This is a genomic window from Pseudoalteromonas sp. S3431, assembly GCF_000690035.1.
Classification (GTDB): Bacteria; Pseudomonadota; Gammaproteobacteria; order Enterobacterales; family Alteromonadaceae; genus Pseudoalteromonas; species Pseudoalteromonas fuliginea.
In genome coordinates this window covers 1-96520 of the sequence record NZ_JJNY01000017.1, presented here as the reverse complement: position 1 = coordinate 96520, position 96520 = coordinate 1, and the positions used below count along the sequence as shown (strand labels likewise).

The window sequence follows — 96520 nt, the reverse complement described above, 5'->3', positions numbered from 1 at the left end:
TTTAGAACAACTAGATAAAAATTTTTTGCCTAGTTCTAGCGTAATTTTCTTAACGTTAAATAGATCTCATATATAAGCAGGTTGGTATTACTTATTTTTTATAAAAATAATTCATTTAATTTATAACAATATGATTTTTAATAATAATTAAAGTACAAAAAAGGAAGTCTTTGTATGTTTTTTAAAAAAAGTCAGTTAGCTATTTCATTAGCGTTTACGCTAGGCCTTGTTGGATGTGGCGGCGATGATAAAGCGAGCGTTGCAGAGCCCGTTGCAGAGTCTGTAGTAGTCAATGCAGACCCAGTGAAGGTAGACCCAGTAGAAGTTAACACCATCTCTCTTACTGGAAAGGTTATTGATGGCTATGTATCTGGTGCAATAGTATGGCTAGATATTGATGGCAATGGTATTTTTGACGAGCAAACAGAACCTTCTGTAGTCTCTGAAGAATCGGGTAATTATAGTTTTAATTTTACAGAAGAGCAGGCGCTGTGTGTGCCGTATTCAACTATGTATGTTGATGTACCTGTTGGCGCAATTGACGAGGATTTAGGAGAGGTAACACAAGCGTATCAAATGTCATTTCCGCCCTCAATTGAGGCTTTGACTGATGAAGATATTCGAAATATATCACCTTTAACAACCGTTATTTGGGAGCAGTTGAGCCTTCAATTACAAAAAAGTGGTAACAATAATTTAAGTTGTGATGCACTTAAGGAAAATATTGAGCTACTTGCAAACCTTCAAAGCGAAATAACAAATGTAATGCAAAACTTGGTTGCGCATTATAATTTGTCGACGGAACAAATTTACTCAGATTTTATCGCTACTAACGACAGCGACGCTTACGACAGAGCACAAGCAATTGTTAAGGGGTTAAAAGCGGCCTATAAATTCAAGCAAGAGCTAGATGCTCAGTTTCCTGATGCAGAAGAAGTAAGAGCAGTGATTTACCAAGACACAGCAAAAGATGCAGAGTATGGGTTTGAAAATGCATGGTACCGCGACAAAGTTATTTTTGCGGGCACTGAGTTTTTTCATGAGCAAGTAAAGCTTAAAAATACAGACGAACTCGATAAAATTGATTTTATTTTAACTCAACTTCAATCAATAGATACGCCTTGGGGCGAAGAGTCGTTAAATGGAAAATTAAGAGTTAGAGATGATGTATACATTAACGTCGATCGTACTTACCGATGCTCTAGTATTGAGAACGTTAGTTTTGAGAAAAGTAATGTGCGTTACAGCGTTGATAATACAAGCCCGTCGGTTAACTTCCCAACAGCGGATGAATGCGTTAGTTCTAATTTAGATACACCGTTCGAGCGAGGTTTTAGCATTAGCTATACTGAGTCAGAATCGTTTTACCAAACTGACTTTGCCTTTAGAGAGGAAAATGCCGACTTTCAAACATTATCTGATTGGGTAAATGTTAAAGACAAAGCTGCTGATTTAGACACTCAAGATTTAGTTACTGTACTCGCTGCTATGCCCTATAAGTTTGATGACGAAACATCTATTGATGCTAGCTTTTGGCGTAAATACAAAACCACAGACAACGTACGTATTATTAAAACAATTGAAGGGCAATGGTTTAGAGAGACTCGCCGAGAAGATGGAACAACGCTGTATGAATGCGGTGAAAACGGTGTTGATTGGGGGCCATGCGAATAGTTTCTCCTTAAAGTATGAATGTTAATTATTTATGCTAATTAACCTGAACTCTGGATAATAAATCTATCTCAAGCGGCTATTTTCAGCGCTTTGGATAAAACGACAAAATGTTCAACATTAAAAACCACGTTAGGTTAATACCTACCGTGGTTTTTTGCTTTTAACTAAATGTCCTTATAAATCATTTGGTTATGTGGTTTTAATCTCAGCTGTAACGCATGTAATATTGGTGTAATAGTAAGATGTTATCCCGTACGCTAAAGTATTTTAGAAGGAACATATTTAAAAATACTTAAATGATCCGTGTTTAAGTTTTTAAGGTGTTCGGGGTATTAATATCTAGGAGAAAACTACAATGCAGCAAGAAGCAATAACTAAACTTAAAAACCGTAACATTAGTCACCTCAAAGCCGATTTAGCGTGCGTAAAAGCAATAGCTCAAGCTGCTATAAATGTTGAGCTTTTCACTATTCCGATTTATATGGTATCGCTTTATTCTATAAAGGGAATGCATCAAATTAACAGTGCCGGAAGTAAACTTTACGCTGGGCGCTGGTGGCCAGGCTCTGGTGCAACGGCCGCAACTAAGGAAAAACCACTAACAACCAATGAAAATGTGTTTAATAAGGTATACAGCGTTTTTATTGAAGAGATGTTGCATCTACAGTTAGCTTCTAATATGGCTAGCACGATAGGTGTCACGCCTATTTTTACAAGTAAAGCATTACAAAGCGACGATTATGGTTGGCATTGTTATAAAGCAAATTCAACATTAATACCGCATATCTTAGATTTTACAGACTGGAAGGGCAAAGATCCTGATTTAAGTAAGTTAACAGTAGAGCTGAGGGCAATGAATGAGGCGCAGGTCGATCTTTTTTTAGCGATTGAAGAAAAAGCTGAGCGTGGACATGAGATGTTATTTAACCCTCCAGTAAAGCGGCAAAACGGCGATGTGGGAACGAAGTATTTTGAATCAGCGCCATTTAATTGGTTTACACCGAGTATGGGAGAAACTGATTTACCATTATTTGGCTCTATTGGTCATATGTACTTGTGTTATTGGGATTACTTAGAGATTACTTATTCCGATGGTAGTCATTTACTATGGCACTTAATTTCACCTGCAAAAGACAATGGCTTACAGCGAGATCAATTTAATAATACCCCACCGAGAGAAGCTAAGCAGTATCCAGGTATTAAAACTGAAATAGAATGTACAACTCAAGATTTGAATAACGTAAAACTACAGCTCATCAATAATATTAATGCTATTACTGACCAAGGTGAAGGTGATGATGTGGTTAAAACGATTATAGAGCGTTGGGTAACTGAGTCTTGGGCGGTTTCGTTTGAGAAAGCTCAAACAAAAAAAGCGGGTATGCTCAGTAGCGTGCAATCTAAGTTTCAGCCGAGTAAAGAGGGCTTAATTAAAGATTACCCAGGGTATGATGATCAAGGAAATCCTACAGCGGCTGCATCAGGCTCTGCTCAAGCACGCTTTGATAATGGGGGGAAAGATCATTTTGAACTATTCGATGAAGTTAAAAGCTTAATAGCTAAAGATGATTATATTACCTGGGATGTATGGCATGAAAATAACCCAGATAAACCTTGGAATGATGCAATGCTAGGTATTGATGGTGCACCTCACCTACCTAAAACATCCGATATTGCAGCGGCTTTAAATCGATTAGGTTCACCAGCAGAAATAGATAATACGTTTACTATTTTTAGCTCTTCTGCTGTTGGTACCATTAAAGGAATTACAACATCACTGAACAAATATTGGGCTGATCCTAAGTCACAATTTCCTTCGCCTGCGATGGGTGGCTCTGGAGATCGTGTTTCTATTTGTTGGGCTGTTACGGGCCGTTGTCCTGATCTAGTTACAGGTATTGAAAATCAAACAAAACAACAGTTGTATCATGCGTGTCAAGGTATGGCGATAGATGAAAGTAGTGGTGATGATAAGAATGTGTGTGCTGATAAATTGGCGTATCACAGCTGTAAAGGGTCGAACGAGTGTAAGACACAAGGTGGTTGTGGCTTTGTGCAAAGCGCAACGGGTGGCGGTAATTGCGGTAGTTCTGCGGCAGCAGGATTAAAAAGCGCGCCAGCAGATAATTTATGTGGCAGTTTGGGAGGTTGCGCTGTGCCTATTTCAGCATCACAACTTTACCCTGCACAAAGTGATGCTAACTATGAAATGCAGTTATATAAATTTGGCGAAGCCCCACACTTTCATGGACAAGAAATACAATGGCCAGAATTAGTTGCAAGAGATATGTTACCTCCTACTGTTGTTGAAAAAAACTCTATGCCTTATCACCAAGGTGAAGCTGTTTACGATGTTGCATGGCGCAGCTACTGTGCTGCAAAAGGTTTGGTGAAAGTGCAAGGTAGTGGCCATAATAAATCCATTCATATTCCTTCATCGCCGGCACCATCTGATATTCGCTTGGTATTACCGCCTTCAACTTAAGCGATTTTTTCAATAGCAAAATTAGTGTAATCAATTCAGTGCACCATTACACAGCTATAAACCGTAAGGCTCCTTTATGGGGGCTTTACTCATTTATAAGGACCAACATTTTGACGAAAAATATGCTTAATTTAGAGCCATTGGGATTTGGGGTTGGATTAAGAACACAGCATTTCCCTTATCTCATGAATGAAAAAGACTGGGGGATTGATTGGTTTGAAATAATTAGTGAAAATTTTATTGATAATTATGGCTATGCTCGTCACGTATTAGAAGAAGTCCGTGCAAAAAAACCGATTGTAATGCATGGTGTGTCAATGAACATTGGCAGTACAGATCCCTTAAATCAGGTATACCTTGAAAAGCTAAAAAAACTTGCTCATGAAATCGAACCTGAATGGATTTCAGATCACCTTTGTTGGACAGGTACAATGGGTGTTAATAGTCACGATCTTTTACCTATGCCACTAACTAAGGAAAGTTTTCAGCATGTGGTTTCAAGAATTCATTATGTGCAAGATTTTTTACAACGCCCATTAATACTTGAAAACCCTTCTAGTTATTTAGAATTTCAACAAAATACTTTTACTGAATGGGACTTTTTATCAGAACTAGTTAATCAAACTGGCTGCGGACTGTTGCTAGATGTAAATAATGTTTATGTGTCATCTTATAATCATGGTTATGACCCTGAAACATTTATTAAAAATCTCCCTCATGATCACATTGTGCAGATACACCTAGCAGGACCTACATTAATGGGAGACTGCCTTATTGATACGCATGACAGACCCGTGCCTGAAAAAGTGTGGTATTTATATCGACTGGCTCAGTCACTTGCTGGCGGTAATATTGCTACTTTACTAGAATGGGATGCCAATATACCTGACTTTCCTACGTTAGTGACTGAATTGAATAAAGCGCGTTCAGTTCTTAGAGGTGCCATGCCAAGCACAGATAATATTTTTAGTACAATGAATGACACAATAGCACTCTCTACTCCAATAGTCCGTTAAATAACATATGGTTAGATCAAAGTATGAATGAAGTAACGCTGAAGAAAACACAAGAATGGATGATGACGATGTTAGTTGTACGTGGCGATCTTAGAGAAAAAGTGATGCAAGCTTCTGCACATACTGATTTATCTTGGGAGTTATTAACCGAAGGTAAAGAAAGGTCAACATTTTTTCGCCGCTTAAACATATATGCTGCAGGGTATGTTATGCGCTTAGTTGAATGCTTAAAATCTGAATATCCAACTCTTGAGAGCTTTATGGGGGAAATAGTTTTTGCAGATTTTGCAAAAGCATACATTGTTACTCTTCCCTCGGAAAAGCCAAGCTTGTATGACTTAGGTGTTGGATTTTCACTGTTTCTTCAAAGTACTCGCCCAGAAGGTAATTATAGCTCTGAGGAGGAAGCCTTTTTTTCTTTGCCGGCTGAAATTTCTCGTGTTGAGCGAGCGCAGGCGGAGGTATCATTAGCTAAAGGATTTGAAGGAGAGCAAGATGAACTCGCTGTATTAGATTTTTTTTCGATACTACAACAAAAGCTTACTGTAAAAACACCTCCTTGTTTACGTTTAGTTGAATTAGCTTACCCAATTATACCATTGATGGAAAAGCTCCAATTACATGATGGATATGATATGCCTGTAGCAAAATTAAATTTTGTCGCTTTGTCTCGTATTAATTATAAATTAAGTACATTAGCGCTTGAATCTTGGCAGTTTGAATTTTTAAAAGTGTGTGAGCAAGAGCCTCTTTTATCAAATTGTATTGAAATTACGTCAAAAATCACTGGTTTAGATAAAGGTGATTTATTAGCGCGTTTATTGTTCTGGCTGCCCAACGCTACTGTGCATGGATTACTTAAAGTAACTTATTAATATAATCAAAAATATCACTTTATTCCGGCTTTTAAATTACAGCTTAAACTCTATTTTATTTATTAAACACTTTTTAATCTGTTTTTTACCTAGCATTACTGTAAAATTATCGGCTTAACATTTGTATAGCAATATTTACAATTGTTATTGCTCGTTAAGTATTTAAACTAATTTAAGTAGAGCTTATGATTTTTTATATTATAGGGTTAAGTTTACTTGTTATTATTTTATGCGTTGCGCTTTATGTAATTTACAGCAATATAAATAAAAGTCGGGTAAGAAAATCCAAGGAATACAACGTACTGTTTGATAAAGATACGATAGTGGATGAACTAATCACTCAACTAACAGAAAAAAATCAAACACAAGAAAACCAACATAAAACAGCTAAAGGTAAAGAAGAAATCCTCGCAACATTTGTTGACTTACATCGCTCTGGTAGCTTTTGCGCACATTTGAGTGAACAGGAAATTATTTACTTTGTGAAAAAGAAATTAAACATGGAGAGTAATAAAAATGGATAGCGAAAAAGCAGTCCCAGCAGTAAAAAGTGACTCATTTATGAGTCGATTTGGTCGTCGTAATGTAATTATAGTGTCATCAATTGTTGTTGTATTGGTAGTGATAGCAACCCTTACATCGCAAGTTGTTTCGTGGAATGAAGCAGATGAGCGTTTAGTACATCAATCGGCTTTTACAGGTAACTTAACCGTAATAAATCAAGCCGGCCCTTATTTAAAAGCGTTTGGTAGTACATCTGCTTATAAAAAAGTAATTTCGATTAATTTTACGGGCGATGCCGGTGCAACAGCAAGCGCAATTGTGCCGTTAATACCAATTCGATTTTTAGATACCACAACGGGCGGCGCACGAGGTGTTTCTCGTTTTAGGTTACCAGGCAATGTACCAGCAGCTGAGTCGGGTGCTCTACGTGGTTTACTTAAAATACACGAAGAGTTTGGTTCACAAGAAACATTAATATCTAATTTATTAATGCGTGCAACCACTGAAAATGTAAAAGCGTCGGCGCGTATGATGTCGGTAGAGCAACACTACTCTGGTGGTAATGGTCAATTAAGCCAAGATTTTGCTGATCAATTAACCAACGGTATTTTTGTTACTGAACAAATTATTAGTACAGGTGAGCGCGATAAATCTGACGATTTAGGTAATTTAAGTAAACAGCAACGTGTCACTATTAATATTAAAGTGGACGATGAAGGTAATACATTGCGTAACGCACCTATTTTAGGCGCTTACGGTATTACAGTAGTTGATGCCAGCATTATTGATATTGACTACGAAAGCAAAGTAAATGCTCGCCTTGAAGCCCAAAAGCAAGCAGCTGCTGATGAAGCACTAGCGCGTCAAAATCTTAAAAAAGCTGAGCAACAAGCACGTACTGAAGTGGCTTTAGGTGAACAAGCAATTGCTAAGCAACGTGCTGAATCTGAAAAGCTAAAAATCAAAGAGCAAATTGATGCTGAACGAATTAAGGCAAATGCTATTATTTCTGCGCAGCAACGAGTGGCTGTAAAAGCGGAGCTTGCAAAAGAGCAAGAAGAGATTTTAAAGCAACAACGTTTAGAAGCATTAGGTATGGACGTTTTAGCTGAGGCTCGTTTAAGAGCTAAATCTGCGGCACTTGATCCAAAGTATGTATTTGATGAAACGCTAAAAGCAGAAGTTAAAATTCAAACCGCCTTATTTACAAGCTTAGGTAATAGCCGTTTAGTGCCTGAAATTGTAATAGGCGCAGGCCAAGGCGAGCAAAGTAATGGCTCTGAATTTATGCGTTTATTAGCCGCCGATGCTGCATTAAGCCTTAAAAAGCGTTTAGAAAAAGAGAAAAAATAAACGATTAGTTAAGTATTGAACAAACAAAAAAACGTTGGCTGATTCGCATTGGCCAGCGTTTTTTATTGCGTAAATTTTGTTATTGTATGGTGCAGCTTAGCTTGTGAAAACAAGCTTTTTAAATTATGAAATAAAAGAGTGAGCAGTACTTATGGATTCCAGTAATCAATTTATTTTAGATTTAGGGCAAGAGCATATTACCATTCAGCGACGATATGAAGCGCTGGGAGCGTTTAACGATTTTTTGATTGCTGTATGGTTTTTAATTGGCAGTTTTTTCTTTTTAAATGACTCACTAATAGAAAGTGGCACATGGTTGTTTATAGCGGGCAGTGCCCAATTGCTTATAAAACCTGTTTTGAAGTTGATCAGCTTAGTACATGTTAGTCGGGTATTTCATTCAAATAAAACAGCATAAACACGACTCATGATGAGTTCAGTTATTATGGCTAATAATTTACCAATATAAGTTATTTAAATATCAAGGATAGAGCATTGAAAGTACTTAAGTGGATTGCAATTGGCATTGCTACTGTATTGATTATAGGCTTACTAATTCCCGAAAAAATAATGATTCCGGTACAAGGTGCCACAAGTAAAGATTGGAACCATAACACGTTTTGGTACGAGCCTTGGGGTAGGTCGGGCGTGCACAAAGGAATTGATATTTTTGGCATAAAGAACACTCCTGTAGTTGCCTCAACAAATGGTGTTGTTATATTTGCAGGTGAGTTAAGCCGAGGTGGTAAAGCGGTTGCTGTACTTGGGCCAAAATGGCGCGTGCATTATTTTGCACATTTAAATGAGTACAGTGTAAGTGCTGGCGATACAGTGAGCATAAACAGTCAAATTGGTTTACTGGGCGATACTGGAAATGCTGCAGGAAAACAGCCTCATGTGCATTATTCTATTTTATCATTAGTGCCCATGCCGTGGCTTTTTACAACGCAAAATCAAGGGTGGAAAAAGATGTTTTTTTTGAGCCCACATAAAAAATTAACGATTAAGTGACCATTGTATTTACTATAAAATGACCTTTTTAATTTAGCTGTTAATCCCGTATAAAATGGGCTTAACAGCTTCAAAGTAATAAATTTTAATTGTTAATACTGATTTTTCGTTTACTGCATTGCTACTGCGAGCTGGTGGTATAAACCAATACCAACAATCACATTAAACGGGAAAGTTACACCGAGTGAACTCAGCATAGCAAGACCAATATCGGCTTTAGGGATTGCCGCCTTTATTGCAGCGGGTGCGGCTATGTATGAGGCGCTGGCTACTAAGCTGCCTAAAATAACTACCGAGCCTAATTCTAAATTTAAAAGTGTGCCTACTGCTGTGCCAATCGTGCCTAAAAATAGCGGGGTGACGATAGCAAATACCGCTAGTTTCCAATGCTTCCAAGGGATAGGGCGTAGAGTTTGCGCGGCGACTAAACCCATTTCTAGTAAAAATAATGCAAGTACAACTTTAAAGCTACTGGTTAAAAGACTAGTTACCTGGCTGCCTTGCACCGTGCCGTACATCATACCTATTACTACACCGCCAACGAGTAAAATCACACTTTTGTTCGTGAGAGTTTCGTGCCAAAGGGCTTTTAACGACAGCTCATTATTTTGGCCGTTTTCTTTATCAAGCTTCCGGTAAAGCAATAAACCAACAATGATTGCTGGGAGTTCTAGCATCACTAAATAAAGGGTTACTTCTGCGCCTACAACTAACTTAGCTGACTCGGCATAGGCCAGCGCAACAGCAAATGTACCTGCACTCACTGAGCCGTAATGTGCAGCAATGCTGGCGCTATTAGCAACAGAGAGTTTAATAACGTATTTTAAAATAGGGTAAAGCGTAAGGGGTATAAGTGCACCAAGGAGCATAACCGATCCCATTTCGGGAAGTAGTTGCCAGCTTAAGTTACCGTGCAGCACCATACCGCCTTTTAAGCCGATAGTTAACATGAGCAATAAGCTTAGTGTGTCGTAGGTGGCTTTTGGAATGGCCAAATCAGAGCGTAAAATACCCGCTACTAATCCTAAAATAAAAAACATAACAACGATATCTGGCACTGGCTTTCCTTACTAGGTGGTAAATTAAGTAGCGCTATTGTAGATAAAACTTTGTATAGTAAATAATAAAATAAATACGAGTTAGTTATAGGTTTTTATCTATGAGTTGCTTATTAGGTAACTATTATTAGGTACATTATGAGGTAGGTATGGATTTACGGCATATATCGTTTAGGTTGCTTGAAGTATTTATGAGCGTGGTTAAAACGGGTTCAATAAGCGAAACCGCAAGGCGCTTACACTTAACACAGCCTACGGTATCGCTACAAATAAAGCGATTACAAGAAGCGGTAGGCGAGCCACTACTTCTTATACAACAGCAAAAGCTACACGTGACCGATGCAGGGCTTGAGCTATTTAAAACATGCCAACAGGTATTTGGACATTTTGAAGACTACCAAGATTTTTTAACCGAGCTTAATGGTGGATCGCGCGGCCGTTGTAAAATTGCAATGGTTAATACGGCGCAATATATTTTACCAAAACTACTTGGACCTTATAGTAATTTACATCCCCATGTTGAGCTCCCGCTTGAAATAGGTAACAGGGCTGAGGTGCTTGATAGGTTTGAGCGAGGGGAAGACGATATTTATGTATTTAGCCACCCGCCGTCGCTTGAACACGCACAAGCTGCGCGTTTTTTGCATAATCCACTGGAATTTATAGTGCCGCTAAACCATCCGTTAGCTCATGTAAAAGCCGTTAAATTAACTGATTTAATGCAGTATCGTTTTTTACTACGAGAAAATGGCTCAGCAACACGTATGTTATTTGAAAGCGAGTTACAAAGCCGAGGGTTAGTGCTGAGCGATAGCGTGCAAATGGCGAGTAATGAAGCAATACGCGTCGCGGTTGCATCGGGTATGGGTATTGCGGTTTTATCACGCCATGTTCTTGCAACAGACGATACTAGTTTTAAAGTGTTAAACGTAACCGATACCCATTTAGCGAGTCATTGGTATTTTGTAATGCGAACAGATAGGTACATATCGCATGCTGCACGTAACTTTTTAAAGTTTGCGCAGCAGCACGTAGAGCAATATTTAGATACGCAGTGGGTGCGCAATGAGTTACATAATTTAGATTTAAACTAGATTTAAATTAGGTTTAAAGTTAATTAATATCCGGTGTTGAGTCTCTTAAAATAAGCTTTGGCTGAAACACGCGCTTTACTGCTATGCCGCTTTTTTTATAAATATCTTTAAGTACTAAGTTAGCCGCAGCTCGGCCCATTTCGGGAACTGGGTTATCTATTGTAGTCAGTGTTGGGTAGAGGTAATTGGTAAAAATTACGTTATCGAACCCAATAATGGCTAAATCTTTTGGTAGGTTAAAACCGTGTTCGCGGGCGTATTTCATAGCACCCGATGCCATTTCGTCATTGGCACATACAAGGGCAGTTATTTGCGCTTTATTTTGAATAAAATGCCTTAATCCGTCGCTGCCGCCGGTTTCTTTAAAGTCGCCTATGTAAAATAGGTTTTCGTCAAAGGTTAGGTTGTACTCTGCTAGGGCTTGTTTGTGACCTTTTAAACGGTTTGACGCGTCTTCTTTAAACTGCGGGCCTGCTATGTACGCAATGTTTTTATGACCTTTGTTGATCATGGCTTTAGTGGCTAAGTAGCCGCCCATTACGTTGTCGAGGCTAATGCAGTTTTCTTCAATTTCTTTAACGTAGCGGCTCATTAAGTAAATAGGGGTTTTGCCTTTACTTAACTCAATTAGGTACTCGTTTGATACCGCTTCTACGTGGGCAATAATAGCGTCGCAATTACGGCCTATTAAAAATTCAAAGCCGCTTTTTTCTTTTTTCTCGTCACTGTGTCCAGGGGTAATAATCACGTGTTTACCCGCGATACGAAGGTGCTCTTCAATGGCTGACATCATTTGACCAAAAAACGGACCATCCAACTCAGAAACTAAAATACCGACGCTGTTTGTAGTGCTAGACGCCAAAGAGCGAGCAATAGAACTTGGCTGATAGCCTAGCTCTTTCATTGCTTCTAATACCTTTTTTTTAGTTTTTTTGCTTACGTAGTCGTTGTCGTTAAGTACCCTTGAAACAGTTGATAAAGACACACCTGCCATTTCTGATACTTGATAAATTGTCGCCATTGATGTCCTAGCTTATATGTGTTTTTAATCGCGCTTTATAAAATATAAAGCGCGAAGGGTCATTAAAAGTTAATTTACACATTACTGCGTCTAATTGCTAAGTCTTCTGTTATTTTTTGCGTCATCGCTGAAGTAAGCGGATAAATAAGCATCAATGCGGCGCCTAAAAAAGCAAATGCGGCAGGTATCCAGCTCATAAGTAACTGCATACCAGGTAGGGCTTGCGTAATTGTTAGCTCATCCATACCGTTATAGCCGTAGCCTGCAAGTACCACTAATACTAATGCACCGGCAAAACCACCACCGGTTTTTTGCACAAATGTACCCGCAGAATAAATAAGGCCTGTAGCGCGGCGTTTGTTTTTCCACTCTGAATAATCGGCTGAATCACCAAGCATACTAAAAAATAATGTTGGCATCATCGCGGCAAAAAATTCAGCAGCGCAACCAAAGGTAAATACAGCGACCAGGTTATCGCTAGGCACCCAGTAAAATGCAGTAGTGAGTATGCCGCTTAGCATTAATGATGCTATAAATAGGTTTCGTTTACCCATAATTTCGGCCAGTTTACCCGTGGCAAGTGCGCCTAATATAGATACAACCAACAAGGCAATAAAGTATTGCCCAGCCATAAGTTCATTGGCTACGTGGTACTTAAAGTAGTACGCAATTACACCGTATTTTATGCCATTAAACATCATGGTTAAAAAACCAATGCCGAGTAATACCAGCCAAGGTTTGTTGGTCAGAAGATCAACCATGTCGCGCTGTGAACCTGTTAGGCTTTGCTTATCTTTATTGAGTAATTTTTTAATAACGAATGTCATTGCAGCCATAACAAGGGCAAAAAATACCCCGCTGTATAAATCGCGGTAATAAAAAAACAGGGTGGTAGCAAGCAAAGGTAGGATTATAAATGGCAGGCTTTTGGTTAAATCAAACAATTCTGATTTTAAATTCCCTTCATTTGAGGCGTGCGGTGTTACACGCTCTTTGGTAGTCGCAAACGTTATAATCATTAAAATAATAAGTAAGCTGGCAAATAAGTACATAGTAAGCTGATAGCCTTTGGCGTTGTCGCCACCACCAAAAAATGCCACTAGCTCAGGTAAAAAACCCATAACCAATAAGCCACCAGTAAACGCACCTGCAAACCTAAAACCAGAGAGCTTTGTGCGTTCTGTATCGTCTGGTGTCATTACGCCCATAAGTGCCGAGTAGGGCACGTTACTTACGGTGTAAGCAAGCGTTAAACCTATGTAAGTTACGTAAGCATAAATAAGTTTATTGGTGGTGCTAAAGTCGGGTGTAGTAAAACACAACACCATAAACAAGCCCAAAAACGGTGCCGAGTAGAGTATCCACGGGCGAAATTTACCAAAGCGCGACTGCGTTCTGTCGGCAATCATACCCATAATAATGTCGGTTACGCCATCTGATAGCCTTACCACCAAAAACAGCATGGCAGCGGCGGCTGCCGATATGCCAAATGTATCGGTGTAAAACACCGCTAAATAAGCAAGCGCGCCGCGCCATACTAAGTTAGCGCCGGCATCGCCCATGGCGTAACCGACTTTTTCGTATAAAGGGAGTTTGTTCACTGTGTGTGTTCTTATTGTTATAAGCCGATAAATTATCGGCTAGTTATTAGGTTACTGTACGCTTTACCGCTGGATTTAACAGTTCGTTTTTGTGTGTTGTAGTCTACGTGTACTATTCCAAAGCGCTTTAAATATCCTTCTGCCCATTCAAAGTTATCCATTAGGCTCCACGCAAAGTAACCATCTACTTTTACGCCTTGCTCGGTTGCGTTATGTAGGGCATTTAAATGCTCGTGGTAATATTCAATACGGTCGTTGTCTCTCACTTCACCGTCTTTAAATTCGTCAGCCATGGCTGCGCCATTTTCGGTAATATAAATAGGTGGTAGGGTGTATTTTTCGTTTAACGATACAAGTAATTCTGTAAGCGCTTTAGGATAAATTTCCCAGCCTATATCGGTCATTGGCGCTTTATGTGGCAGCTCATGGTAAAAGTCGGTTTCGCTTGCTTGATAATGCATGCGGGTATAAAAGTTAACCCCTAGGTAATCTAGCGGTTGAGCAATTATTTCCATGTCGCCATCTAAAATATCTGGGCGGTGGGCTTTAGGTAATTGCTTAATAATATCAGGGTATTTACCTTGCATTACAGGTTGCATGTACCATTGGTTTATATAGTCATCAGCAAATGCAGTGGCTTTTAAATCTTCTTCACTTTGGGTAACGGAGTAACAAGGCGTAAAGTTAAGCACAATACCGTTTAGCGTGTTTGGGCTATTTTTAGCAAGTACTTGCATAGCTAAACCGTGACCTAGTAATAAGTGGTGCGCGGCTTTACGACCAAATTCGCGACCTACAATGCCAGGCGCATGTACGCCAATTTCGTAACCTAAGTAAGAGCTGCAAAAAGGCTCGTTTAAGGTGGCGTAAGAGTGCACACGTTCCCCAAATGCTTTGGTAATTAAATCTGTGTAATGGGCAAATTCGTAAGCGGTGTTACGGTTTAGCCAGCCACCTTCGTCTTCAATATGTTGTGGTAAATCCCAGTGATACAGCGTTACAAAAGCTTTAATGTTACGGCGTTTTAATTCATCTAAAATGTCGGTATAAAACTTAACGCCTGTCGGGTTTAAGTGACCATTTTTAGTCATTACGCGTGGCCACGAAATCGAAAGTCTGTAAGCGTCTACACCTAATGATTCAATTAAGTTTATATCGTCTTTCCAGCGAGTGTAGTGCTCGCAGGCTACATCGCCATTTGAATTGTCGACTATTTTGCCTTCTTTACTGCAAAAGGTATCCCAAATACATGGCAAGCGATCAGCTGCGCCGCCTTCAATTTGAAATGAGGCCGTAGCTACACCATAAGTAAAATTTTTGGCTAAAAGTGGTGAGCCACTAGGTAAAGATAATTGTTTCATTAAGAGAAAACCTCTGCTTCTTTTTGGTAAAGTTTGCTTTGTATAGAGCGTATATTAAATTTATCATTGGAAGCGCTTCCATATTTAATTTGATTAATCACTAAGTATGGTATTTAATAACTTTAAGGAAGCGCTTCCATATTTAGGTTAGTGGCTATTGTTAAACAGGTCAATAGTTAAATTTAAATAACAAATAGGCGCTCACAAAATCACACTGACACAACACAGGGCTATAAAAATGAAAAAAAGCTTAAACACTAACAGGTTACACATGCTCCCCATTTTAATTGGAGGATTGTGCGTTTTAAGTGGGTGTAATAAACAAGAGATTAACGCAAATAATAGCCAAGGCGACGTAGTAAAAAAGACTGAGCATGAGCAAGGTGATTTATCACTTTGGCCAACGCTTAAAAGCAAAGTAGTTAAAACGCCTGAAATTGAAAATACGATTGCACAGTACTTAAAAACAATGACGCTTGAGCAAAAAGTAGCGCAGATGATCCAACCTGAAATTCGCGATATAACTGCTGCAGACATGCGCAAATATGGTTTTGGTTCGTATTTAAATGGCGGTGGCTCGTTCCCGAATGCTAATAAGCATGCAACGCCTGCAGATTGGATAACGCTTGCTGAAAGCATGTATCAGGCCTCGGTTGATGACTCAATTGATGGCAGTAAAATTCCAACCATGTGGGGCACCGATGCCGTACATGGCCATAATAATGTGATTGGGGCGACGTTATTCCCTCACAATATTGGTTTAGGTGCTGCTAATAACCCCGCATTAATTGAGCGAATTGCAGCAGCTACTGCAATAGAGGTAATGGCAACAGGCATAGATTGGGTGTTTGCACCGACTGTTGCGGTTGTGCGCGACGACCGATGGGGCAGAACGTACGAAGGCTACTCAGAAGACCCTGCAATTATACGTGAGTATTCAGCCGCAATTGTAAACGGATTGCAAGGCAGAGCCGATGAGGACTTTTTAAGTGATAAACGCGTAATTAGTACCGTTAAGCACTTTTTAGGCGATGGCGGCACTGTAGATGGTGACGATCAAGGCAATAACATTGATAGCGAAGAGGTGTTATATAATATTCATGCGCAAGGTTATATAGGTGGCTTAACAGCAGGTAGTCAGTCGGTTATGGCATCGTTTAATAGCTGGAATGGTAAAAAAAATCACGGCAATAAATACTTACTTACCGATGTGTTAAAAACAAAAATGGGTTTTGATGGCTTTGTTGTAGGAGATTGGAACGGGCACGGACAAGTTGCCGGCTGTACAAATGAAAGCTGCCCGCAAGCTGTTAATGCCGGGCTTGATATTTTTATGGTGCCAACGGGTGCTTGGAAGCCACTTTATGAAAATACAATTAAACAAGTAAAAGCGGGCACAATAACAATGGCGCGAATAGATGACGCCGTAGCACGTATTTTACGCGTTAAATTACGCGCGGGTTTATTTGATAAGCCTAGCCCCGCAAATCGAAAATATTCAGGTAAATTAGAACTAATAGGCGCACCTGCACATCGCGATATTGCCCGCCAAGCGGTACAAGAGTCGTTAGTACTGCTTAAAAACAACAACCATTTATTACCGCTTAACCCGTCTAGTAACATACTGATTGCAGGCGATGCGGCCGACAACATAGGCAAGCAATCGGGCGGTTGGAGCATTACGTGGCAGGGAACTAATAATCAAAATGCAGATTTCCCAGGGGGAACGTCTGTTTATGCGGGGCTAAAAACACAAATAGAGGCTGCTGGCGGTAACGCTATTTTAAGCCCAACGGGTGAATTTAATACCAAACCCGATGTAGCCATTGTTGTATTTGGTGAAGAACCGTACGCAGAAGGACATGGCGATAAGGACAACCTTGAGTTTGAACGTAACAATAAACGCTCTCTTAAAATATTAAAAACATTAAAGCAGCAAGGTATTGCGGTGGTATCGGTGTTTATATCGGGCAGACCAATGTGGGTTAACAGCGAGCTAAACGCGTCAGATGCATTTGTAGCAGCATGGCTTCCTGGCACTGAAGGACAAGGTATTGCTGATGTTTTATTAGCGGATGCAAGTGGGCAGGTACAATACGACTTTAAAGGTAAGTTGTCTTTCTCGTGGCCTAAATCGCCACTTCAAACCGCAGTAAATAAGGGCGATGCTGATTACTCACCATTATTACCCTATGGCTTTGGCTTAACGTATAAAGATGAAAGTACGCTTGCCAATAATCTAAATGAAGACTCAGGTGTTGATATTAGTAACCTTGTGCCGCTATCTATATTTAATGGCAGCTTTAAAACACCGTGGCGTTTGTTTTTAAATTCAACCAGCGAGCAGCACCAAGTAGCAAGTAACAGTGTAAAGCTTGGCGGCATTACTTATCGCACTGAAGACAAAGCGATTCAAGAAGATGCAATGCAGTTTAATTTTGATGGCACTGCAGCCAGCTATATCGAAATTAATAGTAACTTTACCGAAGATAAAGTAGCCTACATTGAAGCTAATTCGGCCCTTAGCTTTAGCTATAAAGTAAACCAAATACCTAGCTCACAGACATACCTTGCAATGAAATGCGAACAAGGCTGTGGTGGCGAGCTTGATATTACCAATGAGCTTAAAAATGCTGATTTAAATACATGGCAAACCATGCGTATAGATTTAACGTGCTTTGCTAAAAAGGGCGTTGATTTTGCCAGAGTAACCAGCCCTTTTATTATTAAAACGGCAGGCGAGCTTAGCGTTTCAGTTGCAGATATCAGCTTTGAACCACAAGGCGCTAAAACAGCAAAAATAAAGTGTGAGTAGTAGAGTGCTTATAAGTTAAGTTTATTGTGTGTTGTCTCAAAGCCCTAAGGGCGTGTTGATCTTTGTGGATTGAAATTTGTTCAATCTAGGGGCGATTTAATCGCGGCGCGAGGTTTGTAACCTAGTGGGCTAAGTAAAAACCGAGCAACAAAGAGTAAATTGCCCCTAGGCAGAACCCTACGGGCAGCGCATGTTTGGCATTTTATTTATGGGGAATAACCACACTACATAGGCTCTGCCTTGCCTAAAAACCAAATATGCTGCTGCAAATTCAACCACCAAAGAACAACACGCCCTAGTAAGGGCTTTTTTTATGCTGGGCAATATTGTTTTAAAAACTCATGATGAGATGGTAATTGGCTTACGCGTTGCTCTATTTGTTGCTTAATACCGTGTAAAAAACGGGTGAGTTCTTCATCGCTCATGATGCTAGCTATTAAGTGATGTTGATTAGGCTCAATGCCTTGACCAAGCATAACTTGTACCCACGAGTCGACTCTAAAAATATCGCCATCGTCTAAAAATACACGGCCGGTTTGTTTAAACAAATCAATTTTATGCTGAAGTGTTTTTGGCACCTCCATCTCACTACAGTGTTGCCAAAATTCGCTGTCATCGCGATTAGTTACTTTGTAGTGCAGCACAATAAAGTCGCGAATATTTTCAATTTCGCTTTTAAGTTGTTTGTTGTATTCGTCAATGGCGTGATTGGTAATGCCATTAAACGGAAATAAACGCATAAAGCGAATAATACCCGACATAATTAAGTGAATGCTGGTGGACTCAAGTGGCTCTACAAAACCGCTGGCAAGGCCAAGCGCTAGGCAGTTTTTGTTCCAGCCTTTTAAGCGACGCCCTGTTTTAAATTTAATAATACGGGGTTCTGTAAGCGGCTCACCTTCAATGTTATTTAATAAGAGCGCTTTGGCTTGTTCGTCGTCCATATATTGGCTGCAATAAACTAACCCGTTGCCGACACGGTTTTGCAGCGGTATACGCCATTGCCATCCGCTTTTATGGGCAATAGATCGGGTAAGTGGCAATACGGTTTCGCTGGTTGATTTTGTTTGCACCGCAATGGCGCTGTTACACGGTAGTAAATGCGACCAGTCTTCGTAGCCAGTATGCAATGCTTGCTCTATTAATAAGCCTCTAAAGCCGGTGCAATCAATAAAAAAGTCGCCGTTAATGTGCTCGCCATTATTTAAAGTAAGTGATTCTATATGGCCCGTTTTAGTGTTTTTTACTACTTTTTGTATTTTACCTTCAATGCGTTTTACACCTAATGGCTCTGAAAATTCACGTAAAAACTGCGCGTAACGGGTGGCATCCATATGGTAGGCATAGTTAATGGGATTTTGCTGATTAAACGCAAATTTACCGCTTTTAGCCGCTTGCAGCTCGTAGCAGTAATCGCCAAAGGGGTTGTTTATCCCAAGTGCTTTACCTTGCAGCCAAAAGTGATGAAATTCACCCGCCCAACATTCTTTGCCCGTTGCGCCAAATGAGTGAATATAATGCGTGTTTTCATCGCCCCAGTTTTCAAAGCTAATACCTAATTTAAAACTGGCTTGAGTGGCTTTCATAAATGCTTGCTCGTTTATACCCAGCAATTTATGAAATGTACGAATAGGCGGAATTGTTGCCTCGCCAACACCCACAGTGCCAATATCGTCAGATTCAACAAGGGTTATGTTTATATTGTTACCAACTAGTTTAGCAAGTGCAGCTGCGGCCATCCAACCTGCAGTGCCGCCTCCAGCGATTACTACGTTTTTAACAGCGTTTGTTTTAGTCATTGTGTGGCTGCCCATTGTTTGATAAAAGATGATTTAAAAGCGCGCGATTACTTGGCAGTCCATTTAAACACTGCGCTATTTTTTCGCGATTTTGCTGATAATAGTAATCCCCAGCGCGTGGGTCGTTAAATGTATTTTGTGCAGATACTGTTTGTGTATTAAAGCCCATGCCATATAAAACGTATTGGTAACTACTTGATGAAAACACTTCTTCGTTTTCAATAAAATCAAAGCGGCTAGGGGGCTGAAATTGCCAAAGTTTAAGTAAGTTTTGCAGGCGCTCGGGCGCGGTATTTAAATTACTAATATTTTGCCAATAGGGAGTGTCGTCGCGCTTGCTTAGCACATAATGAAGTTTTAAAAATTCAATAACGCGCTGCCAACGCGTGCTAAAACGCCCATTAAAACGCATTTCAAGCTGGCTCATGTGGGTGCGGTTTTGCGGGAGTTGCTCGCTTATCATGCTAATTGAAAGCTCAACCATAGCAAGTGCTGACGCTTCAAGTGGCTCTAAAAAGCCAGCAGACATACCCACAGCAACACAGTTTTTAATCCAAAATTTTTGCCTGTAACCAGGGCTGAATTTTAATACGCGGTAGGTAAGTTGCTCTGCTTGTTGCTCACTGGTACTTTTAGCTATGTAGCTTTTTAGAGTATTTGTTGCGCTTTCATCACTTTGATATTTACTACTAAATACATAACCTGTGCCACGGCGTGTTGGCAGGGCTATATCCCAAATCCAGCCGTTACTTTGCGCTGTAGATAGCGTAGCAGAGGCAATTGGTTGATTGATGTGTGCATTAGGTATTTGCGCCGCAACAGCGCTGTTATTAAATAAAATATGATCTTGCGCTATAAACTCACTATTAAAATGATCACCAATTAAACGAGCGCAAGAGCCTGAGCAATCTATAAATAAATCACCCGTTATATCGCCATTATTATTTGTTTTTAATGCGGCAATATAGCCATGCTCGTCGTTAATAACCTCGGTTACATCGTCAGTAATATGAGTAACATTTAGGTTTTTAACGCAGTAATTTTTTAAAAACTCAGCAAATTTACCCGCATCTAAATGATAGCCATAGTTGGTAACTGCTGCATATTCGGGTGTTTGTAATTGTTTTGGTGCAAGTGCTGCTTGGCATACAAAGCTTTGCATATTAACAACGTCGGCAAATTTTTGGTTAGGTGCAATACGTTGCCAACTGGCGTGTAAATTAGTGTGCTCGTAGCCTTGTGGATTCATAAAAGGGTGGTAGTAGTTTTCTCCCTCGCTGAGGTTTCGCCAATTTATAAATTTAGAACTTTGCTTAAATGATGCGTCGCACTGGGTTATAAAATCACTTTCTTTAATGCCAATGCGCTTTAGCGTATTACGCATTGACGGCCATGTACCTTCGCCCACACCCAATATAGGCACATTTGCCGACTCCACTAACGTTACATTAAGGTGCGGGTGTTCGGCGGCTAATAAGCCTGCGCTTAGCCAGCCGGCAGTACCACCACCTAAAACGACTATTTTTGTTATTGGTTTGGTCATGAGTTAACCCCCTAAAGTTGATAACAATTAAACTAGCATTAATACTGTTTTAAATACAAAAAAGCCGCTAGTAAAAACTAACGGCTTTACTTTGTATTACCTTTAGAAGTTGTAACGCATACCAATATTGTAACGTGCACCTAGCTGTTGTAGGTTCCACAATTGAACTGACGTACGGCCATGTTCGCGGCTGTTTTGTTCAGTAATATTAAGGCCTTCAACAAAAAACGATAGTTGTTCGCTGTAGTTGTACGCAACATTAAAGTCGATTTGATAATATTCTTCAGTAAAGCCTGGCTCGTTTACGTATCGAGCTGCGCTATTTAAAAACTTATCACGCCAGTTGTAAGCAATACGTGCCTGAAAATCATCGTTTTCGTACATTGCTATAAAGTTAGCTGTATCGCTTAAACCCACTAATGCAAATTGTGTTGTAGTAGGGTCAGCGTTTACATCAAAGTCTATGTCGCCATTAACTGTGGTGTAGTTTGCTTGCACACCAAAGCCGCTTTCACCAAAAAAGTGCTGAAAGGCAATTTCGAAACCATCAATAGTGGCATTTTTATTGTTGGTAGGTACTTGCGCTGTAAATTCTAGTAATGGGTCATCGCTGTTAGCAATTACATCGTAAGCGGCTTCAAACTCTTCGTAAGTCATAGAGTCAAAATCAACGCCATTTTCTGTTGCGGCAACCATTTGAAATAAGTTTGAATCGGTTAGAGCAAGTCCGCGAGATTCTAGCTCAGCAATGGCAGCTTGAGCGCGAGGACCCGCTGTTGCATCGCGTAATCCGTAGTAGTTTTGCGTCATTGGTGTTAAACCAATAAAGTTTTCGATGTCTTTAGTGTAATAACCTACCGACACATAACTTGTTTCTGCAAAGTACCACTCAGCCGATACATCAATATTATCTGATTCAAGCGGCACTAAACCAGGGTTACCCGTTGACGCAGTAGCCGGTGAAGAACCCGCTAAAAGAGTAGGGGCGCCCGGTACACCAACAGTCGCTGCTGAACTTAAGTTGTCGTAAGTTGGGCGAGCAATTGTTGTGCTATAAGAAAAACGCGCTTTTATGTTTTCGATTACTTCTATGTCAAAGTCAAAGCTTGGTAAAAAGTGATCGTAGCTAGATTTAAGCGTGAAATCTTCTTTAGCTGAGCCAAAACGAACATTAAAGTCGTTATTACCTTCCCACGCTACTGCGTTAGGTAAGTCGATATTAGCCGTTGAGGTAATGTCGGTAGACTCTTGGCGCGCGCCAATTACAATGTTGTATGGCATATCGCCAATGTATCCGTTGTAAGTAAATTGCACAAACGCTGCGGTTATATCTTCTTCAATGGTGCGGTTAGTTGCAAATGCGCCATCGGCTGCAAAGTTAAACCCGTATTCTTCACCTGCCCAGTAACCAATTTGCGATGCGCTGCCAGTATAACCTTGGTTGTACGAGCCCGATGTATCGTAGTCGTCAAACTCAGCTAAAAAGTTTGTTGGGTTTAGGTAGCCATCAGGCAGTTCGCCTGGGTTTTCGATACCCCAGTTACCCATTGTATTACGTGTAAGTGATTGCAGTGAATGGCTTTCCATAGAGCGAGACTCTATACCAAAGTCAATTGCACCGTTTTCAATTTCGTATTTACCATGGATTCTAAATTCTGTTATTTCAGACTCTTGGCGAGCAAAGTTAGAATCTAAAATAGACGTACCCACATCAGAGGCATCTAACGTGTTATTACAATTTAGGTTATCTCGGCGGCAATCATCAAAATCGATACTCATTGATGGAAGTTCGCGGCTAAAATCAACTTCTTGTGCGTTAACTACGTTTGCACCCAAGCCTGCGTTTACCCAGCTGCCGTAAGGTGCATCTGGTTTGCTAGTGGCTTTTGAATTGTGCGCATCAAACATAAAGCTCAATTCTGAATTGAAATAGTACTCAACGTTTAAACCAATAGAGTCGTTTTGGTTAACTTGGTTTAACTCTTGAAACGCTAAACCTAAATCGCGTGTTTGCTGATCGCGACGTTCTTCTCGGTAATAAATAGGAGTTTTTACCGTGTTATCGTCAAACGTTAGCGCGCTTTTGTAGTTATCCATCCATATTGATTGCTCAGCACGGGCTTCGAATAAATCTTGCTTAGAATATGTGTAATCAAGCGTGGCTGTTAAATCGTCAATAGGGCTGTACTGCAGCGTTAATTGCGCGTTTGTACGAGTACGTTCTCTGTCGGCAATGGTGTAGCGCAAATCTGATGGCATTGAATAAAGCTGGCCAACGGCGGGTGCATTAGTTAAAACAATATCGTCTGCAGCTTGTGGGATTGTGCCGTCAAAAGCTGATGTATTCCATTGATTTACAAATGCACCTGTTGATGAGCTATCGCGCTGTTGCATACTTGCAGTTAACGAGGCACCAAATTTAGCTTCACTGTCGGTCCAGCTAATTAACCCCGAAAGCTCTGGTGTTATGTCATCACCAACGCGGTTTGTTGAGTCGTGTAATGCTTTTACGCCAATGCTTGAAACAAAGCCTGGGTTATCAAGTGGGCGAGCGGTATTAATATTAATTGTTGCGCCAATACCACCTGATGCAATGCTTGCTTTACCAGTTTTATATACTTCAACCGATTTAACGCTATCAGACGCTAAGTTTGCAAAGTCAAAAGCACGAGAGCTGGGTGTACCACCGCCTGCAGGCAAAGATGCCGCCGGCATTGTACGCCCGTTTAGGGTTACCATATTGTAGTCGGGGCCAAAACCACGAACCGTTACTTTAGAGCCTTCACCATTTGAGCGATCAATCGACACACCCGTAATACGCTGTAGCGACTCGGCTAAGTTGGTATCGGGGAATTTACCAATATCTTCAGCTGATATAGCATCTACAACACCAGCGGCGTCGCGTTTTAAACGAGTCGACTCTTTAATACTGCTTTTAAAACCAGTAACTTGAATTACTTCAACATCTGTATTTGCTTCTTGTGCATATACAGGTAAAGAGATTGATGCGCCTAAAATCAGAGATAGGCTAGTGGCTATCTTTGTTTTTCTTACAATATGGTTGGACATTCGGTTTCCCTCGCGCTTTTATCATTATTATTAACAGCTTGTATGGGGCTGTTATTGTGTAGTTATAAACATTGTCAAATGTATGGAAGCGCTTCCAGAAAGGTCTGTTTAACTAGGCTTTGTGGAAGCGCTTCCAGAAATGCTAGTTTAAATTTTGTATAGGGTCAACTATTGTTTTAATAAAATGAGACTAAATTGTTTTTAAAATGTATGTTTATTGGATTTGATTTTATTTAAATTATAAATTACAGGTGGTTATAAAAAACCATTTGAAATGGTGGTGTAACAATATTTTATTATAAGGAAGCTGGTTATTGATTCATTTAGTTATTTACACACTGTTATGAGGTGTTTAAATCAGCTTTTAGTAAGGGCTAAAGTTAATAAATCGGCCGTGGTCACTCAACAAAAAATAGGTACATTTGCTAACTTAGCGAAAATGCCGATGTAGTGATTATGTAAAACGCAATTGATGAAAACGCATCAAGCGGCGGTACTATCTCACTTTATGAATAGGTTATTAAAAAACCAATAATTGTTTAAAAAATCGTTAAATAAATCACTAAAAAGTAAGGTAGTTTTTGCAGAATATGGTTTAACCATAAACTTATAAAGTATTACGCATAAGGGAGTTGCGAGTCGCTAGTTTTATCGCTATTTTAAAGGTTCTCTCATAGATGGATTTTTTATGCGCAATAAATTTTTAGCGAGCTTTTATTCTTTTTTCTTATTAGTACTATTTGGGTGTGATGATCAAGTTTCGTCTTCGCAGAAAAAAGCCCATTTAGAGGATTTAGTAAAACCATCTTCAGATTCAAAACAACAAGAACAATTTACTAACGTTGAGGATCCAGTGTTAGTACTAGGGTTAGTTGCAACACATTGTAAAATGAATGAAACCGCTTATATAAACGCTAAGATGCAAAAAGTGCTGCGTAATCCAAGTGAAGATATTGCTTATAAACTTGAGCCTACTGATAACGTACTTTCTATTTGTGTTGCTAAAGACGACTCATCATTGAGCTATCGATTTGGTCGAATTAATGACATAGGGCTTGAAAAAGAAGCTACACCAAGTGCACCATTTGGTAGTTACTACAGGCAAGTAGGGCGTATTGGCGAGAGTATTTTATTTTTTAGTAATGGCGAGTATCATTATTATATTATTAACTCAGGCGGCATGGGCAGTGGTGTAACCGTTAATGTTTATAAAAATAAAACGCTAATAACTGAGCTTTTTTCAGGTAACGATCCTTATGATGACTTTGTTATAGCAACTGATTTAAATTTACCAAAAAAGCTGGTCAGTGAAAGGCAGCCTTTTAATAAGAAAATGCAGTAAATAATGACTCCACAACAGCAAAAGGTGATTGAACAAGGACACTGGTTTAAAAACCGCAGCCCTTATTTAAAAAGCTTTTTATTAACGCAAGGCAAAACGCTCACGCTAAAAGCCCAGCAATCATTATTTTTGCGAGGTGATAAGCACGATGGAATTTATGCCGTACTTAGCGGCGTGGTACGTATTAGTGGCGTAAGCAACGAAGGCAAAGAAGCCGTATTGAGTTTTGTAGATACGTCGCTGTGGTTTGGCGAAGTTACCTTGTTTGATGGTGGCCGGCGCACTCATGATGTATATGCACAAACTGATGTTGTGCTTTTTTACGTACCCCAACGCGCGCTTGAACAGCTTTTAAATGAACAGCCACAATATTGGCAAGAGTTTGGTTTATTGCTGGCACAAAAGTTACGGCTAATGTTTACCTCAATGGAAGATCACGCATTATTAAGCGCTGAACAAAAAGTATGTAATCGGCTTTTAATGTTGAGTGAACACACAGAGCATTTAACACCGCTTGTTTTATCTCAGCAGCAACTTGCTGATATGACCTACCTAACGCGCCAAACTATTAATCAAATACTGCAACAACTTGTTAGCCTACAAGCTATTAGCTTGGGGTATCAACGTATTACTATTATAGATAAACAAAAGTTACAGGCCTGTGCTGCACAAGCTTAAATAGGCTGGGTATTTTTAGTTGGAACCAAAATTGCTAAAGATAATGTAATGCAACAATGGATTTGAGCTAATGACAACAATAACCTTTAAAAATCAATATAGTAACTATAACTCATCGATTATAACTAAAGCGGCAAGCCCGAGCGAAGTTACGGCAACTAATGTCCTCCCTAATGAAAAAACAAGTGAAGTTAAAGGCATAAGCTCAGGCCCTCAAGAGCAAACATTTTTAGAAAGCGCGCAAGAAGCGCTGGTTTATCAGCGCTTAGGTGTAAATAAAGACAAGATAGACGAGCTCAAAGCGGCAATAGAAGAACTCACTAAAGAGCTACAAGGTGAGGGCGCAGACCCTGACGCAATTGCTGATAAAATTGAGGAACTTCAAAAAATGATCGATCAAGAGTATCAACAAGGGCGCGAGCGAATTGATATGCAAGGTGAGCATGAGCCGGGTAAAATAATTTCTGCATTTGCTTAATTTACACAATGTCGGATACCTGACATTGTTGTTGTGTCTACTTTTGCTAAAGTAAGTTTTACACATAAATTAAAGGCAATAAAATGAAAACACTTCAACAGCAACTTGGTAAATATGGTTTGTATCATCGTTCTAAGCGTAATGTACTAACGCACTTTTTTGGTATTCCGCTCATTGTATTTGCAGCGTTGTGTTTACTAGCGCGCATTCAAATACCCCTTGGTAGCTTTGTAATTGATGGCGCACAACTTTTTGTATTAGCGTCGGTTGTTTATTATTTTATGCTGAGCTTTTCGCTTGGCTTTATTATGGCCGTGATATTCACTTTACTCCTTGTTGGTGCTCAGCCTATTGCGGCAATGGCGTTTTGGCCGTGGTTGAGTATTGGCGTAGGTGTGTTTGTATTTGGCTGGGTACTGCAGTTTATTGGGCACTATTACGAAGGTAAAAAACCAGCGTTTGTAGATGACCTAATTGGTTTAATTATTGGCCCTTTGTACGTAACTGTTGAACTACTATTTTTAATGGGTTTTTACAAAACATTAGAAGATGAAGTAAACGCGATAGCTGGTCCTACAAAGGCGTAAAATACTTTACTAAGTACCTTAATAAAACCTAATAAATAACAATAAAGGGCAGATAACGCATGCAATATAATAATAAAACCGTGTGGATCACCGGCGCATCGTCAGGTATTGGTAAAGAGCTTGCTATACAATTTGCCGAGCTTGGATCGCGCGTTATTTTATCGGCGCGCAATGTAGATAAACTAAACGATTTAAAAGCAACGCTTAAAGGCGAAGGGCACTTAGTTGTGCCGCTGGACTTAGCTCAGCCAGAGCATGTACTGAGTACAGTAACAGCAAAAATGAGCGAGCTTCCTGCAATTGATATTTTAATTAATAACGGCGGCGTATCGCAGCGCAGTTTATTTTTAGAAAACGATTTTAACGTGTATCGCCAATTAATGGAGGTTAATTACTTTGGCTTAATTGCACTTACTAAAGCTGTATTGCCTACTATGGTGGCAAGGCGCAGTGGCTCAATTGTGTCTATTAGTAGTGTGGCGGGTAAAGTTGGTTCAAAATTTAGAACGGGATATTCGGGTTCTAAATATGCGGTTGTTGGTTTTATGGATTGCCTACGTGCAGAAGTTGCTGAACATAATATTCATTGTTTAACAATTTGCCCAGGTTCTATTAAAACAGCAATTGCGCATAACTCACTAAACGAGCAAGGCATAGCGCAAAATAAACCAGAAGAGTCGATAGAAAATGGCATGGATGTAAGCGTAGCAGCTTCAAAAATGATTCGTGCCATTAGTAATAAAAAAGACGAAGTGATTATTGGCAAAGGTTTAAGTGGTTGGGCGCCCACAATTAAACGCTTTTTTCCTACTTTGTTTAATCGCATTACTGCAAAAACAAACTATAGGTAGCGTCGTTTATTTCAAAGGCGTAAAATGCCGTAAATTTGATCAATTTAGAAAAGGATTCTAAATGAAGTATTTATGGCTAAGCCTGTTTTTTATTGTATTAATTTGGTCTGGTATTAACCCAAAAGATCAATTTACATGGCTGCTTGAAGTTATCCCCGCAATTATTGGTTTAGTGCTTCTAGCAAGTACCTATAGCCACTTTAAACTTACCCCTATTTTATATACATTTATTTTAGCGCATTGCATAGTGCTGATGATTGGCGGGCATTACACCTACGCCGAAGTCCCTTTGTTCGATAACCTATTTGGTAGCGAGCGTAATAACTACGATAAAGTAGGGCACTTTTTTCAAGGGTTTGTACCTGCACTACTGGCACGCGAAATTTTACTGCGCAAAAAAGTAGTAAATGGTCGAGGCTGGTTAATCACCTTTGTTATTTCGGTATGTTTAGCATTTAGCGCGTTTTACGAATTAATAGAGTGGTGGGTTGCAGTGTTAAGCGGCGAAAACGCAGAGGCATTTTTAGGCACGCAAGGTTACGTGTGGGATACCCAATCAGATATGGGACTGGCGTTATTTGGTGCTATTTGCTCATTGTTAGTACTTTCAAGAGTACACGACAAACAGCTAAAAAACGTTAAAGATTATTTATAGGCTATAGGAACGTTCTATAGAAATGTTTATAAAAACATTGGTAAAAAAGACTACTAACGTATGACAGCAAACACTAGTAACTACTCAATAAGCACAGACAAAAGCAAACTTAACTTTAACGTTATTTATAACTTTATTGCTAATAGCTATTGGGCCAAAGGCATTCCTAAAAGCGTGATGCAATCGGCTATTGATAACTCAATGTGCTTTGGTGTTTACAGCGCTCATAACGAGCAAGTTGGCTTTGCCCGAGTAGTGACCGATAAAGCAACCTTTGCTTATTTAGCAGATGTATTTATTGCCCCGCACTTGCAAGGTAATGGGCTGAGTAAGTTACTTATTAAAACGATAGTAGAGCACCCTGAGCTACAAGGGCTCAGGCGCTTTTTATTAGCGACTTCTGATGCACATGGCCTTTACGCGCAATACGGGTTTAAACCGATAGACAACCCCGCACTACTAATGCAAATAAGTCCTGAGGATGTGTATGGTAAAAATTATCGTGATACCTATTAAATGGGGGAAGAGTAAATTCCGTCTAATGTTCTTGTTAGGTGTTTAAGCTTGATAGCATCATATATGTGACAAATGCAAAAAGACAAATAGGCACTAAAATATATGCGACTACATCTGACATACACCAAGTCCCTTCAAATAGCTGATCCCTTCTAAAAAGAGAAATAGTTGTGCCGTAAACAATTATAAGAACAACAGCTATTATTGGCATCCATGAAATTTCATCATTTGCCAAAAGCAATAATGGCAGCAATAAAGATATACACCACAGAGTAGCTACAAAACTTGCGCTTTTATAAAAGCTTGCCAAATACTTCATAACATCTAACGTCCGCATGCTGGTTGGCTAATATCCGAAGCGTAGGAGCCAACCAGTATTTATCATTGTTGAAGCGTTTGTTAGCTGTGCATTACACCCAAACATCATCTTCTGCTGTAAGTTCGCTACCTGAATCACCAGTATTAACAACACCTTTAGGTTCAACTATCATGATTTTACATTCTGAAGTTGCTATAGGTTTATGTTCAATGCCTTTAGGGATTACAAACATTTCACCTGATTCTAATGTAACGACTCCATCGCGAAATTCAATGTTAAGGCACCCTTCAATTACAATGAAAACTTCGTCAGTATCCGGGTGATCATGCCATACAAATTCACCTTCTACTTTGACCAATTTAAACTGATAGTCATTCATTTCTGCAATTACACGAGGAGACCAATGATCTGTAAACTTAGTAAACTTTTCTTTAAAATTGATTGCATTATGTTTCATGAAAACTTCTCTATAGCTAGTACAGCTAGCGCCCGCATAAAATGCGGATAATGCTTGGCTAAAATTAGCGAAGAATGAGCGTCAGCCAAGCGTTTGACGTCATTTTTGATGCGCTTAAGTTATCTATTTAGACGGTATAAGCCACATTCATTAGCCCATTTTTCAATTTTTTCTGCGTGTTTAGGATTACGTAAATAGAAAACATTAGTGTCGTCCCAGCTTTCAAAATATACAGCCTCCAACTCAGGCAGCATCACTTTATAAAAATGACTACTATCTACATTAATGTGGAGCGCACATTAGGTAAGCTTCTTTAGCAGCGTCCGAGGTAAATTTGCGAAACTGTGGTTTAGCTGAACTCCAACGACCTTTAAATGTAAAGTTTAGAACCTCAGTGTTGTCGATTAATTTTTTCGCAAATTTAACGAATTTTGCATCTCTACTTTGTTGCTCCTCATCAGCAACATCAGATAAGTATTTAATTGAGTCTTCTGCTCCCAACCAACGATCGAAAACCGAAACCGCCATGTAAGTATATGCATCAGTATCTTCTACAGCATACAACTTATCAAGATCTGGATACTTTTCTCGCAAGTCTATTTGAGATTTTATATCCAATGCCAGAAATTTACGCATATCTTCCTTGGTAACTTAACGAGCCTGTAGATTAACTCGTTTTTTAATTTTTTTATTGATAAATAAACCATAGCTGAGTTCCTATTTTGGTTCAATTGATTACTGTATTTTTACGTAGAATATTGAAGTGTTTGATATTGTTTTAATTAGCGTTTTGGAAGGGGGGACGGGTGTTTGAGTGGCTTTTATTTAGGGTAAAATGGCTTATCCTTCTTAATGCATCGTGTTTTGCAGCTTTTCTATATTATGAACAAGGCAATACAGTTGCCGCAGCGTGAAGTAAGGCATTCACTTTCATTTGACCCCGTAAGGTCAATTTATTCATACCTTTGTTCACTGTAATGTTCCGCTTTTTATTTAAAGGAAAGTCGGTTCAAGGTAATTAGGATGGGTGTCATCCTAATTTCTGCCCATTGCGGACCCGCATGATGGGTGTTGTGGGGGCTGGAGGTTAGAGACCTCCGGCTACCCGATTAAGTTCTATTTTTTAAGATTTGCTTCTTTTCAATATAAGCTAAGAATTCTTGCCCTTGCTTAGTTAGAGAAAAACGACGATATTTTACAGATGCGACTTTTTCATTTATTACGAGATTATGTATTTGTAACTTAGGAAGTATATTTTGATAAACAAACATGGTTAAATCATCAGTACCATGCTGATTTGTAACACCTGTAATTAGATGATCTTTTAGCCACATCAGCGCAGCGAACAAATTCATTTTAGGCTGTTCCATAGCCTTCGGAAAATCAATTTCAATTGATTTCAAGATCAAAGCCAACTCTTCATTTGACGAATCTTCCTTAGATGATGGTGCATTTTTAAGCTTGTCTTGAAGAGAGCCCATCTCATTTGTCAGTTCTCTATTTTCTTTAGTTAATCGTGTTATTTCATCAACCAAGCTTTTCGTATCTGGTACTTCTGCGCCTGATATCCAACCGTCTAATTCTCTAGTTGCAGCAATCTCAGGTAAACTTTCCAGAACACATAATCGAATATCTTTTTCATCTTCGTAAAATGATGACATATTAGATAATACTTTTTGTTTAAATGCTTTCAATTCGACTGGATGATCTTTTTCGAAAACAGAAGCACCAACTTTTTTAATTTTTTCATCTAACGCATTATCGTTTATAACAACTGCGAATAATGGTTTCCCTATATCTAAAGCATAATTGTATTCTAACTCTGTATAACTTAAACCACTGTCTGGCTCAACACTTCCATATCTTCCACCTAAAATTAACATATAAACATCTGATTCATCGATCCAACGCTTAATAATACTCCATTGGCTTTGATCTCCGGCTGTAAATAATTCCATCCCAGCAGGTATATGTCCTGATTTCAAAATTGCGGACACAGCGGCTTGTCTTTCAGGAACTAAATCTAAATAGGTTGATGAGACGAATACTTGTAATCTTTTTTTCATTAATTTCTCTTTAAACACAGAAGGTAGATAGCAACACGGGCACTTAACACTTTAGTATTTATGCAACACGTAGTTTGTGTTGCATAATCGCTTGTTGGACTGAGGCGCTACCTGCTCGGTGTGTTCGCGTTGGTATTGTTTATGCTATGGACTTTACTTATAAAGAAAGGCTTTTTATGGCCTAACCGATATTTAGCCAATTTCATTGACGTGTATATCGTATCTAAGCTATCCCTGCGTTACTCAGCGTTTATTATGTCCCCATTAAACCTAATATTTAACTGTTAAGCAATGATATTTTCACCACGCACAGTCGCTACTAACCTGAGCAATTAAGCAGGTTAACTCATTGATTCTATTCAGCAGGCTCGCCCACTAACTCGTTCGCTCTGTTGTAAGAATTGCTGTTTCCGACGCTGATATACCAATAAATCGTAAGTAACTGCTTTAATTACACTTGCTTGTGTAAGCATATTATAAAGGGTGGTTTAGGGATGGTGGAAGCTGTAAAAAACGAGGTCATAAATTATTTACTAAACGCGTCTTCCTGCTTTTGAAACAGGGCTGACACGTTTAAGTATACTTATACCAGTCGACTTAAATATTTAGCCTTTCTAGCGTGCTAAATAAAGCGTTAACGGCGTTATAAATTTCTCATGTAGAACAACTACATGTCGAAATTTATGCCTTGTTATCACTCTATTTATCCGTCGCTATAAATGTCTAATAACTTAATACGATTGGTATTATTTGGCTTTTTTAGCCTCTAGAGTTTCTATTTCACTCCAGATTTTTTCGGCTTCTGCGCTTAACATTGCAAAGCTTTTAATGTCGCCTTTTCTTTGTGCCTGCATGCCTTGCTCTAGTTTTACGTCGTATTCTTTACGCAGTTTTTTTACGGGATCAGGCTTTAAAAATGAAAACATTAGTATTCTCTTAATTTATTAAGTTATATGTAATTAGTGTACGCATTAATGGGCTTAATAGTTCTTTGTTTGGTGAAAATGTTTACTTTGCGCTTTAAAAGCGCAAAGTAAACACGGTGTAATTATTAACGTACTGTGTGCTAGTTCTGGTTCTAGTGCTAATGTTTACATTTCTGGCTCTAGGCGTTTAATACCTTGCCCATCAATACCTAAATAAATAAAACCATTACTGCTTTGGGCTAAGCTGCGTACTCTGCCAATTCCATCGAGTATTTTATATTGCTTAACAACCTTACCTTTTGAGAGCTCTAGTGCGCTAATGAATGCAAATTTCATTGATGCTAGTAATAGCTTACCTTTAAGCTTTGGGTATTTATCACTCGTTACATACAACATATCGGATGGCGCAATAGAAGGGGTCCAGTGTAATGCGGGCGATTGCATGCCGTCTTTTTCTTTAAGGTCGGTAAACTTGGTACCGCTGTAGTTAACGCCATAGCTTACTAAAGGCCATCCGTAGTTAGCGCCTTTTTTTATTATATTAAGTTCATCGCCGCCGCGTGGTCCATGCTCGTGAGACCATAAAATATTGTTTTGATTATTAAACCACATGCCTTGTGGATTACGGTGCCCATAAGACCATGCCGCATGTTTTGCATCTTTTTGTTTAACAAACGGATTGTCGCTTGGGATATTACCGTTTTCGTGTAAGCGATAAATTTTACCGCCATCACGCGTGAGATCTTGCGGGTTTATGTCGCGCGAGCCGCGATCGCCAATTGAAAAATAAACATAACCTTCATTATCAAACACAATACGGCTGCCGTAGTGCTGGCCTTTGGTACTATTATGCTCGCCTTTGTATAGCAATTGCTGATCAGACAGCTGCGTATGATCGCTATTTAGCTTGGCGCGCATTAAGGCGGTGTTACTTCCGCTTCCTTTGCCCTCACTACTTGAGTAACTAAAGTACAGCCATTGGTTTTGCTTACTATCGGTGTGTAGTGATAAATCAAGCAATCCACCTTGGCCATTAGCATCAATGTCGGGAAGCCCTGAAACCTTAGTTAATTTAGTGGTATTTTTAGGTAATAAAAATAACGCTCCGCTGCGCTCAGATATTAGTAAATCACCATTAGCTAAAGGCTCAATAGCCCAAGGTATAACCACACCTTCTGCCGCTGTTATTGCGTTAACGCTAAGCGATAAAGTATCTAGCTGTTTATAATTTTTTACGTAATCGCTTTTTGCATGCGCGGGTGCGTTAGTAGCAAATATAGCAACGGCTAAGCCTGCATTTATTAGTTTAGGGTGAGTGTTATGTGACCTTAAATTTATCATTATGGCTTCCAAAATTAATCCAATCTTACATAACCTTATCATGGCATAAATAAATTTGTTAAGTGTTGAGTTGAATGAAAAATGCACACTTATATATTTTAAAATTACTTCTTCACAGGAAATTGTTTTAGCAAATTGCGCTAATAAAAATTGAATAATTACTCTATTGGGGTTGAAAACTAAAAATTTCAGCGTACACTTGTGCGCTGAAGTTTGGGCGTACACGTGTAAGTTCAAAGTAATTAAGATTTGATAGAGATTTAACCATGATGACTCAAGTATTAAACCAATTTTCAAAATGGTTTTTACACCATCAAAGTTTTGCAGGCTACATAGAGCCAATAATGCAGGTGTTTAAACCTGCGTGGCGTGCAGGGCAGTTTAGAGCGCAAGTAGTTAGTACCGCTGTGCTTGATGGCGGTTTTTTAAGTGTGCAACTTAAGCCAAGCAAACAATGGCAGGCACATACGTCAGGGCAGCATATAAGTTTAACGGTTGAAATTAATGGGCGATTATTAACACGCGTTTTTACCGTGGCCTCAAGCGCTCAGCAATTTAAAAATACAGGTTTGGTGCGCTTACTAATCAAAACAAATGCGCAAGGGCGCTTTACAGGCTTACTCAGCAGTGCATTAAAAGCGGGGTTGTGGTGCAATATTTCTGCGCCAAGCGGCGACTTTGTTTTTAAAAACACACACACGCCAGCCACTTTTATTGCAGGCGGCTCGGGTATAACACCTATGCTGGCTATGCTTGATGATTACTTAAGCCAAACTACGCAAAAAGTGTCGTTAGTGTATTACGCAAAAGCCACTGAGCATCAATGTGTTGATGAGCTAAGTGAGTTGGCAGCGCAATTTGAGCATTTTTCGTTTTTATTATTAACGCGTGAGCAATCAAGCGATATAACCAGCAATATTAAGCCGTGGGAAAACCCAGACATTTACTGCTGTGGCCCTGCAGCATTTATGCAAACGGTGAGCGATTTTGCTAAAACGCATAAGCTAAATTACTACCAAGAGGCCTTTGGTTTGGCGCTGCCTACCTTAAACGACGACAGCCAATTTAATGTAAAAATTAACGCTAGTGCCCATGTTGTATCGGGCAACGATGTTTTACTGACTCAGTTTGAAGAAAAAAAGCTCCCCGTTAAACGCGGTTGCGGTATTGGTATTTGCCATCAATGCCAATGTATTAAAAAGTCAGGCGTGGTACGTAATTTAAAAACAGGTGAATTGAGTGACAACGGCGAGCAATTAATACAACTTTGCGTAAGCCAACCTGTTAGTGATTTGGAGTTACAATTATGAAAAACATTAACTATGACATGCTCGCAAGCGAGCTAGATGCCATTAAAATGGACACCCTTGGCAAAGTAGGCCAACAAGATGCCGACTATATTCGCTCTGTTGTGCGCAAACAGCGAGTGTGTGAATGGAGCGGGCGAATTTTGCTAATGCTCGGTTTTATTCAACCATTATTGTGGGTTGCAGGTGTGTTGTTATTAGCGCTTGCTAAAATTTTAGACAATATGGAAATTGGCCACAATGTAATGCATGGTCAATACGATTGGATGAACGACAAGCAACTCAACTCACAACATTATGAGTGGGACATAGCGTGCGATGGACAAAGTTGGCATCGCGTTCATAACTTTGAACACCATACGTATACTAATATTATTGGTAAAGACAGAGACTTTGGTTATGGCTTGTTGCGTTTAAGCGATGATTTTAAGTGGCGTTTTAAAAATGTATGGCAGTTTTTTACGTATATTAATTTAAGTGTGTTATTTCAGTGGGGCGTGTCGTATCACGAGTTAGCAGCAGAGCGTGTTTTTATTGGTAAAAAGAAAGAAAACCGCGAAGGGCTTGTTTCACACTCTACATTAAAGCATCGCTTTTTTAGTAAAGGCGCTCGCCAATTAATTAAAGATTATGCGATATTTCCGTTACTTGCAGGGCCTTTATTTTTATGGGTATTGGCGGGGAATTTAGTAGCAAACTTAATCCGTAATTTATGGACGTCGACCATAATATTTTGTGGTCACTTTACTGAAGAAACGCAAACTTTTAAACAAGAAGACTGCGTAAACGAAACCCAAGGGCAGTGGTATTACCGCCAAGTATTGGGCTCGTCTAACATTAAAGGGTCGCATTGGTTTCATGTTTTAACAGGGCATTTGAGCTGCCAAATAGAGCATCACTTATTTCCAGATATGCCGTCTTCGCGCTATCAAGAAGTTGCACCTCAAGTACAAGCCGTTTTGAAAAAACACGGCATTGATTACCATACAGGTAGCTTTTTTAAACAGTATACCTCGGTGTTAAAACGTATTATTAGGTATTCGTTCAAGTAAATTATTTACCTTTAAGAATCGGCTAGTGCAACTGCATTAGTCGATTTTTTTGTTTATAGCACCCAATGCGGTTGATTAGTAAACAGTACTTGCAAAAATTTCTCATAGTTAATTAAAAAAGCCTTACTTTAGCTATGGTTAAATGGCGGGTGATTGTCATACAATGGGGGAAAATAGACCACACAAGAGAGATTAAAATGGCCGCATTTGGTACCGTGTTTATGCCGCAGATGATTCAAGCTCGTTTTTCTGATAATAAATGGAGCGAAAGCTCAATTGTCCCTTCCGATAAACTTGAACTTCATGCTGGTGCGCACGTTCTTCATTATTCAAGTACATGTTTTGAAGGCTTAAAAGCCTTTCGCCATGAAGATGGTTCTGTTTATCTTTTTAGAATGGATGCAAACATTGCACGCATGCAACAAAGCTCAGCGCTATTAAGCTTACCGAGTTTTGACAGCGATATGCTAAAAACGATGATTATCGATATTATGCGCGAATACGCAGATGAAACGCCATTACCGCCGGGCTCTATGTATATTCGCCCAACACACATTGGTACTGAGGCGGCAATTGGTAAAGCAGCAGCGCCATCAATGAGCTCGCTTTTGTACACGTTACTATCGCCAGTGGGTGATTACTTTGCAGGTGGTGCAACTGCACTACGCGTACTACTTGAAGAAGATGGTATGCGCTGCGCGCCGCACATGGGTATGGTAAAAAGTGGTGGTAACTACGCCAGTGCTCTAGCACCTATTAGTGCTGCACGAACTAAGTATCAAGCAGATCAAATTTTATTTTGCCCAGGTGGCGACGTACAAGAAACCGGTGCTGCTAACTTTATTTTAATTGATGGCAACGAAATTATTACTAAAGCGCTTGATAGCACGTTTTTACATGGAGTAACGCGTAATAGTATTTTAACCATAGCCAAAGATTTAGGTATGACGGTAAGCGAGCGTAACTTTAGCGTTACTGAGCTATTAGAGCGTGCTGCTAAACCAGGTACTGAAGCGGCGCTTTCGGGCACTGCAGCTGTACTAACTGCTGTGGGGACGTTTATTCATAACGATAAAGAATACAAAGTAGGTACTGGCGAGCCAGGCCCAACGACTGCGCGCCTTCGCCAAGCATTGAACGATATTCAATGGGGTAAAAGCGAAGACAAACACGGCTGGTTAACTAAAATCTAATTATATATTTAATAGCAACTCGCGTTAAAAAGCCACCTAATCGGTGGCTTTTGTGTGTTTGGTTACTTTAAGCTGTGCTTATTAAAACTTCATTTCTATTTTACCGTACACGTAGCGTCCGTTAAATCCATACGCTGAGAAGCTAGAGTAAGCAAATAAACGCGAGAAGGTTGTTAAATCGTCAACATTTTCACGGGTTGCGTCTGGGTAAACATCAAAAATGTTATTAGCCCCTAAGCTCAGCAATACGTTGCTAGTAAGCGAGTAGGCCACATCTAAGTCAGTTATCCATTTAGGTTTAAGCACTTCGTTACGTTCTGGGTTATCTGAAGGGTCTTGTGTTTCACCGTAACGCGTTGTTCTAAGCGTGGTGCGCCATTGATCCATATTCCATGTTGCACTTAAATTGTATTTATTACGCGGTGTACTTACTTCAAAACGACGTAGTTCGTTACCAGAGAATAAGTTGTCTTGATCAAACCCAGCACCTTGCAGAGCTGCTGGTGGGTCAATTATATCGGTAACTTCATTTTTACCGTAGTTATAACCTAAGTTAAAGGCAACATCGCCGTAACCATCGGTTGGTACATTATAAGAAGCTACAACATCAACACCGCGCGTTTTACTGTCAATTGCGTTTAAGAAAAAACGACCTTGGTTAGCGCCTGTACCTTCAAGAAGTTGCTCAATAGCAGCGCCCGATAAGTTGTTTGATAGCACAATGCGGTCATCAATTAATATTTGGTAGTAATCAACCGATAAGCTGAAATTAAAGTCGGTAGACCATGTAAAACCAACGCCGTAGTTTGTGGCTTCTTCAGCATCAAGACCCGGCGAGCCCAGTGCTTTTGCTACATCGCTGCTTGGTGCAAAGGTACCGGTTTCGGTTGGTTCACCATCAACAAATACAGTGGCCACTGAGGTAAAGTATTGTTGCTGCAAAGAAGGTGCTCTAAAACCAGTAGAAACAGAGGCGCGTAGTGCTAAGTCTTCAGTTAATGAGTAACGAGTTGCAACTTTACCATTAACGGTATCGCCAAAGTCTGAGTAATCCTCGTAACGAGCGGCAACTGTTAGGTTCCAATCATCGGTAAGGTAAGTTTCAAGGTCTATATATAAGCTCACGTTATGACGGCTATTATCACCTTCGGATTCCGGTGTAAATCCAGGAAAAACTTGTGATCCCGCTGCGCCAAATGGGCCATCAACAGGGTCGGTTACTGCACCGCCTGGGCCAAATGTGCCTTGTGCGTATGAGGCTTCTTCGCCTGCATCTATTTGGTAACCTTCGCGGCGATACTCAGCACCTACAGCTACGTTTACAGAGCTTTCTAAAAAGCTGACGTCTACTTCACGGCTAAAATCAACGTTTAAGGTAAGTTGATCGTAAGTAAGTGTTCCGGCATCAAAGCTTGTTTGGCTAGTAGGGCCGTATGAAGTATTTAAGCTGTTGGTAACACCAAATTCAAATGCATCTTGACCATATACGGCCGATACATCGTAATTCCATTCGCTTACAAAACCTTTAACACCCAGAGCTAATGAAAAGTCATTTATATCTGAGGTAATAACCGGTAAAAAACCATCAGGATAAATCTCTTCTACGTTACGACTATCGCTTGCGCGACGATAAAACCCGCCGCCTTCGCCTTCACGTTTGCTGTAAGAGCCAAATGAATATAAATCGGCGTTGTTTGTTAACTGGTAACCTGCGTTGTAAAAAATAGAGAAGTCTTCAACATCGCCATTACCAAAATTATGGTTATATCGATTTACGGTCAGTTCGCGTGGGTCGAGTGAGCCATCTTCTAATCGTGCATAGTTTTCACGTTGGTCGTAGTCTGAGCGGTTAGTTGAATGGCGATCGCGGTATTCTGTTGAGATGTTTAAAAAGCCATTATCGCCTAGTTCAAAACCCATATTACCTTGTAGGGTTAATGTTTGACCGTCGGTTAACGAGCGATCGCTACCCTCGGTAAAGGCTAAATCACCATCACTGCCTTCAGATACTGACTTTAGCTGTGGTACACCATCCATTTCAGTAACGTTAGCGCCATAGTTTGCTGAAAACGAGCCACCGCTGCTGGCACTTTTAAGCACAATATTAATAACACCGGCTATAGCATCAGAGCCATATTGCGCTGCTGCACCATCACGTAATACTTCAATGCGGGCAATAGCATTTGCTGGTATCGCATTTAAATCAACCGATGATGAACCACGACCCGTTGAGCCATTTAGGTTAAGCAGTGCATTACTGTGGCGGCGCTTGCCATTAACAAGCACTAGTGTGTGATCGGGTGCTAAGCCACGAAGTTGGGCAGGGCGCACATGGTCGCTACCATCTGTAAGGGATGCCTGCGGAAAGTTAAAGCTTGGTAATAAACTGCTAAGCAGGGCATTCGTTTCAGTAAAACCTGAATTATTGAGTGCATCAGCACCTATAATATCAATAGGCACTGAACTATCTTCTACTGTACGACCTAATCGGCGAGAGCCTATGACGCTTATTTGTTCAATATTTTCTTCTGCTTTGGTGTTTTGCTCTGCAGCATTTACTGAGAGCGAACCCAGTAGTGCAGCAGAGGCGCTCATGGCGAGTAATATTTGTGGTACCGATGTCTGTAATTGAAATAATGGCTTTTTATTCATGTTCTATTTCCCTCATTCGAAACCCATTGAATTATTCTATTTTTTTATACAAAAAAGTGGGTAAACCTCTTTGTTACTTTGAACATATACTTAATTAACAAAGTCAGTCAATTGAATAACATTCAATTAATCTAGGGATTTTTATAATTACATTTGGTTGTTTTTTATAATGACCATTGTTTTAGTTATATAGCTAAGGTGATTGCTAAGTAATTGATGAATAATGAATTATATTTAAAAGTTAAATTTAACGTTTAGTTAACTGGTAAGATGAGGTTGATGGCTTTAATTAATTGAGAGTAGGAAGCCGTTTTTATTGGGCTGGCAATAAACAGCTGTTGAGCTATAAATATTTTTAAAAAATGTAAAATACAAAACCACCCATTAAATGTTAACTAAATTAACATTTAATGAGTGGTTTATAAATTATGTACTACTTATTAGAACCTATACTCTAAAGCATGAAGTAATTTTGTTTTTATAAGTAATTGGTATAAAAAAGAGTGCTAAAAATAGTGTTAAAATTTAATTTTTCCTACAAGCATATCTTTAAACATTACCCAATCTCCCCACAAACTGTAAAAAGGGTGTTTAAAAGTAGCAGGGCGGTTTTTTTCAAAAAAGAAATGCCCGACCCACGCAAACCCATATCCAATAACAGGTAATAGCCATAATAAACTGTATTGTTGTTTTATTAATGCTATTGCGCTTACAGCAAGAACCAGTGTACTTCCTATAAAATGTAAGCGGCGGCAAATAACGTTGCGGTGCTCTTTTAAATAATAAGGGTAGAAGGCTTTAAAACTTTTAAATGTGGGGTTTGTACTTTGCATTGCGTGCTCTTTTATTGTTTTTTATTTTATGAAGATTGTGGGCTATTAAAGCGCACCTTTACATTTGTTTACAACGACAAATAGCATTGAACGCATCTTAATAGACAAAAGGATTAAAAGTTAATAACTTCTTATGCTATTAATAATAAATAAGAACCGAACTCACCATGTTTAAGCAAACTTTAACATGTGCTGTACTTATGGCACTTAGCGGTTGTTCAGAGCCAACTAATACAGTAACTCAAGAAGAAGTAAAAGTATCAATGAAACAAGTAAATACAATTGTGTACCCAGAGACTAAAAAAGGTGAAGTGGTAGACACTTACTTTGAAGAATCGGTGACGGATCCATATCGTTGGCTTGAAGATGATATGAGCAGAGAAACTGCCGATTGGGTTAAAACGCAAAACAATTTAACGTTTTCTTATTTAGAACAAATACCTTATCGCGATAAGTTAAAGCAGCGCCTTGAAAAACTAATGAATTACGAAAAAATAGGCGCTCCTTTTACTGAAGGCGATTACACCTATTTTTATAAAAACGATGGCCTGCAAAATCAATATGTTTTGTACCGCAGTAAAGAGGGCGGCAACGTTGAAGTATTTTTAGATCCAAACAAGTTTAGTGACGATGGTACGACGTCTATGTCGGGTTTATCGTTTTCCAAAGATGGCTCGTTGCTCGCATATCAAATATCTGAAGGTGGTAGCGACTGGCGTAAAATTATAGTTATTGATGCACATACTAAAGAGCAAGTTGAAGAAGCACTTGTTGATGTTAAGTTTAGTGGCATAGAGTGGCTTGGCAACGAAGGTTTTTATTATTCAAGTTACGAGAAACCTAAAGGCAGTGAGCTTTCGGCTAAAACAGATCAGCATAAAGCGTATTACCATAAGCTAGGTACTGCTCAGTCTGCTGATAGTGTTGTATTTGGTGAAACTGATGAGCAGAAACATCGCTATGTAGGCGCTGATGTAACTCATGACGGCCGCTACTTACTTATTTCAGCTAGTACGTCAACCTCAGGTAATAAGCTGTTTATAAAAGACTTAACAAAGCAAAACAGTGAGTTTGTAACGGTTGTTGGAAATACTGATTCAGATACATCAGTGATTGATAACGAAGGCAGCAAGCTATTTTTAGTTACTAACCTTAATGCACCAAACAAAAAAGTAGTGACAGTTGATGCAAGCAACCCAAGCCCAGAAAATTGGGTTGATTTAATTCCTGAAACCAAAAACGTACTAAACCTTACAAAAGGCGGCGATACCTTTTTTGCAAACTACATGGTTGATGCGATTTCGCAGGTAAAACAGTACAACAAAAAAGGCGAGCTAATTCGCGAAATTACATTGCCAGGCGTGGGTACAGCACGTGGTTTTGGCGGTAAAAAAGATCAAACAACGCTTTATTATTCGTTCACTAACTACAAAACACCAGGTACTACTTATACGTTTGACGTAACTACGGGTGAATCGGGTGTTTATCGTAAGTCGGCTATTGATTTTAATAGTGATGATTACACGTCTGAGCAGGTGTTTTACACATCAAAAGACGGTACTAAAATACCGATGGTAATTACCTATAAAACAGGCATTAAGCTTGATGGTTCAAACCCTACAATTTTATACGGTTACGGTGGTTTTAATATTAGTTTAACGCCAAGCTTTAGCCCCGTTAATGCAGTATGGCTTGAGCAAGGTGGTGTATACGCCGTTGCTAATATTCGCGGTGGCGGTGAGTACGGTAAAGACTGGCATAATGCAGGCACTAAATTGCAAAAGCAAAATGTGTTTGACGACTTTATAGCCGCGGCTGAGTACTTAAAAGATAAAAAGTACACCTCTAAAAAACGCTTAGCACTTCGCGGTGGATCTAACGGTGGCTTATTGGTTGGCGCCGTAATGACGCAGCGCCCAGACTTATTTCAGGTGGCTCTTCCTGCTGTAGGCGTACTTGATATGCTGCGCTACCATACATTTACTGCGGGCGCTGGTTGGGCATACGACTACGGTACCAGTGAGCAAAGCAAAGAAATGTTTGAATACATTAAAGGTTATTCACCACTTCATAATGTAAAAGCAGGTGTTGAGTATCCAGCTACTATGATCACAACTGGCGATCATGATGACCGTGTTGTTCCTTCGCATTCGTTTAAGTTTGCAGCTGAGCTTCAAGCAAAGCAAACAGGTAATAACCCAACGCTTATTCGCATAGAAACCAATGCGGGGCATGGTGCAGGTACACCAACGAGTAAAACAATTGAGCAGTACGCTGATATATTTGGTTTTACGTTGTACAACATGGGCGTAAAATCTTTATAAAACGTTCCAACTAAATATAAAAACTAAAAAGGCCGAGTAAATTAAATTTACTCGGCCTTTTTAATGTTTGTTAGTAGTTAGCAGTTAGCTATTGCATAGGTGAAAACAATCGTTGATACGTTTTATAAGCGTACTCGTCGGTCATTCCGCTTAAGTAATCGCAAATTATACGCATACCTTGGTTTTGCTTTTGCGCTTCTATGTATTGTGCTTGTGTTGTTTCGGGCAATAAACGCAGCGGATCGCTAGCAAACGCGGTAAATAACTCTATAAGTAAGTTTTGACCTTTAAATTCTATTTGCTGCATTTCGGGGTCGCGTATTAAACGTTGAAACACAAAATGCTTAAGTATTTGCAATACACTGTCGTATTGGGCATCTAATTTAGCGGTATACTTTAAAATAGGGCATTCAAAGTCATCGTTTTGAATATCCAAATGTATATGAATAATAAAGGTATTAACCAGCTCACCTATGGCATCTTTTCGCTCATAATCATTTTTTGAAAACAAGCGCTGGGTCAGCGATTCAAGCATGTCGTTTAGCCAGTCAAAGTTTAGTGCTTTTAAATGGGGCAGAGCATGGGTTTGCCAATCGTCTAATGTGAGTACGTGGGTTGCAATGGCATCTTCTAAGTCGTGTACGGCGTATGCTATATCGTCGGCATGTTCCATTATGGCGCTGTCGAGCGATTTATACGTTGTTTTAGCGCGGTACTTATCAATAGCGCCATGGTTACCTAACAATGTTTTATCGTTTTGACTCAGTGGTTCTACTATCCAATTGAATATGGCTGCATCGTCGTTGTATAACCCTTTGGCAGGTCGCCAATCATCCGCTTTTATAAATGCACGACCGGTTGTGGCATCGGGAATGGTATGCCAAAGCGTATTAATAAACGCGGGGTATTTTATAAAACCTAATAAAGTACGACGAGTTAGGTTCATGCCGTGCCCATTACTGTAGGGCTCAAGTTTTGCAACTATGCGCAGTGTTTGTGCGTTACCTTCAAAACCACCGTGATCGCGCATCATGTAATTTAGCGCTATTTCGCCACCATGGCCAAAAGGTGGATGACCAATATCGTGCGCCAAACACAGTGTTTCGAGCAGTCCAGTTGATGGAAAGTGCGTAAAGTCGCTATGTTGCGCTTTTAAATGGCGCAATATGCCGGTACCAATTTGCGATACTTCTAAAGAGTGGGTAAGGCGAGTGCGGTAAAAGTCGTTTAGGCCAATGCCCATAATTTGAGTTTTAGCTTGCAAACGCCTAAATGCAGCGGCATGAATAATACGCGAACGATCGACCTGCCACGGCGAGCGGTTATCGTTAGGACGATGTTTATATTGCTCTATTATTCGGCTTTGCCATTGTTTATCCATACTGCTTACTCACACATAGTTAATATTATTAAACTTTGCTCAGTATACCCATGCACTTATAAATTGCGAATGAACAAATGCACTACATAGGCTCTGTTTTATCTAAAACCCAAATACACTGCTGAAAATTCAACCGTAAAAGGTCATCAAACCCCAGTTATTCGCGTTTATAAAGTGGCTTAGGTATAATGCGCCTTCGTATGCTTGTGTATAAACCATGCATAGTTGTTGTTTCAAAGAGAGAATACATGTTAAAAACGATTTTTAAGCTTTTACTAACCGTGTTTTTTGTATGGGCGCTTGCATATCCGTTTATACAAAGTGACGATGTTGAATCGGAAGAACAAACGTCAGAACAACCAAAAAAAGTGAAGAAAAAAGAAAAACCATTACATAATGTAAAACTGCCAAAGTTTTCAGAATTTAGTGATGTTAAAGAAAAAAAACATGCATTTTTTAGCTTTATTCGTCCGCACGTTGAAGCCGAAAATAAAAAAATACTACAGCAACGCGCTAAGCTTGAAATAGCACGCATGATGCTTGAGGATAACGAGCCACTGCAATCTAAACAAAGCAAAGATATTGTTAAAATTTTAAAGTCGTACGGCTTACCAACCACGATTGATACGCTAATACTTACACAAGCACTACGTCGTGTTGATATAATTCCTAAAGAATTAGCGCTTATGCAAGCAGCGAATGAATCTGCGTGGGGCACATCGCGTTTTGCACGTATTGGCCTTAACTTTTTTGGTCAGTGGTGTTATTCAAAAGGTTGTGGCATGGTGCCAAGACGCCGTAATACAGGTGCTGTGCATGAAGTGGCTGCGTTTAAGTCGGTAAGAGCGGCTATAAATTCTTACTTTAAAAATATCAACACGCATCCTGCTTATAAAGATTTACGCGCGATTCGCGAAAATTTACGCCTTGAACAAAAGCAGATCAAGGCGACAAAACTAACGCAGGGTTTAATGTCATATTCTGAACGTGGTGAAGCGTACATTGAAGAATTGAACACTATGATCAACCAAAATAGAGCTTACTTTGATGAATAAACGTATTCTAAATTGCGTGAGTGTTATCTCGTTGTTGTTGCTTAGTACGACGGTATTTAACGCCAATGCGAGAGAGTTTGTGATGTCGTACGACGGTTTTTACGATCGCTTAAAGGTAGTTAACAAAGGCGATTTTCAATATGCGCGAGTTAACTTTTATATAAGTGATATAGCAACTAACGAAGCGTGCGCAATAAAAAGCGGTACTATTTTAACCGAAAAAAACGAGTATCCGCTCAACTTTACCGATAAAGCACAGCTACTATTACCGTTCGATAAACAACTTGATAGCGATAAAGCGGTGATTGTTGTTCAGCCACAAAACCCTGAACATGATTGCCAATTAAAGTTACAAATAGAAGCAAATGAACTTGAAGGTTTAGCGCTTTCAAAGCAGTCGTTATATGCCATTAACGAAGAACTTGATGAGCTGTTAACTGATCTGTCGGGCTTTTTTGTAAGTAAATTAATGTGGTTTTTATTACCAGAACAAAAGGGCGTAGCAGTTACATTTAAAAGCCCAATGCAATTTGATGATAAGAGCATAACGTGTGAAAAGTCAGTGTGTTACTTTGCAGTTAAAGATAGCTGGGAAGATGATACCGCAGCACTTGGTGATATATCGCAGGTTATTAAAGTAACGCCTTGGATTGTTAAGTAGCTCACATACAAAAGCGGCATTTAGCCGCTTTTTTTGTACCAAAATTAGTATTTGCTTTTAGTCTTTATTTAATAAGTGGTGCAGATGAATCGCGCTGCATTAAAGTGGGTTCAAAAAAGCGATTTATAACAAGGTTTTTATTTTGATAAACATCTTTAAGCACTAATTTAGCGGCCATTTCGCCCATTTTCCCGACCGGATTATCTATGGTCGTGAGTGTAGGGTACAGATAGTTTGCAAAAATAACGTTATCAAATCCAACAATCGATAAATCGTTTGGTAAATTATAACCGTGCTCTCGAGCATATTTCATAGCACCGGAAGCCATTTCGTCATTGGCGCACACTAGTGCAGTAAAGCTGAGCTTTTCATCAATAAAATGTTTTAAGCCTTCACTACCACCGGTTTCGTTAAAATCGCCAATGTAATAAAGCGCAGGATCAAATTTAATACCAGCCTCTGTGAGTGCTTGTTTATGACCCTCTAAGCGGTTAAAAGCATCGGCTTTAAACTGCGGACCTGCAATGTACGCTATTTGTGTATGGCCTTGATTTAATATCGATTTAGTGGCTAGGTAGCCACCTAATTGATTATCTAAACTGATACAGTTATCTTTTAATTGCTCTACGTAACGGCTCATTAAATAAACGGGCGTAGAGCCTTTACTTAGTTTTATTAGGTAGTCGTCTGAAACGGCTTCAACGTGCAAAATAATAGCATCGCAGCGTCTGCTAATTAAAAACTCAATGCCTTCTTGTTCTTTGTCTTCTTCACTGTGCCCGGTGGTAATAATAACGTGTTTACCCGCAGCACGAAGCTCCGACTCAATACCTGCCATCATTTGGGCAAAGAAAGGACCATGTAACTCAGACACTAAAATACCGACACTGTTAGTACAGTTAGAGGCTAAAGATTGCGCTATTGAGTTAGGCTTGTAGCCAAGCTGCTCCATGGCATCAAGCACTTTTTGTTTGGTTTTATCGCTTACACGGGTATTTTTGTTCATCACGCGAGAAACGGTGGCTAACGATACGCCCGCAAGCTCTGAAACTTGATAAATTGTTGCCATGTTATTTGTTCACTCGCTTATCCTTAACTAGGGTCTGTTGATCTTTGCGGATTAAAATTTGTTCAAACTAGGGGCTATTTAATCGCGGCGCGAGGTTTGTAACCTAGTGGGCTAAGTAAAAACCGAGCAACAAAGAGTAAATAGCCCCTAGGAAGAACCCTTTGGGCAGCGCCTGTTTGGCATTAATGCTACGTTATCGCCCATTTATGGGGAATAACCACACTACATAGGCTCTGCCTTGCCTAAATACCAAACAGACTGCTGCAAATTTAACCTTGAAAGATCAACAGACCCTAGTTGTTAGTTTAGATTGAATATTTTCAACAACCTGATTAGTCAGTGTATATTTTTTCATTATGTAGGCAACAAATAAAGATCCAAAAGCAGGTAAGACAGTAAATGAAAGTAAAATACCGTGTTGAGTATCAAGCGTTTGTACTGCATCGGCCTGATAACTGTAAAAAGATAATAACCAGCCTGCAATTGCGCCGCCTACCGCCACGCCCATTTTAATAAAAAATATAACGCCTGAATAAACTAAACCCGTAATGCGTACACCTGTTTTTTCATGCCCATAATCTATGGTGTCGGCCATTTTTGCCCACAACAACGGGGTTGCCATATCTAAAAAGAATTTCCATAAAATAAAGGCAGTAAATGCGAGTACTAATTGATCTTTACTAATAAAGTAGCTAAAACCACAAATAGCGGCAGCAATAACTTGTAAGCTTATATAGGCTTTTATTTTACAAAAGCGCTTTGCAAGTGGTTGAGCTAAAGCACACCCTAGCATGCTTGCTGCAACGCCTAGTGTCATAAATAAGGTGATTAAATCGTCTCGGCCTAAATAGTATTTTACGTAGTAAACAGCAAGCGTAAGCCTTAATACTTGACCGGTAAGTAAAAAGAACGCCGCTAAGCAAAGCGTTCGCCATTGATCGTTTTTAATTAATGCTTTAATACTTTGGGCAAAAGGAATGTTTTGCTCTTTTGGCTGTTGTATACGCTCTTTTGTGCCTAAAAAACAAAGTAAAAACAGTACAAAGCCTAAAATGCTCATTGCAGTCATGGTGTATTGATAGCCCTTAGCTGCATCGCCTTGGCCAAAGTACTCAACCATTGGCATAGTACAACCCGCTACTATTACGCCGCCTAACATACCAAATACAAACCGATAAGACTGAATAGTTACGCGCTCTTTTACATCTGCTGTAAGTACACCGCCCAGTGCACAATAAGGAATATTGATAGCGGTGTAAGCCACCATAAGAAGTGTGTAAGTAGTAAAGGCGTAAATTATTTTATCGGTGCCTTCTAAATCAGGCGTAGTAAACGCTAAAATACTAATAATGGCAAAAGGAAGCGAAAGCCAAAGTAGGTAGGGGCGAAAGTGCCCCCAGCGCGTATGTGTTTTGTCAGCAAGGTTGCCCATTAATGGGTCGGTTACGGCATCAAAAATACGTACTGCTAAAAACATAGTACCGACAACAGCGGGTGATAAACCCACTACGTCTGTGTAGTACAGCATTAAAAACATCATAACTGTTTGAAAAATAATATTACTGGCGGTGTCGCCTAAGCCATACGCTATTTTTTCTTTTACACTGACCATGATTATTTATCCCGCTTTATACTTGTTTTTAGTTATGGGTATGCTCTTATCTTTTAGAGATGAGTTCTTTATAAGCTAAGCCACTGTTTTTAATAGTGCGTTGCTGGGTTTTATAATCTACATACACAATACCAAAACGTTTTAAATAGCCTTCTGCCCATTCAAAGTTATCCATTAGGCTCCAAGCAAAGTAGCCATGTATAACAACACCTTGTTCAATTGCATTATGAACCGCGTTTAAATGAGTATTATAATAACTTAAACGGTCTAAGTCGTTAACTTCACCATTATTATACGTATCGGGCATTGCTGCACCATTTTCGGTTATATAAATAGGCGGTAAGGTGTATGTTTTATTAAGCGATACGAGCAAGTCAGTGAACGATTGCGGGTAAATTTCCCACCCCATATCAGTTAGCGGGCCTGTAGGTGCAATAGGCTCATAAATGTCAGTAGGGTGCGCTTTATAAACTTGGCGGGTATAAAAATTAATACCTAAGTAATCAATAGATTGAGAAATTAGTTCCATATCGCCCTCAAGAATTTCAGGCTGATGGTTCAATGGTAATTGATTAATTATATCAGGATATTGGGCATCAATTATTGGTTTTATATACCACTGATTAAGATAGTCGTCTGCAAATGCAGTGGCTTTTAAGTCTTCATCACTTTGAGTAAGGCTATAACACGGCGTAAAGTTAAGCACTATGCCATTTAATGTATTAGGCGAGTTTTTCTTTAATACGCTCATAGCGAGTCCGTGGGCTAATAATAAATGGTGCGCTGCTTTACGGCCATATTCTTTACCCACTTTACCTGGGGCATGAATACCAATTTCGTAACCTAAAAACGCACTACAAAATGGTTCATTCAATGTGGCATAAGAGTGAACGCGATCGCCAAAGGCTTTGGTAATTAAATTTACGTAATGTTCAAAAGCGTAAGCTGTTTGTCTGTTAAGCCAACCGCCTTCATCTTCAAGGTGTTGCGGTAAATCCCAGTGGTACAAAGTAACAAAGGCTTTAATATTGCGACGTTTTAGCTCATCTAAAATATCAGTATAAAACTTCACGCCAACAGGATTTAACTTTGCGTCTTGGGTCATCACGCGAGGCCATGAAATAGAAAGCCTGTAAGCATCAACACCTAGAGACTCTATTAAATCTATGTCTTGTTGCCAATTATTGTAATGATCGCAGGCAATATGACCATGTGAATTGTCAGCAATTTTACCTGCAGTACTACAAAAGGTATCCCAAATACACGGTAAGCGATGCTCATATCCGCCCTCTATCTGAAATGATGCTGTAGCTACACCATAAACAAAGTCTTTTGTTAATAGAGGTGAATTAAATGGTAATGATATTTTTGTCATTGGTTACAAACCTTTTTGAGAACTTAATTGCACGCTTAGCGCTTATTTTTACTGACTTTCAGCGGGTACAAAACATTATTAAAAATAAAAGTTGTTGAAATATGTAACATGTTCGTATTTAATTAGCCGTGAAAGCGCTTACATTTTTAGATTAATGTTAATTAATCTTCAGGTCAACTCTTAAATACTGCGCCTTAGCGGGGTTTGTATTAATTACTTACTGAAGATCAATTTATAATAATAAATTGCGGAGAGCACATGGCTAGTTCAGCACCACTGACATCACACACACAGTCGCAAAACCACCAAGATAAAAACTATGGTTTTGCACTTACATCTTTAACTTCACTGTTTTTTATGTGGGGTTTTATTACCTGCTTAAATGATATTTTGATTCCGCATTTAAAAGCGGTTTTCGATTTAACGTATGTACAAGCAATGCTTGTGCAGTTTTGCTTTTTTGGCGCTTACTTTTTAATGTCACTCCCTAGTGGACACATTGTTAAAAAGCTTGGTTATAAAAAAGGAATCGTGGTTGGGCTTTTAATTGCGGCAGTAGGGTGTGTCTTATTTTACCCAGCAGCGTCTTTACATAGTTATCCTGTATTTTTATTCGCTTTATTTGTACTTGCCAGTGGCATAACGTTATTACAAGTATCTGCTAATCCTTATGTAAGTTTGTTGGGTTCTGCAAAAACAGCGTCTTCTCGTTTAACGCTTACTCAAGCTTTTAACGCGTTAGGCACTACAGTTGCGCCATCATTTGGAGCACTGTTAATTCTGGACTCAGCGTCAGATGCCTTTTTAACACCGGCTCAAAATGCAGAATCAGTTCAACTTCCTTACCTCCTTTTAGCTGCAATGCTTATTTTACTAGCTGGTATTTTTGCATGGCTTAAATTGCCAGACATTATGAGCGAGCAAAAAGCAGAAGCCGAAAAATCAGAGGCAATTGAAGGCAGTGCTTGGCAGTATCGCCATCTTGTATTAGGTGCTGTGGGTATATTTATGTATGTTGGCGCAGAAGTGGCAATTGGTAGCTTTTTAGTAAGCTTTTTAGCACAAGAAAATATAGCAGGGCTAAAAGAAAATGTTGCAGCTCATTACATCACTTATTATTTTGGTGGTGCTATGGTTGGGCGTTTTATTGGTGCTGCTGTAATGCAAAAACTACCCGCAGGTAAAGTACTTGGCTTTAACGCAACCATGGCTATTATCTTAGTCATTATTGCCATGAGCACGTCGGGTCAATTAGCAATGTGGTCAATACTATTGGTTGGTTTATTCAATTCTATTATGTTCCCAACTATTTTTAGTTTAGCGTTAAATGGACTTGGTAAGCATACCGCTCAAGGCTCTGGTATTTTGTGTTTGGCGATTGTAGGTGGTGCAATAGTGCCACTTTTACAAGGTGCGCTTGCTGATAGTGTGGGTGTTCAACTTTCGTATGTTTTACCTATTTTATGTTACATATTCATTGTTTTTTACGGCCTACGAGGCAGCAAAACAGTATTAGTGAAGGAGCCATCATAATGAAAACGACTTTTAAACTTAATGCATTAGCAATTGCAACGTTAGTAGGAAGTGTTACTGCACTAAGCGGATGTACTAACGAAAGCAATGTTGAAAAAGTAAATGTTGAAGCGCAATCAAAGCTAGAGAAAATTTGGCCAAAGCTTTCAATTGCAGTAAAAAAAGACCCTGCTATTGAAGCTCAAATTGTCACGTTTTTAGAAAATATGACGCTTGAGCAAAAAGTAGCGCAAATGATTCAACCAGAAATCCGTGATATTACCGTTGAAGACATGCGCAAATATGGTTTTGGCTCTTACCTTAATGGCGGTGGTGCTTTTCCTAATGGCGATAAGCATGCAACGCCAGAGGATTGGGTTGCACTTGCAGAAAAAATGTATCAAGCATCTATTGATGACTCTGTGGATGGCAGCAAAATTCCAACTATGTGGGGCACCGATGCAGTACATGGTCATAATAACGTAATTGGCGCGACACTTTTTCCACATAATATTGGTTTAGGCGCGGCTAATAACCCAGATTTAATAGAGCAAATAGCGTCTATTACCGCAGTAGAAGTAATGGCTACGGGGATAGATTGGGTATTTGCACCCACTGTAGCAGTAGTACGAGACGACCGATGGGGCAGAACGTACGAAGGCTATTCTGAGGATCCAAAAATTGTTCACGATTACTCAGCAGCGATTGTAAATGGATTGCAAGGTAAAGCCGATGGCGACTTTTTAAGTGATAAGCGCGTTATTAGCACGGTTAAGCACTTTATTGGCGATGGCGGCACTGTTGATGGGGATGATCAGGGAAATAATATAGACAGCGAGCAGTCGCTATTTGATATTCATGCCCAAGGTTACGTAGGTGGTTTGTCGGCGGGTAGTCAATCTGTTATGGCGTCTTTTAATAGCTGGAATGGCGTTAAAAATCACGGCAATAAATACTTACTTACAGATGTATTAAAAACACGTATGGGTTTTGATGGTTTTGTAGTGGGTGATTGGAACGGCCATGGGCAAATTAAAGGCTGTACTAACGAAAGCTGCCCAGAAGCGGTAAATGCTGGCCTTGATATTTTTATGGTGCCAACAGGCGCGTGGAAGCCGCTATATGAAAATACAATTGCACAAGTAAATGCAGGTAAAATAAGTATGAGCCGCATTGATGATGCGGTTGCACGTATTTTACGCGTTAAGTTACGCGCTGGGTTATTTGATAAACCAAGTCCGGCTAAGCGTCTTTACTCGGGTAAAACAGAGCTTATTGGCGCGCAAGCGCATCGCGAAGTAGCACGTCAAGCTGTGCGCGAGTCGCTTGTATTACTTAAAAATAAAAATAACCTATTACCTATCGCAGCTAATCAACGCGTACTTGTTGCAGGTGATGGTGCCGATAACATAGGTAAACAGTCGGGTGGGTGGAGTATTACGTGGCAAGGGACTAATAATAAAAATGCAGACTTCCCTGGAGCAACGTCAATTTACAAAGGGCTTGAAGAGCAAATATCTGCAGCAGGTGGAAGTGTTACTTTAAGTGCTGATGGTACGTTTGAACAACGTCCTGATGTTGCCATTGTTGTATTTGGTGAAGAACCTTACGCAGAAGGGCACGGCGATAAAGATAACCTTGAGTTTGAGCGCGGAAATAAAAAGTCATTAGCACTTTTAAGCTCGCTAAAAGAGCAAGGTATTCCTGTTGTATCGGTGTTTATATCAGGTCGACCTATGTGGGTTAACAGCGAGCTTAACGCATCTGATGCGTTTGTGGCTGCATGGTTACCTGGTACAGAAGGTGCAGGTATTGCTGATGTTTTATTAAAAGCGGCAGACGGCACCATCCAAAATAACTTTAAAGGTAAGCTATCGTTTTCTTGGCCTAAATCGGCGGTACAAACTGCGGTTAATAAAGGCGATGAAAATTACGAACCATTACTTCCTTATGGTTTTGGTTTAACGTATGGCGATAAAAACGTGCTAGCTGACGACCTTGATGAAGACTCTAAACTTGATAACTCAGGGCTTACGAGTATGGATATACTTGTTGGTGCACCTGTAGCACCATGGCGCTTATTGTTAAAATCGGGCGATGAGCTTTTAGATGTATCGAGTAGTACCCATGAATTTGGTGCAATTAAATACCGAACTGAGGACAAAATAGTACAAGAAGACGCGCGCCAATTTAACTTCAGTGGTGCAGAAAAAGCCAGTGCTGAAATAGTAACAAGCTTTGCAGAAGATACCATTGCCTACGTTGAAGCAAACAGTGTGATTAGCTTTGATATTAAATTAAACGAAGTACTAACGAGCGATATAGCACTTGCTATGACTTGCTCAGGTGAATGTGGTGCAAGCATTGATTTAGCAAACGTAGTGGACAAAGCTATTGAAAATAAATGGCAGTCAGTATCAATCGATTTAGGTTGTTTTGCTGATAAGGGTGTTAACTTTGCAAACCTAACAAGCCCATTTAGCTTACGCAGTAATGGTAAAACATCAATTTCTGTAGCTAATATTCAGTTTTTGCCAAATATGGCAGGCGAGGCTACGCTCTCTTGTAAGTAGTTTATTAACTCTATTGTGTGTTTACCAAAGCCCTTCAAATGAAGGGCTTTTTTTATGTAGAGGATTAATACTAACCTGCATAAATACTTGAGTAATTTAACGAATTAAATAATTCTTAAACGTTGTTAATTTAGAACAACTAGATACAAAATCTAGCTTAATTTTGGCGCAGTTTATTTATAATGACTAAGTCAAACTTTCTAGGGCTGATTTAATATCAGGGTGATGAAAGCGATAATTATGAGCTTGGGCCTTACGTGGGATAACAAATTGCCCAGTGGTTAATAAATCTGACATTTCACCCATTAGCAGTTTAAGTACTGCGGTTGGCATAGCGATAAATGCAGGCCGCGACAATGCATTCCCTAAGCTTTTACTAAACTCGGCATTACTGACCGGGTTTGGTGCTGTTGCGTTAACTGGGCCTGAAATTTCTGGATGCTTAATTATAAAGAGTATTAGCTGAATCATATCGTCAATGTGTATCCACGACATACCTTGCTCTCCGTTACCAATCGGGCCGCCTAAGCATAATTTAAAAGCGGGTAGCATTTTACCTAATGCCCCACCTTTTTTAGCTAAAACAATACCCGTTCGTAAAAGGCACACTCTGGTTTGTTCTGATTGCGCGAGTAAAGCTGCATTTTCCCACTCTTTACAAAGCTGGTGGCTAAATTCGTCGTGTGGGTTTTCAAAAGTTTCATCAATAGGGTTACTATTTTGTCGACCATAAAAACCAACGGCACTACCTGATATAAAAGTATGTGGGGGAGTGTTACTGGCTTTAATTGCTTCACTAATTTGCTGTGTAACACCAATACGGCTGTCTCGTATTATGTGTTTTTGTTTGTCACTCCAACGTTTATTAACAATCGGTTCGCCAGCTAGATTAATAACAATATCAACGCTGTTAAAATCCACTGAATTAACATTGCTTACGGCTTTAACTTTATGGCCCAATAATACGTTTGCTTTAGTCGGGTTTCGGCTAAGCACAGTAACCGTATTATGGTGAAGTAAAAAAGGGCATAAGTGCTTACCAATTAATCCGGTCGCGCCAGTAACAAATATATGCATTATTAATCCTTACAATAAAATAGTAGCAAGTGATTAAAAAACATACTCGCTAGCAAACAGCTTTGCAAATTTATACGTAAAGCATACTTTTATGATCACTTGGTAATTATTTCATTTCATTAGCTTTTGCCTTACACTGGGGCAATATAATTAATAAAAGGATTAGTGAGTTGGCAAATTTAACTGGAGTGAATAAAAGTTTAATAGTTTTTGCTGCCTTGGTCGTTATACTTGCGGGTATAAAATCAGCAAGTGTAATTATTATTCCATTTATTCTAGCGGCGTTTATTGCCATTATTTGTAATCCATTTATTAAGTTTTTCGCGCGATATCGAATTCCCAAAGGTATTGCTGTTATGTTAGTGGTACTAATTATTGTTGGTTTAGGCGTAAGCTTAGGTGGGCTTGTTGGGCAGTCCATAAACGATTTTTCGCAGCAGCTTCCTGAATATAAAACACAGCTTAAAGAAGAGTTTGTATGGCTGGTCGATTTAGCATCTCAATACAACATATTGATTAATAAAGAACAGTTAATCAATATGTTCGATCCAGGAAAAATGGTCGATGTAGCCACGGATATGCTCACTGGTTTAGGTGGGGTAATGGCCAACATGTTTTTAATTATTTTAACGGTTGTGTTTATGTTGTTTGAAGGGCCGATGCTGAGTAATAAAATACACATGGCCCTTGATGATCCCGATAGTAAAATGAAACAAATAGACCGCTTTTTAGAATCGATAAACTCCTATCTTGCTATTAAAACATTAGTGAGTTTAGCCACTGGTATAATCGCTGCATTTTATTTATGGATTTTAGATATCGATTATTTTGTACTGTGGGGAGTATTAGCGTTTATGTTTAATTACATTCCTAATATTGGATCAATTATCGCAGCTGTACCTGCGGTATTACTTGCCCTTATTACTCAAGGCCCATTAGTGGCAGGACTTGTTGCTGCAGGGTACTTAACGATAAATACGGTAATGGGCAATATTGTAGAACCTAAATTTTTAGGTAAAGGGCTGGGTCTTTCAACATTAGTGGTGTTTTTATCATTAATATTTTGGGGTTGGTTACTAGGCACTGTAGGTATGCTTTTATCTGTGCCATTAACTATGATTGTAAAAATAGGCTTAGAAGCCAGTGCCGAAGGTAAGTGGGTTGCCACTTTATTGGGCAGTGGTGAAGACGCCGCCAAAAATAACTAGTCGCTGTAACTATCAAGGGCTGGATAAATTACAGCTCTTGATTGCTAAAGACTAATTATTGAATTAATAGCTTCGTCAACTGCATTTATTGCACCCTCTAAGTATCCTGCTTCTTGTTTTGCAAATTCACTCGCTACAAAATGAATATTTAGGTTACTTAGCTGCTCACCCAAGCCTGAAAAATTAAATTCAGGGTGTTGTGAAGACTGAGTACGGTCGTCCTCATTGGCTACAAGTTCATCCTCTGCCCAGTCTTTAATAAAGTACCCTGTTGCCTTTTTTGCATCCTGACCATAAAAGTAGCTAAGCTGCTGGACACAGGCTTGAATTAACTGCTCTTTAGTTACTTCGCTTCGTGATAAGTAGGGCACACCTATAAAACCAAATAATGCGGCGTAATTATCATCTTCAGCACTGGCATCGTGAATTTCGACCATAGGGCCGACACTGCTAAAGCATTGTCCTGATAAGTTATTATCACGCCAAAATGCATGTTCAAAAGTAGCTATAAACTTGGCTTGTCCTGCCATCCATGTCGGTACGCTGTTGAGGCGGCTTATGAGTGTTGGAGTAGCCCATTGTTCAGGTGTTAAATGGGCTGTCACCATGCGTGCAGGAATTGCTGACATTAGTTTATTCGTATTGAAGTGTTTTATATTACCTAAATGATTCACTGTAATTTGCCAGCTATCACCGCTCTTTTTAAGCTCAGTGACATTGTGGTTTAACAATACAAAATCTGGATTAAGTTGCTCATACAATGCAGTTATTAAGGTATTCATACCGTGTTTGAGCCTAAATAATTGCATCTCTCCAGCGCCTGCAATTTGTTGTGGTTGCTCTGAATGTGGCGATTGGTATAACACATCGCCTTTGGTGTATTGCTCAAATAGACTTAAGTTGAGTGACTTGATTAGCGCTTGAATTTTTGGCTGGTGAGGAAATATCCATGTAGGGCCCAAATCAAAACTAACACCACTATTTATTGGTGATTGCGCCGAATAAATTCTGCCACCTAATTGCGATTTAGCTTCTAATAATAAATATGGGGCATTAAGTAGTTGCAACTGATACGCACTGTATAAGCCCGCCAGCCCGCCACCTATAATAATTACAGGTTTAATCATTTTATTACCTATAAGCAATCGATTAGTAGATTGCTTGTTTTAAAATGGTTTTTTAAGTGCATCAGTAAATTGGTTGATAAGTTGGATTTCACAGATTTTATAACTAATAGCCGCAGTTGTTGCATTAGGGAGTTTTAATAAATAACGCCATTGGCAAGCGCTTTCTATGTATTTTTCATTATTACTAATGCTGCGCATAAATAATGGAAGTATTTGGGTATTACCTGTACTTTCTTGTGATGTAGTGAGTTCGTATTTACGCTTTTGTATCCAACTGCCTTGCACTAGTTTTGCTTTATTTATTTGTGTATCTAGACATTGTATATAACGCTTAGCTTCATCCGTGGTTGCTTTTTTTACTAAAGTACACGCTTCATCAGCAAAACTGTATTGGCTAATTACTAACAGTACAATTGCAGTTAGCCTTAATAAATTATTACTTTTTATCATTATAATTAAACTCTAAAATAAATTGAGCACCGCCCAAGTTATCAGCTTTAGTGATAGTGAGAGTACCGTGATACGACTTAACTAAATCAGATACAATTGCCATACCCACACCGTGTCCGCTTTCATATGTATCTAGGCGTGTACCACGAGTGAGTAAAGACTCGCGTTTGTCTTCTGGTACACCAGGACCATCATCGCTAATACCAATACACAGAGTTTTACTTTGGGCTACTTGTATTTCGACTTGTGAACGACATGCTTTACAGGCGTTATCAATTAAATTACCCAATAGTTCCATTAAATCGGTTTGATCACCTAAAAAGTAGTCTTTATCTGTTACTGTGCAACTAAAAATAATATCTTTATCACGATACACTTTTGCCATAGCACTTAAAATAGAATCGAGAACTGGCTTAATTGGCGTTTGTTTCTTCCAAGTATCAGAGGCACCGGTTGCTGCGCGTTTTAATTGGTGCTCGATCATCACATTAATACGGTCAAGCTGCTCTTGTGCATCTGCATCATTAGCCAGCGGGCTTGATTTCAAAACAGCTAGTGGTGTTTTAAGCGCGTGTGCAAGGTCGCTCAATGAGGCTCTGTAGCGCTCTTTCTGACGTTGTTGAGAATCAAGGAGTAAGTTTAAATCGGACTTAATAGTTTGCAACTCAATGGGGTATAACCCTTTAATTTCTTGGATATCGCCAGACTCGATCGCTTTTATTTCTTTATCAAGTCGTTGCAGTGGCCGTGCACTCCAAATAAAACCAACCGCCATAAGACCTGCGATTGCAATGCCCATTATAAACATCCAATCAACAAGTGTTTGCTTAAAACCGTCCATTAAACGCAGTAGGGCATCGTTACGTTTAACTAATATGAAGCGTGCCTGTTCTGATTGATCTATGTTGTTTAAAATAACAGTAAGGCTAAGTTGCCAGTACGCAGTGTTTTTATATTCAACTCGTCTAAAGTCCGCTGCACCTGCTTTTGTTTCTACTTGTTGAGGTACAAAATTAACATTAACTGCTGATTCAGAATGCCAAATGGGTTCATCGTCACGATAGATCATTGCGTAGGTATCGGAGTTTAGTCTATTTAACTCAGGCGCTAAAATTGTACTTGGCATAATAATGCCATGCTCAGTAAAGTCGACTTCAGATATAAGCGAGTATAGCTGTGCTTCGAGAGTTTTTTCTGTCGCATCAACAAGTGAAGCGTAATACGCTTTGCCAATTGAATAAAACAGGATTGGGAGTGCGACTAACAAAACAAAGACAAGGATAAATCCTTGCCTTATTTTTAACGATATTTGCGGTATTACCACTGACTTTTAAGCCTGTAACCGCGCCCACGTAGTGTCTCTACTGGGTTTAATACACCTTCAGGGTCAAGTTTCTTGCGTAAACGCAGTACAAATACTTCGATAACATTTGAATCAAGGTCAAAATCTTGATCGTAAATGTGCTCAGTCAATTCTGATTTTGAGATTACTTTTTGCGGGTTTACCATTAAATATTCAAGTACTTTATATTCGTAAGCGGTTAGGCTGAGCTCTTTATCATCAACCCAAACTTGCTGCGAGCGTGTATGGATTTTGATTGGGCCTGCTGTCATTTCTGGGTTTGCCTTACCGGCACTGCGACGAATTAATGCATTACAACGTGCAATAAGCTCTTCAACGTGAAATGGTTTTGTAAGATAATCGTCTGCGCCAGCATCTAAACCTTCTACTTTGTCCTGCCAGCGATCACGCGCTGTTAAAATTAGAATAGGGATAGTAATACCTTGTGCACGTGCTTTATTAATCAATTCGATACCGTCTATTTTAGGTAAACCTAAATCAACAACGGCCATATCAAGCGGATATTCAGTAATATGGAAAAGACCTGCTTCACCATCGTGGCATAAATCCACGCTGTAACGTTCTTTTTCTAAAGCATTACGTAGGTTATCTGCTAAATGTAAATCGTCTTCTATAACTAAAATTCGCATCGGTTAATCCTTTTTTACTTCGCCAGTTTTTTTATTTATATGTAAATCGACGACATGGCCGTCAGATTTGAGTATTCGCACTGTATAAAAGTCAGTTTGTTCAGAAATCTTAAGCGTTTTACCGTTAATGGTTTTTTTTGCGAGTATTACAGCCTTCTTTTTGCTTACTTCAGCTTTAGCCGTTGGATTTGTGGCTGTTGTATTTACTTGAGAAAAGCTAGCAAAGCTAGTACAAGCAATAAAAGTAAGACTTAATAATATGCGCATGATAGAACCCCTAGACCAAACACACTTAGTTTAATTAACTAAGTTACTAAAATTCAAGTAAAAACACTAAATTAGCTTTTACTTTAACAATTTTAATTAAAAACCCGTGAACAAACCCTGAACTATGTTAATAAGCGATTATTTATAGTTAAGCAGGGAAAACTTTTTTAAATGGTTTAACAACAGTATTTTCATATACGCCTGCGGCAACATACGGATCAGCCGCAGCCCATTCACGCGCGGCTTCTATTGAATCAAACTCAGCCACAACGAGTGAACCGGTAAAACCAGCCTCTTGAGGATCTTCACTGTCAACTGCTGGAAAAGGACCTGCAGTAAATAAGCGATTTTGTGAATCAAGCTCATTAAGACGTTCCAAGTGTGCTGGGCGTGCTGCTTTTCTAAGCTCTAAGCTGTTTTCAACATCTGTTGAGTGAATCATGTACAACATAAGAAATCTCATAAAAATTGTTAAATTTGATTAACGCAATACTATCACAGCGTTGAAAATTGGTGAATTAAAAGCGTATTTAGGCAGGTTTACACTTCGATTTTATTTTTACACTGTATTTGCTTGAAAATATCTGTGTAACACTGGTAGAGTCGCTGAAATATACAAAATAATAAAAAGGTTTTATGCATGAGCGATAACAGAGAGCGATTTAGTTCCCGTCTCGGATTCATACTAGCGGCAGCAGGTTCTGCTGTGGGTATTGGTAATTTAGTTGGTTTTCCTGTTTCTGCTACCAAAAATGGTGGTGGCGCATTTTTATTAATTTATGCTTTATTTGTCGTATTCATTTGCTTACCTGTCATGATGGCTGAAATGGCAATGGGCCGTAATGCTCAAAAAGATCCACTCGGCTCGTACAAGTTGTTGGCAAACAATGACAAAAAGTGGAAGTTTGCAGGGTTTTTAGCTGTGCTTACGCCATTTATGATTGCAGTGTTTTACATGGTAATTACAGTGTGGATTTTCGGCTACTTAATGCAAACTGGTTTGGGGAATTTAGATTTACTTGCTGAACCTAGCCATTTTGGTGTTTTTATTAATAGCTACACTGTTTTTGGTTACATGGCGGTAGTGGTAATTATTGTTAACTTAATTTTATTAGGGGGTGTTAAGCAAGGCATAGAAAAAGCCGCTAAATTTCTGATGCCAGCACTTCTAGTCATGCTTCTTGCTTTAGTTATCTATGTATTAACACTTGATAATGCAATGGCAGGTGTTAAATATTATATTATCCCTGATTTTTCTAAAATGAGTGCAAGCGTACTTAATGGGGCGCTAAGCCAAGCATTTTTCTCGTTGTCGTTAGGTATGGGTATATTAATGACTTACGCGTCGTATATATCTAAAAAAGATGACATTGTAAGTAGTGCAAAAATGGTAGCAATTACAGACTCGTTAGTCGCCTTTGTCGCAGGCCTTATGGTGTTACCGGCTATATTTAGTTTTGATCCAAACACAGACCCATCAGCACTTTCTGACTCGTCAGTGTCGATGATTTTTGTGTATTTGCCGAAAATATTATTAGCACTGCAAAATGATATCGGATACGTAGGCGCATCAATTGTAGCATTCTCGTTTTTCTTGTTGGTATTTTTTGCTGCAATTACGTCATTGGTATCTATTGTTGAAGTACCGACAGCCACATTAAGCGACCGCAAAGGAATTAGCCGTAAAAAAGCATTGGGTATTTTAACACTTACAACTGGCGTGCTAACTATTTTATGTACTATGTCGTTTGGTATGATTGACAGCCTTACCTCGTTTACCAGTTATGGCGGTGTAAATAAGAGCTTTTTCGATATTATTGTTGATGTATTCTACGACACAATTTTACCGCTTAATGGCTTAATGGTGTGTTTGTTTGTAATGTACCGCTGGAAAAAAGCACGTTTAACACAAGAGCTAAGCTTAGGCTCGCCTAATTATGCTGGTAGCTTAATGGAAAAATACGTTAATTTTTCACTTTCAACGTTTATTCCAATTATTTTAGCGGTAATATTTATAAATACAGTCGCGACTAAGTTTTTTGCTCTAAAAATATTTGGCTTTTAAATACAGACCCAATTATATAAGCCGTACTTGTTGCGGCTTTTTTGTATGTAAATTTAAATAAAGGTTACTTTAATTAAATGCGCCTGAGTCGAGGTAGCTGCCAATCCCGAGTGTAAACATCCATAGCCCCCATAAGCTGTGTTCAATAACACACACAACCGTTGAGCGGCTTTGTGCGTAGGTATACGCAAACAGTAAACCGCCCAAAAAGGCTAAGGCTACTGCAATCCAATTTGCATACACAATATGCGCCAGCGCAAATACACTCGCACTGACTACAATACGCACTGCTTTTTTTGGTATGATGCGTTTATAACGATGAAAAAAATACGTTCTGAATATTAATTCTTGAGGAATAACCGACAGTATTGGGTAGAGCACCAACAGTAAAAGCCAATCATTAAACGAGTTACGGGGAAGGGTAAACCAGTTGCCTTGATGAATAATCCCGTAAAACATGCCTGAGAACAGCGCACCTAAAAAAAAGAAGCTAAACAAACGCCTTTTAACAGCAGAAAATTGCCCAAGGCTTGTGAGTCTAAACCGTTTAAAATGAGGATCGCCTAGTAGCAACATACAACACACACTCATAAGTATAATAAGCGCAGGGATAAGCCAATTAGCTAAATGCTCGCGTAATCCAAAACCCAACAAGGGCAGCAATATAAAAATGAGGGTAAATTCAAACCAGCGGTATTGATTAGCGTTCAAGGTCGTCTCAACTTGCTTTTTTTAATAAGCTAACAAGCTAAGACGACACTTTTATGACGAGGGGCTTACTTTGCAGGTTCTTCTTCATCAGGGAGGTATTTGTACAAGGCAATAATAGTGGCAAAAATACTTACAAAGGTAATACCCATTAAACCAAATACTTTAAAGTTAACCCAAAAGTCGAGCGAAAAATTATACGCAATATAAATGTTTAGTGCTGCGATGCCAGCAGTAATTACAACCCACATTAAATTAAGCTTATCCCATAATGGTTCTGGGACAACAATGGCTTGCTTTGTATCATTAGCATTTTCGAGGATTGAGCTAAGCGCTTTTTTAACGAGGTTTTTGTTAAGTACATAACGGCTAACAAGTAACGTTAAACTCAAACCTGCATATATGAGTGTTGCTTTCCATTTAATGTATTGCTCATCATGAAGTACCAGCGTTAGCGTACCAAACACGGCAGCAATGCCAAAAAATATCCAATGACGAGTAGGCACATTGCCATGTTTAAAGTAGCTATAAGCAACTTGAATAAGCGTAGTGGCCATTAATAAACCGGTAGCCCAATAAATATCGACGAGTTTAAACACTGCAAAAAACAGTATGAGTGGAATGTATTCAATTAATGCGTGCATATACTACCTAAATTATACAGAAAAGAGTCAAAGGCTTTTTACCACATAAAGCTTAGCAACTACAAGGTTGACTTGTTGCCCTGTAACCCTTAGCCTGCGTGGCTTTATTACCAATTTGGTTTGGTATTTTTCATATCATCATATTCCCACGCTTAACCAACACTGATTTGGCGTGTATTTAGGAGCCTAAAATGAATAAAGCAGAACTCGTTGCTGCCATTGCACAAAAAAGTGAATTAACAAAAAAAGATTCTCAAGCGGCACTTTCAAGCTTGCAAAAAGTCATTACTAAATCGCTTTCTGAGGGCGATCAAGTTCAAATTAATGGCTTTGGTACCTTTGCGCTAAGTTATTACCCAGCGCGTACTGGGCGTAACCCACAAACAGGGGCTGCAATTGAAATAGAAGGCGCAAATAAAGCGGTTTTTAAACCAGCTAAGGCGTTAAAAGATCTGCTTTAAATTTATTTAAGGTTTTAAACCTCGTATTGATAGATAAGCTACATGAGCGCGAAGTAAATTCGCACCTACGGGTATATACTGTAGGTCAGGATTACACGTCGCGTTTAATGGCTTTAAATTACATGAGCGCGAAGTAAACGCACCAATGGGGAAATATGCTGTAGGTGAGGTTTTATACCTCGCTTTTGGTGGTGTTAAATTACATGGGCTGGAAATAAAGTCGCACTTATGTACATTATTCATAATCTCTAAATAATTTACATGGATTATAAATCCTACTTAAATTAAATCCTTTATTTTCAATTGCTTGTTATCGGCACGCATCGTGCTTTTTTGATTGTGTATTTTAAATATACCTTTTAAGAAAATAAGGAGATCTCAATGAGTACATTACAAACAAGCACACGTTTACAAGGCAAAAAAATCGCAATTTTAGCCACTGATGGATTTGAGCAAAGTGAGCTTTTATCTCCACGCAGCGCATTATTTGATGCTGGTGCGAACATCGAAATAGTATCAATTAAAGAAGGTCAAATTACTGGCTGGGATGAAGACAAGTGGGGCGATAAAGTAACAGTAGATAAACTAGTTACAAACGCGGATCCTGCTGATTACGACGCGCTTATGCTTCCTGGTGGTTTATTTAATCCAGATAGTTTACGCCAAGATAAAGATGCTAAAGCATTTATTGATGGATTTTTTGGTGCAGAAAAAAACAAACCCGTTGCTGCAATTTGCCACGCACCGTGGTTATTAGCTGAAATTAATAAATTGCGCGACCGTACGATTACTTCTTTTCCTAGTATTAAAAGCGATTTAATTAATGCAGGTGCTAATTGGGTCGACCAAGAAGTATGTGTAGACCAAGGTTTGGTAACAAGTCGAAGCCCAGCTGATTTAGAAGCATTTAATGCTAAATTTATTGAAGAGATTTTAGAGGGTAAACACCAAGCTCACTAATTTGCTTTTAAAAAACAAAAAAGGGCATTTAATTGCCCTTTTTTAATGCGTAAATTTACACTTTTTATAATGCGGTTGCGGCTTTCATTTCACTAACAAATGCTTTTAACTGCGTTGTCATTGCGTCTAAATCGTTAAGGTTAGCTTCAATAATTTTAACTACAGCAGAGCCTGAAATAGCACCTGCTGCGCCTGCGTTAAGTGCGGCTTTTACATCATCTGGTGTTGAAATACCAAACCCTAAAAGAGCAGGAGCTGCATGGTATTCTTTTAATTTAGTGACAATATTACCCGCTGGCATTTGTGCTTTAGCATCGGTACCGGTAACACCAGCGCGCGATAGTAAATACGTATAACCACGACCGTAAGAGGCGCATTGGCGAAGTGTGTCATCATCTGCATTAGGTGTTGCAATAAAAATTGGGTCTACACCGTTATCCATTGCCGATTTTCTGAATATTTTAGATTCATGCAAAGGCACGTCAGCCACTAAAATAGAATCTACACCTACCGCTTTTGCATCTTTGTAAAATGCTTCTATGCCGCGCTTAAAAACAAGGTTTGAGTAAAGCAATAATCCAATTGGAATATCGGCGTTATACTCGCGTATCTCTTTAATAACATCAAAACAATCTTGCGTGTTAATGTGCACATCAAGTGCGCGAATATTAGCTTTTTGAATTACAGGGCCATCCGCAATCGGATCAGAAAACGGAATACCAAGCTCAAGTGCATCTGCGCCGCCATCAATTAAGCTTTTAATAATCGCAACACTTTGCTCTTTACCTGGGTCGCCAATTGTTACAAATGGTACAAACGCACCTTGTTTTTTCTCGTTAAGCGCTGCAAACATTTTGCCGTAACGATCCGTTTTTACTTGGCTCATAGCTGACCTCTTTCAGATAGTACATTGTGAACGTGTGCTAAATCTTTATCGCCACGACCACTTAAATTAATAACTAAAACGCTTTCCTCGGTTTGCTCTTCTGCGTACTTAAGTGCATAAGCAAGCGCATGGCTTGATTCAAGCGCCGGAATGATCCCTTCGTTTTTAGCAAGTGATTGAAACGCATCAAGCGCTTCTGTATCTGTGATACCCACGTATTGCGCTCGACCGGTTTCGTGTAAAAATGCGTGCTGAGGACCAACCGCAGGGTAATCAAGACCCGCTGATACAGAGTAAGACTCTTCAATTTGGCCATCGTCGTTTTGCATAATGTACGTGTAAGTACCGTGTAATATACCTTTAGTGCCTTTACAAATTGTTGCACCGTGCTCATTTGTATCAAGCCCTTTCCCTGCAGGCTCAACACCAATTAATTTAACGCCTGGCTCGTCAATAAAGTCAGTGAACATACCAATTGCGTTTGAACCACCACCAACACAGGCAATTACAGCGTCAGGTAAACGACCTTCGGCTTTAAGTACTTGTTGTTTAGCTTCTTCACCAATAACTTTTTGATACTCACGTACAATTGTTGGGAATGGGTGAGGACCAGCTGCTGTGCCTAGTAGGTAATGCGCGTCTTGATAATTTGCTGACCAGTCACGCAGGGCTTCATTTACTGCATCTTTTAATGTGCCAGAACCCGCTGTTACCGGAATAACCTCTGCGCCCATTAACTTCATTCTAAATACGTTTGGTTGCTGACGTTCAACGTCTTTTGCGCCCATATAAATTCGACATTTTAAACCCAGTAATGCACATGCAAGCGCTGTTGCAACGCCGTGTTGACCGGCACCTGTTTCAGCAATCACTTGTTTTTTACCCATGCGCTTAGTAAGTAACGCTTGGCCAAGTACTTGGTTGGTTTTATGTGCGCCGCCGTGTAATAAGTCTTCACGCTTTAGATACAGTTTTACTTTTGGGTTTTTAACTAAATTGCGCGTTAAAGTAAGTGGGGTAGGACGACCCGCATACTCGTTTAATAATTTACTTAGCTCAGCCTGAAACTCAGGATCTTTTTGTGCTTTGTTAAATTCGTTTTCTAACTGCTTAAGCGCAGGGACAAGTAACTCGGGTACAAACATACCGCCAAACTCGCCAAAATAAGCTGGATTTTGCATTTTAACCTCAATAATTTCTGATGCTTGTAAAAGCATTATGTAATTTGTTAGGGCACTTTTTACCCGCAGATTCTTCAACGCCTGAGTTTAAATCAAGGCCTAAGGCACCTTTAAAAAGCGCATCTTTAATATTGTCTGGATTTAAGCCTCCAGCGAGCATAAAGGGTGTAGTTGCATCATGAAGGACCGACCAATCAAATGCTTTACCTGTACCGCCAGCTTGTGTATCGCTGTGTGTATCGTAAAGGTGTCGGTCAACGCCATTTACAGGCGTTGGCAATGCATCTTTTATTGCTTGGGCTTTCCAAATCTCACAGCCGGTAGGTAACTGTGTACGCAACTGAGCGATGTAATCGTCACTTTCTTGACCATGTAATTGAACTGCCGCCAATTTTAGCACACTTGCGTATTGAGCAACTTGATCAATTGGGGCATCTACAAACACCCCCACAAAATTAAGCGGGGCACTTTGGCTAAGCTCTTTTGCGCAATCTAAATCAACATACCGCGGCGATTTAGGATGAAAAATTAAACCACCGTAAATAGCACCGTTTTGATATGCCGCTTGTGCATCTTTGGTACGTGTTAAACCACATACTTTATTGTCACCTAAAATAACACGGCGACATGCTTGCTCTAAATCACGTTCGCCCATAAGTGAGCTGCCAATTAAAAAGCCATCACATAATGGGGCTAAACGTTTTACGTCTTGATGGGTGTAAATACCCGACTCCGAAATAACCACTTTATCTGCCGGAATCAGTTTTCGTAGCTTTTCGGTAGTGGCTAAATCGGTGCTTAAATCCCGTAAATCACGGTTATTAATACCAATAATTTGTGCATCAAGCGCAAGTGCACGGTGTACTTCTTCTTCATTACTTACTTCGGTTAATACCGACATATTCAGAGAATCGGCAACAGCGTGCAGTGCTTTATAGCTTTCGTCATCGAGTACTGAAAGCATCAGTAATATAGCGTCACCGCCATAAATACGCGCCATATATACTTGGTACTCATCTATAAAAAAGTCTTTACAGATAAGCGGTTGTTCTACTTGGCTGCGCACAAATTCGAGGTAGTCAAAACTGCCTTGAAAATATTTAGCATCAGTTAAAACGCTCATGCAGGTGGCGTATTTTTTATAAACAGATGTGATTTCGGTTAAATCAAATGGCTCTCTAATTAGCCCTTTTGAAGGCGATGCTTTTTTACATTCTAAAATAAACTGTGTACCTGGGGCGGCTAATGCTTTGTAAAAGCTACGGCTTGTAGGCACTGCAAGGTGCTTAAAGCTTTCAAGCGGGCGTGCGGCTTTACGCTCAATGAGTTCTAATTTTTTATCAGCAACAATTTTGTCTAATACATTAGCCATTACTTACCTCAATAATTGCATTTAGTGTGTTCATGGCTTGCCCTGAACTTAATAATGTTTGTACTTGCTTTGCCCCTTCTTTTAACGTTTCTGCTTGACCTGTTAGGTATAAAAGGGCAGCTACGTTAACCACAATGGCAGCATTATGTGCATCTGTGCCTTTGCCTTGTAAGATGGCAAGGCTAGCATTTGCGTTGTATTGTGGGCCTTCACCAGCGAGTTGTTCAAGTGAATAGTTTGCAAGGTCAAAGTCGCTTGGGTTTAGCGTGTACTGTGTAAGCTCGCCATTATTCAGCTCAACTACCGTTGTTGGACCGTGTAGAGCTATTTCGTCAGTGCCCGAGCCGTGAACAATCATAGCGCGCTTTGTGCCAAGGGTTTTAAGTGTTTGTGCCATTGGCATACATAACGCCTCGTTGTACACACCTAACAATTGCACATCAGGTGCTGCTGGGTTAGCAAGCGGGCCTAAAATATTAAAAATAGTGCGTGTTTTAAGCGCTGTACGCACGCCCATCGCATGGCGTACGCCACTGTGATAGTGCGGTGCAAACAAAAAGGTAAAATTGGTTTGCTCAAGGCATTTTGCTGCCTGCTCTGGGCTCATATCTATATTAATGCCCAGCGCTTTTAGTAAGTCGGCAGAGCCTGAATTACTCGATACACTGCGATTACCATGTTTTACCATGTTAATGCCGGCAGCAGCGGCAACTATGGCTGCTGTTGTGCTTATATTAATTGTGTTTGAGCCATCGCCGCCAGTGCCACAGCTATCAGCAAGTTGTGTACTGCTGGTAGTAAAAGCAACAGCGTTTTCGCGCATTGAGGCTGCAGCACCTGCTATTTCATCGCTTACTTCGCCTTTAATTTTAAGGCTTATTAGTAGGGCGGTTAGCTCAATCTCGCTCATGTTACCTTGCATTATTTCATCAAACAGTGCTTTGGCGTCTGCGTAGCTTAATGATTGCCCTGTAATTAGTTGTTCAATCGCGTGTTGAACATTTATGGGTTGTTCTGGTTGTGTACTCATAATGTCCTCTTTTATTTGGCGCGTGTTAAGTAAGCGACACTTTGCTGAAGTAGCATTGCGCCGTTTGGCGTCAGTATTGATTCTGGATGAAACTGATAACCCAATGCATTGTCATCATGATGATAAATAGCCATAGGGATATCTTCATACTGGGCAATAACCTTTATTTTATCAGGCACTTTTGTTGCCATTAATGAATGGTAACGTGCTACAGGCATTGTATTGCCCATACCATCAAATACAGGATGTTCGCCTAAATTAATAATTGAAGACTTACCATGTACGGTTTCACCCGCGTGACCGATTACTCCACCGTAACTTTGTGTTAATGCTTGTTGGCCTAAACAAATGCCTAGCATTGGGAAGTGGCCTTTAGAGAGCTCAATAAGCTCCATTAAGCAGCCTGCATCGCTTGGTGTGCCAGGTCCAGGCGAAAGTACTAATAGCACTTGGCCTTGCTCTTGGCGCATTTTATTAAAAATAACCTCAGCGCTAATGTTGTTTCTATAAACAACCAGTTCGCAGCCAAGCATCGTAAGCTCATCAACAAGGTTATATGTAAATGAGTCAAAGTTATCTAAAAAATAGATTTTAATAGGATTCGTTTTACTCATTTTATACCGCCTTATACGTAGATTTTATGGCGGTGATAACCGCTTGTGCTTTAGCGCGAGTTTCGTTTGCTTCTGAAATAGGATCTGAGTCAAACACTACACCTGCACCTGCTTGCACGTAGGCTATGTTATTTTTAACAAAAGCAGAGCGAATAACAATACAGCTATCCATTGCGCCATCACCGGTTAAGTAACCAACAGCGCCGCCATAACTGCCACGGCGTTTCCCTTCTGTTTGACGTACAAGCTCAGCAGCACGTACTTTTGGTGCACCAACAAGGGTGCCCATGTTCATACACGCTTGGTAAGCGTGTAGTGCATCAAGTTCTGGTTTTAATGTGCCAACAACGCGTGATACTAAATGCATTACCTGTGAATAGCGGTCTACTTTTAATAACTCTTTGGCAAAACGCGTACCTGCAACACTGATGCGGGCTACGTCGTTACGTGCTAAATCAACAAGCATTAAATGCTCGGCGCGCTCTTTTTGATCGTTTCTTAGTTCCAACTCAATGCGGCTGTCTAGGTCTGGGTTTATTTGCCCGTTAGTAAATTTGCCGCGCGCTCGAGTACCAGCAATTGGGTAAACTTCTACTTGCTGATTACTTACGTCGTACTTAAGGGCCGACTCAGGAGACGCGCCAAATAATGCAAAGTCTTCATCGCGCATATAAAACATATAAGGGCTTGGGTTTTGCTTTTTAAGCTGGCTATACGCATGTAAAGAATCAGGGCAAGGTAGTGAAAATGTACGCGACGGCACTACCTGAAAAATATCACCATCTACAATGTTCTTTTTAAGCTTAACCACTTGCTCGCAGTAAGTGTCATCGTCTATATCAACGCTTACCTCACATTCGCCACTTTGCATATCCGCACTAAATTCTGCTGCGTTATCGCAAAGTGTATTTAATCGTTCTAACTCTTTACCTACTTCAAAGCAGTTAGCGTGTACGTCTGGGCCATTAAATACATTACCAATGAGCTCAGTTGTTTGCTTTTGATGATCAATAACAACTAAGGTTTCGGCTAAGTAAAATACGTAATCTGGGCAGGTATTTTCACCATCAGGTACATCACTTAATTGCTCAAAGTTTGCCACCATATCGTAAGCAAATACGCCGCCTAAAAATACCGAAAATGGATTGTTAGTTGTGCTTTTAATACTGTTGATACACGTACGTAGTGCGCTAAATGCGTTATCAGCAACGAGCTTGCTCGCTTCGTCAGTATCGCCGCTAGTGTCTAAATAACAAAGGGTAAGTGTTTCGCCGTCTAAAGTGGCATCACAGCTTTTAACATTTGCCTGCAAGTAGCTAAGTAGTTGTTGCCCATTATTAGATTGAGCATTAATAGTGACTGTTTTACCTTGGCATACGATGCGCAGTGCACAGTCGACTAAAATTAAGCTTTTTACACTGTCTTTAGAATCAATCTCAGCCGATTCAAGCAGTAGTGAGTTAGGCTTATCAAGTGCCGCGTATAATGCAAGAGGGCTACTAATATAGTCGCGTACTTGCGTAATGCTTGTTACTTCGCCTGGTGTGGTAGTTATATGACTAAAAATCAAACCTCATTCCCTCAAAAAATTAAACCCCGCAATGCTTTTGCAATGCGGGGTTTGAATAACGATATCTAAATTACAAACAGATCATTACCGTCCCGCTATATCAGGCGCCACCACCAACGATGTGTAAGAGTAAGACCGTTATTCATGTTTTTCTGCCTCAAAATTTATTAAATATTTTTAACGTATATGTTTCGTAAAATTTAGTTATAAAAAAACCCGCATAGTTGCGGGTTTTGAATTTTTGTTAGACACGACAATTCATCACCCGAAAATTACGAGTGCCACCACCAAATAGTGTTTAAGTTTGAATTGATCATTATTGTTAATTCTTAATGTGTCTGAAAGTGGCTACAGTAAAACGTATCTTATGCTTTTGTGTCAAGTGTTTATTTAAAACAATTTAGTCAAAAAAGTTGTTATACTTACATAAACACCAGTAACCCTTAATTTTAAGCAGTTTTCTTTTGATAAAATATGATTTACATAGCCATACCACACATTCAGACGGGCGTTTAACGGTTGAAGAATTATTGCATCGCGCTGTTGATAAAAATATTGATGTGTTTGCTATTACCGATCATGACACTGTGGCAGCTATTAAGCCTGCTCAGCAATTTATTAAAGCAGAAAACTTACCGCTTTCATTAATAACGGGTACCGAAGTGTCTACCAAATGGGAAAGCTTCGAAATTCATATTGTAGGTTTAAATATTGATATTAATAATATTGACCTTACCTCTTTATTATCAGCTCAGCAGCAAAAGCGAGAAGAGCGTGCGCTAGAAATTGGCGCACGCCTTGCAAAAAATGGATTTGATGGCATTTACGAGCAAGCTAAAGAGCTGGCAAAGGATGCGCAAATTACGCGCGCACATTTTGCACGCGCCCTTATTGAGCGCGGTGTAGCTAAAAATTTCCCGGGTGTTTTTAAAAAGTACTTAGGGCGTGGTAAAACAGGCTACGTGCCAAGTTGCTGGTGCACTATGCAAACCGCTATTGAAGCAATACATGCCGCTGGTGGTGTTGCTGTACTTGCGCACCCAAGTAGCTATCAAATGTCAAACAAGTGGCTACGCAAATTATTAGTAGAATTTAAAAGTGTAGGAGGAGACGCAATGGAAGTTGCACAACCTCAACAGGCGCCAAGCGAACGTCAATTTTTAGGTGAACTCAGCCGTGAGTACGAACTACTTTGCTCGCAAGGGTCTGATTTTCATTTTCCGACAAGCTATTTAGAGCTTGGCAAAAATTTATACTTACCGAAAGACTGCCAAGGTGTTTGGCAAGTTTGGGAAGGACAAGAAGGGGCATTAACATGAGTCAATTATTCCATATTCATCCTGATAACCCGCAACCAAGATTGATTAGTCAAGCCGTTGATATTATTAAGCAAGGCGGTGTTGTTGTTTACCCAACAGATTCGGGCTATGCCATTGGCTGTAACATTGGTAATAAGCAAGCCAAAGAGCGCATAGAGCGTATTCGTGGTATTGAAAAAAACGATAATTTTACGCTAGTTTGCCGTGATTTATCGGAGCTATCTACTTATGCTCGTGTAGATAACCAGCTATTTAGATTAATTAAAAATAATACGCCAGGGCCTTATACCTTTATTTTTAAAGGCACAAAAGAAGTCCCTAAGCGTTTATTAAACGACAAGAAAAAAACCATTGGCATGCGTGTAATTGAACACCCAATTGCTTGTGCGTTACTTGCCGAACTTGGCGAGCCGCTAATGTCGTGTTCTTTAATTTTACCAGGGCAACAATTTACAGAATCAGATCCTGATGAAATATTAGAGCGATTAGATAAGCACGTTGATTTAATTATTCACGGTGGTTACTTGCCAGAGCAAGCAACCACAGTAATCGATTTGTCAGAAGATGAAGTTCAAATATTACGTGTTGGCTGTGGTGATACAAGCCCGTTTGAGTAATAACAAGTGAGCGAAAATACTGCTGATACAAAAAGTAGTGAAAAGCCAGTGCAGCAAAAGCTGCCACTGGCTTTTTTGCATGGTAAAGCGGTTGTAGATAAACCAGAAGACTTATATATTCCGCCCGGTGCGCTCGAAATAATATTAGAAACCTTTGAAGGCCCGCTCGATTTACTGCTTTATTTAATTAAAAAGCATAAGCTTGATGTGCTCGACCTTTCTATTTTTAGTATTACAGAGCAGTATGTAAGTTACGTTGAAATGATGACCGAGTTTCAACTCGAACTTGCCGGTGAATATTTAGTTATGGCCGCGTTACTTGCACAAATTAAGTCGCGCTTATTACTTCCTGTACACGAAGAGCTTGAAGAGGAAGAAGACCCTCGCGCTGAGCTTATTAAACGTCTACAAGAATATGAGTTATTTAAAAAAGCCGCCGAAAACCTCGATGATATCCCCCGTGTTGGGCGTGATATTTTTATAGCGCATGCCGCTATGCCAATAAATGAAGACACAAGTCAAAACCTCCCCGATATTGAACTTAAAGACTTAATGCTGGCGCTGAGTGATGTAATGGCGCGAGCAAAAACGTTTGAACATCATCAAATTACTGCCGAAGTACTCTCAACCCGAGAGAGAATGAGCCAAATATTACAACAGCTATCGAAAGCAAATTCAGCAGTGGTGTTTAATGCGCTTTTTACGCCTGATGAAGGGCGTAGTGGTGTGGTAGTTAGTTTTATAGCCATGCTTGAACTCATTAAAGAAGGACTTGTTACTTGTTTGCAAGTAAGCCCAGAGAGCTTAATTTATGTCAGCTTGAGCGAGCAATCCACTCTATAAACTTATCTGTTTAATCCTCAACTTCTAAAACTGACTTTAATTATCAAAGTTCTGTGCGTATACGCACGTAAAGTGTTTGTAAATGTTATTTTCATTTAAGGCTATGCACTATATTGTAACGTCATAGCATTATAGGACGTTACACATGTTTAAAAATACACCTTCATCTTACGGACTTGTCGCCATTATTTTACATTGGCTCATGGCGTTGACTATTTTTGGCCTGTTTGGTTTAGGTTTATATATGGTTGAGCTTACTTATTACGATAGCTGGTATAAAGGCTCGCTCGATTTACATAAAAGCATTGGTATTACGCTTGTGGCCGTATTCTTATTTAGAATTTTATGGCGTGCTTTATCTACACAACCTAAACCATTAGGTGAAAGTAAAGGCATGAACCAATTAGCACATACTGCGCATATTGCTATGTATATTATTTTGGCTGTTATTGTTGTTGCAGGGTATTTAATATCAACCGCAGACGGGCGTCCAATAGAAGTATTTACTTTATTTAATGTATCAGCGCTTGATTTTGCCTTTGATGACCAAGCCGATATTGCAGGAAAAGTACATTATTACGGCGCGTGCACATTAATCGGGTTTGCAGTATTGCATGCACTAGGGGCGTTAAAACATCACTTTATCGATAAAGATAAAACCTTAATTAGAATGATCAAACCATTAAAGGATGATTAAAATGAAAAAATTATTAGTAAGCACAGCCGTTTCGGCTGCAATGATGTTATCGGTAACAACTGCTAATGCAGCCGACTACGTAATTGACACAAAGGGTGCTCATGCATTTGTAAACTTTAAAATTAAACATTTAGGTTACAGCTGGTTACATGGCCGTTTTAATACCTTTGATGGTAAATTTAACTACGATGCTAAAAACCCTAATGCGTCGCAAATTATGGTTAATATAGATACAACAAGCCTTGATTCTAATCATGCCGAGCGCGATAAACACCTTCGTGGTAAAGAGTTTTTAAATGTTGATAAATACCCAACAGCGACGTTTAAAAGCACCAGTATTAAATTTGAAGACGATTCAGGTCAAGTAACAGGTGATTTTACGCTGCATGGTGTAACCAAAACCATTACTTTTGAAATTGATAAAGTGGGTGAAGGTAAAGATCCATGGGGTGGTTACCGTGTAGGCTTTGAAGGTGAAACAAGCCTTAAGCTTACCGACTACGGTATTGATTACAATTTAGGGCCAGCCTCTACCCATGTAGATATAGGTTTATTTATTGAAGGTATTCGTCAGTAATATATAAAATACTTAATTATAAACAATAAACAGCGTCATTTTTAATGGCGCTTTTTTCTATAAATACTTATTTTTCTATACGCTCTTGCAATAAAGGCCTTAAATGCTCTGGCAACCAGCGCATTAGCACATCATTATAAGCTGGTGTTTTTTTTATTACTTTGAGCTGCTCATTAAGCATTGCTATATCTTTTGCACCTTGCTCATTTTTAGTGCAACCAATAAAGCCATAACTTAACGCAGGGGATTCGGTTAACGGTCGTTGTGTTAAATTTTTATCAAAATTCATTAATTTAGCTAAATAATAATGTTCGCTTGGGTAACCCAATAAAATATCAATCCGTTTTAAATTAAGCATATAAGTAAGGCTCGCTAAGCTGTCGCGAGTAGGTCTTATTACTAAATCTATATCGGGAGTTGTGTTTATAACCGAATCTATCTCTTTTCCATAAGAACGACTCATTGATATGCCGAGTGTTAGCTTTTTATCACGTATTAAATCTAATAATGACACTTCAGTCGCATCAGGCAATTCAAGTGCGTCTGCAAGCTTGCTATGCATAGCAACAGAAGGTGATAGGCCTGTAGTTGAGCTTTCGTCTGTAAAGTAAATATGCTTTTTTCGGTAATCATTTTTATAAAGAGATAATGCGCAAGTATTATTGGACGTATTTGATAGCTCTTGGATTACTTTTCCCGAAGGGATGATAATTTGATTAAAGGTAATAGCGGGTAGTTGTTTTTCAAGTAGGGATATAATGCTTTCATCGCGGCCTTGGTGTTGATATTGGCCATTTAAAATGTAGTACGGTGCAAAGTCGTGCGTTAACCAATTAATGGTTTTAGCATTACTTACAGGGCTTAAAAAACAAAACATTAAAAAAAGTATACATAAACGGAGCATTACAGCAGTTGCCAATAATTATTATTGTAAAACTATTGTAACCATTAAAGGGCTAAAAAGTAAAATGCCAGCAACGAGGCTGGCAAAATATATTTTCAATAATCGCAATAATAAAAAGCAATTAAAGTTTTGTTTAACTAGCTTTTAGCCATTTAACAAATTGGCGTGCATCACTCGCTTTTTGAAATAATGCATTTTTTAAACCTTGTGTATCACTAAAAATTACACGATGTTTGTTTACTGAAATTGATTGCACTGGATGTGCAATTTGGATCATAGACCCATTATATTTATAAGACATAATAAAACTCACTTTATTCTTGTTATTTATTCTGCGCTATATTTTATAGCTTCGTGCAGTCAATAAATAAACGATGTTGTGTTTAGCTTCATTACAGTGTTGACGATCTTTATGACACTTTTGCGATGATAATAAAATTCATCTCGGTATTATTTAAGGGGTTCTCGCCGTACAATAACTTAGCTTTCAAATATACGTTTTGCGGGGCTTACTGGATCAGGGTAAATGGTTAACCGCGGCGGTTTCTTTAAACCAGAGAGGGAAGGTAACTTATATGTATATTATGTGCAAGCTATTTTTTATTTATTTATAATACATTTTATCAACTGCCTATGGCCTCCAATTTTATTTACTAAAGGATAAGTATGAATTACCTAATTGCGAGCGATATTTTTGGTTTAACACCTGCTTTTACGCAGTTTACAGAGGGGTTTGACACTAAGGTAACGGTTATTGATCCTTATGATAATGAGTTACAACCTATTGATAGTGAAGAATATAACTACAATAAATTCATACAGAAATGCGGGCATGATAAATACACCGACAAACTTCAAAAATGTTTTGCGCATTTGCAAGCACCAACAACTTGTATCGCATTTAGCGCAGGGGCAAGTGCAGCATGGCGCGCACAGTTATTAACAGGCAATACACACCTTAAAAAGTTAATAGGGTTCTACCCATCACAAATTCGTAATTATTTAGCATTAGATGCAAACGTACCCTGTGAGTTTATTTTTCCTAAACATGAGGTACATTTTAATGTTGATGAAGTGATAGCCATTTTAAATAATAAGTCCGCAGTAAAGTGTAATAAAACAAACTACCTACATGGTTTTATGAACGAGCACTCAGTCAATTTTAATGAGCAAGCGTATAACTATTTTAGCCATTACTTAAAAGTAGCGTTATAGCTGATTGATTTGCGCTTTTGTAATATTAGGAAAGTCAGTGCGGTTATTGTATTGTGCGTATAGAGTAGAAAAAACACTGCTTCTAGATTGTTTATCAAGCTCTTTTATAAACATTTTAGCGTTAGAGCGTGCTGGCCTACAGCATAATTGATACGCCTTTATAACACTTGCCAAAGTTTGCCCTTGTTTTTGCAATGCTAGATCTGCTTGGGCAAAAAAAGCTGCGCCTGTCCAGTAAACACGTTGCTGAGCACGTTGTTTCCACATATCGGCAGAGAGCTTATTAAGTGGCTGTGTTTTAGTTTTGGTTTGCAGGCGGGCACGATCAAACCCTGCATTTAAGCGTTGTACAAACTGCGGCTGGGTGATTATACCGCTGTCACGCATTATTACGTTTTGCATATAACTGGCAAAACCCTCGCTTAGCCAAAAACCGGAGTAGGGAAATAGCGGCAAATATAAATGTGAAAGTTCATGGTATAGCGTCCAATCTTTAGTGAATGCTTTTAAACTGGCGTAACGATCTATATGTAGTTCTAGCCCATCGGGATTATTTCGCTTTACAGTAGCCCAAGGTACTGGCTCAAAAGCAAAATATTGCGGTTTTAAATAAATAGGTAAGGTACTTTGTTTTAGAGGCCCTAACGTATTTTGTGTTTTTTCAACACTTTGATTCACCCAAGTAGACACCGTCCTTTGACCACTACTTGAGAGTGAATTGAGGTTGTGTATTACTACCTCAACGGCTAACGTTTTAAACGAGTTGATTGATAGTAGCAATATAAAAAAGAGTTTCATTAAAGTGTTCCACTGTAATTTAATAGCTAATACGATAAGGCTAATTAAACAAGACCAACTCATGACGTAAATAGTCACAGTTAATTTGTTATTTTTTTAAATGATAGTAACTATAAAAGTACAAATACAGACACGCCTTAATTAGCATGCTTTAATCATATTTATAGAACCTTTGTAGGTGTTAGCAATGCAGTACCAACATATAAATGTGCCAACGCAAGGTCAAAATATCACGATAGACCAATACGGACAGTGGCAAATTCCGTTAGAACCTATCATTGCTTATATTGATGGCGATGGCGTGGGTTTAGATATCATGCCGGTAATGCGCCACGTTGTTGATAGTGCAATTGAACATTGTTACAAAAACGCTCGAAAAATACATTGGATGCAGGTTTATAACGGCGAGCAAGCCGCAAAACTGTATGACGGTGACTGGTTTCCACAAGAAACAATTAACGCAGTACGCGCCTGTAAAATTGCCATAAAAGGGCCGTTAACAACGCCGCTGGGTGGTGGCTTTCGCTCACTCAATGTAGCCCTCAGGCAAGAAATGGATTTGTTTGTAAATATGCGCACTATAAAAGGCTTTAGTGCACTCCCTTCTCCTTTAAAAAATCCTTTTTTAACAAACATAACCGTGCTGCGCGACAGCAGCGAGGATGTGTATTCAGGTATTGAATGGCAAGCTGGCAGTGTAGAAAGCGAAAAAATGCTCGACTTTTTATGCGAAGAAATGGGGGTAACCCGCTTAAGGTTTTCACAAGAATGCGGTATTGGTATTAAAAATATATCTAAAGAAGGCTCTGAGCGACTAATGCGCTTTGCCATTAACTATGCACTTAAAAACGATAGTGAATCCTTAACACTAGTGCACAAAGGCAATGTACTTAAATTTACCGATGGGGCATTTAAGCGTTGGGGGTATGCACTTGCACAAAGCGAATTTAATGCCACTGCACATGAAAATGGGCGTTGGCTGCAAATAGAGCGAGTAAATCAAGCACCTCTAATTATTAAAGAAGTTATAGCCGACAACATGCTGCAGCAATGTTTAATGCACCCAGAGCAATTTGATGTAGTGGTGACGACTAACCAAAATGGTGACTTTTTAGCGGATATGCTGAGCGCACAAGTTGGCGGTGTTGGCATAATGCCTGCTGCAAATTTAAATAACGATGTCGCATTTTTTGAGCCTACACACGGCACGTTTGAACGTATAGCAGGGCAAAATAAAGCAAACCCCAGCAGTAGTATTTTAAGTGCGGTATTAATGCTTAAATTTATGGGATGGGACGAGGCCGCATTACTGATAGAAAATGCGTTAGAGCAAACATTTAAAAGCGGTGAAGTAACCTTTGATTTAGCGCAAGAGCAGAGCGATAACTCAAGTATTCATAACTCGACAACCTTAACTTGTACTGGCTTTGCAAAGAAGGTTATCGAGCACTTTTAAACACATTCATTATTAAGCTGCTGAGGCAGTTTTTACTCTGTGCATGCAAGGGCGGTTGGTTAACTGCGCTGCACGATGGTAAATCTCATGTGCTTGAGGTTCATCGCACTGCGTACCACTAAGCGTATCCATTAACGCAACAACAATAATTGCAGGAACCTGGCAGCAATATTCATCTAAAACAGCTTCTGTCGTTTGCGCATCGACATGGCAAAGCGGGTGGTTTTTAAGTTGGTATGCGTTTAATAATGTATCTACTTCTAATACATCATCTGGCTGATGTTTTGTTTTACGACATTTACAACCAAACTCATCAACTAAAGTAGCTAATGCTTGGTAAGTTTCAGTGGTGTTAGCTTTAGTGCATAACTGCTCTTCAATAAACTGATGTAAATTAGCATCAATAAATAACCCGTCTTGTTGTGTGAAGCTTGATGTTGTCATAATAATTACTCTTAGTTTGTTGGCTTAACTTCACTCTAGCGCTAAGTGTATTATTAATAAAATTGTTGTTTTCAATAACTGATATTGATTTCATCAATAGTAAGTTTTAAAACTAAATAAAATAGAAAACATACCTAAATTATACTAATTAATTTGGTGCAGAGTGGTAAAAACGTGCACAAAACTGGAACAATGGGATTAGTTGATGAGTTAAGCTGGATGCTTAGTTAATTGTTTTTATTGAATTTTAATTTTTTATGAAGTTGGTACTAAGCTTGCTAATCATACACTGTAGGTAGACTCCTATATCGACGATTTCCAAAAGCGCCATGGTATTTTCCCAAAGTTGAATACCACGGCGCTTTTTATTTTTCGCGTGTATTTTATTTATTCGTCACATGAACAATAACAGTAGTAATGTTAAATTTTAATAAAGTAGGGAATAGCCACTAAAATAGCGCCTACAATCAACAGCATGCTAACACTGCTCATAAAATACGGAAATACCAATAGCGATAAACCAATACAAAGTGGTACTACGGCTTTTTTTCTTCGCCCGTAAGTAAGGTAGCCAATACCAATGCCGCCAAACAAAACACTCCACGCAATTATTGATGCACTATCCATTTGTAAATTACCTATTTTGAAATACTGATTTAAATTACGACAGACATAGCCAGCTTTTCAATACCATGTGAAGGAGTCCACCTTTTAAATTCCACGAAGCCATGCTTTTTATATAAATTTATTGCAGGAGTATTAGCAACCGCAGTCTCCACTATTGCATGAGATAAATCACCCATTGCTAAAACATAACTTATTAGCTTACTTGCGATACCTTTTTTAAAATGATTAGGATCAACGGTTAAACTACATATATCTAAACACTCGTTGTTTGTATCTACTTCAATAACGGCTGCTAAACATTCATTTTCGCTGTAGCCATAAAAAGTTGTTTCTGACTTTTTTATACCTTTAATATTACGCGCTAAAGGAGGAAAGTTATGCGCGCCGATCAGTTTAGCCTCTATAGCGTAGGACTTTTGAAAGACAGCAAAAATTATATTTGCAGTATCGTTATTCTTATTATTAAGTTTGTTTATCATTATATTCTTCTAATGAAAGTAAAGCTTGGACATTATACGCGATAGTAAAATACCTGGTGCTTGATGTGATGAAAATAATAATTTATCTATCTGCAATCGTTTTAGCAAACGCTAATAACTCACGTCTTAACCATTGGTGTGCAGGGGCGTGGTGCAGCAGTGGGCTCCATATCATTTTCACTTCAATGGGCACTATTTGAAATGGTACAGGGCTGATTACTAAATCAGTATGAGAGGTTAATAACTTAGCTTGCCTGCGCGGTAGGGTGGCAATAAGTTGCTCTGATTGGCAAAGCAGGCTTGCGACCATGTAGTGGCGAGTAAAAACACGTATTTTACGGGTTTGTTCTAGTTGCCAAAGCGCTTCATCTACCCAGCCTAATTTTTGCTTTCCTGATTTATTAGTAACAGCGGCTTCAGGCCCCCAGCCGGCACGATTTACCCAAATATGCTCTTTTTTTAAGTAGTCGTCTAACCCTGATTGTTGTAAAAATGTATTTTTAGGATGGGTTAAACAACAGTAGTTATCTCGCCAAACACTGGCTTGATGAAACGAGCGTGGCAAACCATTAAAGCGATTTATTGCTAAATCTATAGTGCCTTTTTCCATATCTTGTAGGTTTACGTCGCTTGGACTTAACACATCAAAATTAATACCGGGGTTTTTACTAAGCTGCGCCGTTATAAAAGGGGCTATTAGGGTCGACTCTATGTAGTCGTTTGCCATTATTCTAAACGTAACTTCAGCCGTTGTAGGGTTAAATTGCTCACTAGGCTGCGTAATTGCTTCGGCCATTTTTAATAGGGCCTCAACTTCAGGCTTTAATGCAAGTGCCTTTGCCGTTGGCGTCATAGAGCCTGCGGCACGCACAAGTAGCGGGTCGTCAAATAAATCGCGTAAACGTTTTAGCGCATTACTCATAGCCGGTTGCGTAAGCGCGAGTTTATTCGCAGCTTTTGACACACTTTTTTCATCGATGAGTACATTTAAGTAAACGAGAAGGTTAAGATCGACGTTTCTTATATTCATAGAATCAATTCTATTTATATGGTTTATTAATTATCTAAATTAAAGCCTGCTTGCTAAGGTGTAAACAATTAATAAAAAATAACCGCCATAACTGGCATCAATATAAGTGCTGTATTTATGCAAAATAGGCCAACAAATCAATCTAATAATACGCTGCAAAACGTTATTGCCAGCAAGCTTGCACGATCTGTTTTTGCTGGATTTGAGGCGATGTTTTCGCAATTTTTAAATATTACACTGGGTGCGCAAAGCCGTTTTGAACAACGACAGTACCACAGTGTGCAAAGTGCTATGCGTGAGCGTTTACAGGTTTACGAGCGCGAAGTGAAAAACGTGAGTGAAGCCGTGAGAGTTATCGCTTATGCTGAGCTTACTTGCCCGCAAACGTGGCAGTTAGCTAAAAATATTTACGGCGATATGGTACAAAATCACGAAAATAAACCTATTGCGCATACTTTTTTTAATTCAACGTTTGGGGCAATTTGGGACGATAAAAAAATTCGTACTGTGCATTTGTTTGTATTAAAAGCAAAGTATCGTAGTGAGCCACGCTCTTATGAAAGCTTAGTGAGCAGGGTATCGCTAAATAATGGGTTTAATAACGCCGTTAAAACGCTTATTACTAATCAAATATTTAGAGTGCCATTTAGTCAGTTAGAGCATGATGTAGCCACATTACAAAGTACGTTAATGCAAGGCGCTAAGCAGCAATGCAAACAGGTGTACGAACTTATAAATTTAAACGACGGGTATATTGAATACGCTAACTCATTATTTTTTAGAAACAAAGCCTGTTATTTAATTGGGCGCTGCATTGCTAAAAATGGCGACAATATGCCTTTTGCTATCGCTATTTTAAATACCGATGAGGGACTAAAGCTTGATGCTGTAATGATGGGCGCCGATCAATTAAGTTTATTATTTGGTTTTGCACGCACCTATTTTATGGTTGATACCGATAAACCCGCTCGTTATGTAGATTACTTAAGTGTGTTAATGCCACATAAACAACGCTTTGAGTTATTTAACGCCATTGGTTTTATAAAGCACGCCAAAACTGAGTTTTATCGGCACAAGGTTGATACGACTAAAAATAGCCCAGCCAACTTCAAGTATGTTAAAGCGCCAGGTACGCCGGGTATGGTAATGCTGGTATTTACTATTGAAGGACTAGATTACGTTTATAAAGTAATTAAAGACAAATTTAGTGCGCCAAAAACAGCCACCAAAGCACAAGTGAAAGAAAAGTATAACTTTGTAAAACAAGCCGATAGGGTTGGTCGTTTGGTAGACACACACGAATTTAGATATTTAGCGTTTGATTTAAGCCGTTTTAGTGATGAGCTTCTTGAGCAGATGAAAAGCCAAATTGGCAGCAGCATAGTTATATCTGGCAAGGCACTCATTTTAAAGCATGTTTATGTTGAGCGTAAAATGACCCCGCTTAATTTATATATTAACCAATGCGATAACAAAACATTAGAGAGTGTGATGCATGACTACGGTAAAGCAATTAAAGAGTTAGCGGGCGCTAATATATTTCCGGGCGACATGCTAATGAAAAACTTTGGCGTAACGCGATGGGGGCGAGTAGTGTTTTACGACTTTGACGAAATTTGTCCGCTTACCGATTGTAACTTTAGAGACGTGCCACACACCCAAAATACGCTCGAAGAGCTAAGTAGTAACTCGTATTTTGATATAGCTGAAAACGATATATTTCCGAGCCAATTTAAGGTTTTTTTTAGTGCTAACGAGATTGCGTTTAGCTATTTTAATAATGAGCACAGTAACATGTTTTTAGCGACGTTTTGGCAAGGTTGTCAGCAACAAGTACATAATGGTTATCTACCCGATGTTTATCCTTACAAACAAAGTTGGCGCTTTTGAGGTTGTTTGAATCTGTGTTCATCCCCACCTATATGTTATTACAGTTTTTAAACTTGGAGCAACAATGAAATATATTTCTCATGAAGATGGCAATCTTGCATTTAGTGAAACCGAAAAGCCGGTTTTAAAGAGCCATGAAGTACTTGTTAAAGTTGCAGCAATAGGTGTAAACCGTGCAGACAGTATGCAGCGCCAAGGTAAATACCCGGCCCCTGCGGGAGATAGCTCGATTTTAGGTTTAGAATGTGCGGGTACAGTTACTGAGCTTGGAAAAGATGTAGATAAAAGCTGGCTAAACAAGCGTATTTTTACATTGTGCTCAGGTGGTGCTTATAGTGAATACGTAGCCGTTGATGCAAAGCAGCTTATGGAATTACCCGATGATGTAACAATGGCTGAAGGCGCAGCAATAAGCGAAGTGTACCTAACAGCATTTGGCGCGTTATTTGAGCTTGGTAAATTGCAAAAAGGGCAAACAGCGCTTATTCATGCAGGTGCTAGTGGTGTGGGCGGTGCAGCAATTCAAATGGCTAAAAGCGCAGGTGCTACCGTAGTTATTACTGCCGGTACGGATGACAAATGCCGACACGCAAAAGAACTCGGTGCCGATCATGCAATTAACTACAAAACCACCGACTTTGTAGAATATATGAAAGCAAATGAGTTAACAGCAAATGCAATTGTAGATCCTGTTTCGGGTAGTTACTTAAATAAAAATGCCGCTATTGCAGCGATGGATTGCCAAATTGTAATGCTTGCGTTTTTAGATGGACGTTTTGCAGAGGTTGACTTTGCCGCGCTTTTACGCAAACGTATTTCGTTTCATGCCTCAACGCTTAGAAATCGTAGTATTGAGTTTAAACGCCAGGTGCGCGACGACTTTGTAGCACGCTTTTACAATGATATTGCCACTAAAAAGTACGACTTTAACCTGTATAAAACATTGCCTTGGAGCGACGCAAACGAAGCCCATGCTATTTTAGAGCGTAATGAAAATGCTGGTAAAGTTGTTTTACTTGTAGAGTAACTCTTTAATTTTAGGGTTTAGCCCATATACTAAGCCCTATAAAAAATACTTAAGGTTTAATAATGAATCCAATACTAGCAATACTTAAAGAGCACAATGTAAGCGACGAAAAAGTAAAAGCATTGTTTGAAGCGTTTACTCAAAACCCAATGATGGCAATGGCGCTTGTTCAAGAGCTTGGTATTCCGCCAGAAAAGTTACAACAATTAATGGCAGTCGTGATGACTCAACCGCATCTTATTAAAGAAGCGACTGACGAACTTGGTTTAGATTTTGAAAAAGTAAAAGAAGCGAAAGAAAAACTAAATCAACAGTAATTGATAATCTAATTTTCAGATTGATCATATAGCAAGGTAAGCAACTACCTTGCTATACCCGCCGTAAAGCACACACTTTTTGTTACACTCTACATTGAACTGCTCAGCATTTAGTTAGTCATAATAATACTTAATTAACGCAGGGAAATAACATGAAACCGCTTTATAAGTTTTGGAAAAACAACCGCTCTCTTATCGTATTTATTGCACTAATGAGCGTATTTAGAAGCGCTGTAGCCGATTGGTACGAAGTGCCAACAGGCTCAATGAAACCAACAATTCAAGAAGGTGACAGAATACTTACCGATAAAATGGCCTATGATATTCGAGTCCCATTTACGCATATAAAACTACTTAAACTAGCGGACCCACAAACCGGTGATATTATTGTTTTTGACTCACAAGCTGCCGATAACCGTTTAATTAAACGTGTAATTGGTGTGCCAGGGGATACGGTTGCGCTTGAAAATAATGAGCTCATTATTAATGGTAAAAAACTTAATTATGCAGATCAGCAAAGCAACATAGACTCGCTTGATAAAATCGAAGATTTAAACGGGTTAGCGCATTCGATAAGAGTGGCAAATATTCCTTCACGTTTATCGGGCTTTGACGCAATTACAATTCCTGATGATTATTATTTAGCAATGGGCGATAACCGCGACAATAGCGCTGACTCGCGTGTAATAGGTTTAATTCCGCGTAATGAGTTATTAGGAAAAGCAGAGCGCGTTATAGTGTCTCTTGATTACGATAACTATTACCTACCAAGAAAAGACCGCGTATTGAAAAAGCTCAATTAAATAAGATAATTAATTTTATAGTTAAAATATAACTGCCTATTTAGGCAGTTTACTTATATATTTTTTTACAAGCTTGGTAAGAACACTACGCTCTTGTTCGGTATTTAATACCTTACAAAAATCGCCACTGACTGCAGCGCCACAAGCACCTGCTTCAAACCACTGAGATATATTATCTAAATTCACACCACCAACAGGCATTAATTGTGCTTCTGAAAATGGACCCGTTAATGCTTTAAAGTAACCAACGCCCATACTACCAGCAGGAAATACCTTAATAATATCAGCGTTATATTCAATTGCATTTGCTACATCGGTAGGTGTTAGTGCGCCCATTAATACGGGTAACCCGTGCTGGTGGGCAAGTTCGACAACCGATTTGTTGGTATTTGGCGTTACGATAAACTGCGCGCCTGCATCAATAGCTTGCTGGGCAAGGGTGGTATTTATTATTGTACCTGCACCAATGAGTGCATTTTTGTGAGCTGCACGCGCTTTTGCTATTTCTTGCTCAAAGCCAGGTGTGTTTGAAGTGATCTCTAATACGTGTATGCCCGCATTTACTAAACAATCAATTAATGGTGCTACATCGCTTTGTTGTTTTAAGCGCAGTATGGCGACTAACTTGTGTTGCTTTATTTGGCTACTTACTTTTGTTCTGTTGGTATCTAAAATTTGGGTCATAATTACAATTCACTTTATTTAATGCAAAGGCGTTTGTATAAACGGCTAGGCTTAATATACGACTAAACATTACTTTTGCCCATAAAAAAACCGCTGATGTATCAGCGGTTTTTATTGTATGCGTAATATTACATTACGCGCATACCAGGCTCTGAGCCGTCATCTGGGTTAAGAATATAAATTTCTTTTCCGCCAGGGCCTGCTGCTAATACCATGCCTTCAGACATACCAAAGCGCATTTTACGAGGCTTAAGGTTAGCAACCATAACGGTTAACTTGCCTTCAAGATCCTCAGGTGCGTAAGCGGATTTAATACCCGCAAACACTTGGCGAGTTTCGCCGCCTAAATCAAGTGTTAGCTTAAGTAGTTTATCTGCGCCTTCTACGTGCTCTGCTTTAGCAATCTTAGCTACGCGTAAGTCTACTTTTGCAAAATCATCGAACTCAATCTCGTCGCTAATTGGCTCTTTTGCAAGTGGGCTGTTAGGGTCAATTGTTACTTTTGGTGCTAAGCTTTCTTTAGATTCTTCAACCATTTTGTTCACTTTATCCATTTCAACACGTTGCATCAACGGTTTAAATTTATTTATAGGGTGGCTTACTAGCGCATTTTGAACGCCGTCCCATGCAAGGTCGTCATTTAAAAACGCTTGTACGTTATCAGCCATTCCTGGTAACACGGGTTTTAAGTAAGTAATTAAAACGCGGAACAAGTTAAGACCAAGAGAACACACTTCGTGTGCTTCTTGTTGCTTAGTTTCGTCTTTAATTAATACCCAAGGTGCTGCGCCATCAATAAATTGGTTTGCTTTGTCGGCAAGCGCCATTATTTCGCGAATTGCGCGGCTGTAATCGCGGTTCTCGTAGTGTGTTGTAATGCTCGGTGCAGCAGCTTGAAACTCTGCTAACAGCTCTGGTTGCATAATAGTGCTGCTTAGCTTGCCATCAAACTTTTTAGTAATAAAGCCAGCACAACGGCTCGCTATGTTGACTACTTTACCTACTAGGTCTGAATTTACGCGCTGTGCAAAGTCTTCTAGGTTTAAATCAAGGTCAACAATACCGCTACTTAATTTTGCTGCGTAGTAGTAACGTAAGTACTCTGGGTTTAAGTTATCTAAATAAGTACGCGCTTTAATAAACGTACCCTTTGATTTAGACATTTTTTCGCCATTCACAGTTACAAAACCATGAGCGAATACGTTAGTTGGCTTTCTAAAATTAGCGCCTTCTAGCATTGCTGGCCAAAATAAGCTGTGGAAGTAGATAATGTCTTTACCAATAAAGTGATAAAGCTCTGCGTCTGAACCTTCAGCCCAAAACGCATCAAAGTCGAGGCCTTTTTCGTCACATAGGTTTTTAAAGCTCGCCATGTAACCAATAGGTGCATCTAGCCAAACGTAAAAATATTTGCCTGGTGCATTTGGGATTTCAAAACCAAAGTAAGGCGCATCACGGCTAATATCCCACTGTTGCAGGCCATCGGTAAACCATTCGTCTAGCTTGTTAGCCATTTCTTGCTGAATAGTTCCCGAGTGTAACCACTCTTTTAGCATGCCTTCAAATGCTGGCAGGTCAAAAAAGTAATGCTCAGAATCTTTAAGTACAGGCTCAGCACCTGACATTACAGAACGCGGATTAATAAGTTCGGTAGGGCTGTATGTAGCACCACACGAATCACAGCTATCGCCGTTTTGGTTTTCAGACTTACACGTTGGGCAAGTACCTGTTACAAAACGGTCTGGTAAGAAAATACCTTTTTCTGGATCGAATAATTGCGAAATAGTGTGCTTTTTAATATGACCGGCATCGTTTAGGCGGTTATAAATAAGTTCGCTTAATTCTTTGTTTTCTTGGCTGTGCGTGCTGTGGTAGTTATCAAATTTGATATTAAAGTCAGCAAAGTCGCGTTGGCGCTCTATGCTCACTTGTTTTACCATTTCTTCAGGCGTGATCCCTTGCTTTTGCGCATTAAGCATAATTGGCGTGCCGTGGGCATCGTCTGCGCAAACATAATAAGCTTCGTGGCCTTGTAGTTTTTGAAAACGTGACCAAATATCAGTTTGAATATATTCCAATAAATGACCTAGGTGAGTAGGGCCATTTGCATAAGGTAATGCGCTGGTAATCAGGATCTTTCGCTGCGTCATAATCATTCCGAATTGAGGATAAAGCGCCGTTTTTATTATACAAACGGCAATTATCATTAATTTATCTACAAGCTATCTGCTTAGAGTGCGCACAGCTTATGGATTTTTATTAATTGACTGGTGTTAATGCCCTGAATGTTACATAATTCCGTGGCACTTTTCATCAAAGAAACGCTATTTAATTGCTATGTTTGGACTGTCGAAACTATTCTCTTCTAAATCGGTGCAAAAACAACCGATTATAACTGCCTTAGCGGCATATCGTAGTGCGGCTTTTGCCGTCGGTATTGACGAAAGCTTTATCGATACTATTACTCAAAATGACGATAAATCACTACACATTAAATTAACTCTGCCATTTGCTGGGCAATCAGAAATGCCTTTAGTTGAGCAACACGTAAGTGAAAGCTTAAATGTGCCTGTAACAATTAGCGCCAAGGTTATCATTAAAGAGGCGGCTAAGTTTAAAGCGATTAAACATATTGTGCTTATTGCCTCAGGCAAAGGTGGGGTAGGTAAGTCGACTACTGCTGTTAACTTGGCAGGCGCGCTTAAAAATGAAGGCGCAAAGGTGGGTATTTTAGATGCTGACATTTATGGCCCATCTATCCCAATGCTTTTAGGGTTAGTGGGCGCAGAGCCCGTCACTAAAGATAACAAACAGCTACAGCCTTTTGATGCAAATGGCATTAAAGCGCAGTCAATTGGCTTTTTAGTTCCAAGCGATGATGCCACGGTATGGCGTGGACCAATGGCGTCAGGCGCGCTGAGCCAGTTACTTAACGAAACCGATTGGGGCGAGCTTGACTACTTAATTGTTGATATGCCACCTGGCACCGGTGATATTCAACTTACAATGAGCCAAAAAGTACCCGCTAGCGGCACAGTTATTGTCACTACGCCGCAAGACTTAGCCCTTGCCGATGCGCAAAAAGGCATTGCTATGTTTAATAAAGTAAACGTACCGGTGCTTGGCTTAATAGAAAATATGAGCCACTACATTTGCAGCCACTGCGGTGAGGCAAATCACGTATTTGGTAAAGACGGTGCACAAAAGTTGGCGCACAAGCATGGCGTGCCTGTACTTAGCCATATTCCACTTGCAATAGATATACGTGAGTATTCTGAGCAAGGTAAACTTATTGCAAACGATAACGACGCAACAATAAGCAAAACATACAGCGCAGCAGCGAGGCTAATAGCCAGCACGCTCTATTATCAACAGCATCACAATGCGATTGAAATTGTGATTACAGAAGATTAATAAATAATGAGACTTTCAGACACACATATTAAAGAATACCTAAGCGATGGCCGCATTGTTATTGAGCCTGCACCAACAAGTGATATGATTTCAGGCGTGACTGCCGATTTACGCTTGGGAAATAAATTTAGAACTTTTAATGCGCATAACGCCGCATATGTTGATTTAAGTGGTCCAAAAGATCAGTTAAATAAGGCCATGGAATCGATCATGAGTGAAGAAATAGTGCTTGATGAAGGTGAAGCATTCTTTTTACACCCAGGTGAACTTGCACTGGCTATTACCCATGAAAAAGTAACGTTGCCAGCAGATATAGTAGGTTGGTTAGATGGACGCTCATCGCTTGCACGTTTAGGTTTAATGGTGCATGTAACCGCGCACCGAATAGACCCAGGCTGGAGCGGTAATATTGTTTTAGAGTTTTACAACTCAGGTAAATTACCACTGGCGCTTCGCCCACTGATGAAAATTGGGGCTATGAGCTTTGAAATGTTATCGGGCCCATGTGAAAACCCATACAATATTCGTAAAGATGCAAAATACAAAGATCAAAGCAGCGCAGTAGCAAGTCGTATTAGTGACGATAAATAATCACCAAATATAGGCATTACTCGTCTATTTTATGAAGCGCATAGCCAAGTAACTCAAAATACTGGTTAAGCGCTTTATTTGCTTTATTAATATGCTCACTATTTGGGTATATTAAATTACTACTTTTTAAGCCTCCCACTAAAAAGCTATTTTTTATATATGTGTGGCCTTCAATACAGGCTTCAAAACACCGCGCTGCAAGCTCTTCTGGCATGCTCATATAATCCATATTGTGGGCTTTATCGTGTTCTATACACGTTTGTACAAAGTTATTTGCATCAATACCATCTTCATCTAAAAATACATGTTTATAAAAACTGTTCAAAGCATTATTAAGTGGATGCGATAAATTAGGCGTGTTTGAAAGCCATAATTTTGAGGCAAAACCAAATCGTGGTTTTGCTGCAAATAAATGCTCGCTTATATGATGGTCAAACGCATGAAACCATTCGTGAGCAAGTGCACCACCGCCTGCATTTTTTGCAAGGGCAAGCGTTTGAGAAGCTGCATTATAATGCGCTTGCACACCTTTTTGACCACCATGACCAAATGCAAAGTTAAGCTTGCCGCGCAGGCCAATAGCTTTGGGCGGTAAATGCAGTATTTGCGCAAGATCCGCCAGCGCATCGTAAATTAAATTAGCGCTAATGTAGCGCTCTTCTTTAGTTACCCATTTACCGACGACCATAGATCTAAAGCCGAAGGTATCTCTTATATCGCTAAAGTCGACTTGGTCGTCAAAGCGATAGTCGGGTCCTTGGCGAGTAAAGCCACGTTTTAGTCTGTTAGGGTAGTTACGCATTGCAAGTTTCATATAGTAACGAATTTAATCTAAGTAACGTGCTTTTACGTGCTCAGGCATGTGTTGGGTTTGTTTTTGTATTAATTCATTAAGCGTATTATAAAGTGGTGCGGGATTTAGCTGCTCTATTAAAAACAAACTATGCGCTACAGCTTCAAGTGTGGATAGGCTGTCGGCCCTAGGGGCTTTACGAATAGCATAACGATTTTTGGGTAGCTGTTTAAAACTGACCGTTTTAAATTGATTTAGTAATGTGGTGAGTTGCAAAATTTTGTAGGCTTTTTTCCAAGTACCATCAACCACGATTAAATGGGTGATGTTTTTTACACTTAGCTGCTCAGCGCTATCGTCTAAATTTATAGCGTGTTCGTTAGGGTAGAGTAAAACAGTTGAGCTTACTGGCAGTGTTTTTAGTATGGAAAAGTCATCATTATTTTCGCCTTTGATTATTTGGCAATCAGTTAGGCATAAATTGAGTAGTTTAGCGGTATTTTTTGCTATTTTTTCTTCACTCGGGTGCTGTAGAATAATAACCGTAACTTTGTTGTTTATATTTGTAATTGCGTTGCAAATACAGGTGTTTAGTGAAAAGTTACAATGATTACAAAGTGTGCGTGCCATTTAATAAACTTTTTGTTGCCAGTATGATCCTCGCAATTATACATTTATAAGGTAATTAAGTTGGTTTTTTTTACGCATCAATATAAAGTAGTACTATTAAACTGTAACTTACATGGATTGTTTTAAGGGCTTAAAATATGACAGAAATAAATATTGATACATCGGCATTAGAGAGTATGGAATCGTTATTGGGTGAGCAGTTTGCTGACACGCTTGATTTTTGTTGCGCAGAGTTTGAACGTTTAGGCTCTGAAGTTTTAGCAACTATTGGTAAAGACAGAGAAGCGGCTATTCGTCACTCTCACAGTTTAAAATCGAACGCGGCGCAGTTTGGCGCTTCAAGCCTTGCTGAAGTATCGCGTGTTATTGAGCAAAATTTAAACCTAGATAACCTAGCTAAAGCTATCGACGCATCTAATAGCTTAATGGCTCAAGTAACAGGCTCTCAAGCTAAGCTCAATGAATGGTTAGCATCTCGCTAATTATTGAAGCTGAAACGTGAATTTATTTCAGTATTAAGCACCTAAATTGACTGGCATTTTACGCCTTTACTAGGTTAGTCTAAAGACTCACTAGGGCGTATTGATCTTTCGGGATTGAATTTGCAACGAGTGTCTGGTTTTTAGGTTAGGCAGAGCCTATGCAGTGTGGTTTTTCCACATAAATAGGCGATAACAACACATAAAAACCAAACACGCATTGCCCAGAGGGTTCTTCCTAGGGGCTATTTTCTCTTTGTTACTCAATTTTTACTTAGCCCATTAGGTTACAAATCTCGCGCCGCGATTAAATCGCCCCTAGGTTGAACAAATTTAATCCATAAAGTCAATACGCCCTAAAGAGGTAAAAATGTCTGATATTAAAAAGAGTCACAAATTAGAAGGTGTATGTTATGACATTCGTGGGCCGGTTTTAGCACAAGCTAAAAAAATGGAAGACGAAGGTCAAAAAGTATTAAAATTGAATATAGGTAATCCGGCTGCTTTTGGTTTTGATATGCCAGAAGATATGCACCGCGATATTATCCGCAACTTATATTCAGCCCAAGGTTACTGTGACTCTAAAGGCCTCTATTCAGCCCGCGTGGCTATTTATCAGCACTATCAACAACGTGGATTACATAATTTAGATGTAGATAGTATCTATATTGGTAATGGCGTAAGCGAACTTATTCAAATGATCACCCAAGCGCTATTAAATAATGGCGATGAAGTGCTTATTCCAGCTCCAGATTATCCACTTTGGACTGCTTCTGTCACATTATCGGGTGGTAATCCGGTGCATTATTTATGTGATGAAGAGCAAGATTGGTTTCCGGACATTGCAGATATAAAAAGCAAAATAACATCTAAAACTAAAGCGCTGGTATTAATCAATCCTAATAATCCGACAGGTGCGGTTTACAGTGACGATTTGCTAATGCAATTAATTGATATAGCACGTGAACATAAACTACTGTTATTGAGCGATGAAATTTACGAAAAGATTTTATACGATGATATAACGCATACTTCAATCGGCTCACTTTGTGATGATGTACCAATCATTACTTTTAACGGTTTAGCTAAAACCTACCGTGCAGCAGGGCTGAGAATGGGGTGGATGGTGTTAAGCGGTCGTACCTCAGTTATGGATGATTTACGCAAAGGTCTTGAAATACTTTCATCTATGCGTTTGTGCGCTAATGTACCTGCGCAATATGCAATTCAACAAGCGTTGGGCGGCGTGCAATCAATTGATAATTTAATTAACCCTGGTGGTCGCTTATACGAGCAGCGCGATATAGCATGGCGCGGGTTAAACGCTATTGAAGGCATTAGTTGTAAAAAACCAAAAGGCGCGCTCTATGCGTTTGCCAAAGTAGATACAGCACTTTTTAACATTAAAGATGATGAAAAGATGATGTACGATTTGCTAAAAGCCGAAAAAATATTACTTGTGCATGGCAGGGCGTTTAATTGGCCCGAGCCGGATCATTTTAGGTTGGTATTTTTACCAAGCAAAGATGATTTATCGGATGCGATGTTAAAAATGAAGCGCTTTTTTAAAGACTATCGCCAAGTATAGCTATTAAAAAAATAAAAAAACGAGCCAAATTTGGCTCGTTTTTTACTTTAGTCATGAATATATTAGCTAATACGCTTTATCTACACGCACCGTGTTGTCGTTCAAGTAAACTAATCTTACGTTATCGCCTTTGCTAAAGCGCATTGATTGGTCTTGATCTTGAACAACCATAAACTGGTCGCCGTTTTCAACTTGTATTAATAACTCTACAAAATGATTTTGCTGATAATGACTTTGCTGCTGCCTATTATGTGCAACACTGCCGCCAATTACCGAGCCTAATATTGTTGCTACTGTGCGGCCGCTACCGCCACCAAACTGGTTGCCTACAACACCGCCGAGTAATGCACCGCCGAAGGTTTTCCAGCCGTTGTTTTTGTCTTGAATGATTTCTTGTTCGGTAATATTGCGGACCGATTTTACGTCACCAAATAAAACTTGCTGCACAGGAACTGCTTTATTGCGCTCGTATTTAGCAAACGTAGGCGCACTTATTGTAAGTAAAGCGCACATAATTACAGTAATTGCTTTCATAACTTGCTCCTTTTATACCAACCTGCATAAATCTTTGATCAATTTAACGAATTAAATT

90 protein-coding genes and 1 pseudogene are annotated in these 96520 nt (G+C 39.4%); 44 read left to right on the top strand and 47 right to left on the bottom strand.

Annotated features, from left to right (window positions below; genetic code table 11):
* Positions 1-174 precede the first annotated feature (174 nt).
* From DO88_RS13745 to DO88_RS13780, 8 genes are all read left to right on the top strand, one after another.
* Positions 175-1674, top strand: coding sequence for a hypothetical protein (locus tag DO88_RS13745; RefSeq protein ID WP_033038352.1), 1500 nt, complete (start codon positions 175-177; stop codon positions 1672-1674).
* A gap of 355 nt (positions 1675-2029) precedes the next feature.
* Entirely contained in the window at positions 2030-4159 is a 2130-nt protein-coding gene (locus tag DO88_RS13750; RefSeq protein ID WP_033038350.1) for a ferritin-like domain-containing protein, read from the top strand.
* A gap of 110 nt (positions 4160-4269) precedes the next feature.
* Positions 4270-5175 (top strand): MNIO family bufferin maturase, encoded by a 906-nt coding sequence (bufB, locus tag DO88_RS13755; protein WP_033038348.1) that lies wholly within the window; start codon positions 4270-4272, stop codon positions 5173-5175.
* A 23-nt stretch (positions 5176-5198) separates the two neighbouring features.
* Positions 5199-6050 carry an HvfC/BufC N-terminal domain-containing protein gene (locus DO88_RS13760; RefSeq protein WP_084166011.1) on the top strand — a complete coding sequence of 284 codons (852 nt, stop codon included), beginning with the start codon at positions 5199-5201 and terminating at the stop codon, positions 6048-6050.
* A gap of 185 nt (positions 6051-6235) precedes the next feature.
* A complete protein-coding gene (locus tag DO88_RS13765) occupies positions 6236-6574 on the top strand; it encodes a hypothetical protein (RefSeq protein ID WP_033038344.1) in 339 nt (112 codons plus the stop codon).
* The gene (locus DO88_RS13770) at positions 6567-7907 is read left to right on the top strand and encodes an SPFH domain-containing protein (RefSeq protein WP_033038342.1); all 1341 of its coding nucleotides are present in this window, start codon (positions 6567-6569) and stop codon (positions 7905-7907) included. The genes DO88_RS13765 and DO88_RS13770 overlap by 8 nt, the downstream gene beginning before the upstream one ends.
* A gap of 151 nt (positions 7908-8058) precedes the next feature.
* Entirely contained in the window at positions 8059-8325 is a 267-nt protein-coding gene (locus DO88_RS13775; protein WP_033038340.1) for a YrhK family protein, read from the top strand.
* A 77-nt stretch (positions 8326-8402) separates the two neighbouring features.
* Positions 8403-8918 carry a M23 family metallopeptidase gene (locus DO88_RS13780; RefSeq protein WP_033038338.1) on the top strand — a complete coding sequence of 172 codons (516 nt, stop codon included), beginning with the start codon at positions 8403-8405 and terminating at the stop codon, positions 8916-8918.
* 110 nt (positions 8919-9028) lie between these two features.
* Here DO88_RS13780 and DO88_RS13785 read toward each other — a convergent pair whose 3' ends face one another.
* Complete coding sequence (locus tag DO88_RS13785; protein ID WP_007375489.1) at positions 9029-9976, bottom strand: sodium-dependent bicarbonate transport family permease; 948 nt, start codon at positions 9974-9976, stop codon at positions 9029-9031.
* A 149-nt stretch (positions 9977-10125) separates the two neighbouring features.
* Between DO88_RS13785 and DO88_RS13790 the strand changes: the two genes are divergently transcribed.
* Complete coding sequence (locus DO88_RS13790) at positions 10126-11070, top strand: LysR family transcriptional regulator (protein WP_033028755.1); 945 nt, start codon at positions 10126-10128, stop codon at positions 11068-11070.
* Positions 11071-11089: 19 nt separating this feature from the next.
* On the opposite strand, the gene DO88_RS13795 is transcribed toward DO88_RS13790, so the two are convergent.
* From DO88_RS13795 to DO88_RS13805, 3 genes are all read right to left on the bottom strand, one after another.
* The gene (locus tag DO88_RS13795) at positions 11090-12091 is read right to left on the bottom strand and encodes a LacI family DNA-binding transcriptional regulator (protein ID WP_033038336.1); all 1002 of its coding nucleotides are present in this window, start codon (positions 12089-12091) and stop codon (positions 11090-11092) included.
* A gap of 74 nt (positions 12092-12165) precedes the next feature.
* On the bottom strand, positions 12166-13692 hold the full coding sequence (locus tag DO88_RS13800; RefSeq protein ID WP_033038334.1) for an MFS transporter: 1527 nt from the start codon (positions 13690-13692) through the stop codon (positions 12166-12168).
* 32 nt (positions 13693-13724) lie between these two features.
* Positions 13725-15053, bottom strand: a complete 1329-nt coding sequence (locus DO88_RS13805) for a GH1 family beta-glucosidase (RefSeq protein WP_033038333.1) — start codon at positions 15051-15053, stop codon at positions 13725-13727.
* Between the two features lie 238 nt (positions 15054-15291).
* Between DO88_RS13805 and DO88_RS13810 the strand changes: the two genes are divergently transcribed.
* Positions 15292-17868: a glycoside hydrolase family 3 protein gene (locus DO88_RS13810; RefSeq protein ID WP_033038332.1), complete on the top strand. Its 2577-nt coding sequence runs from the start codon at positions 15292-15294 to the stop codon at positions 17866-17868.
* Between the two features lie 311 nt (positions 17869-18179).
* On the opposite strand, the gene DO88_RS13815 is transcribed toward DO88_RS13810, so the two are convergent.
* The 3 genes from DO88_RS13815 to DO88_RS13825 form a co-directional block, all read right to left on the bottom strand.
* On the bottom strand, positions 18180-19667 hold the full coding sequence (locus tag DO88_RS13815) for a tryptophan halogenase family protein (RefSeq protein ID WP_033038330.1): 1488 nt from the start codon (positions 19665-19667) through the stop codon (positions 18180-18182).
* Positions 19660-21210 carry a tryptophan halogenase family protein gene (locus DO88_RS13820; protein ID WP_033038329.1) on the bottom strand — a complete coding sequence of 517 codons (1551 nt, stop codon included), beginning with the start codon at positions 21208-21210 and terminating at the stop codon, positions 19660-19662. Before DO88_RS13820 ends, DO88_RS13815 begins: the two co-directional genes overlap by 8 nt.
* Positions 21211-21312: 102 nt before the next feature.
* A complete protein-coding gene (locus DO88_RS13825; protein ID WP_033028761.1) occupies positions 21313-24279 on the bottom strand; it encodes a TonB-dependent receptor in 2967 nt (988 codons plus the stop codon).
* Positions 24280-24967: 688 nt separating this feature from the next.
* On the opposite strand from DO88_RS13825, the gene DO88_RS13830 reads away from it, so the two are divergent.
* The 7 genes from DO88_RS13830 (at position 24968) to DO88_RS13860 (ending at position 29386) form a co-directional block, all read left to right on the top strand.
* On the top strand, positions 24968-25621 hold the full coding sequence (locus DO88_RS13830; protein ID WP_007375480.1) for a hypothetical protein: 654 nt from the start codon (positions 24968-24970) through the stop codon (positions 25619-25621).
* Positions 25622-25624: 3 nt separating this feature from the next.
* A complete protein-coding gene (locus tag DO88_RS13835) occupies positions 25625-26299 on the top strand; it encodes a Crp/Fnr family transcriptional regulator (RefSeq protein ID WP_007375479.1) in 675 nt (224 codons plus the stop codon).
* Positions 26300-26369: 70 nt separating this feature from the next.
* Positions 26370-26777, top strand: coding sequence for a hypothetical protein (locus DO88_RS13840; RefSeq protein ID WP_007375478.1), 408 nt, complete (start codon positions 26370-26372; stop codon positions 26775-26777).
* Between the two features lie 83 nt (positions 26778-26860).
* On the top strand, positions 26861-27364 hold the full coding sequence (locus tag DO88_RS13845) for an Mpo1 family 2-hydroxy fatty acid dioxygenase (protein WP_008137888.1): 504 nt from the start codon (positions 26861-26863) through the stop codon (positions 27362-27364).
* A 59-nt stretch (positions 27365-27423) separates the two neighbouring features.
* A complete protein-coding gene (locus tag DO88_RS13850) occupies positions 27424-28215 on the top strand; it encodes an SDR family oxidoreductase (protein ID WP_033038327.1) in 792 nt (263 codons plus the stop codon).
* A gap of 61 nt (positions 28216-28276) precedes the next feature.
* Positions 28277-28870: a DUF2238 domain-containing protein gene (locus tag DO88_RS13855; protein ID WP_033038325.1), complete on the top strand. Its 594-nt coding sequence runs from the start codon at positions 28277-28279 to the stop codon at positions 28868-28870.
* A gap of 60 nt (positions 28871-28930) precedes the next feature.
* On the top strand, positions 28931-29386 hold the full coding sequence (locus DO88_RS13860) for a GNAT family N-acetyltransferase (RefSeq protein ID WP_033038324.1): 456 nt from the start codon (positions 28931-28933) through the stop codon (positions 29384-29386).
* Between the two features lie 34 nt (positions 29387-29420).
* Here DO88_RS13860 and DO88_RS13865 read toward each other — a convergent pair whose 3' ends face one another.
* From DO88_RS13865 to DO88_RS13890, 7 genes and pseudogenes are all read right to left on the bottom strand, one after another.
* Positions 29421-29723, bottom strand: a complete 303-nt coding sequence (locus DO88_RS13865; RefSeq protein ID WP_033022984.1) for a hypothetical protein — start codon at positions 29721-29723, stop codon at positions 29421-29423.
* A gap of 73 nt (positions 29724-29796) precedes the next feature.
* Positions 29797-30162, bottom strand: coding sequence for a cupin domain-containing protein (locus tag DO88_RS13870; RefSeq protein ID WP_007375472.1), 366 nt, complete (start codon positions 30160-30162; stop codon positions 29797-29799).
* Between the two features lie 282 nt (positions 30163-30444).
* On the bottom strand, positions 30445-30798 hold the full coding sequence (locus DO88_RS13875) for a hypothetical protein (protein WP_033038322.1): 354 nt from the start codon (positions 30796-30798) through the stop codon (positions 30445-30447).
* A 213-nt stretch (positions 30799-31011) separates the two neighbouring features.
* Positions 31012-31144: pseudogene (locus DO88_RS19230) on the bottom strand (transposase); the annotation flags it as partial.
* 127 nt (positions 31145-31271) lie between these two features.
* Positions 31272-32228, bottom strand: a complete 957-nt coding sequence (locus DO88_RS13880) for a DUF4062 domain-containing protein (protein ID WP_007375470.1) — start codon at positions 32226-32228, stop codon at positions 31272-31274.
* Positions 32229-32974: 746 nt separating this feature from the next.
* Positions 32975-33154, bottom strand: a complete 180-nt coding sequence (locus DO88_RS13885) for a DUF6435 family protein (RefSeq protein WP_007375469.1) — start codon at positions 33152-33154, stop codon at positions 32975-32977.
* 165 nt (positions 33155-33319) lie between these two features.
* Positions 33320-34495 carry a PQQ-dependent sugar dehydrogenase gene (locus tag DO88_RS13890; RefSeq protein WP_033028774.1) on the bottom strand — a complete coding sequence of 392 codons (1176 nt, stop codon included), beginning with the start codon at positions 34493-34495 and terminating at the stop codon, positions 33320-33322.
* A gap of 266 nt (positions 34496-34761) precedes the next feature.
* Between DO88_RS13890 and DO88_RS13895 the strand changes: the two genes are divergently transcribed.
* From DO88_RS13895 to DO88_RS13905, 3 genes are all read left to right on the top strand, one after another.
* A complete protein-coding gene (locus DO88_RS13895; RefSeq protein ID WP_007375467.1) occupies positions 34762-35805 on the top strand; it encodes a flavin reductase family protein in 1044 nt (347 codons plus the stop codon).
* Entirely contained in the window at positions 35802-36854 is a 1053-nt protein-coding gene (locus DO88_RS13900) for a fatty acid desaturase family protein (RefSeq protein WP_033028765.1), read from the top strand. Before DO88_RS13895 ends, DO88_RS13900 begins: the two co-directional genes overlap by 4 nt.
* 134 nt (positions 36855-36988) lie before the next feature.
* On the top strand, positions 36989-38047 hold the full coding sequence (locus DO88_RS13905; protein WP_269634966.1) for a branched-chain amino acid aminotransferase: 1059 nt from the start codon (positions 36989-36991) through the stop codon (positions 38045-38047).
* An 81-nt stretch (positions 38048-38128) separates the two neighbouring features.
* On the opposite strand, the gene DO88_RS13910 is transcribed toward DO88_RS13905, so the two are convergent.
* Positions 38129-40699: a TonB-dependent receptor plug domain-containing protein gene (locus tag DO88_RS13910; protein ID WP_033038321.1), complete on the bottom strand. Its 2571-nt coding sequence runs from the start codon at positions 40697-40699 to the stop codon at positions 38129-38131.
* A gap of 518 nt (positions 40700-41217) precedes the next feature.
* Positions 41218-41532, bottom strand: coding sequence for a DUF962 domain-containing protein (locus DO88_RS13915; RefSeq protein ID WP_007375463.1), 315 nt, complete (start codon positions 41530-41532; stop codon positions 41218-41220).
* A 167-nt stretch (positions 41533-41699) separates the two neighbouring features.
* On the opposite strand from DO88_RS13915, the gene DO88_RS13920 reads away from it, so the two are divergent.
* Positions 41700-43856: a prolyl oligopeptidase family serine peptidase gene (locus tag DO88_RS13920; protein ID WP_033038319.1), complete on the top strand. Its 2157-nt coding sequence runs from the start codon at positions 41700-41702 to the stop codon at positions 43854-43856.
* 88 nt (positions 43857-43944) lie between these two features.
* Here DO88_RS13920 and DO88_RS13925 read toward each other — a convergent pair whose 3' ends face one another.
* Positions 43945-45237, bottom strand: coding sequence for an anti-phage deoxyguanosine triphosphatase (locus tag DO88_RS13925; protein WP_033028768.1), 1293 nt, complete (start codon positions 45235-45237; stop codon positions 43945-43947).
* A 248-nt stretch (positions 45238-45485) separates the two neighbouring features.
* Between DO88_RS13925 and DO88_RS13930 the strand changes: the two genes are divergently transcribed.
* Entirely contained in the window at positions 45486-46292 is an 807-nt protein-coding gene (locus DO88_RS13930; RefSeq protein ID WP_007375460.1) for a glucosaminidase domain-containing protein, read from the top strand.
* Entirely contained in the window at positions 46285-46953 is a 669-nt protein-coding gene (locus tag DO88_RS13935) for a DUF2987 domain-containing protein (protein ID WP_033038317.1), read from the top strand. Before DO88_RS13930 ends, DO88_RS13935 begins: the two co-directional genes overlap by 8 nt.
* A 64-nt stretch (positions 46954-47017) precedes the next feature.
* Here DO88_RS13935 and DO88_RS13940 read toward each other — a convergent pair whose 3' ends face one another.
* The 3 genes from DO88_RS13940 to DO88_RS13950 form a co-directional block, all read right to left on the bottom strand.
* Positions 47018-48022 carry a LacI family DNA-binding transcriptional regulator gene (locus DO88_RS13940; RefSeq protein WP_007375458.1) on the bottom strand — a complete coding sequence of 335 codons (1005 nt, stop codon included), beginning with the start codon at positions 48020-48022 and terminating at the stop codon, positions 47018-47020.
* A 283-nt stretch (positions 48023-48305) separates the two neighbouring features.
* On the bottom strand, positions 48306-49634 hold the full coding sequence (locus DO88_RS13945) for a glycoside-pentoside-hexuronide (GPH):cation symporter (protein WP_033038316.1): 1329 nt from the start codon (positions 49632-49634) through the stop codon (positions 48306-48308).
* Between the two features lie 46 nt (positions 49635-49680).
* Positions 49681-51009: a GH1 family beta-glucosidase gene (locus DO88_RS13950; protein ID WP_033038314.1), complete on the bottom strand. Its 1329-nt coding sequence runs from the start codon at positions 51007-51009 to the stop codon at positions 49681-49683.
* Between the two features lie 258 nt (positions 51010-51267).
* Between DO88_RS13950 and DO88_RS13955 the strand changes: the two genes are divergently transcribed.
* Entirely contained in the window at positions 51268-52542 is a 1275-nt protein-coding gene (locus DO88_RS13955; RefSeq protein WP_007375454.1) for a sugar MFS transporter, read from the top strand.
* Positions 52542-55094: a glycoside hydrolase family 3 protein gene (locus DO88_RS13960; RefSeq protein ID WP_007375453.1), complete on the top strand. Its 2553-nt coding sequence runs from the start codon at positions 52542-52544 to the stop codon at positions 55092-55094. Before DO88_RS13955 ends, DO88_RS13960 begins: the two co-directional genes overlap by 1 nt.
* Before the next feature lie 186 nt (positions 55095-55280).
* On the opposite strand, the gene DO88_RS13965 is transcribed toward DO88_RS13960, so the two are convergent.
* Positions 55281-56171 carry a TIGR01777 family oxidoreductase gene (locus DO88_RS13965; protein WP_008138320.1) on the bottom strand — a complete coding sequence of 297 codons (891 nt, stop codon included), beginning with the start codon at positions 56169-56171 and terminating at the stop codon, positions 55281-55283.
* A 170-nt stretch (positions 56172-56341) separates the two neighbouring features.
* Here DO88_RS13965 and DO88_RS13970 point away from each other — a divergent pair, with 170 nt between their 5' ends.
* Entirely contained in the window at positions 56342-57379 is a 1038-nt protein-coding gene (locus DO88_RS13970; protein WP_033038313.1) for an AI-2E family transporter, read from the top strand.
* 44 nt (positions 57380-57423) lie between these two features.
* Here the strand turns inward: DO88_RS13970 and DO88_RS13975 are convergent, their stop codons facing one another.
* The 6 genes from DO88_RS13975 to DO88_RS14000 form a co-directional block, all read right to left on the bottom strand.
* On the bottom strand, positions 57424-58506 hold the full coding sequence (locus tag DO88_RS13975; RefSeq protein WP_007375450.1) for a flavin monoamine oxidase family protein: 1083 nt from the start codon (positions 58504-58506) through the stop codon (positions 57424-57426).
* A 39-nt stretch (positions 58507-58545) separates the two neighbouring features.
* Complete coding sequence (locus DO88_RS13980) at positions 58546-58956, bottom strand: hypothetical protein (RefSeq protein ID WP_007375449.1); 411 nt, start codon at positions 58954-58956, stop codon at positions 58546-58548.
* Positions 58943-60280 carry an ATP-binding protein gene (locus DO88_RS13985; protein WP_007375448.1) on the bottom strand — a complete coding sequence of 446 codons (1338 nt, stop codon included), beginning with the start codon at positions 60278-60280 and terminating at the stop codon, positions 58943-58945. Before DO88_RS13985 ends, DO88_RS13980 begins: the two co-directional genes overlap by 14 nt.
* Positions 60274-60948: a response regulator transcription factor gene (locus tag DO88_RS13990; RefSeq protein WP_007375447.1), complete on the bottom strand. Its 675-nt coding sequence runs from the start codon at positions 60946-60948 to the stop codon at positions 60274-60276. The genes DO88_RS13985 and DO88_RS13990 overlap by 7 nt, the downstream gene beginning before the upstream one ends.
* Before the next feature lie 3 nt (positions 60949-60951).
* Positions 60952-61215, bottom strand: coding sequence for a PepSY domain-containing protein (locus DO88_RS13995; protein WP_007375446.1), 264 nt, complete (start codon positions 61213-61215; stop codon positions 60952-60954).
* Between the two features lie 148 nt (positions 61216-61363).
* Complete coding sequence (locus DO88_RS14000) at positions 61364-61666, bottom strand: YciI family protein (protein WP_033022975.1); 303 nt, start codon at positions 61664-61666, stop codon at positions 61364-61366.
* Positions 61667-61855: 189 nt separating this feature from the next.
* On the opposite strand from DO88_RS14000, the gene DO88_RS14005 reads away from it, so the two are divergent.
* On the top strand, positions 61856-63280 hold the full coding sequence (locus tag DO88_RS14005; protein WP_007375444.1) for a sodium-dependent transporter: 1425 nt from the start codon (positions 61856-61858) through the stop codon (positions 63278-63280).
* 69 nt (positions 63281-63349) lie between these two features.
* Here the strand turns inward: DO88_RS14005 and DO88_RS14010 are convergent, their stop codons facing one another.
* Both DO88_RS14010 and DO88_RS14015 read right to left on the bottom strand, forming a co-directional pair.
* Positions 63350-63991: a CPBP family intramembrane glutamic endopeptidase gene (locus DO88_RS14010; protein ID WP_033038312.1), complete on the bottom strand. Its 642-nt coding sequence runs from the start codon at positions 63989-63991 to the stop codon at positions 63350-63352.
* A 65-nt stretch (positions 63992-64056) separates the two neighbouring features.
* Positions 64057-64632, bottom strand: a complete 576-nt coding sequence (locus tag DO88_RS14015) for an inner membrane-spanning protein YciB (RefSeq protein ID WP_033038311.1) — start codon at positions 64630-64632, stop codon at positions 64057-64059.
* A 191-nt stretch (positions 64633-64823) separates the two neighbouring features.
* On the opposite strand from DO88_RS14015, the gene DO88_RS14020 reads away from it, so the two are divergent.
* Entirely contained in the window at positions 64824-65093 is a 270-nt protein-coding gene (locus DO88_RS14020) for an HU family DNA-binding protein (RefSeq protein WP_002961590.1), read from the top strand.
* A gap of 381 nt (positions 65094-65474) precedes the next feature.
* Positions 65475-66053 carry a type 1 glutamine amidotransferase domain-containing protein gene (locus DO88_RS14025; RefSeq protein ID WP_033038310.1) on the top strand — a complete coding sequence of 193 codons (579 nt, stop codon included), beginning with the start codon at positions 65475-65477 and terminating at the stop codon, positions 66051-66053.
* Positions 66054-66117: 64 nt separating this feature from the next.
* On the opposite strand, the gene trpA is transcribed toward DO88_RS14025, so the two are convergent.
* Genes trpA through DO88_RS14055 form a run of 6 tightly spaced genes read right to left on the bottom strand, consistent with a single transcriptional unit; the run spans position 66118 to position 72706 of the window.
* Complete coding sequence (trpA, locus tag DO88_RS14030) at positions 66118-66939, bottom strand: tryptophan synthase subunit alpha (protein ID WP_033038309.1); 822 nt, start codon at positions 66937-66939, stop codon at positions 66118-66120.
* The gene (gene trpB / locus DO88_RS14035; RefSeq protein ID WP_002961582.1) at positions 66936-68120 is read right to left on the bottom strand and encodes a tryptophan synthase subunit beta; all 1185 of its coding nucleotides are present in this window, start codon (positions 68118-68120) and stop codon (positions 66936-66938) included. Before trpB ends, trpA begins: the two co-directional genes overlap by 4 nt.
* 7 nt (positions 68121-68127) lie before the next feature.
* A complete protein-coding gene (gene trpCF / locus DO88_RS14040) occupies positions 68128-69492 on the bottom strand; it encodes a bifunctional indole-3-glycerol-phosphate synthase TrpC/phosphoribosylanthranilate isomerase TrpF (protein WP_002961581.1) in 1365 nt (454 codons plus the stop codon).
* Positions 69485-70522, bottom strand: a complete 1038-nt coding sequence (gene trpD / locus DO88_RS14045) for an anthranilate phosphoribosyltransferase (RefSeq protein ID WP_033038307.1) — start codon at positions 70520-70522, stop codon at positions 69485-69487. The genes trpCF and trpD overlap by 8 nt, the downstream gene beginning before the upstream one ends.
* An 11-nt stretch (positions 70523-70533) precedes the next feature.
* Positions 70534-71136: an aminodeoxychorismate/anthranilate synthase component II gene (locus DO88_RS14050; protein ID WP_033038305.1), complete on the bottom strand. Its 603-nt coding sequence runs from the start codon at positions 71134-71136 to the stop codon at positions 70534-70536.
* Position 71137: 1 nt separating this feature from the next.
* On the bottom strand, positions 71138-72706 hold the full coding sequence (locus DO88_RS14055) for an anthranilate synthase component 1 (RefSeq protein WP_007375434.1): 1569 nt from the start codon (positions 72704-72706) through the stop codon (positions 71138-71140).
* Positions 72707-73170: 464 nt separating this feature from the next.
* On the opposite strand from DO88_RS14055, the gene rnm reads away from it, so the two are divergent.
* The 5 genes from rnm to DO88_RS14080 all read left to right on the top strand — a co-directional run bounded on the left by rnm (position 73171) and on the right by DO88_RS14080 (position 76759).
* Positions 73171-74025, top strand: a complete 855-nt coding sequence (rnm, locus tag DO88_RS14060; protein WP_007375433.1) for an RNase RNM — start codon at positions 73171-73173, stop codon at positions 74023-74025.
* Positions 74022-74642 carry an L-threonylcarbamoyladenylate synthase gene (locus tag DO88_RS14065; RefSeq protein ID WP_007375432.1) on the top strand — a complete coding sequence of 207 codons (621 nt, stop codon included), beginning with the start codon at positions 74022-74024 and terminating at the stop codon, positions 74640-74642. Before rnm ends, DO88_RS14065 begins: the two co-directional genes overlap by 4 nt.
* A 6-nt stretch (positions 74643-74648) precedes the next feature.
* The gene (locus DO88_RS14070) at positions 74649-75485 is read left to right on the top strand and encodes a segregation and condensation protein A (RefSeq protein ID WP_007375431.1); all 837 of its coding nucleotides are present in this window, start codon (positions 74649-74651) and stop codon (positions 75483-75485) included.
* Between the two features lie 145 nt (positions 75486-75630).
* Positions 75631-76182: a cytochrome b gene (locus DO88_RS14075; RefSeq protein ID WP_002961572.1), complete on the top strand. Its 552-nt coding sequence runs from the start codon at positions 75631-75633 to the stop codon at positions 76180-76182.
* A 1-nt stretch (position 76183) separates the two neighbouring features.
* Complete coding sequence (locus DO88_RS14080; RefSeq protein WP_008138356.1) at positions 76184-76759, top strand: YceI family protein; 576 nt, start codon at positions 76184-76186, stop codon at positions 76757-76759.
* A gap of 67 nt (positions 76760-76826) precedes the next feature.
* On the opposite strand, the gene DO88_RS14085 is transcribed toward DO88_RS14080, so the two are convergent.
* Positions 76827-77636, bottom strand: coding sequence for a TIGR02285 family protein (locus DO88_RS14085; protein ID WP_007375428.1), 810 nt, complete (start codon positions 77634-77636; stop codon positions 76827-76829).
* A gap of 160 nt (positions 77637-77796) precedes the next feature.
* Positions 77797-77964 carry a hypothetical protein gene (locus DO88_RS18950; protein ID WP_007375427.1) on the bottom strand — a complete coding sequence of 56 codons (168 nt, stop codon included), beginning with the start codon at positions 77962-77964 and terminating at the stop codon, positions 77797-77799.
* Positions 77965-78329: 365 nt separating this feature from the next.
* Between DO88_RS18950 and DO88_RS14090 the strand changes: the two genes are divergently transcribed.
* The gene (locus DO88_RS14090; protein ID WP_007375426.1) at positions 78330-78878 is read left to right on the top strand and encodes a hypothetical protein; all 549 of its coding nucleotides are present in this window, start codon (positions 78330-78332) and stop codon (positions 78876-78878) included.
* Here the strand turns inward: DO88_RS14090 and DO88_RS14095 are convergent.
* Positions 78873-79676: a M61 family metallopeptidase gene (locus tag DO88_RS14095; RefSeq protein WP_008138360.1), complete on the bottom strand. Its 804-nt coding sequence runs from the start codon at positions 79674-79676 to the stop codon at positions 78873-78875. The two genes, DO88_RS14090 and DO88_RS14095, sit on opposite strands and share 6 nt — an antisense overlap.
* A gap of 187 nt (positions 79677-79863) precedes the next feature.
* Here DO88_RS14095 and icd point away from each other — a divergent pair, with 187 nt between their 5' ends.
* Complete coding sequence (icd, locus tag DO88_RS14100) at positions 79864-81132, top strand: NADP-dependent isocitrate dehydrogenase (protein ID WP_007375424.1); 1269 nt, start codon at positions 79864-79866, stop codon at positions 81130-81132.
* A 12-nt stretch (positions 81133-81144) separates the two neighbouring features.
* Here icd and DO88_RS14105 read toward each other — a convergent pair whose 3' ends face one another.
* The 4 genes from DO88_RS14105 to DO88_RS14120 form a co-directional block, all read right to left on the bottom strand.
* Complete coding sequence (locus tag DO88_RS14105; RefSeq protein ID WP_007375423.1) at positions 81145-81576, bottom strand: hypothetical protein; 432 nt, start codon at positions 81574-81576, stop codon at positions 81145-81147.
* Positions 81577-81996: 420 nt separating this feature from the next.
* Complete coding sequence (locus DO88_RS14110) at positions 81997-82203, bottom strand: hypothetical protein (RefSeq protein WP_007375422.1); 207 nt, start codon at positions 82201-82203, stop codon at positions 81997-81999.
* A 29-nt stretch (positions 82204-82232) separates the two neighbouring features.
* Complete coding sequence (locus DO88_RS14115) at positions 82233-82682, bottom strand: GNAT family N-acetyltransferase (RefSeq protein WP_033038302.1); 450 nt, start codon at positions 82680-82682, stop codon at positions 82233-82235.
* Between the two features lie 82 nt (positions 82683-82764).
* Positions 82765-83712 carry a LysR family transcriptional regulator gene (locus DO88_RS14120; RefSeq protein ID WP_024595339.1) on the bottom strand — a complete coding sequence of 316 codons (948 nt, stop codon included), beginning with the start codon at positions 83710-83712 and terminating at the stop codon, positions 82765-82767.
* A 117-nt stretch (positions 83713-83829) separates the two neighbouring features.
* On the opposite strand from DO88_RS14120, the gene aceK reads away from it, so the two are divergent.
* The 4 genes from aceK (at position 83830) to lepB (ending at position 87749) form a co-directional block, all read left to right on the top strand.
* Positions 83830-85602 carry a bifunctional isocitrate dehydrogenase kinase/phosphatase gene (gene aceK, locus DO88_RS14125; protein ID WP_033038301.1) on the top strand — a complete coding sequence of 591 codons (1773 nt, stop codon included), beginning with the start codon at positions 83830-83832 and terminating at the stop codon, positions 85600-85602.
* 64 nt (positions 85603-85666) lie between these two features.
* Positions 85667-86629: a zinc-binding dehydrogenase gene (locus DO88_RS14130; protein WP_033038299.1), complete on the top strand. Its 963-nt coding sequence runs from the start codon at positions 85667-85669 to the stop codon at positions 86627-86629.
* A 62-nt stretch (positions 86630-86691) separates the two neighbouring features.
* A complete protein-coding gene (locus tag DO88_RS14135) occupies positions 86692-86946 on the top strand; it encodes a DUF2999 family protein (RefSeq protein WP_002963210.1) in 255 nt (84 codons plus the stop codon).
* A gap of 152 nt (positions 86947-87098) precedes the next feature.
* Positions 87099-87749, top strand: coding sequence for a signal peptidase I (gene lepB / locus DO88_RS14140; RefSeq protein WP_007375417.1), 651 nt, complete (start codon positions 87099-87101; stop codon positions 87747-87749).
* Between the two features lie 36 nt (positions 87750-87785).
* On the opposite strand, the gene DO88_RS14145 is transcribed toward lepB, so the two are convergent.
* Together DO88_RS14145 and metG are read right to left on the bottom strand one after the other, a co-directional pair.
* Positions 87786-88433 carry a bifunctional 4-hydroxy-2-oxoglutarate aldolase/2-dehydro-3-deoxy-phosphogluconate aldolase gene (locus tag DO88_RS14145; protein WP_033038298.1) on the bottom strand — a complete coding sequence of 216 codons (648 nt, stop codon included), beginning with the start codon at positions 88431-88433 and terminating at the stop codon, positions 87786-87788.
* 128 nt (positions 88434-88561) lie between these two features.
* The gene (gene metG / locus DO88_RS14150) at positions 88562-90583 is read right to left on the bottom strand and encodes a methionine--tRNA ligase (RefSeq protein ID WP_007375415.1); all 2022 of its coding nucleotides are present in this window, start codon (positions 90581-90583) and stop codon (positions 88562-88564) included.
* Between the two features lie 187 nt (positions 90584-90770).
* On the opposite strand from metG, the gene apbC reads away from it, so the two are divergent.
* Positions 90771-91847 carry an iron-sulfur cluster carrier protein ApbC gene (gene apbC / locus DO88_RS14155; protein ID WP_007375414.1) on the top strand — a complete coding sequence of 359 codons (1077 nt, stop codon included), beginning with the start codon at positions 90771-90773 and terminating at the stop codon, positions 91845-91847.
* 6 nt (positions 91848-91853) lie between these two features.
* A complete protein-coding gene (gene dcd / locus DO88_RS14160) occupies positions 91854-92438 on the top strand; it encodes a dCTP deaminase (RefSeq protein WP_007375413.1) in 585 nt (194 codons plus the stop codon).
* A 16-nt stretch (positions 92439-92454) separates the two neighbouring features.
* On the opposite strand, the gene DO88_RS14165 is transcribed toward dcd, so the two are convergent.
* Both DO88_RS14165 and DO88_RS14170 read right to left on the bottom strand, forming a co-directional pair.
* Positions 92455-93240 (bottom strand): CLCA_X family protein, encoded by a 786-nt coding sequence (locus DO88_RS14165; protein ID WP_033022998.1) that lies wholly within the window; start codon positions 93238-93240, stop codon positions 92455-92457.
* 24 nt (positions 93241-93264) lie between these two features.
* Positions 93265-93861, bottom strand: a complete 597-nt coding sequence (locus DO88_RS14170) for a tRNA-uridine aminocarboxypropyltransferase (RefSeq protein ID WP_007375411.1) — start codon at positions 93859-93861, stop codon at positions 93265-93267.
* Positions 93862-93998: 137 nt separating this feature from the next.
* On the opposite strand from DO88_RS14170, the gene DO88_RS14175 reads away from it, so the two are divergent.
* Positions 93999-94343, top strand: a complete 345-nt coding sequence (locus tag DO88_RS14175) for an Hpt domain-containing protein (protein WP_007375410.1) — start codon at positions 93999-94001, stop codon at positions 94341-94343.
* A 367-nt stretch (positions 94344-94710) separates the two neighbouring features.
* The gene (locus DO88_RS14180; protein WP_007375409.1) at positions 94711-95928 is read left to right on the top strand and encodes a pyridoxal phosphate-dependent aminotransferase; all 1218 of its coding nucleotides are present in this window, start codon (positions 94711-94713) and stop codon (positions 95926-95928) included.
* Positions 95929-95994: 66 nt separating this feature from the next.
* On the opposite strand, the gene DO88_RS14185 is transcribed toward DO88_RS14180, so the two are convergent.
* Entirely contained in the window at positions 95995-96462 is a 468-nt protein-coding gene (locus DO88_RS14185) for a glycine zipper 2TM domain-containing protein (protein ID WP_008134100.1), read from the bottom strand.
* Positions 96463-96520 lie beyond the last annotated feature (58 nt).

Coding starts and splice junctions, on each gene's coding strand:
- DO88_RS13745 (WP_033038352.1), top strand. CDS start 175: ATGTTTTTTAAAAAAAGTCAGTTAGCTATTTCATTAGCGTTTACGCTA.
- DO88_RS13750 (WP_033038350.1), top strand. CDS start 2,030: ATGCAGCAAGAAGCAATAACTAAACTTAAAAACCGTAACATTAGTCAC.
- DO88_RS13760 (WP_084166011.1), top strand. CDS start 5,199: ATGAATGAAGTAACGCTGAAGAAAACACAAGAATGGATGATGACGATG.
- DO88_RS13765 (WP_033038344.1), top strand. CDS start 6,236: ATGATTTTTTATATTATAGGGTTAAGTTTACTTGTTATTATTTTATGC.
- DO88_RS13770 (WP_033038342.1), top strand. CDS start 6,567: ATGGATAGCGAAAAAGCAGTCCCAGCAGTAAAAAGTGACTCATTTATG.
- DO88_RS13775 (WP_033038340.1), top strand. CDS start 8,059: ATGGATTCCAGTAATCAATTTATTTTAGATTTAGGGCAAGAGCATATT.
- DO88_RS13790 (WP_033028755.1), top strand. CDS start 10,126: ATGGATTTACGGCATATATCGTTTAGGTTGCTTGAAGTATTTATGAGC.
- DO88_RS13795 (WP_033038336.1), bottom strand. CDS start 12,091: ATGGCGACAATTTATCAAGTATCAGAAATGGCAGGTGTGTCTTTATCA.
- DO88_RS13805 (WP_033038333.1), bottom strand. CDS start 15,053: ATGAAACAATTATCTTTACCTAGTGGCTCACCACTTTTAGCCAAAAAT.
- DO88_RS13810 (WP_033038332.1), top strand. CDS start 15,292: ATGAAAAAAAGCTTAAACACTAACAGGTTACACATGCTCCCCATTTTA.
- DO88_RS13815 (WP_033038330.1), bottom strand. CDS start 19,667: ATGACTAAAACAAACGCTGTTAAAAACGTAGTAATCGCTGGAGGCGGC.
- DO88_RS13820 (WP_033038329.1), bottom strand. CDS start 21,210: ATGACCAAACCAATAACAAAAATAGTCGTTTTAGGTGGTGGTACTGCC.
- DO88_RS13825 (WP_033028761.1), bottom strand. CDS start 24,279: ATGTCCAACCATATTGTAAGAAAAACAAAGATAGCCACTAGCCTATCT.
- DO88_RS13830 (WP_007375480.1), top strand. CDS start 24,968: ATGCGCAATAAATTTTTAGCGAGCTTTTATTCTTTTTTCTTATTAGTA.
- DO88_RS13835 (WP_007375479.1), top strand. CDS start 25,625: ATGACTCCACAACAGCAAAAGGTGATTGAACAAGGACACTGGTTTAAA.
- DO88_RS13840 (WP_007375478.1), top strand. CDS start 26,370: ATGACAACAATAACCTTTAAAAATCAATATAGTAACTATAACTCATCG.
- DO88_RS13845 (WP_008137888.1), top strand. CDS start 26,861: ATGAAAACACTTCAACAGCAACTTGGTAAATATGGTTTGTATCATCGT.
- DO88_RS13850 (WP_033038327.1), top strand. CDS start 27,424: ATGCAATATAATAATAAAACCGTGTGGATCACCGGCGCATCGTCAGGT.
- DO88_RS13855 (WP_033038325.1), top strand. CDS start 28,277: ATGAAGTATTTATGGCTAAGCCTGTTTTTTATTGTATTAATTTGGTCT.
- DO88_RS13860 (WP_033038324.1), top strand. CDS start 28,931: ATGACAGCAAACACTAGTAACTACTCAATAAGCACAGACAAAAGCAAA.
- DO88_RS13865 (WP_033022984.1), bottom strand. CDS start 29,723: ATGCGGACGTTAGATGTTATGAAGTATTTGGCAAGCTTTTATAAAAGC.
- DO88_RS13870 (WP_007375472.1), bottom strand. CDS start 30,162: ATGAAACATAATGCAATCAATTTTAAAGAAAAGTTTACTAAGTTTACA.
- DO88_RS13875 (WP_033038322.1), bottom strand. CDS start 30,798: ATGCGTAAATTTCTGGCATTGGATATAAAATCTCAAATAGACTTGCGA.
- DO88_RS13880 (WP_007375470.1), bottom strand. CDS start 32,228: ATGAAAAAAAGATTACAAGTATTCGTCTCATCAACCTATTTAGATTTA.
- DO88_RS13885 (WP_007375469.1), bottom strand. CDS start 33,154: ATGTTTTCATTTTTAAAGCCTGATCCCGTAAAAAAACTGCGTAAAGAA.
- DO88_RS13890 (WP_033028774.1), bottom strand. CDS start 34,495: ATGATAAATTTAAGGTCACATAACACTCACCCTAAACTAATAAATGCA.
- DO88_RS13895 (WP_007375467.1), top strand. CDS start 34,762: ATGATGACTCAAGTATTAAACCAATTTTCAAAATGGTTTTTACACCAT.
- DO88_RS13900 (WP_033028765.1), top strand. CDS start 35,802: ATGAAAAACATTAACTATGACATGCTCGCAAGCGAGCTAGATGCCATT.
- DO88_RS13905 (WP_269634966.1), top strand. CDS start 36,989: ATGGTTAAATGGCGGGTGATTGTCATACAATGGGGGAAAATAGACCAC.
- DO88_RS13910 (WP_033038321.1), bottom strand. CDS start 40,699: ATGAATAAAAAGCCATTATTTCAATTACAGACATCGGTACCACAAATA.
- DO88_RS13915 (WP_007375463.1), bottom strand. CDS start 41,532: ATGCAAAGTACAAACCCCACATTTAAAAGTTTTAAAGCCTTCTACCCT.
- DO88_RS13920 (WP_033038319.1), top strand. CDS start 41,700: ATGTTTAAGCAAACTTTAACATGTGCTGTACTTATGGCACTTAGCGGT.
- DO88_RS13925 (WP_033028768.1), bottom strand. CDS start 45,237: ATGGATAAACAATGGCAAAGCCGAATAATAGAGCAATATAAACATCGT.
- DO88_RS13930 (WP_007375460.1), top strand. CDS start 45,486: ATGTTAAAAACGATTTTTAAGCTTTTACTAACCGTGTTTTTTGTATGG.
- DO88_RS13935 (WP_033038317.1), top strand. CDS start 46,285: ATGAATAAACGTATTCTAAATTGCGTGAGTGTTATCTCGTTGTTGTTG.
- DO88_RS13940 (WP_007375458.1), bottom strand. CDS start 48,022: ATGGCAACAATTTATCAAGTTTCAGAGCTTGCGGGCGTATCGTTAGCC.
- DO88_RS13945 (WP_033038316.1), bottom strand. CDS start 49,634: ATGGTCAGTGTAAAAGAAAAAATAGCGTATGGCTTAGGCGACACCGCC.
- DO88_RS13950 (WP_033038314.1), bottom strand. CDS start 51,009: ATGACAAAAATATCATTACCATTTAATTCACCTCTATTAACAAAAGAC.
- DO88_RS13955 (WP_007375454.1), top strand. CDS start 51,268: ATGGCTAGTTCAGCACCACTGACATCACACACACAGTCGCAAAACCAC.
- DO88_RS13960 (WP_007375453.1), top strand. CDS start 52,542: ATGAAAACGACTTTTAAACTTAATGCATTAGCAATTGCAACGTTAGTA.
- DO88_RS13965 (WP_008138320.1), bottom strand. CDS start 56,171: ATGCATATATTTGTTACTGGCGCGACCGGATTAATTGGTAAGCACTTA.
- DO88_RS13975 (WP_007375450.1), bottom strand. CDS start 58,506: ATGATTAAACCTGTAATTATTATAGGTGGCGGGCTGGCGGGCTTATAC.
- DO88_RS13980 (WP_007375449.1), bottom strand. CDS start 58,956: ATGATAAAAAGTAATAATTTATTAAGGCTAACTGCAATTGTACTGTTA.
- DO88_RS13990 (WP_007375447.1), bottom strand. CDS start 60,948: ATGCGAATTTTAGTTATAGAAGACGATTTACATTTAGCAGATAACCTA.
- DO88_RS13995 (WP_007375446.1), bottom strand. CDS start 61,215: ATGCGCATATTATTAAGTCTTACTTTTATTGCTTGTACTAGCTTTGCT.
- DO88_RS14000 (WP_033022975.1), bottom strand. CDS start 61,666: ATGTTGTACATGATTCACTCAACAGATGTTGAAAACAGCTTAGAGCTT.
- DO88_RS14005 (WP_007375444.1), top strand. CDS start 61,856: ATGAGCGATAACAGAGAGCGATTTAGTTCCCGTCTCGGATTCATACTA.
- DO88_RS14015 (WP_033038311.1), bottom strand. CDS start 64,632: ATGCACGCATTAATTGAATACATTCCACTCATACTGTTTTTTGCAGTG.
- DO88_RS14020 (WP_002961590.1), top strand. CDS start 64,824: ATGAATAAAGCAGAACTCGTTGCTGCCATTGCACAAAAAAGTGAATTA.
- DO88_RS14025 (WP_033038310.1), top strand. CDS start 65,475: ATGAGTACATTACAAACAAGCACACGTTTACAAGGCAAAAAAATCGCA.
- trpA (WP_033038309.1), bottom strand. CDS start 66,939: ATGAGCCAAGTAAAAACGGATCGTTACGGCAAAATGTTTGCAGCGCTT.
- trpB (WP_002961582.1), bottom strand. CDS start 68,120: ATGCAAAATCCAGCTTATTTTGGCGAGTTTGGCGGTATGTTTGTACCC.
- trpCF (WP_002961581.1), bottom strand. CDS start 69,492: ATGGCTAATGTATTAGACAAAATTGTTGCTGATAAAAAATTAGAACTC.
- trpD (WP_033038307.1), bottom strand. CDS start 70,522: ATGAGTACACAACCAGAACAACCCATAAATGTTCAACACGCGATTGAA.
- DO88_RS14050 (WP_033038305.1), bottom strand. CDS start 71,136: ATGAGTAAAACGAATCCTATTAAAATCTATTTTTTAGATAACTTTGAC.
- DO88_RS14065 (WP_007375432.1), top strand. CDS start 74,022: ATGAGTCAATTATTCCATATTCATCCTGATAACCCGCAACCAAGATTG.
- DO88_RS14075 (WP_002961572.1), top strand. CDS start 75,631: ATGTTTAAAAATACACCTTCATCTTACGGACTTGTCGCCATTATTTTA.
- DO88_RS14080 (WP_008138356.1), top strand. CDS start 76,184: ATGAAAAAATTATTAGTAAGCACAGCCGTTTCGGCTGCAATGATGTTA.
- DO88_RS14085 (WP_007375428.1), bottom strand. CDS start 77,636: ATGTTTTGTTTTTTAAGCCCTGTAAGTAATGCTAAAACCATTAATTGG.
- DO88_RS18950 (WP_007375427.1), bottom strand. CDS start 77,964: ATGTCTTATAAATATAATGGGTCTATGATCCAAATTGCACATCCAGTG.
- DO88_RS14090 (WP_007375426.1), top strand. CDS start 78,330: ATGAATTACCTAATTGCGAGCGATATTTTTGGTTTAACACCTGCTTTT.
- DO88_RS14095 (WP_008138360.1), bottom strand. CDS start 79,676: ATGAAACTCTTTTTTATATTGCTACTATCAATCAACTCGTTTAAAACG.
- icd (WP_007375424.1), top strand. CDS start 79,864: ATGCAGTACCAACATATAAATGTGCCAACGCAAGGTCAAAATATCACG.
- DO88_RS14105 (WP_007375423.1), bottom strand. CDS start 81,576: ATGACAACATCAAGCTTCACACAACAAGACGGGTTATTTATTGATGCT.
- DO88_RS14110 (WP_007375422.1), bottom strand. CDS start 82,203: ATGGATAGTGCATCAATAATTGCGTGGAGTGTTTTGTTTGGCGGCATT.
- DO88_RS14115 (WP_033038302.1), bottom strand. CDS start 82,682: ATGATAAACAAACTTAATAATAAGAATAACGATACTGCAAATATAATT.
- DO88_RS14120 (WP_024595339.1), bottom strand. CDS start 83,712: ATGAATATAAGAAACGTCGATCTTAACCTTCTCGTTTACTTAAATGTA.
- aceK (WP_033038301.1), top strand. CDS start 83,830: ATGCAAAATAGGCCAACAAATCAATCTAATAATACGCTGCAAAACGTT.
- DO88_RS14130 (WP_033038299.1), top strand. CDS start 85,667: ATGAAATATATTTCTCATGAAGATGGCAATCTTGCATTTAGTGAAACC.
- DO88_RS14135 (WP_002963210.1), top strand. CDS start 86,692: ATGAATCCAATACTAGCAATACTTAAAGAGCACAATGTAAGCGACGAA.
- lepB (WP_007375417.1), top strand. CDS start 87,099: ATGAAACCGCTTTATAAGTTTTGGAAAAACAACCGCTCTCTTATCGTA.
- DO88_RS14145 (WP_033038298.1), bottom strand. CDS start 88,433: ATGACCCAAATTTTAGATACCAACAGAACAAAAGTAAGTAGCCAAATA.
- metG (WP_007375415.1), bottom strand. CDS start 90,583: ATGACGCAGCGAAAGATCCTGATTACCAGCGCATTACCTTATGCAAAT.
- apbC (WP_007375414.1), top strand. CDS start 90,771: ATGTTTGGACTGTCGAAACTATTCTCTTCTAAATCGGTGCAAAAACAA.
- dcd (WP_007375413.1), top strand. CDS start 91,854: ATGAGACTTTCAGACACACATATTAAAGAATACCTAAGCGATGGCCGC.
- DO88_RS14165 (WP_033022998.1), bottom strand. CDS start 93,240: ATGCGTAACTACCCTAACAGACTAAAACGTGGCTTTACTCGCCAAGGA.
- DO88_RS14170 (WP_007375411.1), bottom strand. CDS start 93,861: ATGGCACGCACACTTTGTAATCATTGTAACTTTTCACTAAACACCTGT.
- DO88_RS14175 (WP_007375410.1), top strand. CDS start 93,999: ATGACAGAAATAAATATTGATACATCGGCATTAGAGAGTATGGAATCG.
- DO88_RS14180 (WP_007375409.1), top strand. CDS start 94,711: ATGTCTGATATTAAAAAGAGTCACAAATTAGAAGGTGTATGTTATGAC.
- DO88_RS14185 (WP_008134100.1), bottom strand. CDS start 96,462: ATGAAAGCAATTACTGTAATTATGTGCGCTTTACTTACAATAAGTGCG.